Below are 115,343 nucleotides of genomic sequence, written 5' to 3'. Positions count from 1 at the left end.
CTAAACTAGGAGCTTTTAGGGCAAAATATGGGCTTGTTTCAAGCTTTTGGCTTGCCATTAAAATACATTCGCAATCCATTTGCTTAGCTATTTCAAGCGCATTTATTACATTTTTACTAGTCCCACTTGTGCTTATTCCAAACACCACATCGCCTTGCTTTGCAATAGCTTCAACTTGTCTTGAAAAAACATATTCATAGCCATAATCATTTCCTATTGCAGTAAGCGCTGAAGTATCTGTGCTAAGTGCAATCGCGCTAAGCCCCATTCTCTCGGTTTTATATCTTCCACTTAGCTCAGCTGCGAAGTGTTGAGCATCTGCTGCACTTCCACCGTTGCCAAAAATTAATAATTTTTTACCATTTTCTAAAGCTGTTTTAATTATCTCATAAGCTTTTATGATATCGTTTAAATATTTTTCATCAACTTTATTAAAAGCATTTTTATGCTCGTTTAATTCATACATTAATTTATTAATCATTACTATTCCTTATTTTTTCTATTATATTTGTGCTTGAAAATCCTGTTTTAAATTCTAGCAATTTTACTTCTTTTGCAAACTCGCTACCCACTACAATCTTACCTTCATAATCAGCACCTTTTACTAAAACATCAGGTTTTAAAGCCTTAATTAGTTCAATCGGAGTATCATCGCCAAATTCGCACACAAAATCAACAAATTCTAAAGCATTAAGCATTGCTTTTCTTGTCTTTATGTCGTTTATTGGTCGCTCTTTGCCTTTTAGCCTTTTTACACTCTCATCACTATTTAGCCCAACTACTAGCAAATCTCCTAGCTCTTTTGCGCTTCTTAAATAGCTTAAATGTCCGTAATGCAAAATATCAAAGCAACCATTTGTAAATACTACTTTTTTTCCTTTGCTAAGCTCAATTATTTCTTCTATATTTTTGCATTTATGAAACTCATTGTTAAAATTAATTATTTCATTTAGCCCTACGCTAACAGCTCCGATTTTACCTACAACTATTGCTGCAGCTTTGTTTGCTAAATCAATGCTTTTGCTTATGTGAAAATCATTTGCTAAAAAAAATGATAAAGATGAAATCACACTATCACCTGCACCTGTAACATCAAAAACTTCTTTTGCAAGTGCAAAATGGCGATTTAATTTATCATTATAAATCGCTGCTATTCCATTGCAACCTAGAGTTACTAAAGGAATTTTAAGCTTTAATTCGCTTTGTAATTTTTCTAAAGCTTTTGTTAATTCTTCATCGCTTTTTTCATCAAATTTGCCTAAAAACTCACAAGCTTCTTTATGATTTGGCGTGATAATATCAACGCCACTAAACTTATAAAAATCATTCTTTGGATCTGCTAGAGTTAAGATATTTTTGCTTTTTGCATATTCAATTAGTTTTTGTGCTAGATATGGCGTAATAACTCCTTTTGCATAATCGCTAAAAACTATTACATCATAGTGCTTATTTAAAACTAAGTTTATTAATTTATTTGCTAAATCTTGACTGATTTCTTCTGTTGTTTCTACATCAATTCTTACGATTTGTTGATTTGAGCCAAAAATACGAGTTTTAGTAGTTGTTTTTCTGTTTGTATCTTCTAAGATTAGGCAAGTTATGCCTTTGTTATTTAGCTCATCTTTTATATATTTTGAGCTTTCATCATTACCTAAAACACTCAAAACACTAACACTAGCACCAAGTTTTGCTAAATTTGCAGCCACATTTGCCATTCCACCTAGCACCTTTTTTTCTTCCTTTGGAACGATGACAGGTACAGGAGCTTCTGGGCTAATTCTCGTGCAATTTGCAAAAATATAAATATCTTGTATCAAATCCCCTACAACAAGGGCTTTTATATTTTTCATAAAAAATCCTTTTTAATATCTAATAAATCGCTAATTTTTTTAGCGTTTTCGTAATTTTCATTATCGCTAAATAAATAGCGATTTTTAATATTTGCATTAAAAGCTGCTTGCATATCGCTTGGCTTATCTCCTATGAAAATAGAGTTTGCTAAATCTATATTAAACTCTTTGCAAGCTTTTATAATCATTCCTGCTTTTGGTTTTCTGCATTCGCAATTATCATCTGGTGTATGCAAACAAGCGTAAATTTTAGCAATATTAATTTGATGATTAGAAAATTCTTTAATTATTGCATTATTAAAAATATTCATTTGCTCTTCGCTAAAATATCCACGCCCTACTCCACTTTGATTTGTGATAATAAGTATTAAATATCCTTTATCATAAAAAAACTTAACAATTTCAAAAATATTTGGCATAAATTCTAATTTTTCTAGCTCATAAACATAAGAAAAATCACGATTAATCACGCCATCTCTATCTAAAAATAAAGCTTTCTTAGGATTTTTTAATTCTTTTTTGCGATTTTCTAAAATTATTGCATCTTGCAAAGCTTCTTCGCTGTCGTTTAATTCTAAAAAGCCTTTATTCTCGCTAAATTGCCTATTTTTAAATCCCCAAATAAAAGCAGCGATTACAATAAAAACTAAAAAAATTGAAACGCCTATCATTAACATTAAAATATTTTCCATTATTAATCCTTTAAAATCTTAGTTTAAAGGATAAAAATAAACAAAAGAATTTGAATTCGGAATTAGACCTTGCATTTATTTTTAAAAGCAAAATAAATAAGTATTAGTTGCAAAAATGCAAGGCTTAATATCACATATATTGAGTTTTTAAATCCTATTAAATAATTATCATTAAATACTTTTGAAATTACTAAAACTCCTAACACTCCAAAGCATTGTTGAAAAGTATTTATATAAGTATTTGCATTTGTTTTATCGCTACTTAAATTGATTGAATAGGCAATAATTACACTCATAGACATTCCTTGAGCGAAAGCATAAACTAAATACGATATTGAAAAATTTAATAAATTTTCTTCCAAATATAAAAATAAAATATTTGAAAAAATAATTAATATTATTCCAGCAAATGCAAGTTTAAAACTACCTATAACATTGCTAAAAAATCCACTAATAGGAGCTAATAAAGCAGCACTTATTGAGCCTAAAAACATAACTTTACTAGCATTAAAACTATCATATTCTAATACCGAAATCAAATAATTAGGAAGTATTAAAGAATAAGATAAAGCAAAAAACTGCATTAAAAATACCATTAAACTAGAACAAAAAAATCTATAATTAAAAGCAACTTTTAAAATATTACTCTTAAGCTTTATTAATAAATACAATAAAAGCAAAAATACTATAAAAAATCCGATATTATCAACGCTACAAACTAAACTTACAATTAATCCTAAAATCAAAAAATATTCTTTATAATCAAAACTAGCCTTGCTAGATAAATCATCAATATTAAAAATCCCTAAAATCAATGCAAACACTAAAAAAGGTATTAAGAATATGAAAATATCTCTAAATTCAAAATATTTCATAATAAACCCACCATAAATTGGTCCAAAACCAGGTGCAGTAGCTACTAAAAATACACAAAATCCTATTAAAAATCCAAAATACTTTTTACTAGCCTTAATAATTACTATATTAAACATTAAAGGCAAGGCAATTCCTGCTGCAATTCCTTGTAAAAATCTAGCAAGAACTAAAATATAAAAATTATTAAAACTAGCACACACTAAAAGGCTTAATAAAAATAAAAAATTTGTAAATATAAATAATTTTTTCGTATTAAATCTTTGTAATAAAAATGAGCTTGTAGGCATAATTAAAGTAAGTGCTAATAAAAACATAGAAGTAAGTAGTGATGCTGTTTTTATATCAATTTCATAAGTTTTTGTTAAATATTCAAAAGTTACATTTAAAGAAGTTTCTATTAATACACTTAAAAACGAAATTAAGCCTAAAGAAATTAGGCTTAAGATTAATCTCTTACTCATCAAATTTTATAACATATCTAAATGAGCTAGAATTATTTAATAAATCATCATAAGCTTTATTAATATCTTCTGCACTTATGATTTTTACTTCAGGATAAATCTCGTGCTTTAGCGAAAACTCAAGCATTTCTTTAGTTTCTTTAATCCCGCCTATTAATGAGCCATAAATTTTCTTATGACTTACTCTAATTAAAGCATTTAGGCTAATTGATACTTTTTCATCAATCGGAGGCAAGCCTACAATTGCCATTTCTCCGCCGTATTTTAAAACTCTTGCGTATGCTAATACATCATATTTACTTGGAATTGTGCTAATTATTACATCAAATCTTTTATCAACATTATTAATATCATTATAATAATTACTTGCTCCAAGCTCTAATGCAATTTGTTTTTTAGTATCGTTTCTTGCGATTACGCTTACATTTGCACCCATTGCCTTAGCGTATTTAAATGCCATTACACCAAGCCCACCAAATCCTGCAATTGCTACATCCATGCCTTTGCTAACTTTTGAAAACTTAAGTGGAGAATAAGTAGTAATTCCTGCACAAAATAGCGGTGCGATTAGCTCAAGCGGTGCATTTTCTGGAATATTTATCGCAAAATCTTTATGAACCTTTATATAATTTGAATATCCACCTTTTGTGATTTCATTATCATTAAAATAATCAACACTATTATAAGTCCATACAGCGCCTTTTGAGCAAAACTGCTCGTTTGAATTAAGACAAGCTTCACATTCGCCACAAGAATTAATCAAGCAACCAATTCCAGCCTTATTTCCTATTTCAAATTCCTTAACATTTTTGCCAACTTGAACAACTTCTCCTACAATCTCATGACCTGGAACGATAGGATATTTTGTAACGCCCCATTCATTTCTTGCTGCGTGAATATCACTATGACAAATCCCACAATAAAGAGTTTTTAATAATATTTCATCATCTTTTAACGCAGCTCTTTTAAAAGTAATTGGCTTAAAATTAGCTGCTTCATCATAAGCAGCCCAGCCTTTTGTTAAAATCTCGCTCATAATTAATCCTTATTTACATTCTAAAGTAATTGTTGCTTTTAATCTTTCTAGCGTATCGTTTTCAACAGGAACACTATAAGCAATATCAGCATTCATTAATCTCTTAGGATATGCGTTAATATCATAAGTTATATTTGAGATTACACAAGTTTTCTTTGAAATATTTGAATAATGCTTTGCTAATTCATCAGCTTTTTTATATATTTCATCATGTAATTCATCTTGAATTTTATCTAAAGTATTATCACTTACTATTGATTTTATTGCAGGGATATTTAGTGCAATATAGTCATTATTAGCTAGAATTTCATTTATGTTTTTTAATAAATTTTGATAGTTACTAAGCTCATCTTTATTAAATCTACACTCAAAACCAGAATTAAATCTATATCCACTAGGCACACTCAAACCATCTTTATAAGCAATATTTTGCTCTAACATATAGCTACCGCCTACGCAAATATTACTATTTCTTACTAATTCTAAAACCTTATTAAATGTATTTGTAATACTTGCTTTTTCACTATCGCTTAAGTCTTCTTTAGTGCTTAAAAATTTACTAGCACTAAATCTAGGATATGATATGTATGAATCATAATTTGCTTTTTTTGATACTTCTATATTTCTTACAATTTGGCTTTTATCATTTGTAATAAGCAAATTATAAGCTTTAGAAATCATTAAACCTAAAATAAAAAACACTAATAAGCCAAAGCCTAAACCAAAACCTTTTAAAAAATTCTTCATTTTATCTCCTTAAAAAATAAACTCCATAAGCAAAAATTGCTCCAAATACTGCTCCAAAAATATGTGCTTGCCAAGCTACATTACTAAACATTAAAGCACTAATTAAGCTTGTAATTGCAATCGCTACAAAAAAGCCATTTTGTCTTAAAACAATTGCTGCATAGCCCATTAAAGCACTAATAGCTCCACTAGCACCTAATAAAACAAAATTATAATATCCCATATTTATCATTAAATAATAATACGCTAAAGATGAAAAAATAGCACCCAAAACATACACTAACACTAAATGAGTTTTATTGCAAAATCTAAGAAGATGAGATAACATAAAAAGCATAACCATATTCATAAAAATATGATTAAAATCGCTATGCAAAAATGAATAAGTAAAAAATGTATAAAAATCACTTCCATGATAAAGTGCAAAATTACTTACTAAAACACGCTTGCCGATTAAAAACCCTAAAAAATAAATAAAAATATTTAAAAAAATAATCGCATAGAAAATCATCTTAACCCTTTAATATCGTTAAAGTAATATAATAAATTATCATTTTATTAAAAAGGGTTAAAAATGCAAAAAAAAGTATATTTTTATGCAACCTGTCTAGCAAGTGCTGCTATGCAGAACACGATTTTAAACTCTATTAAGCTTTTAAGAAGTGCCGGAGTTGAAGTGATTTTTAAAAAAGATCAAACCTGTTGTGGGCAACCTAGTTATAACACAGGATATTTTAAAGATACTAAAAAAGTAGCTTTATATAATGCTGAATTATTTAATGAAGATTTACCTATCGTAATTCCTAGTGGAAGCTGTGGTGGTATGATGAGCCATGATTATGTTGAGCTTTTTAAAGATGATGCAAATTATGAAAAAATCAAAAAATTTAGTTCAAAAGTAATAGAGCTTAGTCAATATTTAGAGCAAATCGGATTTAAGATTGAAGATAAGGGCGAACCTATTAAGGTTACTTGGCATACAAACTGCCACGCTTTAAGAGTTCAAAAAAGCATTGATGCTAATAAAAATTTATTAAGAAGTCTTAAAAATGTTGAATTAGTAGAACTTAAATATGAAGAAGAATGCTGTGGTTTTGGTGGAACATTTAGCGTAAAAGAGCCTGAAATCTCAAACGCAATGGCTCAAGCAAAAGTAAATGATATTGTTGCAAGTGGAGCAAAAGTTATAATCTCTGCTGATGGAGGGTGTTTATTAAACATTCGTGGAACAATTGCAAAAATGGGTCTTGATATAAAAACTTATCATTTATATGACTTTTTAGCTGCTAGAATGCAAGGAGAAAAGATATGAAAAATCATAGCGAATTAATCAAAACTAAATTAGCTGATAAGCAAATGAGAGAAAACGTTAGCTCTGCAATGCACGCTTTACAAGATAGAAGAAAAGCTTTAATTAATGCAAAATTTCAAGATTGGCAAGGGCTAAGAACAAAGGCACAAAAAGCAAAAAATAATGCTTTATATACTTTAAAAGATAGAGTATTAGAATTTGAAAAAAACGCTACAAAAAATGGTATGAAAGTTCATTTTGCAAATACCAAAGAAGATGCTTGCGAGATAATTTATGAGCTAATGGTGGAAAAGAAAGTTAGCAAGGTATTAAAAGGCAAATCAATGGCAAGCGAAGAAATCGGCTTAAACCATTATTTAGAACATAAAGGCTTAAGTGCGATTGAAACTGACTTAGGAGAGCTAATTTTACAATTAGGCAATGAAACTCCTGTTCATATCGTTGTTCCTGCAATTCACAAAAACCGCTATGAAATCGGGGAATTATTTAGCGAAAAATTAGGCGTTGCAAAAGAAAGTGAGCCTGAGAAATTAAACGCAATTGCTAGAACTCATCTAAGAAATGAATTTGAAGGCTTAGAAATGGGTATTAGTGGGGTGAATTTTGCAATCTCTAGTGAAGGTGCTATTTGGCTGATTGAAAACGAAGGCAATGGTAGAATGTGCACTACAGCTCCAACTATTCATGTAGCAATTTGTGGAATTGAAAAAATCGTAGAAAGCTTTACTGACGCAGCTACAACCGATACATTATTAACCCCTTCAGCAACAGGACAATTCATACCTGCATATAATAATATAATCACAGGTCCTAGAAAAGCTGATGAGCTAGATGGTCCTAAAGAAGTGCATGTGATATTGTTTAATAACCATAGAACAAATATTTTAAGCAACGAAGATTATTATGAAGCGTTACGCTGTATTAGATGTGGTGCTTGTATGAACTTTTGTCCTGTGTATGATAAAATCGGCGGTCATAGCTATGATGCTGTTTATCCTGGACCAATCGGAGAAGTTATATCGCCACAATTATTCGGAATGAATGAGCATGGGGATATTTTAAGTTTATGTTCTTTATGTGGTCGTTGCTCTGAAGTTTGCCCTGTAAAAATCCCACTTGATAGCATGATTAGAAAACTGCGCCGTGATAAGATAGGTGAAGCTGGAGATAATGCTCCACTAGGTGCAAATGAATTAGAGCATAGCGCAATGGAAAGCTATGGATTTGCTAAGTTTGCTGATATTGCTACAAGTCCAAAAATGTGGAGAGTTGCTATTGGTAATGCAAGTAAGTTTAACTGGCTATTACAAAGCGTAGGAACAAGTCTGCCTGTGCTTAAAAATTGGGCAACATATAAAGACTTACCTGAACTTAAAGGAAATATATATAAAGAATTAGAAAACTTAGAAGGAGTTTCTTATGAATAAAAGAATTGAAGAAATCAGCAATCGCTCAAGAAATCAAATATTAAACGCAATTGAATGTGGAATAAAACACGAATTAAACGAAAAAAGTGTAGATCCAAGCGTTCATATAAAACAAAGCGATAATCCTTTAGAAGAAACAAAAACTAAAATGAGCGAAAATAAATTTGAAGTTCATGAAGTTGATGGCTTAGACAATGTTTATGATGAAATAAACAAAATCACAAGCTCTTATGGATATACATCATTAATTTATCCAAAAAGCTTAAGTGCTAATGTAGAAAAAATCAATGCAAGCAAAAAAGTTTGTTTTGATAAAAGTGTTGAAGAATTAAGAAGTGAAGTTTTTCATAGCGATTTTTCAGTAATTGATGTAGAGTTTGCTATTAGCTCACATGGGGTTGCTTGTGTAAAATCAAGTGCTAGCCAACCTAGAATGTTAAGCCTTGCACCAATGCTTTGTATTATGCTACTTGATAAAACAAAAATTGAGCCTTCACTTGCAAGTGGTCTTGCTAGAATAAAGGCTGAAAATGATGTATTACCTACTAATATTTTATATATAGCAGGTCCTAGTAGAACATCTGATATTGAGCTTGTAACCGTATTTGGCGTTCATGGTAGCCAAAAAGTTCATATAATCTTTTATTAAAACTTTAATCCCTAAAATATTTAGGGATTAAATATTTTAAATCAAATTCCTATTTCAAATTCTTTGATAATTTAAATAAAAACTATTGATAATCATTATAAGCTCGGAATAAAAACCACAAAAACCACAAAAACCACAAAAACCACAAAAACCACAAAAACCACAAAAACCACAAAAACCACAAAAACCACAAAAACCACAAAAACCACAAAAACCACAAAAACCACAAAAACCACAAAAACCACAAAAACCATACAAGAGTTAGAAGAAAGATAGAAGTATTTTAAGCTTATGTTTAAGTATTTAAAAATAAAGGAATTTGAAATAGGAATTTGTTTTAATATTGATTTTTAACACTTATAAGATTATTCTTAAGAAGTTTAAAAGTTAGCTTTTTTAATTTGAATTTGTATAAAACAGATTAATTCTTTTTCTTCTATGAAATCTAAATATTACTTTTTAAATTCCTATTTCAAATTCTTTTCAATTTTATAAATATTTTTAAAAAACTTAAATGAATTTTCTTAGTAAAATTAAATCAAATAACTGATTTTAAAAACAAAGATTACTAAACAATAAAGCATTTTAAAAAGCAAATTCCTAATTTAAATTCTTAGTAATTTTAAAAGAATTTGAATTAGGAATTAAAGATTAATTCCTAACTTTTAAAGCATCACTTTGCTTGTTTAAATCTCTTATAAAATCGCTTATTTTTACATCTTTTCCTAAAATCTTAAGATAGATATAATAATTTGCTAAAACCTTTTTACCATACAACCTACTCTCTAAATAAGGCACTAATTCCATTGATAAAAATGGCTCATATTTTTTATATTTAGAATCATTACTAAACATATATTCTTTTTTTAGCATTCTTTGAGTAAAGCCTAAACCACCATTATAAGCATAAGCTATAAAAACTGGGTGATTTACTCCCTTTTTTAAAGTGTTTAAATGTGCGTTTGCAAACTTATATGCAATTTCTGGCTTAAACATATTTGTAACATCAAAATTATTATCATTAAAATCAACCTTAGCCGTATGAGTTGCTACAAAAGGCATAAATTGCATCATACCTAAAGCATAAGAAGTGCTAACAGAAGCTGGTAAAAATCTACTCTCTTGCTTAGCAATTGCTAGTATTAAAGCCTTTTGCTCTATACTATAATTACTTAACTCTTCAGGGAATGGAATAGGATAAATGTTATCTTTAAAATTACTTAACTTATCGCTAATTGCTAAATACTGACCTTGAGTATTTTTAGCATCAAATTGCTCTTTCATTTGCTCTAATTTTTCTTTATTTGCATTTTTTAACTCAATCATAAATCTTGCTTGAACTAAAGCATCATCTATTGGATAATCAATAGTTTTTGTTGGATTTGGAGTTATGATTTTAGGAAGTGGTGTGTTTGTAAGCTCTTTTGCTAAAATGCTATAAATGTTTAAATCTTCACTATTTGCTAAAGTATCTAAATGTCTTGTTTTATTACTTGCTAAATATGCAAAAAATAAGGCATTATCTCTTGGTCTTTTGTATTTATAAGTCTTACTTGCTCTTAAAAAATATTTCTCTGCTAAAGCGTTTTTATTAAACATTAAAGCATTTAAACCTAAGGCAAATGCTAAATCTTCTTTAGCGTCTTCTTTATCTAATAAGCTTAATCTTTCTCTTATTTTTGGAAATTTATCATCTACTAAAGCTGAGTTTAAAAACTTATAAGCATTAGGATGCTCCATCATACTAGCTCTTGTCTTTGGACCTGGAGAAAAATCATCTAATTTATACCCATCATAATAAAGCTTCATCAAGGTCTTGCCATCACCTGTTTTAATGCTTTGTGCTATTGGATTTTTATTTGCTAGAATGCTTAATTGTGAGCTTAGTTCTTTATTGCTATCTTTAAAAGTATTTGCTAATTTTTTTAGATTTTCAACACTTAATTTTTTAGCAAAATTCACTTCTTTTAGTCTAAAAACCTGACATTTTTCGCTTGCGTTCATAATAGAATTAATAGAATAATTATAACAAGAATCAGGGCTTAAAGGCTTTGGAGCTTCTTTGATAGCTACTTTGTCATATTCTTTTTTAATAACGCCTAAAAAACGAAATATATGGCTTTTAAATTCCTTTAAATCTTCTTTTTTGATTTCTTTATCTTTTAATAAATTATATAAAAAGAAGTCTTTAGCAAGAGAATTTGGCTCTTGTTTTAATTCTTCATAAGTGTATGAAAACAATGCTTGAGTGATTATTAAAATACTAAGTAGTTTTTTCATTAATATCCTTTAAAATATGCTTAAAATAAACTTTAATAACTGAATAAGTCCAAGTTGTAATAAATGAATACCTACAAAAATCACAATAGGAGTAAGACTAATCATTCCTATTGTTAAAAATCTAGCAGGTATTATCATATAAACTAAATCAAATGCAGGTTTGGCTAATTTATAAACTATCATATATATTTTATATCCGATAGGATGGCTAAATGCTTGTGGAATAAAAGAAAACAAACAATATGCCACAATTACATAAAAATATAAATCAAGCCCTTTAATTAAAACACCAAAAAATATAACGATTAATTCAGCTAAGCTCATTTTTAACCTTTAAAAACTCACTCATACAAGGTGCAATTATTTCATAAATAGCAGCTAATTCAGGTCCATGATTTGCTCCGCTTAATAATAATCTTAAGCTCATGAAAAGTTGTTTGCCTTTTAGATTGCAAGAATGATTTTGCTTAAACTCATCATATTTAAGTGCTAAATTAGGATTTTTTAATTCATTTTCTAATAATTTCGCACTTTCAATAAATTCTTCATTATTTGCAAAAACTACGCTAAAAGGTAAGAAAAACCCGCTAAGTTTTGCTCTAATCTCATTAAGCGTACTAGCTTCTTCTAAATAAAGCTTAGCTAATTTTGCAAGAGCTTTAGGGTTGTTAAACTTAGCTAAAAACTCATCTTTAAATAAAAGCCTTACTAATATTTCATCATCAAGTAATTTTATATGCTCACGATTTATAAATCTTAGTTTTGCCATGCTAAATCTAGCAGGAGATTTAGAAATATTGCTTATTTCAAACCAAGAAATAGCTTCTTGCATAGTAAAGATTTCATTAGGAGTTTTATTTCCTAAAGATAAAAGATAATTAGCAATAGCATCAGGCAAAAACCCTTGCTCAAGCAGCCAAGCTACACTTGAATGATCTTGTCTTTTGCTCATTTTTTGCCCTGTTTCTTCATCTAAGATTATAGGCAAATGTGCATATTGCATACTTTCATTAAAGCCAAGAGAGGCTTTAATATGCTCTTGTTTTGGAGTATTGCTTACATGATCTTCTCCACGGATAATAAAACTAACACCTTCGCACATATCATCCATTGAACATGCAAAATTATATGTAGGTGTCCCATCAGCTCTTAAAATTACAAAGCTATCAACATCGTTTGGCTCAAACGATAATTCGCCTTTAATTTCGTCTTTAAATGTGATTGTAGCTTTTGGCTTTTTAAGTCTTATTACGAAAGGTTTTTCTAATTCCTGTTTCAAATTCTCGCAAGTTCCATCATATCTATAAGCTCTTTTTTCATTCTTAGCTAATTCTTTTTTAGCTTCAAGCTCAGCTTCAGTGCAATAGCATTTAAATGCCGAGCCATTTTCAAGTAATTTAGCAGCTAATTTTTGATGAGTTGCAAGGTGAGTGCTTTGCACATAATATTCATCCCAATTAATTCCAAAAAGAGTTAAAATCTCTTTAATATTTTCTTCTAAGCCTTTGATATTTCTTGCTGTATCAGTATCTTCTATTCTTAAAATAAACTTTTTATTATATTTTTTAGCGCATACATAATTAATAATTGCAGTTCTAAGATTTCCAATATGCATATTGCCAGTAGGCGATGGAGCAAATCTAAACATTTGTAATTCCTTGATATGATTTTTCATAATTCTATTTTAAGAAAGTAAAAAGAGTGCCAATGAAAGCAGTATTAAAGCAAATTTCTTTTTTTAAAAATTTTAGTGAAAATGAGCTTGATGAGTTAGCAAAAATTTGCATTCATAAAAGCTATGAAAAAGGTGAAATGTTATTTTTTGAAGGAGAAAGTAGTAAGTATTTACATCTATTAATTAAAGGAAATATTAAGGTTTATAAAACCAACCAAAAAGGAGCTGAAATTTTTATGCATAAATTAACTCCTATTTCTTTTGTTGCTGAGCTTGCAAACTTTGAAAATATTCCTTTTCCTGCTAGTGCATGTTTTTTAAATAGTGGAGAAATTATTAAAATAGATTTTGATGAATTAAAGAATAAATTTTTAACTAAAAGTGATTTCGTATTAGCGCTTTTGAGTGGTTTATCAAAAAAGCTAATATATCTATCAGAATTCGTTCATAACGAAATGATTTTGAGTGCTGAGGCAAAACTAGCTAAATTAATTTGCGAACAAAATGAATTGTTTAAGACAATAAAACACATTCAATTAGCTTCTTTTATAAATCTTGCGCCTGAAACTTTTTCAAGACTTTTAGCTAAATTTAAAAATGATGGAATTATTAGCTTTAATGATGATAAAAGCTTAGTAATTCATGATGAAAAATATTTAAAATCACTTTACGAGATTTAAGATGAGTTTAAGCCATTTATTATTTGCCATAGCATTTTGCGTTGCTGTATTTATTGCTAATGCCTATATTTATAGACGTTTATTTTCCTTGATTTTTCCTAAATATAAAAGATTTTTTTTAGGTCTTTGTGTAGTTTTATTTATTAGTAATGTTGTGTTTTTGTTCTCTATGAGAGCGAACTTTTTACCTGATATTCTTTATATGGTTTTATCGGCACTTTTAGGTTTTTCGTTCTTCTTCTTTTTGATAGCAATTTTTTATGATATTTTAAAGTTAATTAGCGCAAAGACTATTAAAGGTAATTTTAATGAGCAAAGAAGAAAAACTCTAAAACTAATTTGCGATATAGGTATTTTATTTATAGCTTTTGGCTGTTTTTTACAAGGAATTTATAAAGCTATTAGAATTCCGCCCATTAAATATGTAGATATTAATGCTGGACTTGGAGTAAAAATCGCAATGATAAGTGATGTGCATTTAGGCAAAAATCTTCATGAAGACTTTTTAAGAGAACTTATCGCAAAAATTAATGCTCAAGATGTAGATTTTATAGTAATTGTGGGAGATTTGATTGATACCGATATTAATGAAATTACTTATCTTGATTTATTAAATACTTTTAATAAGCCTTGTTATTATGTAACAGGCAATCACGAATACTATCATGACGCAACTAAAATACTAGAAAAATTAAGACAAACAAATATAAAAGTCTTAGAAAATGAAAGCATTGATTTAGGCAAAATCGTGTTAAGTGGTGTAAATGACTTAAGGGGAGCAAAATACGGAATGCCTATGAATTTAGCTCCTATTTTTAAAAGTTATAAGGAAAAAAAATATAATATTTTATTAGCTCATCAGCCTGTTGTAGCTAAGAAATTTGATTTAAGCAAATTTGATTTAGTTTTAAGTGGTCATACTCATGCAGGACAGATTTTTCCATTTAGTATTTTAGTATTAATGCAGCAAGGATTTTTACATGGGCTTTATGAAATAGGCAAAAAGACAAAACTATATGTTAGTAGTGGTGCTGGATTTTGGGGTCCATCTATACGATTTTTAGCACCTAGTGAAATCGCTATTATTAAACTTTAAGGAATGTTATGAGAAAAATAATTTCAAGAATTTTTGGCAAAATTGTAAGCATTAAATATCCAAAATTTATGCAAAATTACATAAACAAAACCTACATAAATCATTTTAATATACCTATGGATGAGTTTAAGGATTATAAAGAATACGATAGCTTAATAGCTTTATTTACAAGAAGATTAGAAAAAGCTAGAAAGCTTGAAGATGGCTTTATAAGTCCTTGCGATGGAACTATTTTAAGTTTTGCAAAAAGCTCAAATCTAAAGGCATTTAGCATAAAAGGAAAAGAGTATGATATAGCTGAATTATTAGGATTTACTCCTAAAAATGAGCTTGATTTTTTAAATATATACCTTAGTCCAAGAGATTATCATAATTATCATAGCCCTTGCGATATGCAGGTTTTAAATCTTAAATATTTTTGTGCTGAGCTTTTTAGCGTAAATTTAAAAGCACTTGCAAAACATGATAATTTATACTCAAGAAATGAGCGTATGGTTTTAACTTGTAAAAAGAATGATGGAAGTATTTTTTATATGGTTTTCGTTGGAGCTGTAAATGTTGGCAAAATGGAATTTGATTTTGATACAAGCGTGCAAACAAATATGAAAAATGCAATAGATTATGAAAAAAACTACGATAATGTAAGCTTGAAAAAAGGCGAAATGTTAGGAAGGTTCTTAATGGGTTCTACTATTTTGATTTTAGGAGAAGATTTAAAACTTACTTGCAATGAAGGTGCTATTAGGTTTGGAGAAAAAATTGCAAACGATTAAAAAAACTAATGCAGCAAGATTTTTAGATACATTAAAAATAGAATATGAATTATTAAGCTATGAAGTAACAGATGATTTATCAGCAATTTGCGTTGCTAATAAGACCGGTCAAGATATTAAATATATTTATAAAACCATAGTTTGTGAAGGTAAAAACTCTTTATATGTAGGCTGTATTCAAGGAGATTTAGAAATTGATTTAAAAGCCTTTGCAAAAGCAGTTAATGAAAAATCATTAAGCCTCTTAAAGCTTGATAAGCTAAAGAATAAAACAGGTTATATTAGAGGGGGTTGCTCTCCTTTTGGTATGAAAAAAGATTTTGTAAGATTTATTGATGAAAGAGCTTTAGAGCTTGATTATTTTGTAGTTAGTGCAGGACTTCGCGGGCTTCAGCTTAAAATAGATTCAAAATACATAAAAGATTTATTTCAAATAGCTAAAATCTCAAGCAATAACAAATAAGCCTAATTCCTATTTCAAATTCTTTAAGAATTTCAAATAGGAATTACAAAATTTATTCTATTACTAAATAATCAATTAATTTTTTATTTTCTTCTAAAAATTTTATAACTCCATAATCTTTTTCTTTGCAACTAGTTATAAAATCTTTATATATAGTTTTATTGTTTAATTTATTTTGATTATTTTTTATGTATATTTCACAATCTCCTATAAATTTTCTTAATAATTCTTGCTTTGGTGGATATTTATAACATTTACATTGTATCAAATGCACTTCATTATTTTTATAAGCTATTAAATCAATTCCTTTGTCTTTTTTACCTTTAATATATCCATTAGGATATACACTATATCCTAAGTTCTCAAAATAGCATTTTATTTTATACTCGTATTCTTGACCTTTTTTGATATTTTCTTCTTTATTTTTAAGGTAGTTTTTATAATTTTCTTTTTGTTGATTTAATTTTGCTTTTAGCTCTTTGTTTTCTTCTTCTAATTTTTGTAATTTTTGTTTATATAATGCTACTTCATAATTTGTATTGTAATATTCGCCTTTATTTATTAAATCAAATTTTATTTCTTCTTTTATGTTTTTGTATCTTTCTTTATATTCTTTTAATATTTCTTCTCTTAATCTCTTTTCTATTTTTATAGTTAATTCTTCTTCTACTTCTTTTTTTAGTCTTTCTCTAAAGCTCTTTTTTATTAATATTTGCCCCATTTTAGGTTTTAGTTTTAAAATACTATGTTCTTCTAATCCATATTTAGTCATAGCTATATAAAAACCAATAATTGATAATGTTAAAACAAATATCAACATAGCCAATACTCCTTAATTTTATCTATTAATCTCATTATAAAAATATAATAATAATATAATAATTTTATAATATTAATTTGATTTATATTATTAATGAAGTATTATTTTCTTATTTATACAAATTTGCGAGATTTTAAAAATTCGCTCCTTAAAAGCCTATCACATAGGCATTTAAGCCCTATTAAGTTTCACTTAAGAAAACCCCATTTTTTACCCATTTTTTAACTTAGTTTTGAAAAAAAATATTAAAATATAAAGTAAAATCCTAAAAACAAAAAAATCATAACATTAAGTTTATTTTAAGTATTAAAAAGATACTATTCGGAAATTTAACTCATAGAGAGCAAAAAATATTTAAGATACTATGAAAAAAATTGAAATTTGGTTGCGAAAGAGGGATTTGAACCCCCGTCCTTCGGGTTATGAGTTATCCATTCTTTTTTTATTCTAATGTGGTTAATGCTACCCAACCACAAATAATAGAAAAAAATAAGTTTTTAAGCTCTCATTAAGTAGCATTAACTTATAATAAGTTTAAGTTTAATTATGAAAAATCTATCTAGTATAATTTACTAGATAGTATTATTAAAATTAATATGATTAATAATATTCTATCCATAAAATTCCTTACACTTCTATTATTAGTGGCAAGAAACTTAAAAACATTTTATTATATATTTAATAAGCTTAATTTTTATTTATTTAATTATTAAATAATCAATTATATTTTTATTTTCTTCTAAAAATTTTATAACTCCATAATCTTTTTCTTTACAACTCGTTATAAAATTTTTATATATAGTTTTGTTATTTAATTTATTTTTGTTGTTTTTAATGTATATTTCACAATCTCCTACAAATTTTCTTATTAATTCTTGCTTTGGTGGATATTTATAACATTTACATTGTATTAAATGCACTTCATTATTTTTATAAGCTATTAAATCAACCCCTTTATCTTTTTTACCTTTAATATATCCATTAGGATATACACTATATCCTAAGTTCTCAAAATAGCATTTTATTTTATACTCGTATTCTTGACCTTTTTTGATATTTTCTTCTTTATTTTTAAGGTAGTTTTTATAATTTTCTTTTTGTTGATTTAATTTTGCTTTTAGCTCTTTGTTTTCTTCTTCTAATTTTTGTAATTTTTGTTTATATAATGCTACTTCATAATTTGTATTGTAATATTCGCCTTTATTTATTAAATCAAATTTTATTTCTTCTTTTATGTTTTTGTATCTTTCTTTATATTCTTTTAATATTTCTTCTCTTAATCTCTTTTCTATTTTTATAGTTAATTCTTCTTCTACTTCTTTTTTTAGTCTTTCTCTAAAACTCTTTTTTATTAATATTTGCCCCATTTTTGGTTTTAGCTTTAAAATACTATGTTCTTCTAATCCATATTTAGTCATAGCTATGTAAAAAATACCAATAGTCAATATTATTATAAAAGTTGTCATTCTCCAAGCTCTTTGTTTATGATTTTTAGTTTTATTTCAAGTAGTATTTTTTCTTGTTCTTTTTCACTTAATTTTTTTAGATTGTCTATTATTTCATTTATTAGATTGCTTTCCGCATTTGTTTTATTGTCTTTATAAGCCATCAGAATTTCATAAAGCAATGGTTTTGATGTTTTCCAATTACACAATGTTTGATGAGTTATATTTAATCTTTTACTTAGTTCTCCATTAGTCATTTTAAATCTTTTAAAAAATAGTTTCAAATAATTTTAAATTATTCTATATTTAAAAAATATTATTTTGTAAATACATTAATTAAAGTATTTTTTCAAATATTTTTAAAATAGTATTGACTTTTTAAAAATATTTTAATATTATATATTCAAATAGTTTGAAATAATTTTTTAAATTACTTTAAATCTATTTTAGTGCAAGTTTAAAATCCTTTCTTTGCTTGCACTTTAAAAAAAAAACAAAAAGAAAGGTAATAAAAAAAAGAAAGGATAAAAAAATGGAAGTTTGTAACTTTAATTTTTTAAAGAGTTTAGAATTTTATTTAAAGCTTGATAAATTCTGTGAATTTAATTCTCTTTATTATTGTATTTTTAATAATTTTTATTTTAGTTGCGAAACTAAAACAGAATATTTTAGAATTTTTTATGAAGATGAAGAGTATATTACTCATTATGATTTTAGTTTATATTCTAAGCATTCTTATACTAAAAAATCAGAAGAATGTAGTCTCAAACATTTTTTAAAAATTGTTATTTTAAGAAAAGACTATGATGAAAATTTATTTAAAAAAGTTTCTAATTCTAATTTTGTAGATAGCTTTGTGCTTGAAACAAAAGGAAACACTTATTGTCTTACATTAGAGCTTAATGTATTTTTAAAATATGAAAATCTTATTGAATTGTTTAATGATTATTTTATTCTTATTAATAAAGAAAAATTTTTGAAATTTGAAAATTAAAAAAAAAAGGAGATTATTATGGAAATTATAAAAGAAGAATTTAAGGTAAATTATGAAGTTTTTAACTCTTGTTTAGTTCGCTCAAGTGGTAGTGGTGTAATTCAGCAAACCGGCTTAAAGTATAACGCAAGTGTGCGTTTATCTTGTAGAAATGTTTATGAAGTTTTTAATGAAAAAACTAATTTTACTGATACTAAAGAAACTAGTCTTACATTTAAAATCCCTTGCTTATCTGATAGCGATGCGGGAATGTTAGCAATGTCTTTTAAGAATTATTTTAAAACAAATAAATCTTTAGTTTTAAATGGTTCTTTGCCTACATATCAAAACAACGAATACTCTGTAAATATAGATATGTCTTATGATGAATTAATGAAGATTTTAAATTCTAAAAAATAAAAGCTGTGTAGTCTTGATTGACTACACAAACTAACTTAAGCACTCTTTTTACGAGTGTTTAATTTAGTTTGCAAGCTAAAAAAAAAGATTTAATTTTATTTAATTTATGGAGTTTATTATGAAAAAAGTTAAGAATTTTTTAAGTAAAAACAAGATTTTAGGTGTTATAGGTTTAACAAGTTTATTTGCTAGTTCAGCTCAAGCTGCTGTAACTTTTAATGAAACTAGTGGCTTTGGTGGCTCAGTTGAAATGTTATTCTTTTATTCTGCTGTTGGTGTAGTTGTTGGTGCTGTTACGGTTGTTTGGGCTATTAAAAAAGCTATTGCAATGTTTAGATAATACTTTTTGTATTTTCTGAAACACTGAACGCCCCGTTTTTTCGTGTCTTTTTTTTATCCATAAAAAAAAAGCACGAAAAAACAATTAATAGGGCGTTCAGTCGCCCGTGTGGGTGGCAACCCACCCTATTTTTTTAATTAATAGCTATTACTTAAATCTTAAAGCTAAATAAGTCTAAAAAATATTTAAAAGCTTTAAGTAATAGTTATTTCAAATAACTTTAAGAACCAAAAACAAGAAAGGATAAAAATTAGAATGATTTATAATTTTGATTTAAGCTTTTTAATAGTTTGTTTTAATTCAATCCTTGCAATTTGCATAATTGCTAAATTTTCTATTTTTATTTTTTCATATATAAAAGGATTATTCAAATGATAGAAATAGATATACAAGCTCTTAACTTATCATTAGAACAATTTAATTTCTTGATGTCGCTTACTGCTGTTCTTTTAGGCTTTTGTCTATTTCAAATAATTATATTTTTATTTACAAGGGGCTAATATGAGTATTTATAATATTACTAATATTGCAAGCTTTGATTTATTCTTCAGTATTTTTATAAATGTGATTATCTATGCTCTACCCTTATTAATTTGCTTACCACTTTTTAATTCTAAAGGTTGAAATTATGAAAGCTAAAATTATATTTGCATTTGTAGTTTTCTTTAATTTATCTTTATATGCAAAAAATACAGAAATACGCAAATGTAATGATTATAATGTAACTACTTCATTAACTGAAGATGATAATTATACTTGCAGTATAAATAATGGTAGTGTTACTGCTTGTTATCATAAAACAAAAAATATTACTTATGAATTTTACAATCAAGTAAAAACAAGCTCTTACAATGAAGCTTCAGAATGCTTACAAAATCCTAGCCTTTGGGATTATTGTTCTTATGTTGATTATAACTTGTTGAATGTATCTAATATTATTAATCACGAAAACTTAAAAGATGTAGTTCGCTATTATTCAAATACAGAAGATTTATGTAATGTATATTATAAAGATTTTAAAATATTTGAGTGCGATAATTATTATAGGGGCGGTTATGCTTGTTTTTCAAGTTCTCGTTATTGCAATAAAACTGCTCGTATTGTTTATACTAAAGTGACTGACTGCTATACTCCTAATTACTCTTTAAACTTAGATAAATCAAATGAAGAATTAGACATTATAAGTAATGATTTAGACCTTTTGAGCGAAATGGATTTTGATAGTCGTATGGATATGGTCTGCAAGAAAAACAATAAAGGTAGCTTTCTTGGTGGCTCTTCAAATGTTAAAAATTACAATGCTTTAAAAACTATAAAAAATCAAAACAAATTTTCAAAAAAAGGATTTTTTGATTTACTTGCGTATGGCTCTAGTTCTATATTAAGTATTTTTAAACCATCTAATTTAGGAAATGCAATTAATGTTGCTTGTGAAATAGGTTGTTCTCGTGGTAATGTTAAGCTTTATGATAATAAGCTAGGCGTTAGTTCTTTTTGTTCTATTAAAGACTTAAAAAGTGTTAATCAAAAATTAGTTAATTCAAATTCTATAAAAAGAGCTAGTGATTTAACAAGTAAAGATTTTTTAGAACTTGAAAGAAATATTAAAGACTTAGAAAGATTAAGCAAAGAAGAAGTTCAAAGTTATGAAAAATTAGAAAGAGCTGCATATTATGAAAGCAAAGAAGAACAAATCAATGAATTATTTAATCTATCTAAATATGATAAAGATTATAAAGAATTAAAAACAAGGCTTCAAGATGAAATAAATTATAATCCTATAGAGAACTTATTCAGAAACAAAGATGAAAACGCACTCATTCAAGTTCCTAAAAAAAATGATAATCCTAATTTTAATAGCGAGTATTCAAAATTCTTAGAAGATAATAAATTAATGGATACTAATTTAGAATACGACATTATAAGTGCTTTAAATAATGCTAGAAGTAAAGAAGACTTTTACGAAAATCTAAATCTAGTATTTAACGCTGAAAGAAGATACACAACACCAAAAGAACTACCTATTAATAAAGTTCATTATGGCTCTTATAATTCTACTAACACAAGCACTTCAAATAGCACAGAAACAAGCACAAATACAAGCACTTCAACAAATACTAATACAGATGTTAAAAATGATACAAATACAAGCACTTCAACAAATACTAATACAGATGTTAAAAATGATACAAATACAAGCACTTCAACAAATACTAATACAGATGTTAAAAATGATACAAATACAAGCACTTCAAATAGCACAGAAACAAGCACAAATACTAGCGTAAGTAATAAAGATGAAACAACTACTACTATTACAACTACTCCTAATACTTCAACGGAGATTAAAAACAATAATGGCTCTTTAGATGTAAATGTAAAAGTTAAAGTTGATGATATAAATATTAAGTTAGATGATACTATTAAATTTAGTGATGATTTAAAAGAGATAAAATTAGATAAATACGAAGAGCAAATTAAAAAAGCAGATAATATTTTAAGTAACATTCCATTAAATGAATATGTAGATTTATTTGAAAAATCTTTTAAAAACATTAAAGAAATTGTTGATTTTACTAATAATTTAGAACTTAAAGAAATTAATAAATATAATTTTGTCAATTCTTGTCCCGAAAAATATTCTTTAAATATTACTGATAGTTATAGTGTTAATGGAACTTATGATATATGTAAAGAGCTTGAGCCTACATATCCTATTTTACACAATATTTTCAAACTTATTTTTTTACTTCTTGCTTTGAAATCAATATATAAATTAAGTATTAAATTTTTTAAATAAATAAAAGGAGTTTAAATGGGTGGTATATCTAATTTTTTTAATTTTATAAAAAGAGCTTATGATAATCATTCAGCTACTTTGGAAGTTTTTGTTGGTAATACTGGTTTAGGTATATTAAATAAAGCGGGTTCTTTTTTTCTTAAATTTATTTTTGTTGCTTTTTTTCTTTATATTGTTATTTCTTATATAAATTTGGCTTTTACTCTTTTAAAAACATTGATTAATTTTTATCATTTAGTTATTGATTACTTAAATAATGATTTAAATAACCCTAATAATTTACATTACAATCCTTTTTTAATTGCTTTTAAAAATGTTGTTTTACCACCTTTAATTTTTGTTGTTGAGATTGTTTTTCCTATTTATCTTTTTATTTTTAAAGGTTCAGTTATCCGTGGTTGCTTATTTGTTTATTATCTTATTAATCAGACTTATATGAAAGCTATTGAACACGTTAATATTTCTAGTTTTGGTGGTTTTTTAGAGCGTAAAATTAATAATTCTAATAAGTTTTTTCCACATTTAAAAGATAAGGATTTATAATGTCTATTTCTTTTGTTACGGGTATTCCTGGTTCAGGCAAAACATACTACTCAGTTTATGGTCTATATAAATCTTTCATTGAGCCTATTAAAAACGAAAGCAAAAAAGAAGATAAAAAAGGCTTATTTTCTTTTTTATTTGGAGCTAAAGAAGAAGTTAGAACTTATGATTATTGCTATACAAATATAAATGAGTTTAATTTCTCAATATGCGATAAAATAAAATTATACGAACACGATATAATCTATGAAAAATTAAAAATCTTATATTCTCTTCATTTAAATAATGCAGATGATAAAACTTTAATTGAAAAAGCAAAAGAATTTAAAATATTTAATTCTTTATTTATCATAGATGAATGCCACAATTTTTACGATAAAGAAGATGAAGTTTTAATTTGGTTTTTTACTTATCATAGACATTTGTTTATTGATATTTATATGATTACTCAAGATTTGGCATTAGTTGAAACTAAATTCAAAACAATAGCTGAATTCTTTTTCCAAGCCTTACCAAATGCCAAAAAAATCAATACAAAAGTATTTAAATATAGACAATATCTATCTTATAGAATGTATCAAAAAGACATTGTTGGTAATTTCTCACTTCCTGCAAAAAATGAAGTTTTTGCATTATATACAAGTGGAGCGAAAAATAACTCAAAAAGTATTGTTAATAGGTTCATAAAATTTTCAATTTTTCTTTTTATAGTTACATTTTTTCTTTTTAAGGGCTTTATGTTTTTATTAAATAATAATGATAAAGCAAATGAAACTACTAAAAATATAAATTCTCAAAAAAGCACTAATATTCAAAACAATAAAAATGAATTTCAAAACGATTTTAATATTAATGAAAACATACAAATTAATAAAACTAATTATTCTAATTTATATTTTTATGAAGTTATATGCTTATATGAAAAAACTTGCATTATAAACGATGAATATTATATCCCTTATCTTACTTTTAAATATATTACAGAAAGTTCTCAATATCTTTATTTTAATATTGAAAACTCTAATCAAAACACACTCAAATTCAATTTAATTTACGATTACGAAATTTTTAAAAACTTAAAAAAGAAAGGAAATACTAATGAAAAAAATAACTCTAGTTTTAACTTTATTAATTAGCTTAAATGCTGAGAATATTAGGCTTAGTTTAGTTGATTTTATAGACCTATTCAAAGTAAAATCTAACACTACATTTATTTTAAATGATAAATTAAAAGATGAAAACATTTACATAATTTATCAAAAAAAGCTAGATGATTTAAATATAAATGATTTTGAAAAAATCTTAAAATCTAAATCATTAAAACTTTTAAAATTCAAGAATTATTATTATATTGATTATATAAATGAAAAATACGATAATTTCGTAAAATTACGCTCAATCAAGCTTAAAAACAATTCTTATAAGTATGTTAAAAAAATAATAGATTTATATAATTCTAATCAGCCAAGCGCAAATAAAGATAATATAAAAAATGAAGTAAAAATCGTTGATTATATAGAAACTACAAACACTATTATATTTTTATGCAAAGATGAAGATTACTTTTTTCTAAAAAATGAGATTTCAAAAAATGATGAAGTCTTAAAAACTGCTACATTAAAAATCACTATTAGCGAAACAAATTATTCTGATTTGATTTCAAAAGGCATAAAATATAAATCTTTAACTAAAATAATTGATAGCGTAAATCTAAAAGCTTACTTGAACTTATTTAGTGCTAGTAATGAAAGCTCACTTATAAATTCAAATAAAAGCTTTTATTCTTTTATTGATTTTCTTAGCGAAAAGAACATAACAAAAATTAAAGCAAGTCCATTTTTAACCATTAAAAATAATGTAAATACTACTTTTTCAATCGTTGAAAACATACCCTACTTAACTAAATCCGAAACGATAGAAAGTTCAAATAAAACCGAAAGCAATACTTTCACTTATAAGGACGTCGGCTTAAAAATAGATATAAAGCCACTAATTTTAAATAATAAAATAGATTTTGATTTAAATATAAGTATAGAGGACATTATAGACAACAATAGCCTAACACCAAAAACGACTAAAAAAACTCTCAATGGCTCTTATACTTTATATAAAAATCAAATTCTTGTTTTGAGCGGTATTAATAAAAATACCGAGTATGATACAAGAGTGGGTATTCCTTTATTAAAAGATATTCCGGTTCTAAAATACTTATTCTCAGCAAAAACTAAAAACAATTTAAAAACTACGCTTTTAATAACTATTGAGTATTTAAACGATGAAGAAAATGCCGAAAAATTAGAATAAAAGACAGAAGAGAGTGGGCGTGGCGTGAGCCACGCACACGCTCTTCCTTGTCTAATTAATAAATAATTTCATCATTAAGCTTTGTTTAAGCTTAAAGCATAAAAAAGAAAGGATAAAAAATGATTTTAATTAGAAATGAATTTGATTTTTTGAATGAATATGGCATAAGCTCTAATGATTTGTATAAATGTCAGCAAAGTTTTGAAAAAACTTTAAATTACTTAAAATTTCACAAAGTAAGAAACGGCTTAAATAAATCTAAATCTTTACTTGAAATTACATTCTCAAGTAATTTTTGCCAAAATTATCATAATGAATTATTAAACAGAATTGAAGTTTTAAACGCTTTTAATATTGAAAAACACTATACCTCTATTTTTATTACAGCCACGCTTGATAGTCAATACAGAGATTTTTTATTTGCTGATTATTCAAATCTTAAAGCTAGTGATCTAGTTAGCATTCCAAAACATATTAAAGAGAAAATAAATCAAAAATTAGCTTTGACAATTGTTGATTTAAAAGATATTTTAAATCAAAAGCTTAAGATATTTAATAATTTTTATAATCGCAAATATAAAGCATATAAAATCAAATATTGTAAAGTTTTTGAACCGCACAAGAAATTAGGAGTTCCGCATTTACATATGATTCTTTTTATACCAAATAACGCTGAAATCATAGAAGATTTTAAAAATGCTTATATGAGATTATTTCCCGCTCCACAGAATTTAAGAACAGATAAATTAACTCTAAAGCAAAAGCAGAATGGCGAGTTAAATGGCTTTCAAACTAGCATAAATAACTCAATAGCTTACATAATGAAATATTTGCAAAAAACTTTTTTAAATCTAAAGCATAATGATATAAATAATATAAAAATTGATAAGCTTACTGCTTGGTATATTAAGCATAAAATAAGAAGATTTACAATGAGCCGTTTTTTAGTTCCTTTATGGCTTTACAGAAAACTCAATTTCATACCTAGTTTAAGAGATTATTTTCATTTAAATAATGAATTAGAAAAGCATAATAATATACTTGAGAAAGATTATAAGAACAATAAATTCTTTATACATATTGAAACAACAAACCAAACAATCATTTATGAGAATAAACACTTAATTTATGAAAGCAATAACAGAATAATCAATGAATATAAATCAAATTTTGAATTTTTTAAGGTTGCATAAATGAAGTTAAATGATTTATTTTTATTATATTTTAATACTTATAAAAACACATTAAGCGAAAGCACTTATAAAAAAGACTTGAGCCTATATAATAAGCACATAAAAAGTAGTTTTTTAGGTGAAATCAATGTAAAAGATTTAACTTTTCTTGATTTACAAAATTATATTAATTCTTTACTTGATAACGATTATAAAGTAAAGACTTGTAAAAATGTTATTTTAAAAATAAAGCGTGTTTTAGATTTTGCTTTAGATTTAGAAATAATAAATAAAAATGTAGCAATAAAGGTAAAATTGCCTAAGTTTGATAATAAAATTATTTTTAATAAAGATTATGAAACTATGATAAAAATTATTAATGCTTTTATGAACTCTAATAATACTCATTCTTTGTTTTTCTTTTTTTTATTGCACGGCAGAAGATATAGCGAAGTAATAAAAATCAAATGGCGTGATATAGATTTTAATAATAAAACATATATTATAAGAGCTTGTAATAATAAGATTAAAAAGAATATGAGCTATTATTTAAGTAATGATTTATATTTAAGATTAAAAGAACACTTGCTAAAAACTGATTTTTATAGATTAGATGATTATGTTTTCACAAATCCACACACAAAAACTCATTATAAAGATTTAAGAAAAGCATTTTTAAAAATCTTAAAAAATAATAATTTAGAACACATTAGAATTCACGATTTAAGACATTTAATTGCAAGTTTTTCAATAAATTATTTAAACGCAGATATAAACCTAGTTTCAAATATGTTAGGTCATACAAACATTAATATGACTACAAGATATATAACAATAAACCAAAAACTTACTAAAAATATTTTAGAAAATATTTTTAAAAGGGCTAAAAATGAAGAACAGAATTAAGCTAATTTTTGAAAACAATACTTATTATTTTGATAATTATAAAAGCATATTAAAAACATTATTAAAATTAGAATATACTTTTAAAACATATTTGGAAGATAATAGATTTTATTTAGATGTTTATAAAAATGATAATTTAATTTATTCTACTTCTATCAAATCACTAGGATATTATAATGAATATGATTATTTAATAAGTTCTTTTTTATCTTATAACTGCAATAATATTTTTATATTGAATGATTTTTATTTATTTGACAACTATACTGGCGAAATCATAGAAAACAAGGAAAATGAAAAAGAATATAATATTGAAGTAAAAATATTAAAAAATAACTATTTTTTCATATTTAAAGACCAAATTATTTTCTTAAGAATTAATGATAAATTTAATTTTTTGACTAAAAAAGGCAATTTTTTTAAGGCTGAATTTTTTCGTTATTTAGAACATAATAATGAAAAATTTTTCTTTTTTCGTTATAGTGGTATAAGAAATAAAACTCGTATTCTTAAACTTAGTGAATATGAGCTTAATAGTCTTTATCATTCAATATATAATTTAGATAATGATTTTATTGTTGATTATTCTGTTTATTTGATATATAAATTTAATTTAAGCTATAATTTAATGAAAAATCCTAAAAGAATTCTATCATTAAACGATATTAAAGCACTTGGTTGCGAAAGAGGGATTTGAACCCCCGTCCTTCGGGTTATGAGCCCGACGAGCTAACCACTGCTCTATTTCGCGATAAGTAAAAGTGGATGGGGTAAAGGGATTCGAACCCCTGAATGACAGGACCAAAACCTGTTGCCTTACCGCTTGGCGATACCCCAACAAATTAAAAGCGAGATTATATATAAAAAAAAATATTTTGTCAAGAGAATTTTTTAAAAAAAATTATTTTTTACTTTTTTATGCTTTTCTAAACATCTATATATAATTTTTACATAAACTAAATAAAAATAATTATTAAAAGGAAAAATATGTCTTTTGTAAGTATAAAAGAAGGAATAGAAGAATTAAAAAAAGGTAATATGTTAATAATGCTAGATGCCGAAGATAGAGAAAACGAAGGAGATATAATATTTCCTGCAGAGTTTAGCACGCCTGATAAGGTTAATTTTACTTTAACTCATGCAAGGGGTGTTGTGTGTGTTGCACTTGATAGAAAAATTGCTGAGCATTTTGAACTACCACTAATGGTTCCGAAAAACACTTCAAATCATGAAACAGCATTTACTATAACGGTAGATATTAAAACAGCAAGCACAGGCGTTAGTTCTACTGAAAGAGATGCAACAATAAAGCTATTTGCTGATAAAAATGCAAAAGCTAGTGATTTTGTAAGACCTGGTCATATAAACCCACTAATAGCAAAAGATGGCGGAGTTTTAGTAAGAACGGGTCATACAGAAGGAACGGTTGATATGTGCAAATTAGCTGGACTTACTCCTGCTTGTGTGATTTGCGAGATTATGAATCCAGATGGCACAATGGCAAGGCGTGATGATTTAGTAGAATTTGGAAAAAAACATAATATTAAATTAGTTACAATTGAAGATTTAATAAAATATAGACTTCAAAATGAGAGCCTAATAACAAAAATTAGCGAAGAAAATACAAAACTATTAGATAAAGATGTAAAAAAGATTACATACAAAGACTTTTTAGGTGATATTCATACGATTTTTTCTTTTGCAGGTAAAAATGAAAAAAGCTTAATTAAATTCTATAAAAGCTCAAATGATGTAAATATCCTAAACTCAACAAAATTAGAAGAAACTTTAAAATCAATTGATGAACTAAGCAAAAATGGCGGAATGCTAGTATTTATGGAAGGCACTAAGAGTGATGAGAAAAATTACGGAATAGGAGCACAAATTCTAAAAGATTTAGGAGTTGATAATTTTGAATTATTAGGTAATTCAAGTCAATTTGCAGCTTTAAGTGGATTTGGTCTAAATATAAAAAATATATAAAAATCTAAATTCCTATTTCAAATTCTAAGAATTTGAAATAGGAAAAACAAAATTATTTATTTAATCCTAAAACCTTGCAATATTCACAATAAACACAACTTACAGAACGCTTTGCACATACTAAAGGTATGTTTCTTTTCTTAGCTTGGCTTTTGATTTTCTTCATTGTATTATGGTTTAAAAAACTAGTAAGCATTACAACACAGCCAGTATCTTGCGGAATGCTTTGACGATTGACTCTATTTTCATTTCTAGCATCCCAATGCGTAATGCTCTTTGCTCCTAAATCATGTAAAACTGCCTTAATAGGTGTAATCTCATCAGCACCAATGACCAAAACTGACATAAACTCTCCTTAAATTAATTTTGAGTATTATACTCAAAATAACCTTTAAAGAAACTGATAATTATTATAAAATTATTTAATACAAATAATCGTATATTTATTTTAATTTTCGTATATAATATAAGTATAAATGTAATAATATAATTTAATTAGTATTAAAAATACAAAAATAAGATATTTTTATACTATAAATTTTATATTTTATATATAAAATATATAAAACATAATTTATATAGTATATTTAACTTGCATTTTTGTATAAAGGCTTTAAACTCTCGTATGCAATATTTATTTCTTCAAATTTTTCCTTTAATACTTTTTTTACTTCATCACTTTTTTCTGCATGAAAATCTGGATGATATGCTTTACTAAGTTTTAAATATTTACTTCTTACTTCGGTAAAACTAGCTCCTACTTCAACCCCTAAAGTCTTGAAATGTTCTTCAAGTAACATACATATATTTAAAAATCTATTATCTTTTTTAAGCTCATTTTTGATTTCTTTTTTAAATTGCAAATACGCAAGCTCGCTTAAAGAAAAGCTTATGCAGTAATTTAAATGCTCACAACAAGCACATAATTTATCTAATAAACTTAATGTATTTTCGTCTTTGTATGTGATGATAAATTTGTTTTTAATAATATTTATTTCATGCTCTTTAAAATAATTGCTAAGGTATAAAATCAAGTTTTTTTCAAGATTTGAAAAGTTTAAAATAATGTCTTTTTTCATGAAGTCTAATTTACAATTTAGCACTATTTTTAAAGTATTTACACTCACTAAATTAAGCTTAAATTTCTTATAATATGCTGTGTTTATGTTTTGTAAATTTTCATTATTATATTTTCTATTTAATATAGATAATAATTTTAAAAAATATCTTCTTTGCGGTATCTCACTCTCTACATAAAAAGAAATTAATTTGCTTTTCTTACCTATGTTTTGTGAAAAATTTTTATTTATTATTTCTTTCATTTCTTTAAAAAAAGAAAAATCTTGAGTATTAATACTAATTGATTCTAGATTTTGTATAACTTGCATTTATCACCTTTTCTTAAAGTTTTTTGATAATAAGCAATTTTTATTCCAAAATCTAAATTCCTAATTCAAATTCTTAAGTGTTATGAATTAAAAAAATGTATGATTTTATAAAAATCAAGAATGATTTATTCTTGATTTTCAAAGTTTTCTAAAGCTTTTTCGCTTAATAATTTTTTATTTTTTATCCCTAAGCTTCTTAGATTTTCTAAACGATTTGCCACACTACCCTTGCCGTATAAGTGTGTATCAATTTTTGCAAAGCTTGATTCTGATTGTTTTTTAAGCTTTTCATAATCTTCATAAAATGAAGCGAACTTATCATAAAATTTGCCAAATTCTGTGAAAATATTTAAAGCATTTTGATTCATTTCATAATTCTTCCAACCAAAATAAATCATCTTAAGCCCCATAAATAAAGTGGTAGGACTTACTATAAAAATCTTTTTAGTCTCTGCCTTTTTAAAAATCTCACTATCACATTCAAGCGCTAAATCCAAAATATTTTGGTATGGCACAAACAATAATACATATTCGTTCGCATATTCAACCACATTTTCATATTCTTTTTTAGCTAGTTCATTTATTCTTGCGTTTAAATTATTTGCGATTTCATTTTTATAAATATTTGCATCATCACTGCTTGGTAAAGAGAACTTAGAATCAATTATCACACATTTTTTTGGCTCAAAATATACAATAGCATCAGGTCTTTTAAACCTATTGTTCTCATCTTTAAAGCTTTCTTGCATATAAAAATGCTCATTTTCTATAAGCCCACTAGCAAGTAAGCATTGCTTAAGCATAATTTCTCCAAAATCCCCGCGAGCTTTTTTATCTCCCTTTAAAAGATTTGCAAACTCATCAGCCTTTTTACCTAAATTTTGGCTAGTTTCAAACATGGTTTTAATGTTGTTTTCTATGCTAGTGTTTTGCTTTAATAAAGTTTTTTCGTATTCGCTTATTTGCTCTTTTAATGGGCTAAAAATCTTAGTTAAAAGCTCATTTGAATTAGTAAGCAATAATTTAGTGTTTTCTTCATAAATTAATTTTGAGCTTTTTTCATTTTGCTCTTTTAGATTTTCTTCTAAGGTTTTTAGCATATTTTCGTATTTAATTTCTAAGCTTTTTAAGCTATTTTCATATAGTTTTACCTTCTCGCTTAAAGCTTCATTTTTAGAAAATTCAGTGTGAAATTTATTAGTAATTTCATCTAATTTTACTTTTAACCCATCTTTAATTTCACACTCATTTTCTAATTTTTCTTTAGTATTTTTAAGCTCTTCATTTAGCCTTGAAAGTTCTAAATTTTGGCTTTCGTTTTGATTTGTTTTCGTATTTAATTCATTCTTATAAAGCCTTAATTCCTGATTCAAATTCTCGTTTGAAATAGCTAAAAATTCCTTATCTTTTGCAAGAACTAAAAGCTCATTTTTAAACACATTAATCTTATTTGTATAATGAAAAATAATAAAGACTAAAATAAGCAAAAATACTAATAAAATAGCCGCTAAAATAAGCTCATCACTAAGCATTTAAAACGCCTAATAATCTTTCATAATCAGCCTTTGTATCAATACCAAAAGACTTTGTATTAATCTCGCACATTTTAATAATCTTACCATTTTCAATAGCTCTTAATTGCTCTAGTTTTTCAATATGCTCTAGGCTTGATTTAAGGCTTATAAATTCTTTTAATGATTTTGCTGTATATGCATAAATGCCTAAATGATGATTATAACTCACGCCTTTAAAATCTCTATCAAAAGGAATTGCTGCTCTTGAAAAATATATAGCATTTTGCTTAGTATCAAGCACTACTTTTACGGTGTTTTCATCGCTAGGATTATCTTTAATAGTATAACAACTTGCCATAAAAAACTCATCTTTAAATCTAAGGCAAAATTCTTTAAATTTAATCAAGTTCTCTTCTTCAAAAAGTGGCTCATCTGCTTGAAGATTTATAATAATCTCATCATCGTTAAGCTTTAAAATATCCACGCACTCAGCAAGCCTTTCTGTTCCACTTTCGTGATTTTGGCTAGTTAAAACTGCTTTTATATTATATTCTTTTGCAAGCTCACAAACTTGCTCGCTATCCGTTGCAACCACAACTTCATCAACTTTACTTGCATTAAGTGCTGTATAAATACACATAGGAATGCCATTAATTGGCACTAAGATTTTCTCGCTAAAACGAGATGATTTAAGTCTTGCAGGAATTATTATCATAGTTTTATCCATTCTATTATTGTATTTTTGATTTCATCAACTTTTATATCTTTTGCATAATAAGTATTAGAATTAAGTGCATTTAATAGGTTTTCATTTAGCTTGTAATTATACTTTTTAGCATAGTCTTTTATGCTTGTTAGCTCATCTTTAAAAATCCCTAAAGCCTTGTTAATACTAGGAGTAAATTTGCTCCATTCAGCAGTTGAACATATAACATTAAAACTATCATCAAGAGCATTAATAGCCGTTGCTGTATGTGGGTCTAATAAATAATCTTTATAAGCTTTAATATTTTCTAAAGTCTCTTTATCGCTACATTTATAAGCTATAAAATGCTCTTTTAATTTTGCTAATTCATCATTTGTAATTTTAAAGAATTTATTTTTTTCTAAACTCTCATAAAGTTCTTTTGTCCTACTAGCACCAAAGAAATAATACATTAAGCGTTCAAGATTTGATGATTTTAGAATATCCATAGCAGGAGAATGAGTGCATTTAAACGCCCTATTTCTTAAATCATATTCGCCAGTAGTAAAAAAGTCATAAAGAATAGTGTTTTCATTATTTACGATTTTTATTTTATCAATGTTTGCACCCATTTGTTTAGCGTAAAAACAAGCAAGAGCATTACCAAAATTTCCACTTGGAATTATAACATTAATAGCCTCATCGTATTGAAGACTTAAATAATAATGATATAGTAATTGATACATTATTCTTCCAAAATTAAGCGAATTTGCAGCACTTAGGTTATAGCCACTTTTTGAAATTACTTCTTTAAAATCTTTATCATTTAATAGTTCTTTTAATTTACTTTGCGCATCATCAAAATTACCATCAATTGCTAAAACTAAAGAATTGCCATAATCAACATTAGCCATTTGCTTTTCTTGAACTTTACTGGTTTTTCCTTTTGGGAAGATACAAACTACTTTTGAGTTTTTGTTTTTAGAAAAAGCGCTAAGAGTTGCAGGGCCTGTATCACCACTTGTAGCACATATAATTAATTGCTTTTTATCATCCATAAGCCTTGCAAGTGGAGCTAAAGCAAGGTCTTTAAATGCTCTTGTTTTGCCATGAAATAATTCGCATATATGAGTTTTACTATCAAGTTTTTTAATTACAAAAGGCTCTTTTGTATCAAATTCTAAATACTCATCTAAACTCTTTAAAAACTCATCTAAATTATCGCTAAAATTAACAAAAACTTTCTTTGCAAAATCTTTATAAGATAATTTTTTTAATTCATTAATATCAAGTTTTTTAAGCTCACTAGGACAAAATAAACCGCCATCGCTTGATAGTGGAGAATTAAGCGCATTTTTAAAATCACTCTTAATATCTTCGTTTCTACTTGAATAAAATATCATCATTACTCCTTTAAAAATTTTAAATATTCTTTACTTGTTTTAAATTTATAATACACAAACTCAAAACATTCGTAATTATGGTGTTTTTTGATTACTTTATAAACTTTTTTAACATTATTTGACTTAATTTCTAAGCAATATTCATCATCATTTTGTATTTTGCCTTGCCATTTATAAATACTTTCAAGTTTTATTATATGAACACACTTGCTTAAATCTTTTTTCACTAATTTTTGTGCTATTTTTTTAAGTATTGCTTCATCATTACTAGTTGTCTTTATTAGATACATCAAACTCCTTTAAATAATCATTTATAGCATTTTTTAACTCATCATAAATTATTAATTCTTCATCAATTATTACAAGGCTTAAGCCAAAATCTTTCATTTTTACATAGTCTTTTTTACTAAGCAAAATATGTTTTGCATTGTGCTTTTTTAAAAGATTTATGATTTCATCTTTATTAAATTCAGCATGGTCATTATAAAAATAATGAGCTTTTACAAGGTCTTTATAAACTAATAATCTAAAAGGCTTAGCAATTGCAGAAATTAAAATCATATCTTCTTTTATTTCTTTTATATAAGATTTTCTTACAAAATGAATATCTTCATAAGCATTAAAATTTGCTAATTTTTCATAAGATTTAGGAAGCCTATAAGCACCACTTGGCAAGCAAAAATTATATTTATATTTGATTTTAGAATTGAGCAAAATATCAAATTTATTTATATTTTGCTTACTAAAAGCATCATCTAAAATAATACATTTTGCACCTAACTCTAGTGCTTTTTGAATGCCTTTTACTCTATCTTCGCTAACAATAACATTTGCTTTAGTAAATATCGCATGTTCCATTGCTTCATCACCAGAACTTGCTAAATCACATAGAATTTGATTTCGGAATTTCACTAAAATTACGCCTTTACTTTTACGCTTATATCCACGAAGAATAATAAAAATATTATCTTGATATTTTGAGTATAAAATATCGCTTAAAGCCTTACAAAAAGGAGTTTTTCCATTGCCACCTACGCTAATATTTCCTATACTAATTATAGGAATATTAAAATTATATTTTTTTTGTTTTTTAAAAGAAATTATTGAAATTAAAGCATAAAGCAAAGAAAATGGCAAAAGTAAAAAAATAATCAACTTTTGCCATATTGAAGGTTTAAAAAAATACCTATCTAAAAAACTCATTAAATCCAGCTTGAATCAAGAGTTTTTATAGCATCACAAACTCTTTTTACATCTTCATCGCTAAGATTTATATGAATAGGAATTGATAAAATTTGAGCATAATTTGCTAAAGCATTTGGAAAATCATTGATTTTTAAATTATACTTTTGCTTATAATATGTTAGAAAATTAAGTGGAATAAAGTGAATTCCTGTGTTAATTCCCATTTCTTTTAATTTTCTTGCGAAATTATCTCTATTTTTATCAACTTTTATAATATATCTTAAGAATGTATGCTCTTTATCAATTGCAGGTAATTTAATATGTTTTAAATTTTTTAATTCTTCATCGTAAATTTTAGCAATCTCTCTTCTTCTTTTTAAATAATATTTATAATTTTTTACTTTTGATAAAGCTAAAGATGCACAAACTTTTGTTATCTCGTATTCATGGCCTATATCAGTTACATCGTAAAAATAACCTAAGTTTCCATCATTTCCCCAAGCATTAGATGAAATTCCGTTTGAGTTTAGCAATTTAGCTCTTTCATAAACTTTATCATCATTAATTACTAAAAATCCACCTGCAAAAACAGGGTCTTTTCTCATAGCATTAAAACCAAAAGATGAGATTAAATCCTTACCTCCAACTAATTCGCCTTTATATTCCATACCTAATGCAAATCCGCAATCATTAATAACTGCTACATTAAATTTATTACAAAGCTCTCTTATTTCATCAAGTTTTGCAGCAAGTCCAGCAGTATGATTTACGAAAACTGCTCTTAATTTTTTATGATTATGTTTTATTAAAGCTTGTTCTAAACTTGCAATATCAATATTAAAACTATCAAGCTCAACATCAACAAATATAGGCTCAGCATCAAAATATCTAATGCTTTGAGCTATTGTTGGGAATGAATTTACAGAGCAAATCACTTTATCTCCACGCTTTAAATCAATTGCACTTAAAGCTAAATGATGTGCTGCTGTGTGATTATTCGTTAATACAATATGAGAGCCTTTATAAATCTCTTTTAAATTATCTTCTAGCATCTGAATAGTATTTATATCATCATCAAGTGACTTAATTAAAAACTCTTTATCATCTTCTGTTATAACATTCAAAAAACAAGAAATTTCTTTCATATCTATGACCTTCTAAATATTTTTATATTTTCTCTTTTAAACTTATTTTTATTTATTCTATCTAATAGTTTTATATAATTATTATCAATTATATTATTTTCATAATTTTTTAAAAACTCATCTATTTCAGCGTAAGTATAACCTATATCGCTTTCATCATCTTGACCTTCAAAAAGATCAGCACTTGGTTTTTTGCTAATTATATTATTAGGAATATTTAAAAACCTTGCAAACTCAAACAATTCACTTTTATAAAAATCTCCTAAAATATTAAAAGCACAGGCTAAATCACCCCAAATAGTGCCATATCCTAGCATTAATTCACTTTTATTACTAGTGCCTGCAACTAATAAATTATGTTTAGCTGAATAATCATACAATAAACTCATTCTAATTCTAGCTGCAAAATTACCTATTAAAACCTTATCTTTAGAATTACTAGCCTTAATAAACTCATCTAAAATGCCTTGAATATTTATAATTTCATATCTTAAAGCATAAGTTTTAGCTAAATTAATAGCATCTTCAAGATTGTTTTTATTTGAAATATTTGTTGGCATTATAAGACAATGCGGTTTTTTATCACATTCACTTAAAATTCTTAACACAATAGCACTATCAAGGCCACCGCTAAGACCTAAAACCGCTCCATTAAAATTAGCCGTTACTTCATTAGCAAAAGCTATCATTTTATTTTTAATATCTTGCATTATATATCCGTTTTTAAAGAGATTTTATATAAGAAGTATTAATCAATTCTATTATAACTAGGCTTTAAGAAGCCATCTTCAATTAATTGCGATATTGCAAGTGCAGCAACAGGCAAAGCAGTTTGAGCAGCATAATAACCTTCTTTATCTTTATCAGGACTCATAACCAAAACGCCTATTGTATATCTATTATTCTCATCATTTGCAAATCCAAAGAAGTTTGCGTTATATTCTCTTTCGTATTTTCCACTTGAGCTAATTCTTGCTGTTCCTGTTTTGCCACCTACACTAATTCCTAAAGGCCAGTATTTTGCTAATGATTTTTGATTTGCAGTTTTAATTAAAATCCTATTCATTTGTTTAGCAATTTCTAATGGTAAAACTTCTCTTTCTTCTTTTTTATAAAGTTCTTTTAATTCTTCATCTTCTTTATAATACTTCGCAATCTTAGGGCTAATCCAAATTCCACGATTATTAAATACATTATAAGCTGCTAAAAGTTGTATAAAAGTAGTTCTAAAACCATATCCATAAGCCATAGTATTTTTTTCTACTTCATAAGTTTTTTTTGCATCTTTGATAAAACCTGCTTTTTCATAAGGCAAATCAATTCCTGTTAAACTTCCTAAATTAAATTCCAAATAACCATTAATTAATTCTTTTACACTTTCTTTATTAGATATTTGAACCATTCCGATATTTGATGAATGCACGATAATATCTTCAGCAATCATACTATCCATAGGATGAGTGTCAGTGATATAGTATTTATCAAGTTTCATTCTTCCACCATAAGTTTTTACCCACTCAAATGGCGTTAAACGATTTAGTTTTAATAAATTTGCAAAAGCAATAGGTTTAATAACCGAGCCAGGCTCGTATTCAAATTCCACAGCATCAGTATTTAAAAAAGATAAATCACTTTTTCTATTATATGGATCATATCTTTTACTGGTTGCAAGTGCTATTACACTAGCATCTTTACTATCTAAAATACCTATAATTACTTGCTTTGCTCCGAAATTTTTTCTAGCAACACTTGCTATATTTTCTATACCCTTTTGAAGTTTTAAATTAATATTAAGATGAATATTGCTACCACTTACTTTTTCACTTATAAAGCTTTCAGAATTTATTATGATATTTCCACCTATATCTTTATTTCCTATAATTTTATAATCACTCTTTGGACTTAAATATTGTTCATAATATTTTTCTAAGCCTTTTTTTGGAATATTTGCATAAATTCCATCTTCTAAACTTAATTGCGAATATCCCAAAACAGGAGTTAAAATATCGCCTTTTGAAAATACTCTTTCTTCTTTGTGTTCAATAATCTCAAGCCTTCTTGTGCTTACTTTGCCATTTGCATTTTTAAATGATTTAAAAAATCCTGATACATATAATTTTTTAGATAATTCTTGAAGGTAACTTGCAGCTTTTGAATCTATATCTTTTGATAAAACGAAATTATATACCTTTTTTTGCTTTAAGGCTTTAAGTAATCTTGCTTTTATATCTTTAATCTCTTTATCATCAATAAAAGCATATATTTGAAACAATTTTAAAAAATAATCTAATTTATCTAAATTTATACTTCTTATATCTATTTCAGCTCTATAAATACGCCTACTTGTAACTAAAGTATATCCGTCAGCACTTACTATATCTCCGTTTAAAGCACCAACTCTTTCACCGCGTTCAATATTTCCGACATTTCTTTCATCGGTTTTTGTCCTAGTAAAAGTAAAAATAACAAGTAACGCAACCAATAATAATAAAATTAAAATTACAAATGTTCTTTTACTAGGCTCATAACTTGTTTGCATTATTTATATTTGAGTTCTACTTATCTCTTTATATGCGTTTATTGCTTTGTTTCTTACTTCTAACATAAATTTCATACTTGTTTCTGCTTTATTAATAGCAATTGCTGCTTGGTGTAAATCTTTTACATTGCCAGTAGCAACATCTGCCATAGCTTTATCTGCTACGATTTGTTCTTGATTTAATTCTTCTAGTTCTTGTTTTAAAACATCTTCAAATGAAAAACCATTATTTTTAATAGAATTTGATTTAGGATTTTCAAAACCTTGAACTAAGCCTTGATTGATTTTAATATTATTCATATTTCATTCCTATCTTAATAAATCAATAGCGCTTTGAGCTATTGTTTTTGCACTTGTAAATGCTGCTACGTTTGCTTGATAAGCTCTTGTTGCTTCTATTAAATTACTCATCTCAACCACTGGATTTATATTTGGATATGCTACATAACCTTTAGCATTTGCATCTGGATGATTTGGCTCGTATTTTAAAATAAAATCTTTATCATCTCTTACTACTTTATCTACAACTACACCCATTACTGCAGGTTTTGCTTCAGGAAAATTAACAGGGTCATTTAAAGGATTTTCATATTCAAAAAAACTATTTTTAGAATTTATCTCATCATTTAAAACATCATCAAAATTGATTGCTTTAAATACTACATCTTGCCTTCTGTAAGGACCACCTTCATTAGTTCTTGTAGTATTTGCATTAGCTATATTTGAGCTAATTAAGTTCATTCTAAACCTTTGAGCGCTTAATCCATAACCACTAATATCAAAATCACTTAAAAATGCCATAACCTATCCTTAACTTAATTTAGAACTACTTTCTATTATAGTTCTTACAACTTCGCTTTGTTTTTTTAGAACCGAATCAAGTGCGCTAATCATAATAGCGTTTTTGCTTAACTCACTTGTTTCAACATCTAAATCAACCGAGTTTGCATCATTTCTTTGCAAATGACCATCTCTAGCAAAAATAGTTCCACTTTTATCATTTGAAAATTCTAAAGGCTGCAAATGTCTTTCATTTGTAATTGCTAATTTATTACTCATACCTATTCCAAAATGCATAGGATTTGTTGCTGCTGTTGCAGGTGCTTGTGTAGTTTTGTAAAGCGTATTTGCATTTTCATTTAAAATTGTTTCAAAATCTACATCTCTTGCTTTATAAAAAGGAGTATCAATATTTGCTATATTTGAACTAATTAATTTATTTCTTAAATCCCTACCAGCTAATGCACTCACAATTAATGGTTTAGATTTATAAAATTCCATTTTAACTCCTTAGTTAAGTATTATTCAAGCACTAGAGCAAATAATATTCCAAAAGTATTAATAATCATATACTTGTAATATTTACCTAATTTTCACTAAACTAAACGTTTATTTTCAAACTTTATGAAAGGATAATTATGGCTAGTAGAAGAAGCTTTATGGGCTTTACCCTAGGCGCTGCTGCGGCTGTTGGTGGTGTTTTTACACTAGTGGGTATGAAAAAAACTTGGGATCCACTTCCTAGTGTAAAAGCAGCAGGTTTTACGACCGTTGATTTATCGCCTTTAGCTGACGGAGAATTAAGAACAGTTGAATGGAGAAAAAAACCAATTTTCATTCTAAAAAAATCAAAAGATATGGAAGAAAGCAATACTGATGTGGTTGCAGGAGATTCTAGATATACCGTTGTTATAGGACTTTGCACTCACCTTGGCTGTATTCCCGCTTACCATGAAAAAGATAAAAACTTTGTTTGTGCTTGTCATGGTGGCGTATTTGATATAAATGGTAAAAATATGGCTGGACCACCTCCAACTCCACTTGAAATTCCACCTTTTGCAATAGATGGAACAAAATTAGTTTTAGGTGAAATCGGTAAAGAGTATGAAGAAATTATGAAAAATGCAGGAAAGGCTTAATCATGGCACATTTTGAAAAATCAAATGGAATTGTTGATTGGCTAGATCAAAGACTTGCAATCAAAAAATTTATGCAAGTTATGATGACACAATACTGGATTCCAAAAAAAATTAATTTTCTTTGGGCAATGGGAGTAATCTTACTTACTATGTTTGCCATTTTATTCGTAACAGGTTTATTGCTTGTAATGTATTATAAGCCTGATGTTGCACTAGCTTTTGATAGTGTTAATAAAACAATTATGCAAGAAGTTGAATACGGCTGGCTTTGGCGCCATATGCACGGGGTTGCTGCTTCTGTTGTATTTTTAATCATGTATATTCACTTATTTACAGGAATTTATTATGGCTCTTATAAAAAAGGTCGTGAGATAATTTGGATAAGTGGTATGGTATTATTCGTATTATTTTCTGCTGAAGCGTTTAGTGGTTATATGTTACCTTGGGGACAAATGAGCTACTGGGCAGCAATGGTTATTACTAATCTTTTCGGTGGTATTCCATTTATTGGTGCTGAATTAGTTGAATGGATTAGAGGAGATTATGCAGTAGGAGATGCTACATTAAATAGATTTTTCATGTTACATGTTTGCTTACTTCCTATCGTTGTAATTGCTTTCATTGCAATTCACTTCTATGCTTTAAGATTTCCACATGTAAATAATGAAATTGCAGAAGAAATTGATTTTGATTTAGAAGCTGAAAAATATTTAGCAGGTAAGAAAAAAGAAGCAAAAGTTATATCATTTTGGCCTGACTTTTTATGCAAAGATATTTTCTATGTTTGCTTATTTATGATTTTTTATTTTTACTTAGTTTGCTATCACTATGATTTTGCTATGGATCCAATTAACTTTGAACCAGCAAACGCATTAAAAACTCCTCCACATATTTATCCTGAGTGGTATTTCTTATGGAGCTATGAGATTTTAAGAGGATTTTCTTATGAAATAGGACTTGCTTGCTTTGGTATTGCACAAGTTATTTTCTTTGTATTACCATTCCTAGACCGCTCAAATGTAGTTGCACCTGCACATAAGCGTGGAGCATTCTTTGTATGGTTTTGGTTATTAGTAATTGATATGATAGTTCTTACAATTTATGGTAAATTACCTCCTGTTGGAATTAACAATACAATAGCAACTGTTGCTTCTGTTACATTCTTAGCACTATTAATAGTGGTTTTACCGGTAATTACTCTTATGGAAAGAAAGGCTAAGTAATGAAAGAGTTAAAAATATTTGCAATATTAGTTATTTTTACAGGTATTGTTTATTGGGGTGTTGAGCCTTATGCACATTCACAAATGCACGAGCATACTAGCAATGTAAATTTTGACCTAAAAGCAGGAGATATTGCTCAAGCTCAAGTAGAACTTGAAAAAGCAAATGCAAGTGGCAAAAAAGAAGATATAGAATCAGCTACTAAACAATTAGAAGATACAAAAAAACTTTGGGCTAATGTAGACAAAATCGCAAGCTTAAAAGGTGATGTAGAAACTGGTAAAGCTGATTTTGAAGCAAATTGTGCAAGCTGTCATAGAGCAAGTTTTGCAGGATTTAATGATGCAGATGATGGTATCGGAGCTCAAGGAATAATCATTCCTGATTTAAGCACAGCAGGTGCTATTTATGATAATAAGTTCTTAATGGCTATTTCAATTAACCCTGCATTAGCAATGAAAAACCATAAAAAATACAATGAAGAAAATCCACATCCTATGATGACTGCATTCTTAGAAGATGATGGAAGTATCAATGATGAAAACGCACAAGCAGTAGCAAATCTAGTAGCTTATTTAAACAGCATAGGAAAAGCTGCTTTAGATGATAAAAAAGCAAGAATTGCAAGTGAAATTAATGCAAGCAAATTAAGCGATAGTGAAAAAGCTGCTAAAATTGAATTTGAAAATAGAAAAATCGTATTTGATGATGCTTGTGGAAGATGCCATGATGTAAAATATGATGGCTTTATTGCTAAAGTAAATGGTGGAGATTTAAAAGATTATATGGGTTCAACTCCTCCTGATTTATCAATAATTATTCGTGCAAAAGGTGAAGATTACTTACATAAGTTCATAAACGATACACAAAAACAACTTCCAGGAACTGCAATGCCTAGAGTTGGTGTAAATGAACAAGCTCAAAATGATATAGTAACTTACCTTACAAATGTAGGCGATAGCAAAAAAGCTGAAAGAGAAGATTTAGGCTTAAAAATAATGGCTTATTTTGCACTATTAGCTGTTTTAGCATATGCTTGGAAAAACGCTATCTGGAAAGAACTACACTAAAAATTAAGCTAGGATAAAACCTAGCTTAATCTTATAAATACTAAAAGTAATTAATTTCATTACTTATAATTCCTATTTCAAATTCTTTAATTTTAAAATGCAAAAAATACTAAGAATTTAAAATAGGAATTTGACACTTAATTTTACATTTATTAGCTTATTTAACTCCTTAAGTTTTATTGATAATTTACTTCACTGATTATAAAAAATCCTAAGAATTTAAAATAGGAATTTAAATACACAAAAGTCTAATTTCCTTAGTTTAAAATAAAAACTTATTCATTATTGATAAAAAGCTTGATTAAAACTTTTTTGTATATTTTAAGTAATGATGAGCTTTTACTATTTAGAAAATAAATCGGCGTTATTATTTTATCACCTTTATAGATAAATCTTTTCATTTAATGGTTTTTTGAAGATCTTTTAATCTACTTCTAAATATAATCAATCCTTGTTTGTTTTACTTTATTAAACAAGCTTAATTATTAATTAAAACTACTGATTATAAAAAATCCTAAGAATTTGAAACAGGAATTTAAATCTACAAAAGTCTAATTCTTAATTCAAATTCCTTTCAATTTTCAATATAAATTAATTTTGATTATTTATTAGATATTTATACACTACATCTTGTCTTTTTGAGATTTGATTTATAAAATATCTAATCCTTTCATCATTACTTAAAATCTTGTCTTCTACTTCATCGTAAAAATAATATGGCAAATCATTACTAATATTATCCATCATCTTAAATCTAGTGATTAATATCATGATATCTGATTGCTCTTTTAACTGCACTTTATTATGCTTTGAGTATATATAATCATTAAGCGATATGCACAAATTATTCATTTCTAAAACTGATTCAAGCAATCTAATATGCTCTACTTTATTATGTTTTGTTCTGCTTTCATACAATATATTTTTCAAACTTTTAATGTTTAATAAAATTTGATTTTCGCAAGTTAAATAATCTTCTTTTTTGATAATTGAAGTTAAGAAATTCATTAGATTTAATATCGCAATTTTTAAAGTTGGCTTAATATCATCTTCACTTTTACTAGGCCAAAGTAAAGAGAAAAAATACACAATAACAAAAGCTATTAAAAAATCAAGTAATCTATAAGCAAGCAATCTTTCATAATCTAATCCCAAACTAGCAAACAAAATAGCAAGATTTAGCATTATAAAAATAGTTGCTATAAAATAAGGAAAATGCTTAAAATAAATACAAGCAAAATAAGATAAAAATAAAATTAAAAAAAGCAATTTTGAATGTATAAAAAATATTATCAATAATCCTAAAGCAAAGCCTATTAAGGCTGCATATATTGTTTCTTTATTATTTATCGTGGTTGAATTGATTGTTTCTTTAAATAGAGTAAAAACTCCCATCGCAATCCAAATCCCATGATCAATTTTAAAAAATATTGCCAAAAATAAAGAAAAAGAAGTAGCTAAAGCAACTTTTATTGAAAATTTAAAGTATTTATTATCTAAATTAAATTTTTCTTTTATTGTATCAAAGGTGATTTTTTTATCTTTTGGCTTTAATACTAATTGCTTTGCACCACCTTGTTTAAATAACTCTAATTTATAGTACAAAACTTCAACCAAAGTGCATAATATAGGCAAGGTGTTTAATTGCTTTAATCTATCTAAATAAAAAGATTTAAGATTTACCTTTTCATCTTTAAAAATCTTTTTTAATTCTTCTAAATTATAAATTATTTCATTTTGAATATTTTTTATATGTGTATTTGTAGAATTTTGTTTAAAAAATGTTCTAAGAGAAACTAATGCAAGCCCTATTTCTTCACATTTTAACAAATAAAACATAGCCATTTCTTGATGTCTTATAAGGCTTGAGTCTTTAATATTTACTGATTTACTCTCAAATAATCTTTTAAACTCATTAATCCTAGTTACAAATAAATTTTGCCAAACTTCATATTTATCGTTAGTGATATTTTCGCTTATATAAATCAAATCATTTAATAACATTATAAAGCTTCTTCTAGTAAATCCACCATAAGTATAAAATGCAAAAGTTCTAAAAATAGTAGCCACACAAGAGCCAACCAAAGTAGCATAAAAGACTTCTTTGCTATCAAAATTATTTAAACTCGCAGTAATTAGCATAGCCATTAATAATAAGGTTACATAAATACCTATTTTTAAGGCATCTTGCGATATTGCTCCAGAAAAAATAACTAAAAATATCCATATAAATGCAGGAATTGCTATAAAAAATCCAAGCTTTATTAAAAACGGCACTATTAAAGCAAATAAACAACCAAAAAAAGTAAAGGCAGCTAAATATAAAATTTTTTTAATTCCAACTGAATTAAAATTATTCATATAAAATATAAAAACGCAAGATAAAACGCTAAAAATAATATAACGAGTATCTATAATAAAATGACTTAGTAAAAGACAAATTCCTAAGCCAACACAAGCCTTTAGAGCATAAAGTAATGAAAAATTACTAGGATCATACTTATGAAAATACGCTTTTAATTTTAAAAATTGTTGATTTAAATAATACCTACTTAGTTCCATGTTGCACTTCAAAATAATTAGTGATTTTATTTTTAAATTGTAATGCTTCTATTTTTCTTTTTAATTCTTTGTTTTCTTCGCTTAAAACTTCTCTTTTATCTTTTAATTGAGCATAGATCTTGCTTGATTCATATAATTGTAATCTAACCCAAACTAAGCTAAGAGAAATTATCATAGCTATAAAAAACACTAAAACTATTCTTTTATTAAAACCCAAAATTGAATAATCTTGATGTTTATTTAATAATAATTCTTCTTTTTCTTCGGTGCTTGTTCTAATATTTTTCATTTTGATAAATAAAACGCTCTTAATTTAGCACAACTTGATCTAGAATTTAATTTAATTTCTTCTTTGCTAGGTTCTATTGGCTTTTTTGTAATTATTTTACCTAAAGAATGATTATTACCACATTCACACCTTATTGCAAACTCATCGCATATGCAATTACTAGCCCACTTTTTAAAAGTATCTTTTACAATTTTATCTTCTAATGAATGAAAAGTTATAATACAAACCAAACAATCTTTAAGATTTTTAACCTGCTCTAAAAAATTTTTAAGAACCCCAAGCTCATTATTTACTTCAATCCTTATTGCTTGAAATACTAAGGTTTTTAAACTTACATTTCTATTGTTTAATTTAGCATTTCCTATGATTTGACTTAGATTTTTACATGAGTTTATAGGTCTATTTTTGATTATATTTAAAGCTATATCGTTTGAAAGTTTTTCTGGTAATTCTGCATACTCTTGAAAAATCTTGCTTAATTTATCTTTAGAATAAGTATTAAGCACTTCTTTAGCATCTAAAGAATTGTCCTTATTCATTCTCATATCTAACTCGCTAGATTCAAAAGAAAATCCCCTATCATCTTTATCAAGCTGCAAACTAGAAACTCCAATATCAGCTAAAACCCCTCTAATATTGCTAGTATCTTGAATAAAATTAAAAACATTCTCATAATTAGTTTTAAAAATCTGAATATCTTTATTAAATTTTTTAAGTTTTTCTTTAGAATAATTTATAGCTTCATCATCTTGATCGCAAGCAAAAAGATTTAATTTATTATTATTTTCAAGAATAGCACTAGCATGACCAGCATATCCTAAAGTAGCATCAAGATAATAACCATTATCTAAATCTTTAAATAATTTAATTACTTCTTCTTTTAAAACAGGAATATGAATTTGCAAATGATAACCTTAAAATTTATTATTACATATATAATAAATAAAAGTTTTTAACAAGGAATAATAATGTTTATTGAAATTACAAAATATGCAAAAATTATGTATGAAAAAGATTTTTTATATGGACTAAATGGCTCAATTTCTACAAGATTTGAAGATAATAGTTTTATAATAAATAAAAATTTAATATATTCTGAAGAAAATAATTTTTTTACCAAACTTTTATTAAACGAAAATTATAAATATAAAGACGCTTGTAAAATGGCTAAATTGCATTCGCTAATTTATAATAATTTCGCTCAAGCTAAAGTTATTGCCATTGTATGCTCTAAAGAAATATTAAGCATTTGCAAACGATCAAAATTAACTTATAAAAATAAAGATTTCTTCGTTGAAAGTAACGATATCTTAAACAATAATAAAGCCTTACTTGAAAAACTAAATAAAAATAATTTAAATTTTTTATTAATTCGTAATTTAGGTTTAATCATTTTTGAAAGAGATTTTAATACCTTATTTGCAAGAATTTTTGACATTGATTTAGAAGCTAAAATTTCTTGTATAAATTAAACTTTTGTTAATGCTTATAAGATAGGATTTTTCATTTAAAACACTTGAAAATAGGATAAATAATGATTACTTGGATGCAGCGTCATAAAAAATATTTAGTTGTAACAATTTGGATTAGCGTTATCGCTTTCGTAGGTGCGGGAACTGTTGGTTGGGGTAGTGTTGATTTAAATAGTTCAAGAAATAAATATGTAGCAGTAGTAGGTAATTTAGGTATAACACATAAAGAATTTAACGATAAATATAATGAGCTTTATATCATTCAAAGTCAGCTATCAAACGAAGAATTAACAAACGAACAAGCTTTAGCTTTAGGACTTGACAAACAAGCTTTAATTGATTTAATGAGAGAAAAGTTATTATTAAATTATGCTCAAGACTTAGGGTTTTATGCTAGTGATGATGAAGTTTTAAAAACAATTGCAAGCGATAAAATGTTTCAAAAAAGTGAAACAGACACAAGCTTTGATAAAGAAAAATATCTTTCATATTTAAAAGCTTTAAGATTAAGTGAAAGTGAATTTGCAAAACAAATAAAAGAAAAATTAGAAATTTCTAAAATGTTAAAATTACTTAATATACCAGCAAATCAAAAAGAGATTGAAATACTAAACTCAAGTATAAATATGGAAGATGAAATTAATTTAAAGATTATTGATTTGTCTGCAAAAGCTAATAAAATAGAAATTAATCTTGATGAGTTAAAAAAATACTGGGAAGAACATAAAAGCGATTATAAAAGCGAATTAAATTATGAATACTCAATTTATTCAATAGAGCCAAAACTTGACAATATACAAGAAGATGAATTAAAAGCATATTGGGAAAATAATAAATTTAATTACAAAGATGAAGATAATAAGATTAAAGAATTTAAAGATGCTTTAGAAAATGTAAAAATTGATTTTGCTTTAAGCTTATTAGAAAAAGATGCAAAATTAGACTATGTAAAGCTTAAAAAAGGTGAAATTAACTTCCAAAAAACAAGCGTTGAAAGTCCATATTCACAAATAGCTTTACTAAACAAAGAATTAAAAGAAAATGAACTTAGCAAGCCATTTATTATGGATAAAAAATACTATATCGTGAAATTAAACAAAATAAATGAACCAAAAGAGCTAGATTTTGAAGCAGCAAAAACCATGGCTGAAGAAGATTATAAAGACTATAAATTTAAAGAAATGTTAGAAAAAGTAGCACAAGAAGAAATTAAAAAAGATAAAATTAATGGTAAAAATATAGGCTTTATCTCTAAAGTTTCTAAAAATAATACCGATTTAACAGATATAGAATTTTTTACATTTGTTAGTGAGTTATTCTTAAAAGAAGATAAGAAATCTTATGTGATATTAAGCGATAAAGTAGTTGTATATGAGATTTTATCTCAAAAGCTTACAAATAATGTAGATAAAAAAGAAGAAGTTGCGTTTGCTAGTGAATTAAAAAATATTAATTTTAACTTAATGTTTGATGATTTATTAAAAGAACTACAAAAGCGTTATCAAATTAAAAATTATTATAAAGGTAGTGAATTTTGAATATTTTAGCCATTGATTTAGGTTCTAGCTTAATAAAAGTTGCTATTGTTAGTTTTGATGGAGAAGGTATTAAGGTAGTAAGTGTTGCAAACACTCAAACCTATGGAATAAAATCAGGTAAAATTACTAGCATAAATGATGCTAGTAATGCCATTAAAAAAGCTGTAAGTAAAGTAAAAGAAAATTTAAGCATTAATATTGATAAAATAGCTGTATCAGTAAGTGGTGCTTATACAAATTCAGTTACAGGATATGCAGATATTAGACTTGATGCAAATGGTTCTGCTATTACTCTAAAAGATATTGAAAAAGCAATTAATGCAGCAAAAACATCAGCTGATATAAATATAGACCAAACTCCAATTCACATATTACCTTATAGATTTAGAGCAAATAATACTGATAATATTGAAGATCCACTAGGTATGATGGCATCTAGTTTTAGACTAGAAGCAAATATAATTACAATCAACAAAAATGATTACGAAAATATAAAACAAATTTTATCAAATGCTGATATTAAAAATTATGTTTTAGTATCTTCAATATACGCAAATGCAATTTACTGCCTAAATAATGATGAAAAAGAAAATGGTGTTGCAATAATTGATTGTGGTTCGCAAGTATGTGATATAGCGATTTATGCTTACAACTCAATTATATGGATGTATTATTTTCCGTTTGGTTCTTGGCATATTACAAGCGATATAGCTAAATACTTAACTGCTAGCAATGAAGTAGCGGATAAAATTAAACTACAATTTTCATTATTTAAAGATGAAGAAAATACAACTCATGTAGAATATTACAAAACTGGCTCTCAAGCACTTGATAGAGTTTCTGTTGAATCTATTTCAAAATGTGTAAATATGAGATTAACTGAAATGCTTGAATGTATTTATGCAAGTATTGATGATAGTCCTTATGAGAAGTTTTTCTCAAGAGTAGTTTTAACAGGTGGTTGCTTTAAAATTGACAATATGTCAGAAAGAGCAAGTCCTAAATTTAATAACAAAGCAGTTAGAACATTAATAGAAAAAAATAAAGTATTTTATGGAGATAATGAAATTTTCACTATGCCTGAATACACTTGTCTTCTTGGTTTATGTATGTATGCAAGTGGATTTCATACCAAATATGAGCTTAACTCGGCTGGTGTTTTACTAACAAGACAAAAAAATAATAATTTTGAAAAAGTAATGGATTTTTCAACAAAAATTGACATAGAAACAAAAAATGAAGAAGTTTATTACAACAATATAGACACAAAGGAACAAAAATTGCTTGAACCTGAAACAAGTGAAAAAGATGAAGTTTTAGAATCACTAAAAATTGTTCCTAGTGATGAAAAAACAGAAGGATTTTTTGCTAGAATTTGGAAGAAAGTTTGTATTTTTATAGAAAGGATATTTTAAAAATGGATTTTGATTTTTCAAGCGATAATATAGATTTTAAGGTTATGGAGAACGAAATGGATTGTGGTGTAAAGATAAAGGTTATAGGAGTTGGTGGAGCTGGTGGCAATATGATTAATCATATTGTAGAAACTTGTGCTAGTTCGTTAAAAGTTGATATTTCTAATGTAGATATTATGATTGCAAACACTGATATCCAAGATATAAATAGATCAAAAGCTAGTATAAAAATACAACTAGGGCCTAAGAAAACAAATGGTCGTGGAGCAGGTGCAAATCCTGAAATCGGAAGAATTTCAGCTGAAGAAGTAGAAGATGAAATAAGAAGACAATTAGAAGGAACTGAATTATTATTTATAGCTGAAGGTTTAGGTGGTGGAACAGGAACAGGTGCTGGTCCAGTAATTGCTAAAATCGCTAAATCTTTAGGTATATTAGTAGTTTCTGTTGCAACATTTCCATTTAGTTATGAAAAAGCTAGAATTAAAGCAGCTGAAAAAGGTTTAGAAGAATTAAAGAAAGAAAGCGATTGTGTTATTTTAATACAAAATGATAAGCTTAAATTAGTAGTTCCTAAAAATTTAAATACAAGAGAAGCAAACAAATATGCTAATGATGTTTTAGTAAATGCTGTAACAGGTATTATCAAAATGTTATTAGTAGAAGGTGATACAAATATAGACTTTGCTGACGTAACTTCAGTAATGAGCCATAGAGGAACTGCTCTAATGGGTATGGGTAGAGCTGAAGGCGAAAACTCAATAAGAGAAGCTTATGAAAATGCTATTAATTCACCATTATTAGACAATTATATTGCAGATTTAAAAGATGCAAAAGCTATGATTGTATTCTTTAGCTATGGCGAAAATGTTCCATTCTTCCAATTAGTTGAAACTATGGAAGATATATCTAATTCAAGCAGTGAAGATGTGAATGTATTCTGCGGGCATGTATTAGATGAGGATTTACCTGCTGATGCAGTAGAAGTTACTATCATTGCAACAGGTTTTGATGAATCAAGAGCACAAAAAGCTCAAATAGAATTAGAAAACAAAAAACGCGAAGAAGAAATAACTTATAAATTAGCTCAACCAGAATTACAAAAAGTAAGTGGTGGAACTATAAAAGTTGATTATAAAACAAGAGATTTTAATGAACCTGCATTCGTTAGAAACGGACAAGATTAATTTTACAAGCCTTTTTGGCTTGTAAATATCAATATTTCATAAACATAAAGCTTCAATATTTACTATTAAAACAAAATATATTAATCAAATTCCTATTTCAAATTCTTTTCATTTTTACATATATTTAGCTTAATTTGTTTTAGGTGTTTAAAATAAAAATTAGATTTTAATTTCATTAAAGATGTTTAAATTCCTATTTCAAATTCTTTAGAATTTAAAAAGAATTTGAAATAGGAATTAGACTTTTTATTTTGCTATAACTTTTAAGTTCCTATTTTAATTTCTTCTTATTTTTAATAATAAATTAGTTTTACATATCATAAACCTTTAAAATAGAAATTAAAAAATATCCTAAAAAATTAATTATTTTTTCAATTAAGTATAAAGTTAAACGAGATTTTTACGATATGGAATATATTTTGCTAAAGATTATAAAAATATTTTAAAGGTTATTTTATGAGTATATTTTCAACATTAAACACCGGTGTAAGTGGTTTAGGTGCTGCACAGGTTCAAATATCTACAACAGGACACAATATTACAAATGCAAATAATCCATACTACACAAGACAAAGAGTAGTTCAATCAGCTGCTGATGCTCTGCATGTTAGAGCAGGAGATATTGGTCTTGGTACAAAAGTAGATAAGATAGTAAGAATTCATGATGAGTATGTTTTCACAAAACTAAGAGATAACACAAATAATGTAGAAAATACAAAATATTTTAAAACCAAACTTGAAGAAGTAGCACAAAGATTTCCTGACTTAAAAGATGTTGGTATATTAAATGACTTGCAACAATACCAAAAAGCTTGGAATGATTATGCAAGCCATCCAGCAGATAGTGCAATGAAAATTAACTTAATTCAAGTTTCAAAAACCTTAGCTAAAGATATAAGCGCAACTAGAAATGACCTTTTTAAAATGCAAAATTCTGTTAATGATGATATTGTTTTAACCATTGAAGAAATAAATAGAATAGGAAAAGATATAGCAACAATCAATGGCCAAATAGCAGCAAGTGAGTCAGCAGGTGATTCTATGGCTAATGATTTAAGAGATAAAAGAGATGAATTAGAATTAAGACTTTCAAAACTTGTTAAATCTCAAGTTTTTAAAGATAATTTAGAGCAAAACTCATCATTTGATACAAATATTAAAGATGGTAGCATAGATTATCATTTAAATATTGAAGGTTTTTCAATAGTTGATGGCACTACATTTCATCCATTAAAGATTGATAGCGTTGCAGCAGGAAGTCCATTTCAAAGAATATATTATGAACTTCAAGATGGAACTACTGCTGATTTAACAACCAAATTAAGCGGTGGTCAATTAGGCGCTCAACTTGACTTAAGAGGTCGTGAGTTTAATACTCAAACAAATAGATTTGATGATGGAATTTTGCAAGATTATATAAACAATATGGATTCATTTGCAAAAACTCTAATAACAGAAACAAATAATATCTATTCAAGAGCAGCACAAAAACAAATAATTTCAAATGAAGTTTCACACCTAAAGGGTGATGATGTTATTATGAATGCTGATAATAGATTAAAAACAGGAACTTTTGATTTAATAGTATATGATGATAACGGAAAAGAAGTAGCTAGAAAAACAATCACACTTGATACAAGCACTTCAATGACAGGCGGAGCTAGAAGCTCAAGTTTGCTTGAAAAAATTAATTCAAACACAGATGATAATAACGATAATAACACTTTAAACGATTTTGATGATTATTTTACAGCTGATTATTCTTATGATGAGACTAAAGATAGTGGAATTTTTAGTCTTATTCCTAAGCTTGATGGCTATAAGGTAGGAGTTGAAGATCATGGGACAAATTTTCCTGGTATTTTTGGCTTAGGTAAGTTTTTTGAAGGAACTGATGCTAGTAATATTGATGTAGATACTAGCTTAAGACATGATCCGACACTACTTAGAGCAAGTAGCTCTGGAGCTGATGGAAACAACGACGTAGCTAATGCAATCACTCAATTACAATATGATAAAATTAAATTTTATGATACAAAAGGAGAAAGCACGGAAGCAACTTTTGAAGGTTTTTATAGATATATAACAACAGATATTGCATCAAGAGCACAAAATAACAATACATTGCATAAAACAAATGAAGCAATTTTAAGCAATGTTACGGCTGAATTTCAATCAGTAAGCGGCGTTGATATGAACGAGGAATTAAGTAACCTTATGAAATATCAAGCAAGCTTTGGTGCTAGTGCTAAGATTATTACAACGGTTGATAAAATGCTTGATACTTTGCTAGGACTTAAACAATAAAAGCTACAATGAGTAGTTTTTAAAATAAAGGATATAAATGCAAAAAATTATGTTAATCGGTAAGCCAAATGTTGGCAAAAGTTCACTTTTTAATCGCTTAGCAAAAGAACGCCTAGCAATCACTTCAGATGTAAGTGGCACGACAAGAGATACAAATAGAAAAATAATAGATATAAATGGCAAAAAGGCGATTTTGGTTGATAGTGGTGGGCTTGATGATAAAGATGAATTATTTCAAAATGTAAAGAAAAACACCTTAAAAGAAGCAAAAGACGCTGATATAATTGTTTATATGGTAGATTGTAAATTAGGTGCTAATGATGATGATAGGGCTTATTTTTATGATTTATTAAAGTTAAAAAAACCAACAGCTTTAGTTATAAACAAAGTTGATAGCAAGCGTGATGAAGAAAGAAGTCATGAATTTACTCGCTTCGGTTTTAAAGATGTATTTAATATAAGCGTATCACATGCAACAGGTATTGAAGAATTAAGCGAATTTTTAAGCTCACATTTGCGTGAAAGTATAGTAGAAGATACTAGCGAACTTAGTTTAGAAGATTTCTTAGATGAAAACATAGCAGGCGAGTATGATGAAGAAGGCATTAATGAAGTAAGCGAAATTGATGAAAATCATATAAAAATCTCTATTTTAGGGCGTGTAAATGTAGGTAAAAGCTCGCTTTTAAATGCGCTTGTAAATGATGAAAGATGTGTTGTAAGTAGCATTGCAGGAACTACGATTGATCCTGTAAATGAAAGCATAGAATATAATGGCAAAACGCTAGAATTCATTGATACTGCAGGAATTAGAAGAAGAAGTAAGATTTTAGGAATAGAAAAATACGCTCTAAATCGCACTGAAAAAATGCTTGAAAACTCACATATAGCACTGCTTGTACTTGACGCTGCTGAAGGCTTTAACGAGCTTGATGAAAGAATTGCAGGACTTTTAGGTAAAAACTATTTAGGCGTAATAATAGTGCTAAATAAATGGGATTTATGCGGTAAAAGCGATAAAGAATTTGATGAAGTTTGTAAGCATTTAAGACTTGATAGGTTTAAATTCTTAGCTTATGCTCCGATTATTAGCGTTTCTGCACTTAGTAAAAAACGCATTAAAAATCTTTTAGATTTAATATTAAAAGTGCATTCAAACTATATTCAAAAAATCCAAACTTCTAAGCTAAATCAAATCATAGAAGAAGCTTGCTTGGCTCATCCGTTACCACACGATAAGGGTAAGCTTGTTAAGATTTATTATGCTACACAATATAGCGTTGCACCGCCAAAAATCGCACTTGTAATGAATAGACCAAAGGCGCTTCACTTTTCTTATAAACGCTATTTACAAAATATATTAAGAAAGCATTATGATTTAAGCGGAGTTCCACTAATCTTAGCAGCTCGTAAAAAAGGCGAGAAAGAAATTATAGAAGATTAAAAGAATTTGAATTCGGATTTTGATTTTTAATAATCAAAATCCAAACCCTTACAAGCAAAAATTAAAAGTCTAATTCCTATTTCAAATTCTTGTTTAATTTCTTAATATTTTCAATCTTTAAATAAATCAAGTATAAAATTATCGAGCTTTAGCTGATTAGAAAAATAAAAATATTTTGCTAAAACTAAAATACCGATAAGTTCTTCGGTTTTGAAATCTAAAAATTGTTTAATATACTCATTTTGATTTCTGATTATATTTTTTACCAAATCATTATTACTTAAAGCATTATCCATAACATCAAATATATCACTAAAATCATCTTTAATTAATAAAAAATGCTCGTTTGGAATTAATCTTCCTTCCATAAACCAAGTTTCATATTTTAATCTTGGAGTAATTGCAATTGAATTTGAACTCATAATCCATTTTAAATTTGTAGCTACATCCCAACCTTCAAGAGAAATAATAAATTTATATTTAAGCTGCTCTTCTTTGCTTAAATACCCCCCCCTATTAGATTTAATTACATTTCCTAAATTTAATCTATTACTATCTTTAAATTTATTCATAAAATCTATTCTATTTTTCTGAAGACAAGCACCTCTAAATACGGCTAAATCTAATTTATTTTTAAAATCTATATTATCTTTTAAAAAGCAAAAATGTCTTCTACCATCAAGTTTTAAAATAACATTAGAACTATTTATTGGTCTTGATTTTGTAATTGTTGTTTTGAATTCAGTCCCACAATCATAAAAAAATTTATTTACTTTAAAATCTTTTGAAAAATATTTGCTAACTTTATAAAAATCAAAAGAATAAGATGTGTTTTTAAGCAAGTTATCTTTTAAACTTGCATGTTCGATATCCTTTATTGGTAAAACTTCAAAAAAATCATTTATATTATTATAATAATTAAACCTGTGTTTAATCTTTTCTAATTCTACTGGCTTTAAGTTTTGAACTAAACTTAACTTATTTTTTAACTTATTTGTAAAAAACACTCTTGGTATCATCAAAGAAGACAAACCTTTAATATTCATTATCATTCTACTCATTTTATAATTCCTATTTCAAATTCTTGTTTAATTTCTCAATACTTTTGCAAAGTGCATTTATTAAATAATCAATATCATTAAAATCATGCGTATAATGAAGGCTAATTCTTAAAAATCCAGGTTTTGCATTAAAGTTTTGATTATCAACTAGATTCATCAAATCATGCGCATAAGGACCAGCACACGCACACCCTGCCCTAGTCTCAATCCCAAAATCATCGCTTAAAACCTTAGCTAAATCATAAGGACTTATTCCTAAAGAATTAAGAGAAAAAATCGGAAGCCTATCTTTTACATTCATAGCATAAATAGTGATTTTATATTTAAATTGAACTTTTTTAATAGCATTTAAAAAATATTCTTTTAATTCATTTTCTTTTTCTTTAATCGTTTTTATGCCTATATTATCACGAATTCTAAAAGCTAATTCACTTTTAATCACTTGTAAAATAGCAGGAGTTCCACCCTCTTCAAGGCTTTCAAAATCACTTAAAAACTCATAATTACTTCTACTAACATAGCCAACCGTTCCACCTGCTGCAAAAGTTGGAATGCTTCCTATATAATCATTTTTAATAGCTAAAAATCCACTTGTTCCTACTCCACCAAGCATTTTATGACCTGAAAAAAATAAAGCATCATAAGGTATTTCAATATTTTCATAAGGAATTGCAGCACTTGCATCAATTGCTAAAATAGCTTTATATTTTTTTGCAATTTCGCTAATTTTATTAAGATTTGCTCTAATGCCTGTTATGTTACTTACTGCATTAAAGCTAAAGATTAATTTTCTATGAGAGTTTTTTTTACAAATTCGCTCTAATTCGTATAAATCACTATTAAAATCCCTTGAATTAAGCCTAATACACTCACACAAACCCTCTTTAAAACTAAGTTCATTTGAATGATGCTCCATTGCACTTACTATCACTAATGGTAAAGTACTTTTATCTATATTTTTAAAATATTTTTCTTTAACTAAAGGCGGCACATAAATACCAAGTAATTCTTGAAATTTTTTAATAGCAGCACTAGAGCCACTCCCACAAGCAATCAAGCTATAATCCTTGCTAAGCCCTAAACTTTGTTTTATATAGTTTTTTGCGTCTTTATAATATTTGCTTGTAAGCTTAGAATTCTTAGCGCTATCTGAGTGAGTGTTTGCGTAAGTTTTTAAAATATTTTGCATTTTAAGTTCAATTGATTTTAAAGCTAAAGCACTTGCAGTATAATCAAAATATTTGGTATTTTCATCTAAAATTATGTCGCTTTTTAGCTCTTCTATTTGCATTTTTGCCCTTTGTAAAAATTAATAAAGTAAAATTAGCACAAAAAAATTAAGGGGTAGTTATAGAATTTTTAGACTTTTGCAAAAGGTATCCACATTTATATCCTAATGAAGCTTTAGAGTTTTATGCTGTTTTTGATGATAAGGAATTTAAACCTAGCTTAAATGATATTAATTACTATATAAAAGAGCTAATTAATTCATACGACCCTAATGAATTTAGCGTAAATGATAGCGAATGCAAAGCCTTAATCCACTATGCAAAAAATTCTCGCCTTGAGTTTTCTATAAACAAATACCAAAGTAGATTTAAAGCTAGAAAAAGCTTTCATTCTCTTATAAATCGTGGATTTTTAACAATAGAACTTAATAATAATTTATTATTTTTTAAAAGCTATTACGCACAAAATAAAGTAATATTTAATTCAAACTATGCAAGATTTTATTTTTATTTTTTAAAATCACTTGAAAAAATTATCCTAAAAGATAAAGACTTAGCATTTTCTATAATTTCAAATAATTTTAATAATTACTTATCATATATTTACGAGCAAATCGCTAAACAATGGTGCGAAAAAAACTTTAATATAAAAGGCATTAAAAGCATTTGGGGTAAAGACTATGAGTGTGATATTTTTTATAATAATTATGAATTAAGCTTATTAGGAGAAGTTAAATTTAAAGGCAAAAAAATGTGCCTTAGCTCATATTCAAGATTATTGCAAAAAGCAAAATATTTAGGATTTGAGCCTGATTATTTCGTGCTTTTTTCTCAAAGTGGCTTTAGCAATAAACTTCTTAGCCTAAATGATAAGAGATTAATATTAGCAAATCACGAAAGCTTTTTTAAATCTTGAGCTAGCTTTAAGCATTCATCAAGAGTTGGATAAGCTGGAATAATTGAATTTATTTTTAAATCACTTAAAGCTTTTTGAGTGCTTTTACCAATTGCTATTATATTTTTTGGAAAAAAATCATAAAAATAAGCAAAATCTCTAACCCCAGAAGGTGCTAAAAAAATCAAAATATCATCTTCTTTAATCTCTTCATTAAAAGGCATAAAATCATTGCCTAAAGGCGCTTTTAATCTATGGTTAGAATATGATACAACGCATCTTAAATCAATGTTGTTTTTATATAAAAACTCATCTAAATCGCTAATAATTTGCAAAGCCTTAAAATAAACACATTTTTCACTTTTAAGCAAAGGTAAAATCTCGTATTTAAACTCACTTGCGTGCGCAGTGCTGCCTGTATAAAATACATTTAAACCAATTTCATTTAAATAATTTGTAGTTGCACTACCTATGCTAAAAATCTTTTTATTTTTTAAATTAATATTATTAATTTCACAAGCTTTTACAGCATTTTTGCTTGTAAATATAGCTACACTAAAATCATCATTTATGCTAAATTCATTAAAAATAATTTCATTTACAAAAATACTTTTAATATTACTTTCATTTTTTAAGCCAACTACATAAATCATTCAAAGAATAAATCCTTTTCTAATTTACATAATAATAAAGCACAAGCATAAGAGCATTGCTCTTGCATATAAATTCTATCACCTTTTAGCTCTAATCTTTCATGTAAAATTAATCCTGTATCACTAACAGCGCTTATATAAACAACACCGCTTTTAGTTCCTAAATCATCATTTGCACCTAATACTCCAGTGCAAGATATAGTGTAATTTGCCTTTGTAAGTTTTAAAACCCCATTAGCCATTGCTAAAGAACAATTTTGAGAATATACAGCACCATTTTCTAAATAAAAATCATCTACATTAAGCCAAGCTTTTTTGCTCTTATTTGAATAAGTTACCACACTTCCTTCATAAACTTCACTAGCACCATCAATCTTAGTAAAATTGCTTGCTATCATTCCACCGGTGCAGCTTTCTGCAAGGCTAAATTTTTTATTATTTTCTTTTAACTTTGTGATTATATGTTTATAAATATTGTTTGTAAAAAGTATTTTTTTAGGAAATAATGATTTGATTGAGTTTAAAAACCCTACTTCATCAGAATATTCATTAGTAGTAACTTTTACATACAATAAATTATCCAAAATTGAAAATATATTAAGATTTACCCCATAAGGTTTAACGCTAGTATTTAATAAAATTTCAGCACTTTCTAAGTCCAAATCACTTATTAAAAAATCATAATTTGCTTTTGCTGTATGTAAAATCTCAGGCAAATAAAAAGCACTAGCCTTTAAAACATTAATTGAAATACCATTTAAATCAATTAAAACTGAGTTTTTTTGATAAACTTTAGTATCAGCTACAATGAATTCATCATCAACTAAAAATAATTCGCATTCTTTTAAGGTTGCAAGTATTTTATTAATCATTGAAAAAGAATGCTCATCTGCAATTATTGTGATTAATTCATATTTTTTTGCATCAATTTCTAAAAGCGTGTTTAATTTAGAATCATCATCATTTAATTTTATTATTGAATTAGTTATTAAATTCTTTTCTTGTAGTTTTCTATCCACAAAATTGCAAAATGAATTATTAAAACTCAAATCTTTTGTAAAATATATTAATAAATGTTTCATTTCTTATCCTTTTATTTAAAAAAGTATAGCAAAATAAGTGCATTTTAACAATCAAAAATTATTACAAGGGCACATTATGGATTATAAAGATACATTATTATTACCTAATACCACTTTTGAGATGAGAGCAAATCTTTATGAAAATGAAAAAAAGAGTTTTGAAAAATTTTCATCATTTGCATATCAGCAATTAAGAGATAAAAAAGCTCCGAAGTTTGTTTTACACGACGGACCTCCTTATGCTAACGGACATTTACATATAGGTCATGCTTTAAATAAAATCTTAAAAGATACTATCAATAAAACTAGATATTTTTTAGCAAATAATTCTATTAGCTATACTCCAGGTTGGGATTGCCATGGTTTGCCTATTGAACAACAAGTTGAAATTAAATTAAAGGATAAAAATCCAACTATAAAAGAAATTCACGACGCATGCACCGATCATGCTAATGAATTCATAGCTATTCAAAAGAAAGAATTTCAAGATTTAGGAATTATAGGAGATTTTGAAAAGCCTTATCTTACAATGGATTTTAAGTTTGAAGCAAATATTTATAAAACACTTTTAGAAGTAGCAAAAAACGGACTTTTAATTCAAAGAAGTAAGCCAGTTTATTGGAGTTGGGCTGCTAAGAGTGCTTTAGCTGAAGCTGAAGTTGAATATGAAGATAAAGAAGATTATTCAATTTTCGTAGCATTTGCACTAAATGATGATGCTAAAGAAAAATTAAAATCGCTTGGAGCAAGTGAAAGCGTTTTAAATAATGCAAGAGCTGTTATTTGGACTACTACTCCTTGGACGCTACCAGCAAATAAAGCAATAGCTTTAAATAAAGATGAGCTTTATGTATTAGGCGAAAATGGTCTTATCGTAGCTAAGAAAAGATTAGATGATTTAGCTGATTTTGAAATCAAACCTGTATTGGAATTTAAAGGAGATTTCTTAGAAAATACTTTCGCATTAAATCCACTAAATAATAATAAATCACAATTCATCACAGGCGATCATGTTTTAATGGATGGTGGTAGTGGTCTTGTTCATACTGCACCAGGACACGGAGAAGATGACTATTATGCTTGTCTTAGATATGGAATAGAAGTTGAAATGCCTGTTGGTGATAATGGTTGTTATGATGAAAATATTAAAAGATTAGTTCCAAATAAACCTGAATTACTTGGAATGCATGTATTTAAAGCAAATGAAGTAATACTTGAATTATTAGGCGAAAACCTAATAAAAAGCTCAAAATTCATTCACTCATATCCATTTTGTTGGAGAACCCACAAGCCTATAATTTATAGAGCTACAAAGCAATTTTTCATAGCTATGGATAAAGAATTTTACAATGGTATGACTTTAAGAGAATTAGCTTTAAAATCTTTAGACGATGTTAATTTTTATCCAAAAGCAGGAAAAAATAGAATCGGAACAATGGTTGCAAATCGCCCTGATTGGTGTATTTCAAGACAACGTTCTTGGGGTGTGCCTTTGGCTTTCTTTAATGATAAGTCAGGGAATTTGATTATGGATTTTGAACTTTACGAACATCTTGCAAGTATATTTGAAAAAGAAGGTGTAAGAGTTTGGTGGCAAAAAGAAATAAAAGACTTATTACCTGCTAATTCAAAATATAAAGCAGATGAATTAGAAAAAGTTACCGATATTTTAGACGTTTGGTTTGATAGTGGTTCTACATTTAATGCTGTTTTAGCTAGTGGAAATTACGATATTAAAACAACTCAAGCTGATATGTATTTAGAAGGAAGCGACCAGCATCGTGGATGGTTTCAAAGTTCATTATTACTAAGTGTAATTTTAAACAAACAAGCACCTTATAAAGCAGTTTTAACTCACGGATTTACCGTAGATGAAAAAGGTAGAAAAATGAGTAAGAGTTTAGGCAACGTAATAGCACCTGAACAAATTGCGAAAAATTACGGCTTAGAAATCTTTAGACTTTACATTACATTATGTGATTATTCAACTGATGTTAAATTAGGAGAAAGCATACTAAAACAAACTAGCGAGCAGTATAGAAAAATAAGAAATACAATAAGATTTTTATTAGCAAATACAAGCGAATTAAAAGCTTATAATTATGATTTTAGCGAACTTGATAAGATGATTTTAAATAAAGCTTATAATGTATTTGAACTTTATAAAAAATCTTTCTTAGAATATGATTTTGCTAAAGGAATGAATGCACTTTGCACTTTCTTAAGTGCTGATTTAAGTGGCGTTTATCTTGATGTTTGCAAAGATAGCTTATATTGCGATGCAAAAGATGATAGTAAAAGAACTGCATCAATTACAGCAATGGCTTTAATACTTAAAAAATTATTAGTTTTATTAGCACCTGTTTTAACTCATACTACAAACGAAGCTTGCGAACACGCAAATAAATTCATAGTAGGAGATATTAGAAGTATTTTTGATTTAGAAGACTTTGATTTAAAGGCTTTTATCAAAGAAAGTAAATATGATTATGAATACTTATTAAAAACTCGTGTTAAGTTTTATGAACAAATTGATGTTCTTAAAAAAGAAAAAGTTATAAAAAGCACATTAGAACTTAACTTATCAACCGATGATGAAACTATTTTAGGCTTTAAAGATGCAGCTGATTTTTATTCTTTAAGCAAAATAGAAAGCTTAAATGATAATGAAGCATTGGCAAGTTTTGAGCTAGATGGCAAAAAATACAAAATCACAAAATCAAGTATGCATAAATGCCCTAGATGTTGGAAATATTTAAGCGCTAGTGATGATAGCTTATGTCCTAGATGTGAAAAGGTTTTAAAATGAGCGAACCTGTTAGCTTTGAGCTAATAGCTAGCACAATTATAGTTCTTGCTATAATTTGTGCTATTGGAGTAATTTTAGTAAATAAAGGAAAGAAATGATAACTTTAGAACAAGCTTTAAAATTAAGCGATAATGAATTAATAGAATTAAAAAAAGAATTAAATAAATTAGCTTTAGAAAATAAGCATTTAGGAGCTTATGTAGAGCAATTAATAAACACTCCTTTAGATGATGTTGATTATTTAGGCGTGCCTGTTGCTATTAAAGACAATATTCAAGTAAAGGGCTGGAGTGTTACAAATGGCTCAAAAATTATGCAAGGATATGTAGCACCTTATGATGCTAGTGTAATTACTAATATGAAAAATAAAGGCTTTGCACCATTTGGAAGATGTAATATGGATGAATTTGCTATGGGAAATACTACTAAAAGTAGTTATTATGGCAAGACTTTAAACCCACTTAATAATTCTTTAGTTCCTGGTGGAAGTAGTGGTGGTAGCGCTGCAGTTGTTGGGGCTAAAATCGCTCTAGCAGCACTTGGAAGCGATACAGGCGGAAGCGTTCGCCAACCTGCTGCTTTTTGTGGTTGTGTTGGATTTAAACCTAGTTATGGAAGAGTTAGTAGATACGGACTTGCTAGTTATTCAAGTAGCTTAGATCAAGTTGGAGTGCTAACTCAAAATGTAAAAGATGCTAGTATTTTATACGATGCAATCGCAGGCTATTGCAAATACGATAGCACAAGTGCTAATGTAGATTTTGTTTCTACATTTGATAAATTAGACGCTAATAAAAAATATAAAATCGCAATTATTAAAAATTATATTGATTCATGCTCAGAAGATATCAAAGCAAAAACCTATGAAGCGATAGAAAAACTAAAAGCTCACGGACATAGCATAAGTGAAGTTAATTTAGCTGATAGTAAATACGATGTAGCAGCTTATTATATAATAGCTTGTGCAGAAGCTAGTGCAAACCTAAGTCGTTATGATGGTATAAGATATGGAAAAAGAGCTGATGATTTTAAAGACTTAAACGAACTTTATGTAAATACTAGAAGCGAAGGCTTTGGCTTTGAAGTTCGCAAAAGAATACTTCTTGGAACTTTCGTTTTATCAAGTGGCTACATAGATGCTTACTATAAAAAAGCTCAATTAGTAAGAGAAGTAATTACAAGAAAATATAACGAAATTTTAAGTGATAATGATTTAATCTTAATGCCAGTTAGTCCAACATTACCAAAAACTTTTGATGCGAAAAGTACTTCAGTTGAAAGCTATTTAGAAGATATTTTCACAATTTCAGTAAATCTTGCAAAACTAGCAGGAATTAGCGTTCCGGTAGCAAAAACTGATGATAATTTAAATGTAAGCGTGCAATTAGTAGCAAAAAGATTTGATGAATTAAATCTATTAAATGCTGCATTAAGCCTTGAAAACGCTGTTAAATAATTAATCTTATTTCCTAATTCAAATTCCTTAAAAATTATTAGAATTTGAATTAGGAATTTGCTTAGTAAATTAAATAAAATAACATTACTTTTAATTAATAATTTTTCTTAAGTTTTATGAAATAAACACCCGTTATATTAACTATTCATTAATCTTAATATATGGTTTTTTCAATATAATTCACTTATTTTTTCATTTAATTTTAGGGGATAAAAATGAATAAAACCATAAGGCTATCATTAATTGCTTTTATGCTTTTAAGTGCTAATATAATTAATGCTGAAACTAATTTAAATAATAATATAGTTACATTAGCAGATACTATAATAAATGTAAATAGTGGAACCCATAATGCAGCAGCTACTGATGGAAACGTAAAAACTATAATAAACCACACAGGTGGAACACTTAATTTAAATCAAAATTATTCAAACATGCAAATAACTTCAACTAAAGACACTACTAATATTATAGGTACTACCATTAATAATAGTGTTTTAGATTTTAATAATAAAGTAATTTTTGATAAGATTAATATATTTGATAATGTAAGTTTGCAAGGCAATAGGAATAATTCTGGATTTAATTATTTGCTAAAAGACACTTCGACAACAACATTTGATAATTCAAGCATTAGTGATATAAAAATTGAGCCTTGGAGTGAAGCAAACGAAAAAGGAACTTTGATTATCAAAAATTCTACAATCCACGATAGTCAACTTGGCTTATCTAAAATAAATCCTAGTAATAATACAATACAAAAAGCATATATCCCAAATCTTACTTTAAATGGGGTGATTTTAGATAAAACTAGTGATAATAAAAATTCTAGTATATTTTCAAGAAATTTAAATATTGCTAATTCATCTATTTTAGATACTGATATAACAATAAGAACTTCAGCGAATATTGATAGTAGCTATATAGAAGGTGAAAAAATAACACTTGAAAATAATGCTAGTATTTCTATTACAAACAATTCAATTGTAAATTCTGAAATAGTATTTGGAGCTAATAATAGTCTTACGATTAATAATTCAAGCTATGAAATTAAGCAAGATTTAAATTTAGCAAATCTAACTTTGATTAATCATACAATAAATGGTTCAGCTGATAAAAAGATTAATATTAGTTCAAATAGTTCTGATATGCAATTAAACAATGTAACTTTTAATGATATTAATTTATCATCAGGAACTTATAGGATTGATTTGAATGGAGAAAATACATTTAATAGACTTTTAGTGCAAAATACAAATGTTAAAGGCAGTGGTCATCATATAACTTTAGGAGATAAAGCGCAAGCAACTTTTAATGATAGCGAATTTATAAATACCGCAATTAACAATTACTCTTTCAAATTTAACAACACAACAATATTTAATAATTCAAAATTTACAAACACCTCAATAGGTTCAGCAAGTGCAGCGTCAGCTGCTAAGGTTTATATAAACAATAGCGTAATTAACAACACTGATGCTAAAGCTACTTTAGGTGGTGGTAATATACATATTACAAATTCTACAATTAATAGCGATATTACAGGTGGAAATATATTCTTTGATAATCTAAGCACAATACAAGGAACGCTTAGGGGTGGAACTATACATGTAAATAATCATAATTTTAACAAAACACAAAAATTAGTTATTAAATCTGGTGGTATTTACTCAAGTGGAATCTTAGATTTAGATGGTATTAAAAATTTTGAAGATAGTGAAACAAACTTAGAATTTGGTGTTGATAATAATTCTACTTTAAATTTAACAAATATGAAGATAGCAAATACTGGTATGCATTCTGCTAATGTAAATGAAGAAGAATTAGTAAATAATAGTATCAATATAAGCGATTCAAATTTAATAGAAGTTGGTATTGGAAATAGAAATAATGGTGGTTTATCTTTTGTTGTTGATAACTTAAGTCTAAGTAATACAGATATAAAAAATACAAACAAAGCAATAAAAGCTAAAAATATAAAGATAACAGGTGGTAATATAACTGCAACAGAACTAAGAACAATAAATCAAATTTTAATATCACCATTATATTGGCACGTAAATAAAATAGATACAAATATTATTATTGATAATGCTACAATAAATGCGAATGTAGAAACAGGGACTTTAACACTTAAAAATAATTCTATTTTAAATGGAGATATTCAAGGAACAAATAAAGTTATCATTGATAATGCTACATTAAATGGAAATATTACTAGAAATGATAGGGGGTATTGCCTTATAGAAGAAGGTTGTACCGGAGAGATTGAAGATGTTAGCATAACTAATTCTACAATTAAAGGTAATGTTAATGAAGTAGGAAATATCACTTTAAATAATAGTAGTTTAGAATCTACTAGTGTAATCGTTAAAAACGATGTTAAAATAGATAATTCAGCTAATATTCAAGGTAGCTTTAAAGTAGGAAACAATTTAACACTTACTAATTCAGCCATTACAGGTGATATTGAAGAAGTAAAAAATTTAAATCTAAATGATTCAAGCATAACTACTAATAAAGTAGTATCAGCAAGCAATGATATAACTATCACAAACACCACCAAACAAACTAGCTCAGCTAATTTTAGTGCAGGTAATAATTTTACTTCTACTAATACAGAATTTAGTGGAAACATAACTACAAACAATCTTTTAAGCGATAATAATAGTACCTTTAAAGGAGAAGTTGTAGCTGATAGTATTAATGCAGTTGGTTCAACCTTTGATAATACTCTAACCATCACAGGAAATAGTAAAAACAATATCTTAGATAATGCTAAATTAAATCACGGAATTAATGTAAATAACAAAGATGCAAGTTTAAGCATAGTAAATAATTCAACCATATTAGGAAGTATTGTTAATAATGGAATTATTAATGTAGAAGAAGGTAGTGAAGTATCTAAAGAAGTTACAGGAACAGGCGTTTTAAATACTAATTCAGCCTTTTATGAAGATAAAGTAGAAATAGGAACTATCGTAGGCTCAAACAATACTTTTAAAGGCGATGTTACCATCACTAATGATGAAGCTAATTTTAGTGTAGATACAAACCACTTCCATGGAGATATTATTGTAAGTAATGGGACTTTAAACGCAAGCACAAACAATGATTTAAACAATATCATCTCAAATAATATCAATTTTAAAAACGAAGATGTTAATACTAAAGATGAAATAAATGCTAAAGTTGTTGAAGTAAAAGATACTCTTCTTATTGAAAACATAGATGTAAATACAAGCCAAATTAGTGCAAAACAAGCTCAAATAACTAATTCAAATGTAACATCAAAAATCTTTTTAAAAGGTAATGATGATAAGGCAACTAGCGTTTATGATAAGGCAGAAATCACAAGTGGAAACTACACTATAAACAATTCAGCTATTAAAGGTGGAATTAGAGTAGATAGTCTAAGCGTAAATAACTCAAACATAGTAGGACAATTAGCAGTAAATAAACTTAATGCTATAAATTCAACTTTTTATATCACTGGGGGGGGGTATAATACTTCTTTATACGAGCATTTTAGTGGAGCTATCATAGCAAAAGAAGGTGCAAGTGGTGGAAATAATACAATCAATATTTCAAACACAAATATAGGCAAACTAATAAATGGCTATGTTCCAGTAGCAATAATAAATAACAAAGCACCTAATGCTATTAGAGCTGACATGCTTGCAGCAAGTCCTAAAATAGTAAAACAAGAATTTTTTAAAGTAACTTACACGACCCCTATTTCAACAATCTTTTTATCACCTAGCGTAGTTCATTATAATAAAATTGATGATGGAACAAGTATTAAAGAGATTTGGAGCGTTGGGCTTGCGGGCAAAGAACTTAGCGAAAGCGAAGTAATAGATATTATCAATGGCAAAGGAAACGCAAATTATTCTACTACTCAAGCAGTAGATAAAAATTATAAAGATTATATTATGAGCGAAGTATTTGATAATGCAACAAAAAAAGAACTAAATAGCATTATTTATAATCCTTATTTCATAGCAAAGAACAATTTAGATATTTTAAATGATAGATATACTTATCTAAGAACTGATAATAAAAATCATGGTTTTTGGCTAGATAATAATTATTCATATAATTTTTATAATGACATTAAGCTAAAAAATAAAGGCATAAGTGTAGGAGTTGATAATTTTATTGACTTAGATAAATTAAGCGTAAGTTATGGAGCATTTACTAACGCTTCAAGACTTAGTTTAGATAATGCTAAAATAGATACTAAACTAATCGGAGCTTATGCTAGCACTAATTTTTATAATGGAGTATTTATTGATTATTCTTTAGCTTATGCAAGTCTTAAACATAAATTTGATGCTAAAAAACTTGAGTTTAATAACACTTACTACACTAATTTATGGCAAGCAAGCATAAAAGCAGGACATAGATTAGGAACTACAAGCTATATAGAGCCAAGTTTAGAAATAAATGCTACTAGATTTCAAAAACATAATGTAAAAACAAAAAATGTGCAAATCACAGCAAATCAAGGAACATTAGTAAGCTTAAAAACAGGCGTAAAAGCAGGAGTTGATTTGAACAAAAACTTTAGCTTGAAAACTGAATTAGCTTATTATAATGATTTAAATAAATCTCCTAAAGCTAATGTTGTTTCTATGCTTGAGAGTGATTTTAGTGGAATTAGAGATTATGGTTTAAATGCTAAATTAGGCTTATTAGTAAAACCTAGCAATAAGCTTGATATTAATGCTGATATTGCCAAAAAGATTTCGCTTACAAACGAATCAAACTATAAAGTAAATTTAGGCTTTAATTATAAATTTTAGTAATTACTCTTTTTAGAGTAATTACTCTTAAAGTTTTTACTTATTAACTTCAAATATACATTAAATTAAGTTTTTTAATCTTATTAAAGCTGTTTAAATTCCTATTTCAAATTCCTTAAAATTTCAAGCAAAAAATCAAAGAATTTGAAATAAGAATTTCAGCGTAATTTTGCAGAGCAAAATTACAATAAAGATGTGGAAAATTGCAGTTAAAAAATCCATCGAGGTGCGAAGCGATAGAGTAGCAGGTTATGGATTTTAGGCAATTTTTCTCTGCAGTGGCGTTGTCAGGATGGGGGAAGGGGTTTTAGGGGAGGGGTAAGGAACGACTTCGCAATTTAAGTCCTTACCCCTTCCCCTAAGAAAAGAATTATAAAAACTACAAAAAATCTTTTTTAACAAACGAAATTCCAAATTCAAATTCCTTTTGAATTTACTTAGAAATTACATTGAAAATTAAAGAAAAATGAAATTCCTATTTCAAATTCTTAAAACTCTAACCACTTTTAAGACTATTCCTAATTCTTAAAGTAAAGCCAAAGAGTTAGGGATAATGTGAGTGAATTTGTCTATTGTAAATCTTTTAGACTTACAAAGATGGATATTTATTCTTAAGATTAAAGGAATATAAAATAAGATTTTGGATTTTTAAAACTTAATTTCCGAATTCAAATTCCTTTTAAATTCGCTTAGAAATTACATTAAATTTTAAAGAATTTGAAATAGGAATTATAAAAGTTATTTCCTATTTCAAAAATTATGAAATAGGAAAATAAAATTACTTGATTTCTACGCTTTCTATAATATCGCCTTGGCGGATACTATCTAGCACTTTTAAACTATCATCATCATTAATTTGACCAAAAATAGTATGAACTCCATCTAAATGTGGTTGAGCTGAATGACAAATGAAAAATTGAGAACCACCAGTATTAGGACCAGCGTGAGCCATTGATAAAGTTCCTCTTAAATGTTTATGCTCTTGATTTTTGCATTCACATTTGATATTCCAGCCTGGACCTCCAGTGCCTGTTCCATTTGGGCAACCACCTTGAATTACAAAATTAGGAATTACTCTATGAAACTTAAGTCCATTATAAAAACCACTTTTTACTAAATGAGTAAAGTTTAGTGTCGCTTGTGGGCTATCTTTAAATAATGTAAGCTTCATTTCGCCTTTATTTGTCTTAATTATAGTTTCATTAATATTTTCTAAATCTGCTAAATTTTCATATACTTTTAACATATTAATCCTTATTCTATATTTGTATAAACAGCTTGAACATCATCATCATCTTCAAGCTTATCAAGTAATTTTTCAAGCTCAGTAATTTGCTCTTCACTAAGGCTAATCGGATTATTTGGAATATACTCAAGCTTACCACTAACAAGCTCTAATTTTAGCTCATCTATGCCTGTGCTAAGCTCTTTAAAGCTATCATAAGCTCCGATAATTCTTATATTTTCGCCTTCATCTTCTAATTCTTCTAAACCAAAATCAATAAGACTTAATTCTAATTCTTCTAAATCAAGTTCAGGTTTTTTGCATATAAAAACACTCTTTCTTGAAAATAAAAACTCCAAGCTTCCATTTACAAGTGGAGTTGCTCCGTTTTTATTAAAAATCGCTTTAATATTTGCAGCAGTTCTATTTGTATTATCAGTAGCAACCTCAACTATTATTTGAACTCCATAATTTGCTTTTGCTTCATAATGAAGACTTTTAATATCATTGCCATCTTTTCCCGCTGCTCTTTTTATTGCCGCATCGATATTGTCTTTTGGCATATTTTGAGCTTTTGCAGTTGCAATTGCTGTGCGAAGTTTTGCATTCATTTCAGGGTCAATTCCGCCCTCTTTAGCAGCTACTTCAATAGCTTTAGCAAGTTTTGGAAATATCTTACTCATCTTATCCCAGCGAGCTTCTTTTGACGCTCGTCTGTATTCAAACGCTCTTCCCATTCTTTACCTCTTAATATTAAAATAAAGCCTTGATTTTACAAAAACAAGGATAACTAATGATTAGACCTGCTAGAATGTGTGATTATAAAGCTTGTGAGATTTTAGACCTTGCTATGTCCGAATTTAGCGAAAACTTTTTTAATGAGCGAAACTATCATAAAAAAATTGAAAAATTTTATGAATTCTTTGGCAAAGAAAACACTAGATTTTGCTTAGAAAATCTATTTGTCTATGAAAAAGATAATAAAATAATAGCAATTTGCTGTGCTTATGGCGATAGCGAATACAATGATGATGCTTTAAAAGAGTTTTTAAAACAAAATAATTCAAATTATGAAATTATTAAAGAATGTGATACAAATGAATTTTATCTTGATAGCATTGCAGTTTTGCCTGAATATAGGGGTCGTGGAATACTTAAAGAATTTATAAATTACTTAGAAATTATTGCTAAAAACAAAAACTATAAAGTGATTTCTTTAATTACTAAAACGCCTAAAGTCTATGAAAAATATGGCTTTTTTATAATTAAAGAATGCGAAGATTTTAAAACTTATTTTAAAATGTTAAAAGAAATTTGAATAAATAAGCTTACAAATCGTACAAAAAACAATGAATATAAATGCCTTTCTAACCAAATTAACATTAATTTTTAAAAGGCATTTACCACCTAAATAAGCTCCTATTATTCCACCTATTCCCATGATAAGCCCTAGTTTAATCAAGATTTCATAAAAACACAAAAAGAAAAGTAAAGAACAAACATTGCTAGTAGTATTTAATACTTTTGTATTAATTGAAGCTTGTTTTAAATTAAATCCAAGTAAGGTTGTAAATGCAAGTATCCAAAACGAACCCGTTCCAGGACCTATAAAACCATCATAAAATCCTAAAACTATCCCAAAAATAATTAAAAAGCTTGTAGTAGTTAAAACAGCCTTTTTATTAATTGCACCTAAATTTGGCTTAAAAATAGTGTATAAAAAAACCAAAATAAGTATAGCTAGAATTAAAGGCATTATTTTTTCATTTGAAATTAAAAGTAAAGTATAGCTACCTATGATAGAAAAAATTGCCGTTATTAAAATTCCAAGCTTTAATTCTTTGAACTTTATTTCTTTTCTTAGGCTAAAAACAGCCGAAAGTGCTGCCATACTAGCTTGAAGTTTGCTAGTTGCTATTGCTAAACTAGGCGGAACTCCTAAACCCAAAATAACAGGCAAAGTAACAAGCCCACCACCGCCTACAATAGCATCAATAAAACCACCAACAAACGAAGCTAAAAAGCCTATAAAATATTCTAAAACACTAAATTCCAAGTTCAAATTCCTAATTCAAATTCCATTAATCTTCTTTGGCTTTTAGACGTTTTTTTACTGATTTTACTTTATATTTTAAATTATCGTTTCTGCTTTTATGAATATCAAACTTTGCTACTAAATAAACTCTATTTTTATCAATTAATTTATTTGCTTTATTTAGTATTTTTAAAGCACTTTTTAAATCATCAGTCTCAACGCTAGTTCCCATAGCACCTAATTTGTGCTTTATGTTTTTCTTGCGTAAATACTCAATTATAGGTGCAATTTCTTCGCTTTTACTATCATTGCTCATTGAAAAAATACAAAAATCCATTGTTACGCTCATTTTATCTCCTTTATAAATTTAATTATTTCTTCATTTTTTGCTCTTGTGGTTCTAAAATTATTTACCACATCATCGCTTTTTTTACCTATTGCAATAGCGCAAATTATAAGCCCATCTACTCCATTTGCTCTAATAGCATCGCAATACTCTGTAACACTACCTAAAACGCAAGTATCATAGCCTAAAGAAGTCGCCGCATTTAAAAAATTAGCCAAAAATATCCCAGCATCAAGCAAAGAACCTTCACTTAAACCTTTATCAATATGCAAAATTGCAAGATTTTTTGCATTAAAAAATTTATAATTTTTATGCCATTGCTCCAAGCGTTTTTGTTTATCATCACGCTTAATACCAAGTGCTTCATAAAGCCTAAGTCCAGTTTCAAATCTTCTGCTTTTATAAGGCTCAAACCAAGTATTAGGATATAATTTCACATCTTGACTTTTTAAACCATTATTAAGCGCAAAAAACAAATCATCACTAAGTTTTATAAGTGCATTGCCACTAAAAAAGCTTAATTTTGCAGGCTGCATATTCGTTGCACTTGGGCTTAATTTTGCTAATTCAACTATTTTTATAAGCTCATCTTCGCTTAATTCATAATCAATAAAATCTCTACAAGAAAATCTTTTTTCTAAACACTCTTTAAAAATCATAAGAACCTCCCTAAAACAAGCGTAACTGCAAAATATACTAAAATTAAAGCCGATAATATATTTATAATTCTTAATACCTTAACGCTAAAAAAGTCAGTATATTTATAAACAAAAAACGAAAGAGAAAAAATCCAAATAAATATGCTAAAACTAAGTCCTATAAATAAATAAAAAGGATTTTGTTTAGTGCTTAACATAGTTGCTACGCTTAGCCAAAATGTTATTACATAAGGATTTGCAAGGTTTATAAAAAATCCTTTAATAAAATTAAGAAAAACATTAGTTTTTTCTAAATTGTTTTTTATATCTATATTTTTTACAGGTTTTAGCATTAAATAAGCTAGATAAATTAAAAATAAGCTTCCAAATACACTTAAAATATCTAAAAATAAATCGTTTTTAATAAATTCTAAAACACCAAAACTAAGAACAAAAAGATAAAGCAAATCAGCTACAAATGCACCTAAGCCTAAAGAAAATGCGTTTTTAAAAGTTTTTAAAGCATAACTTAAAATGAGAATATTAACAGGGCCAAAAGGAACGCAAACCCCAAGCCCTAATAATATCCCATCAAATAATTCATTCATCGCTAGCTAAACTAAGTCCTACTTTGCCGTCTTTAATTTCGCTTACGATTACTTCTAATGTATCGCCTTCATTAAAGCTCTTGCCTTTGATTTTGTTAGAATGTAAAAGTCCATCAACACCATCTTGTAATGTTACAAATACACCAAAATTAGCTATTTTTTTAACAATTCCATTAAGCTTAGTTCCTATTTCAAATTCTATTTTAGCAGCTTGCTTTTTGCCCTTTGATTTAGGCTTTAAAACTTCGTTTAATATATATTCTTTAGCAGCTTTTACTTCTTGACCACTGATTTTTACTTCGTTTTTATCTCTATCTAAATCTATGCTAACGCCGTATTTTTCAATGATTTCTTTTATAGTTTTTCCACCTTGACCGATGATTTCTGGAATATCGTTTGCACTTACACTAAAAATCTCAAGTTTTGGCAATACATCTTCATTAATTACAATATTTTTATTAGCTTCCTCCATTAGATTTAGGATATGTAATCTTCCTTTTCTAGCAGCTTCAAGTGCTTCGGTTAAAATCTTTGTACTTACTCCACCAAGCTTAATATCCATTTGCATTGCTGTAATTCCATCAGCACTTCCAGCTACTTTAAAATCCATATCCCCATCATGATCTTCAAGTCCCATAATATCGGTTAATACTGCATATTCATCACCTTCAATAATAAGACCCATTGCAACTCCAGCTACAAGTTTTTTACTAGGAACTGCTGCAGCTCTTAGTGCAAGTGAGCCACCGCAAACACTTGCCATTGAGCTACTTCCGTTACTTTCTAAGATTTCTGAAACTAATCTAATTGTATGAGCGTAATCTTTGCTAACTGATGAGCTTAAGGCTCTCTTTGCTAAGTTACCATGACCTAATTCTCTTCTTGAAGGTGCTTTTAAAGCACTTGCTTCGCCTACGCAAAATCCTGGGAAATTGTAATTAAACATAAACTTATCATAAGTAGTGCTTTTGTTAGTTAGCATTTCAATTGCTTGTGCGTCGTTATCACTACCTAAAGTACAAACCACTAAAGCTTGAGTTTGACCTCTTGTAAATAGACAAGAACCATGAGCATTTGGTAATATATTTGTTAAAATACTAATAGGACGAACCTCATCTAAAGCTCTTCCGTCAGCTCTTCTTTTCTCAGTTAAAATCTGCTTTCTTACTATGTGTTTTTTAAGGCGATTTAATTCATAATCAAGCTCAGCTTCGCTCCACTCATTATTAATAAATGCTTCATCTTGAGCAACTTTTAAAGCTATTGCTTTAAGCTCGCTTGCACGCTCACTCTTTGCCATTTTATTAATAGCATTTTTAACTTCATCTAAGTAATTTTGCTCTAAATATTCATATACAGCTAAATTTTCACTATCTGCTTTATAGTTAAATATAAAAGTTTTTTTATACTCTTTAAATGTATTATAAAAATCATTGCTAATGCTTAAAATATTGCTTTTTGCAAATTCAAGCGCTTCTAATAACTCAGCTTCGCTCATCTCATTCATTGAATTATTAGTTTCGTTTGCTTTCATCTCTATCATTAATAATTCATCTTTAAGCCCACTTACAAATAAATCAAGGCTTGAAAGCTCTAAAGAATTTGAATCAGGATTTAGAACAAAGCCATTTTCATCTTTTGCAACCCTTACACCAACTGCAGGATAAGAAATCTCAATATCGCTTAAAAATAAAGCCGCACTAGCTGCATAAAGTGCAAGTGGTTGAATATCTACATTTGCTTCAGCTGAAAGCAGCATTACTACAATATGAGTTGGGTGTAAATAACCTTTTGGAAAAAGTGGTCTTAGGGTTCTATCAATTATTCTTGAAGTTAGGGTTTCATAATCGCTTGGTTTTGTTTCTCTTTTTACAAAACCACCTGGGATTTTGCCTGCTGCATAAGTTTTTTCAACATAGCTAACTGTTAAAGGTAAAAAATCTTCGCTAACAACTTCATCTTCTCTAGCAACGCTAGCAAGCATAACAGTTTTTCCACAGGTCATTAATACACTTGCGTTTGCTTGTTTTGCAACTAAATCTAAATCAAATACTAATTCTTTATCATTTATTTTAATTATTTTTTTCATTAATCTCCTTTTGATACGGCAAATAATAATTGCTCATCTCTAAAATTTCACACGCATATTCACTTGAAATATCAAGCGATTGCTTATAGTAATAATCCTTATCTATAAAATGCTCAATTTTTTCCAAATAATATACTTTATCAAATAAATCCACATAATATTCATAAGAACTAGACGCTATTAAAGCGCTTGCGTATTTTATACTTCTTACCCCAAGACCTAATAAGCTTTTATGACAAACATTAATAGTAAGTCCGCTGTTTGAGCCTTGATCTAGTAATAAAATATCCTTTCCTGCAAGATTGCTAAGCGGTAAGGATTTTCTAAATTTCGCAATTTTTGCCATAATCGCTTCATCATAAAGCAGAGTGCTCATTGATAAAATATAATCTTGACTTATTGAAAATGCTTCAATTAATTCTTGAATATAAACTATATCTCTTGTTTCGCTAATTTTTGCTATTTGACATTCATTATTTGGAGCATATATGCCTTTGTTAAAAAGCATATCATAATATAAATTAAGTTCATTTGCAATAGTTTCTATAAAAGGAATATTCTTAATGCTATTACCTATAATTATATGGCCTTCTAATTCCTTGTGCTTTAATAATTTTTCACTAAATTTATTAGCTGCTTGCAAAGGATTATCAAAAATCATAACTTTCATCTCCTTTTAAAGAAAAATTATATTTAACCCCGCCGATAGGATAAAGATTAAATTTCAAATACACTCCCCTATCTCTTACTGACTTTACTCCGTTTTGGGTTAATTTTGCACTTGTGCTTTCTTTAAATTCTAAAGAGTAATTAATACAGCGTTTTTTATGAGTAAAACCTATGCTGTAATTTTCAAATTTTTTATTATTTAAATTAAACCAAGCTTGAGAATAAATGGTATTGTTTGTTATAAATTCATATTGAAATTTACTTGTTAAAAATCTATCATAAGGCCTATTATTAACTAAAATTTCATTAATTTTATTGTAATAAAAACCAGAGCTTATCTTAAATGGATTGCTTACAAAAACACCTTCTAAGAAAAATCTATCAAAACTAGAATTTTTGAATGAATATTCTGTAGTATTATTTAAATAAAAATTATTATTAAAATAATACTTGATTTGATTATTTAGTATATTAAACTTAGCATCTTCTGTTCTTAAGCTTAAGCTATGTTTTAGTTTTTTGTTTTCATTTTCAAAAAGTATTTGAGATAATTCAATATTAAAAGTTAAATCATCGTAAGTATTAGGGATAAAAAACTCATTTTCTATTTCTTTAGAACCAGTTCTAAGACTAGCACCAAAACCAAAATTTATATTATGCAAATAATTATCATATTTTTTAAATAAATTTGTATAAATTGATGCTGTATGAGTTGAATTAAAATTATAATCGTTGTTTTTTTCGTAATTTTTATAAAGGTTAATTCCTAATTCAAATTCTTCACTCAAAACTAAGTTTATATAATCATCAAATAAGCCCTTATTAAACTCAATAGGAACATAAAAATGAAATCTATCTAATGTGCTTCCTTTTCTTCTATAAAAATTACTATAAGTAAAATCAGCCTTGTAATTAATATAATTATTAAAAAGCGAATCATAAAATCTATGATAATGAAGATTTGGTATTTCTTGTAAAGTATAGTCTTGATTAATACTTGAAGTATCTTGATAATACTTAATATAAGCTCCATAATAATCTTTATTATTTGTATAAAAATAATTTAATTTTGAAGTAATAATCGCATCATCGTGATTATCTTGAAAGCTTGATAAATTAAGGTAATCAATATCGCTTAATCTTAAAAAATCTAAATATAATCCTTCTTGATTATTTTCGTTTTCGTTAAAAATCTTATCTCTTTCATAATGAACATTAAAGCCAAAATGTTCGTTAAATTTCAAATCTTCTTTTTGTGCATAGGTGCTAAATTCTTTAAAATAACCAGCTCCAAAATTACCTTTTGAAAAAGGGCTATCTACAAAGCGAAAATTTGAATATATTCCATAACCCCTATTTGTTCTAATTTGTGGTCTAAGCTCTAAATCCATTCTATGATTTATAGCCCAAAAAAACGGCTGTTCGTAATTGATTGATTCTTTACTTCTAATAGAAAACTTTGGAACTAAAAAGCCAGTTTTTCTACTATCATCAGTATTTATTGCAAAATAAGGCATATAAAAAATAGGAACATTTTTAAATCTTAAAATCATTCCTTTTAAAACTAAATCTTTAGTTTTTACATCGTATCTGCCTTCTTTAAAATCTATACTCCATTCTGGATTTTCTACATTACAAGAACTAATTCTTGCATTTTTTACAATGAATTGATTGTCTAAATATTCACTATTTTTACTCTTCATCCATACTTCTATAAAAGAATTGCTTATAAAAAAATCATCAAAATTAGCACAAGAATTGCTTAAATTTATCTTAGCATAGCTTGATAGTGAAGTTTGGTTATTGTTTATTAAAAAAACATCTCCAAATAATTCTAATTCTTTAGTATCAGGATTATAAACACCACTATTTGCTCTAGCAAAATAGTTCTTTTTAAACATTATTAAATCATCATCTGAAAAGATGAAATTATTTTTTTTAATTAATTCATTTGATTGGATTTCAACCAACTCAGCGTTTAAGACAAACGAAGTAAATATCAAAAAAGATATTTTTTTAATCAACTTTTATTACCACCGATTTACTTGCTAAATCTGCTAAATGTCTTCTAGTTTTATTAGTAAATACTAATAAAAACAATACTCCATTAAGAAAAATTTCGCAAATCATAAAAACTAAAGCCCTATTTAAAGATTCAAACAAATTAGGAGAATCTAAATGCTCATAATTTACAATTTTTGTTTTTGTAATAAGATTTCCTAAAGTCGCACCATACATATAAAAAAACAATGAAAGATAAAAAAACTTAATCACAATATACATCTTCATAATCTTTAATAAGAAAATATTAATTTGTTCTATATCTTGATTTTGCATAGCGAGTCTAATTTTTTCAATATCATTATCATTAAAAAAGAATACTATTAAAAAATATATAAGAAGACTACAAATAATAGTATCAATAAAATGTGCTAAAACTCTTGAATTTAAACTAGCTAATTTTTTATCTTCTTTTTCAAGCTTTTCTAAAATTTCTATATCCATTTAAAAACCCTAAGAAATATCCCCAAACAAGCGTTAAATTTCAAGGTCTTATGAACCTAAAAAATAGTGGAAGAAAAGCATTAAAGGCTGCAATTCACAATTTCTTGCATCACAGACACGGTTGCTTAAACTTAATCACATAAAAAAATCTGTTAGACCGAATATATTAAACCCGCGTTGTCTAGGGTGCTGTAATTTTACACAAAAATCTTAATAAACTTTTACTTTCCTAAGCAAAACTCTGAAAACATAGCATCAAACAATTCATCACTGCCAGTTTTCTTTCCAAAGATTGCTAATTGATTTAAACTTTCATTTAAATAATAAGCACAAATCTCAAGCTCGCTAAAATTATCAATAGCAAAATAAATATTCTCACTTGCCTTATAAAAAGCACTAATTAAGTCAGTATTTGTTAAGACTAATTCATTATCTAATTGAGAATTTAAATAATTTTTTAGATTAATTTCTAACTCTTCAATATCATTATTTAAAGCTGAGATTTTAATAGCGTTTAATGAATTTTTTTGTTCTAAATCGCTTTTATTTTGAACTATAAAATATTTTTTATCACTATTTTTAATATATTCTAATAAAGCTAGTTCATCATCATCACATTCTTTTGAGCCATCAACTAAAAATAAAACAATATCAGCCTTATTTATAGCTTCATAACTTCTTTTAATACCAAGCTCTTCAATAAAATCATCACTTTTTCTAATACCTGCAGTATCAACAAGCTTAATAAAGTGTCCGTGATAATTTAAATATTCTTCAATGCTATCTCTAGTAGTTCCAGCAATATCACTTACAATTGCTCTATTAAATGATAGTAATGCATTTAATAATGAGCTTTTACCTACATTTGGCTTACCTATTATTGCTAAATTAAAGCCTTCTATTAAACCACGCTTTTTTTCACTTCTTGTAGCGATATTTTCTAATTCTTTAGCATTTTTTAATAACTTAGCCTTAGCATTGTCTAAAATATCTAATGGCAAATCATCATCAGCATAATCAATAGCAGTTTCAAGATAAGCTAATGTTTTTATAAGCTCATCTTGAGTATTCATAATAAGCTCTTTAAATGCTCCATCAATGTTTTTTGAAATAATTTTTCTAGCGTTTTCACTTTTTGCTGCTATTAATTCATTTATTAAAAGAGCTTTTTCTAAACTCATTTTATTATTCATACAAGCTCTTTTACTAAACTCACCTGCTCTTGCAAACCTTGCACCTAATTTATTTAAAATCATCAATATATTTTGTGCATTTGTAAAACCGCCATGTATTTGAAACTCAACACAATCTTCTCCAGTAAAAGAAAAAGGAGCTTTAAAATATATAACAATCCCTTCATCTACAAATTCATTTTCGTAAAATAATTTAAAAAAATATGCGTAACGAGGATTGTTTTTTAGTTTATCACTATTTTTATTGCTTAATAAACCTGAAGCTATTTGTAATGCTTGTTCTCCACTAAGCCTAATAATACTAATAGCACCATTTCCACTAGCACTAGCAAGTGCAACGATAGTGCTATTCATTGTTTTTTAAATTCTCCATAAATTGCTATATATCTTCCTTGCGAGCTATCTTTTATCACTATATTTTTATGAGAAAATTCTTTTAATAGTTCTTCATAAACAAGATTTAATAAGCTAGTCTCAAGTGGTCTTGTTTGTGCTTTTCCGATTTCATTTATTTTAGTTTTTACTTCAATTAAATGTTTTTCTAAATTCTCTCTTAATTTTGCTAAAACTCCACAAATCTCAACTCTTGCATGAAGTGTGTATTTAATGCTAATTAAATGATTGATTATTATATCTAATGCTTTATATTTATGAGCATCTTTTCCTATTATGCTTTCATAAGAATTAGTGATAAATTCAACATTTACGCTATTTTCATTAGCTGGAGTTACTTTGATTTCTTTTATATCAAAATAATCATTGCAAAACATACTTTCTAAATCATTTTTGATATTTTCTAAAACACTTGCTTCTATTTTTTTCTTTACTTTTACTTCAATAATCGCATCTTTTTTAAAAAATCCTAAAAAACCAGCCTTTGGCAACTGAATGATTTCATATTCTAATTCTCTAATAGAGCAATTAGTTTCTTTAATTGCTCTATCTATTGCACCTTCTAAAGTTTTATCAATTATTTGCATTCTTTCCTTCTTTTTGTGAAAAAATTCTATTTACAAACCATTGTTGAACTAACGAGAATGTATTATTTACGCACCAATATAATGTAAGTCCTGCAGGAAAATTAATAAAGAATATTACAAATATTAATGGTAAAAATTTCATAATCTTAGCTTGTGTTGGATCTTGTATAGTCATAGGAGTTATAACTTGTTGTAAGAACATAGTTGCACCCATATAAATAGGCAAGATATAGTATGGATCATGAATAGCTAAGTCATTAATCCATAAAGCCCAAGGAGCAGCCTTTAGCTCAATAGCATTTAATAATACTCTATATATTGCAAAAAATATAGGAATTTGAATTAGGATAGGCAAACATCCTCCTAAAGGATTTGCTTTATGCTTTTTATAAAGCTCCATCATATGCATTTGCATTTTTTGTGGATTGCCTTTGTATTTTTCTTGAATTTCTTTAATTTTTGGCGCTAGAACTTTTAATTTTTGCATTGAAACCATGCTTTTATAAGTTGGATATGTAAGACAAATTCTAACAACAATTGTAAGAATTACAATAGACCAGCCCCAGTTACCTACATGTGAATGTATAAAACTTAAAAAAGCAAACATAGGCTTAGCAATAAATGTAAACCATCCATATTCAACTACATTTGTAAGTTTTTCATTTACTGATTCAAGTATTTTATGCTCTTTTGGCCCTATATAAGCATTAAAAGTTTCGTTACCACTAGCTACAATATAACCTACTGATAAATCTTTGTGATTTTTTAACACAACTTTAAAAGGCTTTTCAAAATTATAAAATGTACTTGTGTAATATCTATCTGAAAAAGCTGCTATAACAGCATCATTTTCTGTTCTTTCATCATTTACTTTTATATCGCCGTCTTCATAGTCTGTTTTTGTATCATCATTTTTATAAATCATAGCCCCATGAACTGTCAAAGTATCTGCTAAAACATTTGGACGCTCACCTGGAGTTATTACATAATCTCTTAATTTATTATCACTAAAAGAAATATTTACTTGATAAAAACCATCTTCTTTAAATTTAATAGTTTTACTAACTACAACACCATTAACATCTTTAGTTAATACAAGCTCTTCTTCTTCGCTTAATTTGCTTTTATTTGCACTAAAAGGAATTTTGTTAAACTCTTTATTAAACTCACTATCATAAAACGCAATCGCTAAAGGATACAAACTAGCATTTTTATCAATCAAATCAATCGCTTCATTTTTATCGCTTAAAAATCTTTCATCTTTTAAGATAAAATTGCTAATTTCACCATTTTCATTGATTTTTGTATCAAAGTGCTTACCTATAATTTCAGCTATAATTTTCTCACTTTTTGCTACTTCCATACTTTGTAGTGGCTTAGCGTTAGATATAGGGTTAGCTACACTAATTTCTTCGCTTTGAACTGGTTTTTGTGTTTGGGTTGGTTTTGGGATTAAAAAATCATAACCTATGAAAAATAGCATAGATAACACTATCGCTATTATAAGCCTTTTTTGTTGTGTCATATTATCAAACATAATTGTCCTTTATTTGAATATTACTTTTACTATATAATAAAATTGTTTATCTTTTGGAACAAAAATAGTTTTAAGTTTTTGTATCTTATTTTGATTTGTAAAAATCATTATAGGTTTATTTTTAAGCTTTACAGTAGGATAATCAAACCCACCTATAAATAACTGATTACACCTTAATAATCTTAAAAATGTTAATAAAATAGCTTTAAAAAAATTATTATATTGAAGTTGAATAATTGCGTATTGAGAGCAAGTAGGATAATATCTACAAGATTTAGGCTTTAAAGGACTTAAAAAGTATCTATAAAATTCAACTAACTTAACAGCTAAATATCTATGCATTTCATTCCCTTAAGCACCCTAACCTTTTAAGACTCCACTTAATATTCTTTTCTAATTCAAAATAACTTAAATCACTAAAACCTTTTTTTGCTACAAATATGTAATAACCGCTGTTTAAATTAGGATAATGTTGTAAAAATAGAGCTCTTAATAATCTTTTAGTTCTATTTCTTACAACTGCACATCCTACTTTTTTACTTGCGATTACTGCAAGTTTTTTAACCTCACTAGGCTCATAATAAATCACGCAGTTTTTTGCAAACCACTTTGAGCCGTTTTTATAAAGTCTAGCAAAATCTTTAGAATCATTAATGCTAGAAAAGTCTTTTAGATTGCTAATCTTCTTCTACCTTTAGCGCGTCTTGCGTTGATTACTTTGCGACCATTTTTAGTCTTCATTCTTACACGAAATCCATGAGTTCTCTTACGAGGTGTATTGTGTGGTTGATAAGTTCTTTTTGGCATTTTTCTTCCTTAAATAAAAAAATTAAACGCATATTCTATCACAAATAACTTAATTAATTTTAAGTATTTTTATATAAAATTGATTTTATGGATAAAAAAACATATTTAAATTACTTAAAATTATTCGGATTTTCCTTTTATAACGATGATTTATATATTGATAAAAGTTTTAAGATAAATAATATTAATGATTGTAAATTATGTAATTTATATAAGTTAAAAGAAAATTTTTATAAAAACCAAACAAAAAAAGCAAAAATTTTTATCCTAAGTGATTACAACTTAAACGAAGATTTTGCAAAAGAACTTGATTTAATACTAAAATCAAATCTAAATTTAAATATAAAAAACATTTATTTTTCAAGTATTGTAAAATGCTCAAACAACTATAAAAAGGATAATTTAGCTAAATGCCATCAGTATTCACTAAACGAAATTATAGAAAGTGAAGCTAGTATTATAATTTTATTAGGAGAAAATTTAAAAAATATACTACAATTAGAAAATTTCAATATTGGAGATATTATTTTTTATACACTTAATGGTAAAAAAATAAAAATTTTGATAAATTACAGCTTTTATTTTATTAAAAAAAATCCAAGTTATGAAATAGATTTTATAAATAACTTAAAAAAATTAAAGGAAGAAGTATGAAAAAACTACTCACTGCTCTATTAATTTGTATGAACTTAATAGCTGCAAAACAAGAATTAGTAAAAATAGACCCAGCTAAAGTTTTTTACATTAATTTTGATAAAGAAAAATGCTCTGATGAATGCTTAAAAGACTTATTATATAAAGGTCTTTATATTAGTTATATTGCAAGATTTGATTCAAACGATGAAAAATTAAATAATATTTATGCAAAATTACTAAATGGGATTGAATATATTGATTTACCTAAAAGACATCAATTAAATATGATTAAAATCGCAATCATAATGCCTGAAAAAGTAGTGAAATCTTATTCAAGTAATATAATTTCGCCTGCTCTAGCATATTTAATCAAGCAAAACGATAATGTATATATGAAAGTTTATTTTACAGGCGATGAAAGTGAAGCTAATTTATTGCCTATCTTAAACGAATTAAAAGATTATTCATTAATTATCACAGGTTTTCAAAAAAACGGCATAAATACTTTAAGCAAAAACATAACAACTATCCCAGTATTTAACCCATTAGCAAAAAGCAGTGATTTTAATACGGTAGGCTCAAACTTTACTTTCGGAAGTATTGATTATAAAGAACAAGTTGCAAAATTAATCAATTTTTCAAATGGAAAAATAGCAGTATTTAAAGATGAAAGCCCACTTGCAAATAAAATAACTCAAGACATACAAGAGCAAAGCACTTTGGTTTCTCTTAAGACTTTAGAAAAGAAAAATCTTAATGTAAATTCGGTTTTAAACGAAGCTTGGAAACTAAATAATTCTAGTGTATTTTTTAACATTCCTTTGGTTAAAACTACTCTTTTAGCAACACAAATTAGAGCTTTAGGAGTTAGACCTAGTAAATACTTTAGCACACAAATTAACTATCATCCAATGTTTTTAAACCTTAGTCAAGAAAACGAAAAAGCAATGTTTTATTTCGCTAACTCAATCGGAGAAATTGATGAAGAAATAGAATATATAAACGACTTATTAGGACAAAAAATAGCATATAACTGGATAGCGTATTCAACTAGCGTTGGGCTTGATTATTATTACCACGAGCTTTATACAAACAATAAAGAAAGATTATTTAAAGATGATTTTGTAGGAAGTGATTTACACTTTAATGTAAGGATTATGAACGCAAAACAATCAAAATTCAGCGAACAAAAATAAAGCTAATTCCTATTTCAAATTCTAAAAATTACCAAAGGAATTTGAAATAGGATTTTAAAAATACCAAATCTCTTAATTTCAATCATTATTCAATTTACTAAGCAAAATTACTTAATTTAAAAAAGCTAATTCCTATTTCAAATTCTTATGGTTTTCAAAGGAATTTGAAATAGGATTTTAATCATCTGATAAAGCAACTGCAGGGATTAATTTACTAGCTTGCTTAGCAGGAAAATAGCCAAAAAATAAACCAACTAAAGTGCTACTTAAAAAGCCTAATAAAATAGCCTCACTATCGATTATCATCTTAATCGGTGCATCAAGCAAATTAATACCATAAACAAGCATTAAAGCAATCATCACACCAATACTAGCAGCCACACTACAAAGCACAACCGATTCAATTAAAAATCCCGTGCTAATATACGATGGACTTGCACCAATTGCTAGTTTTACGCCTATTTCTTTGGTTCTCTCTTTTACAACTACTAGCATTATATTCATAACACCAATTCCACCAACAATCATTGCAATAAATGCTATTCCAAATATCATAAGTCCTAAAGTATTTGTTGTGCTTTCAATGCTTTTTTTAATTGCATCTTGATTAAAGGTTAGGATTGAATTAGCACCTTTTTTAATCTCTAAAATCTGCTTTATACTACTATCTGCTAATTCGCTATTTACATCATCGTTTAATAACACCACTATTTGTCTTATATATTTTTTCCCATCAAATTTTGTGCTTATTGTATTGTTTGGCAAATATACTCTAACATCAAAGCCATCTCGCTCTTGCTTATCTTTTTTAAGCACTCCAATTACTCTTAAAGGCTGTCCTTTTAGATAAATTATCTTATCTAGTGGGCTTTCTAGTTTAAATAAAGTTTTTGCTAAATTCTCACTAATTACACATACATTTTTTGCATCTTTTTCTTCTTGCTCGGTAAAAAATCTACCTTCTTTCATATCTTTAGCACTAATTTGCAAGAAATTTGCAAAAACTCCAGTAGCTATAACATCAACTTCGGTTTTTTGATAAGTTACATAAGCACCACTTAAAGAGCTTTCAACCCCTACTTCTTTTACATAATCAAGTTTTTTAACAAGCTCTAAATCTTGATATGTTAAATCCTTTATCCTACCTGCGTTTCTATCGCCAAACCTTGAACCTTTATGAATAATAATAGTATTTGTTCCAAGTGATTTTATCTCTTCTAAAATATCAGCCTTTGCTCCATTTCCAAGCGATATTGTTGAAATTACTGAAGCGGTTGCAATGATTAGCCCTAGCATTGTTAGAAATGATCTTAATTTATTTGTGATAAGGTTGTTTAATGCAAGCTTTACATTTTGAGAAAAAAAGCTAAAACTAGCAATAATTTTATCCTTTAATTTAGCGTGATTTTCATTATTATCATTTAGCATAGCTTTATTAAAATCTTTGCATTTTTCATCACTTATAATCTCGCCGTCTTTCATCTTGATTATTCTGCTTGCGTATTTACATAAACTCTCATCATGAGTTACTAATATTATGCCAACTCCATTATCGTTTAATTCTTTTAGAATTTGCATAAGTTTTAATCCATTCGCACTATCAAGTGCTCCTGTTGGCTCATCGGCTAAAATAAAATTCGCATCATTTATTAAAGCTCTTGCAACACTTACACGCTGTTGCTGACCACCACTTAAATGAGCTGCTTTTTTGTGAATATGTTCGCTAAGTTCAAGCTTATCTAACAAAGCCTTAGCTTTATTAATTGCTACTGCTTTATTTTTCTTAGCATATAGCGCTCCCATTATTACATTTTCTAAGACACTTTGTAATGGCATAAGGTTATATCTTTGAAAAATAAAACCTAAATTATCTCTTCTAAAGGCTGATTTTTCTTCGCTATTTAATGAATATAAATCAGTATTATTAAACGAATATTCGCCACTATTTGGCTCATCAATTAAGCCTATCATATTAAGCAAGGTGCTTTTGCCTGAACCACTTTTGCCAAGTAATATTACAAATTCACCCTTTTGAATACTAATATTTATATCTTTTAAAACTTGCGTTTTACCATAAAATTTATTTAGATTTTTTATCTTTATCATTAGTAATCACCACTTCATCATCAGCACTTAAACCACTTGTGATTTCTATATTAAAATTATCACTCTTACCTAAGGTAATATAAGCTTGTTTATAGCCTATTTCGCTGTTATCTTTAATATTTACATAATAGCCTTTATTGTCTTTATTGATATAATTTATAGGCAAGGTTAAAGCATTTTTTACTACATCTATTTCTATATTATTTTGAACATCTATTCCGATTTTTAATTCAGGATTGTTATTTACAAAGTATCTTGCATAATAATAAACCGCCCCACTAGAACTTACATTATCAATTACACTCACATCAGCACTATCAATACTATTTATAATAGCTTCTTTGGTGCTTGAGCCTTCACTTAATGGGGTGTAAATTACTTTTTGCCCTACTTTTAATAGATTTAAGTCATTTTGAGATACTTGCATTCTTACTTCTATTTCATCAAGATTTGCAAGTTTTATTAATGTTGGAGAGCTTTGTCTTGAGTTAATAGTCTGTCCTAAACTTGCATATACGCTAATTACCGTCCCATCAATAGGAGCTTTTACTATTGTTTCATCAAGGCTTTCTTGCATTGTAGAAATATTTGCATTTGTTTGTGTTATTTGAGCTTTTATTGAGCTAAGTTTTGCTTTTGCGTTGTAATAGCTAGTCTTTGCACTTAGATAATTTTCCTTTGAGCTTGCACCTTTATTATATAAACTCTCTTGAGTTTTAAGCTTTATATAAAGCTCGTTTAAATAAACTTCAGCAGCTACTAATTCATCTTTTAGGCTAGTTAATTTGCTTTTTTCTATTGCTAAGTCGTTTTTAGCCTTTTCATCATCTAAAATAGCAATGATGTCGCCTTTTTTAAGCTTATCTCCTAGCTTTACACGAAAATCTTTAATTTCACCATTTGCAAGAGTTGCTACATTTACTAGCGATGGTGCATAAGCCTTACCCACTGCTTCAACCTTAATAGAAAGATCCATAATTTTAGGCTTTATAACTCTAAAATTTTGATTAGCACCACTATCTAAATCAATCACAAAACTAAGTATAACAATAATAATTATTACCAAAATTATAAGTATTTTCTTCATCTTATCCCTTGTTTAATCAATTTTTGCTAAAATCATTTTTTAAAATATTTATCAAAAAAGGTTAATAAATGGCAGAAAACGAAGAAGTAGCAGCACCAAAGTCAAAAGGTTCTAGCTTAGTATTAATTTTAGTAACTGTTTTATTATTAGTAGTACTAATTGTTGGTGGATTAGTAATATTTTTACTAATGGGAAGTGGCGATGAAGAAAAGGCTGAAGAAACAAAAACCGAACAAGTAGAGAAAAAACCTGCTAAGAAAAAGGGAGAAGTTACAGCTGATGTAGGAGTTATTTATCCACTTGATGTTTTTACGGTTAATTTAGTAAGCGATAGTGGGACTAAATATTTAAAGTGTAAAATTGAACTAGAGCAAAATATAGAAACTCTAACGCCTGAACTTGATAAAAAAATTCCTATTATTAAAGATAAAATAATTGAAACTTTAAGTTCAAAAAGTGTAGAAGAAATAAGCACAGGCAAAGGCAAAGAAAGATTAAAAGAAGAAATAATCAATAAAATCAATGAATTTTTAAATGATGGCTTTATTAAAAACATTTATTTTACTGATTTTGTGATTACTTGATGATTGGCTGTGATGTAGTAAATATTGCTAGGGTTGAAAAAATCCTAGCAAAATCTAACGAAAGATTTTTAAAAAAAATCCTTACCGAAAACGAAATAAAAACCCTAAATCATAATCCAAATTCCATAGCAGGATATTATGCAGCAAAAGAAGCAGCAAGCAAAGCTTTAGGCTGTGGAATTAGCGAAGACTGCACTTTTCATGATATAGAAATATTAAAAAATAAAGAAAATAGACCTAGTATTGTATTTAGTGAAAAAATTTTTAATAAATTTGGAGTAAAATCAGCTCATCTTAGTATAAGCCATGATGCAGGAATTGCAATGGCTGTTGTTATGCTGGAGAAATAGCTTGAAAAATTATATTGAATTATTAAAATATTCTAAGACATTTAAAATTCTTATTTTGGTGCAATTTATCACTTATTTTGGTGCGTGGTTTTCACAAATTGGTGTTTATACTATGTTAATTGAGTTTGATTTTTCTAAGTTTGATTGGCATATTTTTGGTTATGAGATAAATCACGAAAGTATGAAAAAATGGGCTATATCGTTTTCTGCTGTATTTGCGTTCTTGCCTACTATTTTAATGGCACCTATTAGTGGAATAATAATTGATGCTTTTAAATCAAAAAAACTCTTATTGCTTTCAATTATCATTGAATTATTTTCTGTATTTTTCTTAATTTTCATTAAAGATGCTAGTTATATATTTATATTATTTTTACTAATTTTTATAAGACTTGCTGTTGCTAGTCTTTATTTTCAAACCGAAATGAGCTTATTGCCACATATTTTTGATAAAGATAGATTAAAACTAGCAAATGAATTATTTTCAGTAGTTTGGGCTATATCTTATACTACTGGAATGGCAGTAGCTGGTGTGTTTATTCACTATTTTGGCGTTTATAATGCCTTTTTGCTTGATTGTTTTTTATTTTTAATAGGAATAAGCTTATTAAGCTTTATAAAAATTGAAGTAAAAAATGAAAAGTTTTATTTCAAAAACATAACAAAAATGGCTAAAGAAGGGCTTTTTTATATTTTAAATAACAAAAAAATAATGCACTTAATCTTATTACATGCTTTTATAGGATTTACTGCTTATGATGCGCTTATTAATTTTTTAGCTGGATATGATTATTTAAATAAAGTTTATTTTTTTAAAGAGATTTTGAGTGCTGGACTAATTATTGGTCTTAGTAATGCGATTAGAGCTTTATCACTTGTAATAGGACCTTTGGTCTTAAGTAAGATTGTAAATAATAAAAGATTGTTTTATTTTTTCATTTTACAAGGCTTAGGAATTATTACTTGGGCTTTGCTTCAATTTAACTTCTGGGTATCTTTTATAGGTTTAATTTTTGCAGGATTTTTCACTAGCACGATTTGGTCATTTACATATACAGCTATTCAAAATAACTGCGATAAAGAATATTATGGTAGAGTAATTGCATATGTTGATATGATTTATATGAGTTTTTCATTATTTATAACATTATTAACAGGTTGGCTATTTGATAACAAAATAAGCACATTTTATATTACGATATTAATTGGTTCTTGTTTTATAATAGGTGCTATTTATTGGCAATATTTTATAAGGAAGTTTAAATGCGAAAACTAATTTTAATAGGAGCTAGCACAGGCGGTCCTAGCCAAATAAAATACTTAATACAAGACTTAGAATTAGAAAACACAACAATAGTAATAGCTCAGCATATGCAAGCAAATTTTTTGCCTAGTTATGCAAATCAGCTAAATAAAGAATGTGTATCAGAAGTAGCTCTTTTAGAACAAACTTGTTTTTTAGATGATAAAAAAATATATGTATGTCAGTATAACACTGAATTATTTTTTAATCTACGAGTAGGATTTAATGATGGTGTTTTTCCGTTTTGTCCTAATGTAGATTTATTATTTAATAGTGCTGTAAAACTTACTAAAGATTATGAAATATTAGCAATCTTACTTACAGGTATTGGAGATGATGGTGCTAAAGGGCTTTATGAACTATACAAAAAAGGCGCTAAATGTATAGGAGAAAGCGAGAAATCTTGTATAGTTTATGGTATGCCAAAAAGAGCTTATGAGCTTAATAATAGCCTTAAGCAACTAGACATAGAAGACATAAAAAAAGAAATAGTAACATTCATTAAAGGTAGGTAATCATGTTTAGTTTTTTATCAAATAAAAAAGAAATTGAAAATAACCAGCAAAAGGCAATTGATTTTAAAGATGATAATTATGATTTTGATATGCTTTTATTAAAGATTAGGCAAGTTTGTGGAATAGATTTAGAAGTTAAAAAAACAACAATAAGACCGAAATTAATAAAATTTTGTATAAACAATGGCTTAGATAATTTTAAAGACCTAACTAACAAAATGGATTTAAATCTACCTATTAGACAAGAATTATTTGATTTAATCACCGTATGCGAAACTTATTTTTATAGAGAATTAAAACAACTTAATGAATTAATCTATATTCTAAGAGCAGAACCTAGCAAAAGAAGGATTTTGTGTGCTCCAAGCTCAAGTGGAGAAGAAGTATATTCAATACTAATGCTAGCAAATGAAGCGGGAATTAATAATATTTCAATATTAGGAATAGATATTAACGCAGAAATTATTCAAAAAGCAAGAGCAAGAACTTATTCAAAACGCTCTTTATATAATCTAAATGATAATTTGATTAAAAAATACTTCACACAAGAAGGCGAAGAATATGTATTAAAAGGTCAATATTTTACCAATGCTAAATTTGAAGTTGTGAATGTATTTGATAAGAAATTTTTAGAATTAGGTAAATTTGATGTGATACTTTCAAGAAATATGATGATTTATTTTAATGAAGAATATAAATATCGTTTAGTTGATAATTTTGTTAAAAATCTAAATGAAGGCGGAATGTTCTTTGCAGGACATGCTGATTTGGTTCCAAATCATCACGAACTTAAAAAAATCTATGCAAATACCTGCACTTATTATGTAAAAAATTAGGATTAAATTCCTAATTCAAATTCTTTAAAAATTATTAAAATATTTAATGCTTTTAATACGCAAAATTATAAGGAGTAAAGATGAAAAAATTAAGTCCGAATTTGTTTGTAACGAGTGTAAATAAGTCAATTTTATTTTATGAAAAGCTTGGATTTTGTGTAGAGCAAAAGATAGGAGATGAAAACAGCTTAGTATGGGCTTCTATGAAAAGCTGTGATGCTGAAATAATGCTACAAGATATAAATAGTACTAAAGAAGAGTTTGCGTTCCTTGCTAATGGCGAATTAAAGGCAACTTTGACCCTTTTTATGCAAACTGATGATTTGGAAAAAGACTATAAAGCTATGAAAGAAATAAACGCAAAAATCATAAAAGATATTTATGAGACATTTTACGGCACGAAAGAATTTGTGGTGCAAGATTTTGATGGTTATGTATGTGTAATCGCCGAGAAGCTTTAAGGAGATTTTATGGCAAGTAGTAAAGAGTATTTGGAATATGTTTTAGAGCTTTTTAATGAGCCAAGCATAAGTTATAAATATATGTTTGGAGAATATGCTTTGTATTTTAAAGATAAAATCATAGGTGGGATTTTTGATAATCAACTACTTTTAAAACCAACAAAATCAGTGCTAAATTATATAAAAGAGTCAACGCTAGTTTTACCCTACGACGGGGCAAAAACTAAAATGGTTTTGTTTGATAAAGAAGATAGCGAGCTTTTAAACACAATAGTTTTAGCAATGTATAAAGAACTTCCAAATCCTAAGAAAAAGCCTAAAAAAGCTTAAATACGAAAATAAATTCCACACTCCAAACAAACGAAATTTTATGGAATTGATTTCGTGTATTTTCAAAGAATTTGAAATAGGAATTTTGTTTGTTTTAGCCAAACTACAAATAAACGAAATATATTTTTAAATTTTAAAATCTACAAATAAAATTTTAATGTTATAGGGGATTTTAAGCTTGATAAGTTACATAAAAATTATATTCTAATTTTTACTTAAAAATAAGTTATGGTTAGTTAAGTAAAATACAAATAATATTTAAAAATAAATATCATTTAAGGAGATAGAATGAATCAAGAATTATATAAAAATATATTAGAAGAACTTCAAAAAACCACACTATTATTAGATGAATTTGGTTTAGATTACGGTGATGAAATATTAGAAGAATTAAAATATTTTAAGAGCATTATAAATTTAGCTATTTCTTGTTTTAAGGTAGTTGATTTAAATGCAAATAGAAAAAATTCTTTTGAAGACATACAAAAATTATTGAAAAAGTTAAATTATGAAATAAGCGAGTGCAAAGATTTAGAAGAAAATAATATATTGTTTAATTACGCAAAAAGATACGAAGAGATTTTATCTAAAATTAAAGGATTAAACTCATTAGGGCACAATATAGAAACAATTAAAGAAGTGTTAAATGCTTTAAATAAAAATAATTCAAATGAAGCTATACAAAATCTTAATAATAATTCTGAAATATATAAAACAAAAATAGAAGAGTTAGAGGATTTAATAAACAATAATAAAGAAAAATCTAACAATATACTAGAAATTGCGAAAAAATTAGTAAAACAAATAGAAATTATAAAAAATGAAAATAGAAACATTGATAAATATATTGAAGATTTTAGCAAAACTAACGAAACAATCAATAAACAAAAAATACAAATAAATGAGATACAAAAACAACACGAAAATAATTTAAACGATTTTAATCAAAAACTACAAGAGCTTAAAGACTTTTATATTGAAGTGTATGGAGACGAAGAGAATGATGGGTTAAAGAAAGAGTTTGAAGAAACCAAACAAGATTTGGATAATTATAATGAGCAACAAAAGAAGGAGATAGACAATCTTTTGCATGGTGCAACGACATATACTATGTCAAAATCTTTCATTGAAGCCAAAGAAAGTGTGACAAAAAGTATCAAAAATTGGCATATTATTACTGTTGTTATTTTGGTTGCTTGGGCTATTTTAGCCTTTGCAAGAAATGCTTTTGTTGATAGCTTTAAAGATGGTAATTTATTGGCTTTTATAAGTATAAATTTAACATATACGATACCTTGTTTGTTGTTGGCGATTTATGCTAGTAAAAAAGCTAGTGAAAATAGGCGTTTAGGGCAAGAATATTTACATAAAGAAACCTTAGCAACGGCATATGATAGTTATAAAAAACAAATTGAAAATTTAGTAGATAATGAAGAAAATAAGGAGAAATTATTGGAAGGCTTATTGGAGTTATCGTTAAGAGCTCTTGAATTTAATCCGGCTACAACTTTGGATAATAAAAATAAACATAATCATATAAACAATCCTTTTATGAGCGTTTTTGATAAAGTATTTAAGAAAGTAGAAAAGAAAATTGAGGATATAAACCCAACTAACGAGCAATAGTATTTATAAAAATATAATTGTGTTTATTGCTAAAAACCAAATTTCGTTTGTTTGCTTAAACTTGCCAAACAAACGAAATTTAAAGATATTAGCTTAAAAATACACGAAATAAATTCCATGCTAAACAAGTGACATTTAAGACAAAACCGCTATTTGCTAAGCTTTAGTGATTTTTTGAGTTCGTTTAAAAAAATTGTTGCGGGTTTTGATAATTTATCGTTTTTATAAATTAGCTTTAGATTTGAGCTAACCTTTGGTTTTAGCGGTATAAAACACATTTGCTCATCACTTATTAGATTATTTATACACAAAGCATAGCCTAAGCCCTGCTTTACAAACATAGCAGCATTAAAAAGCAAATCATAAGTGGCTACCACATTTAGCCTATCTTTATTTTGTCTTAGAATGTCTGGTAATTCTTGCGTAAAACCTTGCCTTGAGATGATTAGCGGTATGTTAAATAAATCCCAAGCCTCTATAAAATCACGCTTTGAAAGCTTTGAGCTCTTTTTTGCCAAAATCCCCCAATCATCGCTATGTTTTAAATCTACAAAACTAAAATCATCTACATTAAAATCTTGAATTATCACAGCAAAATCAATCAAAGAATTGTTTAATTTTTCTAAAACGCTTTCATAATTTCCACTAAAAAGATGAAATTTTATATTGTGTTTTTGTAGTTTTTTGGCTACTTTTGCTATCTTGCTAATGCCTATTGTTTCAGCACATCCTATATAAACATCGCCACCATTAAAGGCTTTTAGGCTCTCAAACTCTTTTTTGGTCTTATCAAATAAATCCAAAATATCACAAGCTCTTTTGTATAAAATCTCGCCTTCTTTTGTAAGCACGATATTATAATTTGTCCTTACAAAAAGCTTATATCCTAATTCAAATTCCAAATCCTTTAGCTGTCTTGAAAGCGTTGGTTGGGTTAGGTTTAGCTCGTTTGCAGCTTTGCTAATGCTGTTTTTTCTAGCAGATTCAACGAAATATTTAAGCACTTTAATATCCATAAAAAATCCTTAGATATAAATTATTTTTATAACTAATTATACTTTATAAGTATTTGCTATTTCTAAAAATTAAAAGTAAAATCATAAAAGCATTTTAAAGGAGAAAAAATGATAGATAATTTTATATTTTTTTTAATTTTATTAACTTATCATTAACCCCCCCCCATACTAAACTACTATTTCAATTTATTTTTTTAAGGAGATATTATGAAAAAAGTATTTTTTCTAACAGTTTTCAGTTTTAGTGTTTTTGCAAGCAGTGATGCAATGATGAGTGGTTCGCAACCTATGATGTCAAATGAAAACATAGGCAGCACAATGGGTAAGAAATCTCAAATGATGAGTAATTCAAAACCTATGATGGACAAACCAATGATGTCAAATAAAACTAACACAATGAATGACAAAACTATGGAATCAAAACCAATGATGCAAGAAAATATGGATAATCAATCTATGTAACCAAGCTAATGCAAATAAATTCTTATGAGTTTATTTGCATAACTTATTAGTAGTATTCAAATCACAATAATATTTAATTTATTGTCAGAATAAGAATTAAGAGTATATTAATAATACAAAAAAGCTTATATCCTAATTCAAATTCCAAATCCTTTAGCTGTCTTGAAAGCGTTGGCTGGGTTAGGTTTAGCTCATTTGCAGCTTTGCTAATGCTGTTTTTTCTAGCAGATTCAACGAAATATTTAAGCACTTTAATATCCATAAAAAAACCCTTAGATATAAATTATTTTTATAACTAATTATACTTTATAAGTATTTGCTATTTCTAAAAATTAAAAGTAAAATCATAAAAGTATTTTAAAGGAGAAAAAATGATAAACAATTTTATATTTCATAACCCTACCAAAATATATTTTGGCGATGAAGTAAAGGCAAATTTATCTTTAGAGCTTGCAAACTATGGTAAAAATGTGGTTTTAGTCTATGGCTGTGGCTCGGTAGTTAAAAACGGCATTTTTGATGAAGTAAATGAAGTTTTAAAAAAGTTAGGTAAAAACATAGCTTATATTGATAATGTTATGCCAAATCCAACTTTAAAAAAGCTTGAAGATGGAGTAAAGATAGCAAGAACTCATAAGGCTGATTTTATACTTGCTTTAGGTGGTGGCTCGGTGTGTGATTATTCTAAGGCTTTGGCTGCTAGTATAAATTATGATGGGGATTTTTGGCAAGAGTATTTTATAAATCAATCTGAGCCAAAATGCGATGTAGTGCCGCTTGGCTGTGTGCTTACTATGTGTGGGACTGGCTCTGAGATGAATAGTGGAAGCGTTATTACAAACGAGCAAACTCATCAAAAAATAGGCAAAGTTTTTCAAGATAGAAGAGTTTTTCCAAAGTTTTCAATCATCAATCCAAAATATACGCTAACTCTTAGCAAATACCAAATGGTAAATGGAATTTATGATGCGTTTAATCATATTTGTGAGCAGTATTTTTCTGATGATTTTGATAATGTGAGTGACTATGTGGCTGAAGGGCTTATGCGTTCAATCATCGTTGCTAGTAAAAAAGCTATCAAAAATCCAAATGATTATGAAGCAAGAAGCAACATAGCATGGGCTAGCACTTTAGCACTAAATACGCTAATTCATTGTGCTAAAAGCGGGGATTGGATGGTGCATATGATAGGTCAAGCAATAGGCGGCGTAACAAATGCAACGCACGGAGAAAGTCTAAGTGCCATAAGCCTTGCTTATTATGAATATATATTGCCTTATAATGTTTTAAAGTTTAAAAGATTTGCCGTAAATGTCTGGGGTGTAAGCGATGATGAAGATGATTTAAAGGTCGCTTTAAATGGGCTAAAAGCTATGCGTGAGTGGATGTGTGAGCTAGGACTTAGTATAAACTTAAAGGGTATTTTAGATGAGAGTTTGATAGATGAAGTGGTGAAAAATACCTTTATTTTAAATGGTGGATATAAGGAATTAGATGCAAATGAGATTGCTTTGGTGCTTAAAAACAGCTTGTAAAAGTGTGGTTTTGATAGGAATTTGGTTTATGTTTAGTGGTTTTGTTTATGTAAAGATAAATGATGTGGAGCTAAAAATCAAGCTTGAGCAAAACTCATCTGCAAGGGCTTTTTATGACTTAGTAAAAAGTGGCGATGAAAAAATAATCATGAGTGATTATGGTGGGTTTGAAAAGGTGGGAAAGCTTAGTCAGAAACTTCCCACAAATGATAAGTTTTTTAAAGCTAAAGCACTTGATGTGATTTTATATAATGCTAATTATTTGGTGATTTATTATGATGATAATTCATGGAGCTTTACTAAGCTTGGCAAGATTATAAATATAAGCGAAGATGAGCTTAAAAAGCTTTTAGGAAAAGGTGAAATAAACGCAAGGTTTTATGTAAAGGAAGATAAATGAAATACATTCAAGCAAACTCAAACGAGCATAAGCTAATGCACAAACAAGCACAAACCGCACTAAAAATCACAGCTAAAATCAACTCAAAATATCACGAACCAAAGGAGCTAAACAAACTTTTTTCTAAGCTTATTTGCAAGAATGTAGATGAAAGCTTTGTGTTGTTTCCACCTTTTTACACAGATTGTGGCAAAAATATCACAATAGGCAAAAATGTTTTCATAAATAGCGGGTGTAAATTTCAAGACCAAGGCGGGATATTTATAGGAAACAATGTCTTAATAGGTCATAATGTTGTGATTGCTACCATAAATCACGAGCAAGAGCCTACAAATCGTGCAAATATGATACTAAAAAGCGTAGTGATAGAAGATGAAGTGTGGAAATGCAACCATACTTCAAGGCGTAAAAGTAGGCAAAGGCTCTATAATAGCTGCTGGTTCGGTTGTAACAAAAGATGTATAAGAGTTTAGCGTAGTAGCAGGAGTACCTGCAAAATGTATCAAAAAGATAAAAGAATTTGAATTCGGAAATTGATTTTAATAATTTTAAGTTTAGGGTCTATTGCTAGACCCTAAGTTAATTAAGAGTGATGATTAATTTTGTTAAATTCATCAATTTGTGTAAGCTCTTTAGAAGCTACATCGTATGCGCTTAGGCTAATATTAATATAACCTTCTTGCACTTTACCAGCTTGGCTGATTGTTTCATTAAAGATATCTTTTTGTGTATCTAGGATATCATCAACTTTAACTTCATTTTCTGCATTTTTATTAGCTTCATTTTTAATCTCAGGAATATTAAGACCTTCATCGGCACTTAAAATACCCTTATCAAATTCTATAAAGCTATTTTGTTTTACTACATTAAATGAGTGGCTTACAGCTGGCTCTCCTACTGGTTTGCATTCAACACTTTCATAAATTTCATAGTGATATGAATTACCAGCTTCCCCACCAAGTGATATATCAAACTCACCACTTTGTGGAACTTTAAATTGAGTATAAACTTTTTCTCCTGTGGTGTCGTTAATTAGATAAACTAAAACATCCATTCCAGGAGTTGCACTTCCTTTTATAGCTGGAGCATGCTCTGTATCATAGCCATTTATTTTTTCTAATGGACTTAGATTATTGAATTGATAGTATATATTCTCATCAATTGTTATACTATGAGCTTGTCCATCATTGTGCACATCATTATATGAAGGTATTTCAATATTAATAATACCACCATTACTGCTTCCTTGGTTGTTTCCACTATCTACAATTACATCATCATTTGTAGTGTTATCTTGTGTATTGTCATTTCCTAGATTTGGCATAATTGTAAATGTTTGATCATACATAGAACCTGTTTTATCACTTATTACAGTAATTTTATAAGTTCCGCTTTCCCAAGCACTACCTTCTAATACATTAGTAAGATTAATTGTATAACCAAAGTCTCCTTTTTCATTAGCAAATGTTGGATAGATTTGTTTCCAACCTGCTGTTCCTATTGGTCCTTCTAGTTTTTCTAAAACAATTAAAATTTGATCATATGCTGCACCGCTATTACCCATAATTGTTGGAGTTGTATCATAAGTGCTTGCACCATTATTTAATTCTTTTAAGTTATTAAAATATCCTGTCTCATCACCTTCATAAACTTTTACATTTAGTTTATTTTCAACACTTGGAACTTCTGGTTTTTCAATATTAATAATACCACCATTGCTACTTCCTTGGCTATTGTCACCATTATTAGCATTATTGTTATCATTGCTTACTTGATTATCAACATAACCAAATACTACTTCACCTTTAATGCTTGTGCCTGATACTATAAAGCTATAAGTATAATCACCAAATTTATTGCACTCTAAATCAGCTGTGAATATAAACTTACCATTCATTGCAAATACTTCTCTTGTAGCTACTAATTCTCCACTTGCATCAGCAATTGCAACTAATACTGATTGTAAGCCTTTACCATCAAATTCTCCAACAAATGTAGGAGTTCTATCTGTTTCACTTTCTCCACTTTGTCTTGGAGTTTGGTCTGCTAAAGCACCTTCTTCGTTACCTGTGTAGATTGTTACTTTCATACCGTTGCTTGAAGTGTTTGGAGTCTCAACAATACCAGCTACTAGTTCTGAGCTTGATTTATTTCCTACTTTATCCACTGCTTCAATTGTGATTTTGTCTTTATTAGCAACATTATCAAGACTTAAATTAAATTCTCCATTTGCATCTGAAGTTGTTTCTTTGCCATTAATAATAACAGTTGTATTTGGCTCTGTTTTACCACTTACAACATAGCTTCCATCTTCTTGTGGTGTTCCTGTAATTTCTTCTAAAACAGGTGCTTTTGTATCAATATTAAATTCTATAGTTGTGCTACTGCCATAATCTTTGTTAAATGCAGAAATAACAAATTTACCCTCAATACCTTGCTCAGGTGTGAAAGGTAATTCAAACCTACCATTAACTACTTCTACAGTTCCTATACCTGCACCATCATAAGGACTATCGCTTATTGAAATAATAAGTTGTGTTCCATCTGGAATACCACTTACTTCACCCTTAACTATGATAGTATCTTTAATAGTATCATTTGCATTTACTAAACTACCATCTTTATAAGTAAGTTCTACATTTATCTCAGCTGGCTCTTCTGGTTTAGTTGCAACACTTTCAACTCTTACTGTATCAGTTTTGCCATCAAACTCAACTCTAATAGCACCTTGATCGTTTGTAGTTACATTTGTATCTAATGTAAATGTGAAGTTTCCATTCTCATCAACTTCAGCTATAACTTTAGTGCTATTTGAATCACTTCCTATGATATTGCTTGTAATATTAAACTCATAATCACCTGCTTTACCTGTAAAGTTTTCAAGCTTACCATTAATTACTAATTTATCGCTATCAACTTTAGCTAAATCATCGCTTACAGTTTCATCTCCGTTGATTTCTGTAATAATTAGATTGTCAAATGTAGGATTTACTGGCTCTTCTGGAGTTTCTGTATTTGGAATAGATGCTACTACATCTACACTATTGCTTACATTACCTGCTTCATCTTTTGCAACTAAGTCAAACTTATCGCCATCTTTTACGTTATCAAGTTCGAATTTGAAATCACCATTAGCATCAGCTTTAACTTCTTCTTTACTTCCATCAGGTTTAGTAATTGTTACTACTGCATCTGGTTCTGTATTTCCTTCTATTACAAATTTACCATCTTCAGTTGGAGTTGCAGTTACACCACTAATTACAGGTGCTTCTGTATCAGCTGGAGTTTCTGGTTTAGTTTCTGTTGCTGAGTATTCTATTCTAACAACATCGTGATTGCCATTAAATTCAACCGCAATTAAGCCTTGTAAATTTTTTGTAACATTTGTGTCTAATGTAAATGTGAAATTTCCATTCTCATCAACTTGAGCTATAACTTTTGTTAAGAAATTATCAGTATTGATAATATTACTATTAATATCAAACTCGTATTCACCTGCTTTACCTGTGAAGTTTTCAAGCTTACCATTAATTACTAATTTATCGCTATCAACTTTAGCTAAGTCATCGCTTACAGTTTCATCTCCATTTACTTCTGTAATTACTAATTTATCAAATAATGGAGTTTCTGGTTTTTCTTCTGGTTTAGTTTCAGTCGCAACACTTTCAACTCTTACTGTATCAGTTTTGCCATCAAACTCAACTCTAATAGCACCTTGATCGTTTGTAGTTACATTTGTATCTAATGTAAATGTGAAGTTTCCATTCTCATCAACTTTAGCTATAACTTTAGTGCTATTTGAATCACTTCCTATGATATTGCTTGTAATATTAAACTCATAATCACCTGCTTTACCTGTAAAGTTTTCAAGCTTACCATTAATTACTAATTTATCGCTATCAACTTTAGCTAAATCATCGCTTACAGTTTCATCTCCGTTGATTTCTGTAATGATTAGATTGTCAAATAATGGAGCTTCTGGTTTAACTTCAGGTTGAATTACATCTATTGTAGTTGTATTTTCATTAGTATTACCAACTTTATCAGTTACACTAATTTCTACTTTATTATCGCCGTTATTTGGAATAGTAATTTCAAAATTACCATCTTTATCCGCTACTACTTTATCTCCATTTGGAGCAGTAATTGTTGCTTCAGGCTCTGTTTTACCTGATATTACTATGTTATCATCTACAACTTCTGCTTTAGAATCTGTAATCTCAGGAGCGATATTATCTACCATAAATGAGCTATTAACGCTATTTTCTCCATTTTCTACTTGGTATTGATATAATAAATCACTATTTGATAAATCAAAACTGCAACTAAAATTACCATTTTCATCTGCTATAACTTTTACAGGGAAGAAAATTTGACCTGGATTACCATCTGGTTTAATACCTGCTAAATTAATTATAACTTCAGAATTAGGTGTTGCACCGCTACCTTTAATAATGAATTCTGTTCCATTTGTTAATTTATTATCTACTATATTTGAATTGCTATCATATACATTAGCAGTTAGATTGTTTGGTTTTTCTTCCGGAGTGTTATTTCCATTACCTTCTTCAGGATTATTATTGCCATTGTCAGGGTTTGTTATATCTTCGCCATTGCCTTCTTCTGGTTTTTCTTCAGGTTTAGTTTCTGGTTGATTATTATCACCATTACCTTCTTCAGGTTGATTGTTTCCGTTTCCTTCTTCTGGCTTTTCTTCAGGTTTTTCTTCTGGAGTGTTATTTCCATTACCTTCTTCAGGATTATTATTGCCATTGTCAGGATTTGTTATATCTTCACCATTGCCTTCTTCTGGTTTTTCTTCAGGTTTAGTTTCTGGTATAACAACGTTAGCTACTTCTTCAGCAACCTGCTCTAAATTTACACCATTTATTGTATTGTTTGTAGTAATAATTGCTCCATCAACTTCTCTTGATAAAACATCTGCATAAACTTCACTCTCGCTACCTGATTGTGCAAATACTACATCATTTAAAGTTCCTGTTGCAGTAGTCGCACCTGCATCACCTGCAGCAGTTGCATCAAGCTCAATTTCGCCATTATTATTTACTATATTATTTATTAAGCTATTAATTTTATCATCAATTGCAGCTTCATTTTCAAAGCTATCATTTGATAAAATACTCTTATCTAATTTAGCAACATTATCGCCTGCTATGTGTAAAACTCTGCCACTGCTAAGTTCTATATCAACACTAGCATTTTCTCCGATTGTTTTAATAGTATCGTTTAATAATACTATATCTCCTAAATTTAGTGACTTTTCACTAAGTTCATTAACAGCTTTAACATCGCCTGTTAATTTAATAATTTTTCCAGCTTCTGCCATATTTTCTCCTTGTTAATTGTAAAACGAAGAAAATTTAACGAAGTTGTATTAATTTTATTGTTTCCCTAAGGTGCAATTTTGAATAAATTTTTTAAAAAAGGGCTTATTTGCCCTTTTTTATTCACAAACTCTAGTATTTCCTAACTCACAAGCTTGTTTAAAATATTTTTTAGATTTTGAAGCATTTTCTTTTATATATGTTTTATCATTATCTTTTAAGCCTTCTTTATACATAAATCCAAGTCTAGCGCATGAATAAGAATCTTTTAAATCACAAGCTTTTTTATAATTCTTAATTCCTAATTCAAATTCTTTGCTCTGTTCTTGAATAACTGCTAAGCTAGAGCAAGAATTGCTATCATCTAATTTACAAGCTAAATCATAATATTCTTTAGCTTTTTCTATATTGTTTAAATTTCTATAAACATTAGCAATTGAATTGCAAGCTTTGTAGTTATTATTTCTGCATTCTTTATCGCTTAAATCCGAAAAATTAGCTATTTTATTATTTACTGCTTGAGAAGTAATATACCAATTAGCAGCCATTTGACAAGCTAAATCATCTCCTAAACCACAAGCTCTTAAATATAAATCTATTCCTTGAATAGGACTTATTTTATCAGCAATCTCAACACAAGAACTTGCTATTCCACCATTACAAGCTTTTAATAACTCGTCTTGTTTAAATACTTTATATTCTGTTTTTTGCAAATAAGCATAAGAATCACAAGCACTATAAACATCATTTTTACAAGCATTTTCTAATAATTCATTTGCTTTTTTGATATTTTTTTCAACCCCTAAGCCTAAATAATACATTTTTCCAAGCTCTCCACAAGCTTCTTTATTATTTAAATCGCAAGATTTTTTATAATATTTATAAGCATAAGAATAAGAAATCCCAGTTCCTAAGCCAAACTCATTCATTTTTCCTAATTTGTAGCAAGAATTAGCGTTGTCTTTATTGCATTCTTTTTTTAATATAGGATAAGCTTTTGCATAATCTTTTGTATCATACAAATCAGCATAAGCTAAAACACATAAAAATAACAATAATTTCTTCATAAATCTCCTTTAAAAAGTTAATATTTGGAAATAATAAGAAAAAATCGTAAATGTTAAAAAGAATAAAAAAGGGCTGCATTTAGGAGTATAGTTGAAAAATGATTAACGATTATTTTAGCAACCCTTTTTAAAAACAAGGAATGCATAATTATATACAACAAATTATTAAAATAATATTAAAGTAAATAAAAATTTTATAAAATTTTATAATTTTTATATTTTCTATAAATTATTTTCTAAATTATCATTAAATAAATCATAATTATTTTTATAATCTTTTGTAGAAATATTAAAAAATCCTAACAAAGTGCTAAATAAATTATCTTGAGATAAATCAAAAACTAACTTATTTTTATTTACATATTCATAATTCATCCACAAAATTGCTGGAATTTGAATTTGCTCTTTCGGTGCTAAATAATACGGTATTCCGTGTAAATAAAACCCATTTTCGCCTAAACTCTCTCCATGATCACTTAAATAAAATAAAGCTTTTTTATCTGCATTATCTTTTTCTAAAAGCTTAATTAATTTAGAAATTAAATAATCAGTATAAAGCAAGGTATTATCATAAGTATTATATAAAGCCTCTTCGCTACATTCTTGAAGTTTATTTGTATTACAAATCGGCTTAAATTTTTCAAATTCTTTTGGATATCTTAAATAATAGCTTGGCCCATGAGAACCTTGTAAATGCACTATTATTAAAGTATTTTTATCTTTTTTATTTGCTAATAATTCACTAGCACTATCAACTAACCAACCATCATAATCCTTTGCTTTTATAATTGATTTTATTCCGCTGCAAACGCCTTTACACCCGCCTGTATTATTATCAAGCCAATGAACATCTATGAAGCGATTTAAAACACTTAAAACATTTTCATAATTTTCAGTTTTAGAAAAATCTACTCTATTATGAATTGAAAACATACAAGGCAAAGACTGAGCCGTAGCAGTCCCGCAAGATGAAAAATTAGAAAAATAATGAACTCCTAAATCCTTAGTATAAAAATTAGTATCATTTTTAGTATATCCGCCTAAAGAATAATTCTTAGCCCTTGCAGTCTCACCAACTACTAAAATAAAAGTTTTACTCATATTATCATCATTCATTTTCGCATCAAGGCTTATTTTTTGTAACTCTTTTTTAGGAGTAAAATACATTTTTGCTAATTTATAGCTTGAATAAAATTGATAAAAAGGAACATTGTAATACCTAATAATATCATTTGCTCTTAAAAAAGGTATAAGGGTTTTTGAACTAGCAAATAATATTCCCACTAAAGCAATGATATTTATTAAAATCATGAGCAATTGAGATTTTTTACAATTTGCTTTAATTCTTAAAAACTTTAATAATATTAATGGTAAAACTACGCTTAAAAATATAAATACAAAAAAATGCCAAGATAAAAAATCATTGGCTTCTTTAATATCAGTAGCAAATAAGCTATGAATCATAATAGTATCAATTACTACACCATAAGTGCTTACAAAATACATAGCAAATCCCGTGCTAATTACCAATAAAACATAAAAGAAATATGCAAAAAATCTAAAAAAACATAAAATATTAATAGCTAAAAATATAAGCAAAAAGAAAATTGCATAAGAAATTAACAAAAATACATAATCATTTATCTTGCTTGATAAAAAATTAAGCATAGAAAAATAATTCATAAAAAATATATATAAACTTAAAATAAAATTAAATAATATGGGATTTAGCCTTAGCATTTACTACCTTTTTGTATAGTTTTTAGCATTATAAATAAGTAAATTTAAGGAATAGTTTTGAGATTAATTTCGTGGAATGTTAATGGTTTAAGAGCAATTTATGATAAAGATGGTTTTTCGTTTTTAGAAAAATACCCAACGGATTTTTTAGGTATTCAAGAAATAAAAGCAAGTCCTGATAAATTTCCAAAAGATTTAGATAAATTAGGTTTTAAAGATATTAAATCAAACTCAGCTAAAAGAGCTGGATATTCTGGTGTTATGAGTTTTTTAAACTTTGATTGTGAAACTAATCTAGCTCAGTTTTTCCCTGATGATGAAGGAAGAGTTTTAGAGCATAGGTTTAAAGATATTGTATTATTTAATATCTATTTTCCTAACGGACAAAGCGGTGATGAAAGACTTGAATATAAGATGAAATTTTATGATGATTTTTTAGAATATTTAAAAAAATTATTATTAGATGGCAAAAAAATCATAATCTGTGGAGATGTAAATACAGCACATCGCCCAATAGATTTAACTCATCCAAAAGCAAATGAAAAAACAAGTGGATTTTTACCAATTGAGCGTGAGTGGATTGATAGATTGCTTGATGCTGGATTTGTTGATACTTTTAGACATATAAATGGAGATATTCCTGAAAAGTATTCGTGGTGGAGCTATCGCGCGGCTGCTAGAAGTAGGAATGTTGGTTGGAGAATTGATTATTTTTTCATATCAAATAATTTAGTTCCTTATTTAAAAGATGCCTTTATTTTAAGCGATGTGATGGGATCTGATCATTGCCCTGTTGGAATTGATATTGAAATATAAAATTAATGAATTTTTAAAGAGCAATAATGTTTGCATAATATCAACAAATGAGCCTTATAGTGCTAGTGTTTTTTATGTTTATGATGAAAGCAACGAAGCCTTGCTTTTCATCTCATCGCCTAAATCAAGGCATATTAAATTAAACGAGATTAGCTCGGCTGCAATTTATACAACTAATCCTATAAAAGGTGTTTCTATTCAAGGAGTTTTGTTAAAAGCAAGTGAAACTCAAAAATCACTTTATCTAAGCGTATATAAGCAAGCAAGATTTGCTATAAAACATGAAATCTATGCTTTAAAATTAAAATATCTAAAATATACCGATAATACACTTATGCTACCTAAGAAAACGGAGCTTTATTATGAATGAGTTTTTGCTAGATATTGCTGCTACATTGTTTTTTAGCTTTTTGCTTATATTTTTTATTTTAAAAAGGATTAAAAAATGAATGCTTTAATAATCTGCGATAGTTTTAAAGGCTCTCTTAGTTCAAACGAAGCTAACAAAGCCATAAGCAATGCTTGTAAAAAACTAAACATTGCTTATAAATCTTATGCTATTTCTGATGGTGGAGAAGGCTTTTTAGAAAGCATTAATTCTAATTTAAATGCTAATAAAATTTATTTAAAGCTAAAAAATGCCTATGGCAAAAGAGATTATAATGGTTATTATCTTTTAAAGGATAAAAGAGCATTTTTTGAAATGGCTGAGTTTGCAGGGCTTGCACAACTTAGCGAAAATGAGAAAAATCCTTGCAAAACTAGCACGAAATCACTCGGACTTGCTATTAAAGATGCTATTAAAAAAGGTGCAAAAGAATTTGTAATAGGAATTGGCGGCTCAGCAACTACTGATGCTGGAATAGGAATGCTAAGTGCTTTAGGATATAAGTTTTTAGATGAGTTTAATAATGAGCTTTTACCTATCGGAGAAAATCTAATAAAAATAAAAAGCATAAATGATGAAAATGTCTTAAAAGAATTAAAAAATTGTAGCTTTAAAATAGCTTGTGATGTGGTAAATCCGCTTTATGGAAGCAATGGTGCAGCATTTGTCTATGCAAGACAAAAAGGCGCAAATGATGAAGAGATAAAATTACTAGATTTAGGCTTAAGAAATTTTGCCCTTATTTGTGAAAAATATTTCAAAAATGATTTTGCTTTTTTAGAAGGAATGGGTGCTGCTGGAGGGCTTGGCTTTGGCTTTAAAGCCTTTTTGAATGCGGAATTTGAAAGCGGATTTTCGTATATTAAAAATCTTTTAAATTTAGAAGAAAATATCAAAAACTCAAGCCTTGTAATAACAGGCGAAGGAGCATTTGATGAGCAAAGCATTATGGGAAAGGTAATCGGCTCTATAAATAATTTATGCGAAATTTATAAAAAAGATTTAATAATTTTTTGTGGAATTAACAAAAGCGATTTTAAAAATTGTTTTTCCTTAACAAATGAATATCCAAATAAAACAAAAAATGAATTAATGGACAATAATACAGCATATAAATGCTTAAATGAGCTTTCGTTAAGAGTTTTGCAAACTTTTCTTGATAAAAAATAATTTTATCAAGAAAAAGGAGATTATATGTTGAAAAAAATTGTAACTCATGAGCTTTTTGCTCCTATGCTCTTAATTTTCATGACAATACTTGCACTAATTCTTAAAAACTCTAGCTTGAATGGATTTTACGAGCTTATAACAAATTATAAAGCTGGGGTAATTTTTGGTGATTTAAATCTCATAAAACCACTTACTTTATGGGTAAATGATGGACTTATGGCTATATTTTTCTTCTGGGTAGGACTTGAGGTTAAAAAAGAGATTTTAATAGGTGAATTAAGCAATTTTAAAGCAGCAAGCTTACCTTTAATAGCAGCTTTAGGCGGAGTAATTGTGCCTGCTTTAATTTATAGCTTTTTAAATATCAATGATAGCTTTGCACTGCAAGGATTTGCAATACCAACTGCAACGGATATTGCCTTTGCTTTAGGAGTGTTACTGCTCTTAGGAAATCGCATTCCAAAATCTTTAACTATATTTTTATTAAGCCTTGCGATATTTGATGATGTTGCAGCAATTATCATAATTGCATTATTTTATACGAATGATTTAAGCGTTTTAAGCCTTAGCTTAGCAACTTGTGGTTTAGCAGTTTTATTAGTGCTAAATTACTTACATATTTGCATAAAAAGTCTTTATGTAATTGTTGGTATTTTTATTTGGGTTTGTGTTCTAAAAAGCGGCGTTCATGCAACACTAGCTGGAATGGCATGTGCATTTTTTATCCCACTAAAAACTAAAGATAATAAAGAATTTTTAGAGCATATTATGCATGATTTAACCCCTTATGTAAATTATCTTATCTTACCATTATTTGCATTATTTAATGCAGGAGTTTTAGTAAGTGAATTGAGCTTAAATGATTTTAATGCTGTATTTTTTGGAGTATTTTTAGGACTTTTTATAGGTAAGCAATTAGGAGTTTTTAGCTTTGTATTAATTGCTTCTAAATTTGGCTTTAAATTACCATCAAATAAATTGCAATTATATGGCGTTTGCATACTTACAGGCATTGGCTTTACTATGAGCTTTTTTATAAATACACTTGTATTTGAAAACACACCTGAATTATTTAATAGTGCAAAACTAGCCATATTAAGTGCTTCTTTTATCTCAGCCGTGCTTGGCTATATTTGGCTAAGATTTATTAGCAAATAAACCTAATTCCTAATTCAAATTCTTGAATTAGGAACTTAATTTTATATTACTTATAATTTATTTTAATCATTGCTAAAGCAAATTCCTATTTCAAATTCCACGTTTTTTTAAAGAATTTGAAATAGGAATTTGAAGTTTTATTTATCTTGTAATTTATGAATATATTCTTTTGCTTTTTGTAAAATTATATTATCGCTTGTTTCATCAAAGTATTTAAAGCTAGCTCCGTGCTGATAATCACCATCAATCAAATCACCACTTTTACGATTTGCCAAATCAATTTCAGCTATTTTAAATCCATCAAGAGTTTTGCTAAATTCTATTAGCCTATCACTAAAATCATTCTTGCTAAGCAAATAACAATAACTCTTAACCCCATTTCTTCCAACCCTTCCACGAAGCTGATGAAGAGTTGATAAACCATATCGCTCAGGTGCAACAATTACGATAATACTAAGGCGAGGCAAAGAAATTCCAACTTCAATAATCGTAGTACTTAGCAATACATCGCCCTTTAAAGCAAATTCGCTTAATACATTATCCTTTTCTTTATCCTTGCCATGTGTATAATAAACATTTTTAAAATGCTTTTCATAATAAGGTATAACGCTTTCAAGTGGCTTATAAGTGTTGGTTTTACCCTCTTCTATTAAAGGATATACGATTATTGCTTGATGGTTTTTTTCGTTTTCAATTCTTATATGATTAAATAATTCCTTGCTTTGCTCTATCGTAATTAGCTTTGTTTCAATTTCTTTTTTAAAAGGTAGCTCTTTTATAAATGAATAGCTATAAATATCACTATTAATTAACGCCGTAGTTCGTGGAATCGGCGTAGCACTAAACTCTATATAATGTGGATTTACATCATTTGTAGTTGCAAGTTCTTTTAATCTCATTCTTTGTTTTGCACCAAATCTTTGTTGCTCATCAATCATAACCAAACTTGCATCGCCAATATCAGCCCAAAGTAAAGCATGAGTTCCTATTACAAAATTTGCATCTTGTAATTCATCTTGCATAAATTTTGTTTTAGTCCCACTAAAGTGCAAGATTTTTACAAATCCTGGCATAAGTCTTTTGGCTTCTTCGTAAAGTTGTTGGGCTAAAACACTCGTTGGAGCCATTAAAATAGCTTTATTTGGATAAGTCATTAAAGCCGCTGCAAAAATCACTAAGCTTTTTCCACAGCCAACGTCTCCCATTATAATTCTAATTTTGTGCTTTGCGTTTTCTAAATCACTTTTAATATCTAATATAGCTTTTAATTGATCGTTTGTAGGGCTAAATGGCAAGCTTTTTAGCCATTTATTTATATCATGAGTTTTAAGCTTTTTATATAAAGTATCATTTTTATAAGTTTCATTTAGTCTTCTAATATGATGAAAAATCTCAACGAATTTTAAGCATTCATTTAATTCATCACTATTTAGCAAAAGCATTGCATCTACTGAGTTTTCGCTCATTGTTAAAAGCAATTTTATATGCTCATCTAATAAATCATAAGCTTTTAAGCTCTCGTAATTTAAATATTTCTTTTTAATTTCGCTAATACTCTTATCGCTTACGCCTTTTATCATATAATTTGCAGTGATTTCTCCGCTATTTTTGATTATTTTTGGATTAACAAATTGCAAAAGCCCCGCAAAATCATTTAATTTTCCATAAATAAGTAGCTCTTTATTAATAGCAAATAAGGCATTATGAAAAGGTCTTGCATTAAATATGGTAATAGTGCATTCGCATTCCCAATTATATGAATACGCAATACATGTAAGCCTTTTGCCGGCTAATTGTTTTTTAGATTTTATAACTACTTTTGTGCAGTTTAGTTCATTTAAAATGGGTGCATCATTTAGCCTTAAATCATCAAATTTTTTAGGCATTAAAAGCGCTAAATCTATTAAATCCTTACAAGCTAATTTCTCTAAATCTTTATTCATTGCCACTAATTACATAAAAACTTAAATTATTTATTAAAGTTTGTGATTTTAATAATTCATTACATTCACATAATTTTAAATCTTTTATAATTTGAGTAATTTGTTTTAACTCGCCTTGCGCTAAATCATTAAAACACTCACTACAAGCTATTAAATGTCTATTTTGAGTGGTTGCGTATTTTAAAATCTCACTACCTACTAAAAATTCTTTAGCCTTTTTAAACTCATCTTCACTAATTCCATCACTAATTAATCTAGCAAACTCAGCTTTTACTATCTTAATCGCTTCATCTTTGCTTTTATTTTTAGTTTGTAAATAGCCTTGAATTAAAAAGTTTTTCTTAAATGCAGTAAAAAACGCAAAAGCTGAATACGCTAAGCCCCTTTTAACCCTTATTTCTTCGGTAATTCTTGAGCCAAAGCCTCCACCTAAAACATAGCTAGCAAGCCCTATAATAGCTCTTTGCTTAAGCGAATTAATCTCAACGCTTGAGATAAATCTAACAAATGCTTGAGAAATGTTTTTGCTCTCTTCTTTATAAAAACTCTCATTTGTTTTTAAACTTTCATAAGTTGAGCTACCTACATTTAAAAGCTCTTTAATTTCTTTTAATTCTGCTTCATCTAAATTTGCACTTATTACGATTTTATTAGTTTGATTTTGAAAATTTTTTATATATTCTTTAAAATCCTTTTCATTTAGATTTTCATAATCTCCAAATTTATCATTTTTAAAATCTGCTTGAAAATAATTTTCGTATAATCTCATCTTTGCTAGATTATCGTATTCTTGAAGATGAATTAAAAAATAATTTTTTATCTTATCTTTAATCAAATCATAATTTTTAAAATCATCATAATTTAACATAGTTTTAAAAGCTTTTAAGCAAGTTTTTAGCTCTTTTTTAAGGCATACTAAATCAAATGTAAAATCAAAAAAACTAGCACTAGCAGTAATTTCTATGGCTCTTTGCTCAAGTTTTATATAAAACTCATCATCTAAACTCTCGTTATAAAAAAACTCAGCAGCCATTGCATTTGCATTGTTTTTAATTCTTCCGTAATTTGGATAGTTTATGCTTAAATAAACTAAATCATCATTAGTTTTTAAATGTATAAAATTATTCATTGTAATATTCCAAAATATTATATGCTGTATCTCTTTTCGCTGGAATTTCATCTATATCACGGATTAATTCTATCATTTGCTCTTCATTCATTCTATATTTTGCACCTGCAGCTGCAACAACATTTTCTTCCATCATAGTTGAACCTAAATCATTTGCTCCAAATTTTAATGCAAGTTGCCCTATCATTGAGCCTTGAGTAACCCAAGAGCTTTGAATGTTTGCAAAATTATCAAGATAAATTCTTGATATTGCTAATAATCTTAAATAGCGATTTGAACTTGCGTGCATTAGGTTTGGATTTTCTGCCTTTAATCTTGTATTTTTTCCTTGAAAGCTCCATAAAATAAAGGCTCTAAAACCACCGGTAATATCTTGAAGATTTCTTAAATAATCTAAATGTTCAATTATTTCTTCATCACTTTCAATATGCCCAAACATCATCGTAGCACTACTAAGCAAGCCTAATTCATGAGCTTCTTTGTGAATTCTAAGCCAAGTAGCAGTATCGCACTTACTAGGTGCTACAATATCTCTTACTCTATCGCTTAAAATCTCAGCTCCTGCTCCAGGAATTGAAAATAACCCCGCATCGCTCATTCTAGCTAAAACTTCTTTTGTGCTAATTTTGCTAATTTTTGCAATATATTCAATCTCAACTGCACTAAAACCATGAATTGTAATGCTAGGATAATTTGTGCTTATATATTTTAACAATTCTTCATACCAAGTAATATCAAGCTTTGGATGAACTCCACCTTGAAATAATATCTGAGTGCCACCGATTGCAAGTAATTCTTCAATTTTTTTACCGATTTCTTCATAACTTAAAATATAACTATCACTATCCTTTGCATGACGATAAAAAGCACAAAATTTACAATCAACCAAGCAAATATTTGTGTAATTAATGTTCCTATCAACTACAAAGGTTGTAAGTTTATTTGGATGAAGTTTTCTTTTTACACCAAAAGCAATTTGCCCTAAAGTAGCTAAATCACAATTTTGTAATAAATTAAGCGCTTCGGCTTTGCTAATTCTAGGCACTACGCCCTTTGGAGCATAAGGATTTTCCCAATCCTTATGTATTTCAAAAGCTGTTGTTTTATAGTTTGTATTTATTTTTTTACTTAGTAATGCTGCGTTCATATTATCCTTACTTTATATAATTTATTAATGAGCCAAGACGCTCAATTTTACATTCAATTTTATCCCCACTCTTTAAAAACTTAGGAGGATTAAAGCCCATTCCTACTCCACTAGGCGTTCCTGTGCTAATAATACTTCCTGCTTTTAGCTTTGTATAATTTGATAATTCTTTTAAAATATAAGGAATATCAAAAATTAAAAGATTTGTATTAGAACTTTGTCTTAATTCATCATTTACAAAGCATTCTATTTTTAAATTACTAGCTTCTTTTATACTTAAATCGGTATTTATAAAGCTACCAAATGGACAAGAATTAGCTAAACTTTTTCCCATATACCATTGCTTGTGTTTGTTTTGAATTGC

The 115,343-nt window shown here is 27.5% G+C and carries 112 protein-coding genes, 2 tRNA genes and 1 pseudogene (2 of these 115 running past the window's edge); 52 read left to right on the top strand and 63 right to left on the bottom strand.

The window, feature by feature from the left end; all coding sequences use genetic code 11:
- The 7 genes from AVANS_RS03435 to AVANS_RS03405 all read right to left on the bottom strand — a co-directional run.
- Positions 1 to 481 carry the 5' portion of an SIS domain-containing protein gene (locus AVANS_RS03435; protein WP_239818263.1) on the bottom strand. Its footprint begins 77 nt before the window's first position, so the window shows 481 of its 558 coding nt (coding positions 1-481); it begins with the start codon at positions 479 to 481; its stop codon lies beyond the left edge, outside the window.
- On the bottom strand, positions 474 to 1,850 hold the full coding sequence (rfaE2, locus tag AVANS_RS03430; protein WP_239818262.1) for a D-glycero-beta-D-manno-heptose 1-phosphate adenylyltransferase: 1,377 nt from the start codon (positions 1,848 to 1,850) through the stop codon (positions 474 to 476). Before rfaE2 ends, AVANS_RS03435 begins: the two co-directional genes overlap by 8 nt.
- Positions 1,847 to 2,542, bottom strand: coding sequence for a cbb3-type cytochrome oxidase assembly protein CcoS (gene ccoS, locus AVANS_RS03425; RefSeq protein WP_239818261.1), 696 nt, complete (start codon positions 2,540 to 2,542; stop codon positions 1,847 to 1,849). Before ccoS ends, rfaE2 begins: the two co-directional genes overlap by 4 nt.
- Positions 2,543 to 2,604: 62 nt before the next feature.
- Positions 2,605 to 3,879, bottom strand: coding sequence for an MFS transporter (locus AVANS_RS03420; protein ID WP_239818260.1), 1,275 nt, complete (start codon positions 3,877 to 3,879; stop codon positions 2,605 to 2,607).
- Positions 3,872 to 4,915 carry an NAD(P)-dependent alcohol dehydrogenase gene (locus tag AVANS_RS03415; protein ID WP_239818259.1) on the bottom strand — a complete coding sequence of 348 codons (1,044 nt, stop codon included), beginning with the start codon at positions 4,913 to 4,915 and terminating at the stop codon, positions 3,872 to 3,874. Before AVANS_RS03415 ends, AVANS_RS03420 begins: the two co-directional genes overlap by 8 nt.
- A gap of 9 nt (positions 4,916 to 4,924) precedes the next feature.
- Positions 4,925 to 5,662, bottom strand: a complete 738-nt coding sequence (locus AVANS_RS03410) for a hypothetical protein (protein WP_239818258.1) — start codon at positions 5,660 to 5,662, stop codon at positions 4,925 to 4,927.
- Between the two features lies 1 nt (position 5,663).
- A complete protein-coding gene (locus AVANS_RS03405; protein ID WP_239818257.1) occupies positions 5,664 to 6,173 on the bottom strand; it encodes a rhomboid family intramembrane serine protease in 510 nt (169 codons plus the stop codon).
- Positions 6,174 to 6,236: 63 nt separating this feature from the next.
- On the opposite strand from AVANS_RS03405, the gene AVANS_RS03400 reads away from it, so the two are divergent.
- Genes AVANS_RS03400 through AVANS_RS03390 form a run of 3 tightly spaced genes read left to right on the top strand, consistent with a single transcriptional unit; the run spans position 6,237 to position 9,050 of the window.
- Positions 6,237 to 6,974 (top strand): (Fe-S)-binding protein, encoded by a 738-nt coding sequence (locus AVANS_RS03400; protein ID WP_239818256.1) that lies wholly within the window; start codon positions 6,237 to 6,239, stop codon positions 6,972 to 6,974.
- The gene (locus tag AVANS_RS03395; RefSeq protein WP_239818255.1) at positions 6,971 to 8,401 is read left to right on the top strand and encodes a LutB/LldF family L-lactate oxidation iron-sulfur protein; all 1,431 of its coding nucleotides are present in this window, start codon (positions 6,971 to 6,973) and stop codon (positions 8,399 to 8,401) included. The genes AVANS_RS03400 and AVANS_RS03395 overlap by 4 nt, the downstream gene beginning before the upstream one ends.
- Positions 8,394 to 9,050, top strand: coding sequence for a lactate utilization protein C (locus AVANS_RS03390; protein ID WP_239818254.1), 657 nt, complete (start codon positions 8,394 to 8,396; stop codon positions 9,048 to 9,050). The genes AVANS_RS03395 and AVANS_RS03390 overlap by 8 nt, the downstream gene beginning before the upstream one ends.
- 95 nt (positions 9,051 to 9,145) lie before the next feature.
- Here the strand turns inward: AVANS_RS03390 and AVANS_RS03385 are convergent, their stop codons facing one another.
- The 4 genes from AVANS_RS03385 to gltX form a co-directional block, all read right to left on the bottom strand.
- Positions 9,146 to 9,295, bottom strand: a complete 150-nt coding sequence (locus tag AVANS_RS03385; protein ID WP_239818253.1) for a hypothetical protein — start codon at positions 9,293 to 9,295, stop codon at positions 9,146 to 9,148.
- Positions 9,296 to 9,701: 406 nt separating this feature from the next.
- A complete protein-coding gene (locus AVANS_RS03380; RefSeq protein ID WP_239818252.1) occupies positions 9,702 to 11,330 on the bottom strand; it encodes a lytic transglycosylase domain-containing protein in 1,629 nt (542 codons plus the stop codon).
- 9 nt (positions 11,331 to 11,339) lie between these two features.
- On the bottom strand, positions 11,340 to 11,654 hold the full coding sequence (locus AVANS_RS03375; RefSeq protein WP_239818251.1) for a YggT family protein: 315 nt from the start codon (positions 11,652 to 11,654) through the stop codon (positions 11,340 to 11,342).
- Positions 11,641 to 12,978, bottom strand: coding sequence for a glutamate--tRNA ligase (gene gltX / locus AVANS_RS03370; RefSeq protein ID WP_239818250.1), 1,338 nt, complete (start codon positions 12,976 to 12,978; stop codon positions 11,641 to 11,643). The genes AVANS_RS03375 and gltX overlap by 14 nt, the downstream gene beginning before the upstream one ends.
- A gap of 59 nt (positions 12,979 to 13,037) precedes the next feature.
- On the opposite strand from gltX, the gene AVANS_RS03365 reads away from it, so the two are divergent.
- Genes AVANS_RS03365 through AVANS_RS03350 form a run of 4 tightly spaced genes read left to right on the top strand, consistent with a single transcriptional unit; the run spans position 13,038 to position 16,017 of the window.
- Positions 13,038 to 13,685: a Crp/Fnr family transcriptional regulator gene (locus AVANS_RS03365; protein ID WP_239818249.1), complete on the top strand. Its 648-nt coding sequence runs from the start codon at positions 13,038 to 13,040 to the stop codon at positions 13,683 to 13,685.
- A 1-nt stretch (position 13,686) separates the two neighbouring features.
- A complete protein-coding gene (locus AVANS_RS03360; protein WP_239818248.1) occupies positions 13,687 to 14,781 on the top strand; it encodes a metallophosphoesterase in 1,095 nt (364 codons plus the stop codon).
- Between the two features lie 8 nt (positions 14,782 to 14,789).
- Complete coding sequence (locus tag AVANS_RS03355; protein WP_239818247.1) at positions 14,790 to 15,554, top strand: phosphatidylserine decarboxylase; 765 nt, start codon at positions 14,790 to 14,792, stop codon at positions 15,552 to 15,554.
- Positions 15,529 to 16,017 carry a YbaK/EbsC family protein gene (locus AVANS_RS03350; protein ID WP_239818246.1) on the top strand — a complete coding sequence of 163 codons (489 nt, stop codon included), beginning with the start codon at positions 15,529 to 15,531 and terminating at the stop codon, positions 16,015 to 16,017. The genes AVANS_RS03355 and AVANS_RS03350 overlap by 26 nt, the downstream gene beginning before the upstream one ends.
- Positions 16,018 to 16,069: 52 nt before the next feature.
- Here AVANS_RS03350 and AVANS_RS03345 read toward each other — a convergent pair whose 3' ends face one another.
- The 3 genes from AVANS_RS03345 to AVANS_RS03335 all read right to left on the bottom strand — a co-directional run bounded on the left by AVANS_RS03345 (position 16,070) and on the right by AVANS_RS03335 (position 18,539).
- On the bottom strand, positions 16,070 to 16,837 hold the full coding sequence (locus AVANS_RS03345; RefSeq protein ID WP_239818245.1) for a restriction endonuclease: 768 nt from the start codon (positions 16,835 to 16,837) through the stop codon (positions 16,070 to 16,072).
- Between the two features lie 698 nt (positions 16,838 to 17,535).
- Positions 17,536 to 18,303: a restriction endonuclease gene (locus tag AVANS_RS03340; RefSeq protein WP_239818244.1), complete on the bottom strand. Its 768-nt coding sequence runs from the start codon at positions 18,301 to 18,303 to the stop codon at positions 17,536 to 17,538.
- Complete coding sequence (locus AVANS_RS03335) at positions 18,300 to 18,539, bottom strand: hypothetical protein (protein ID WP_239818243.1); 240 nt, start codon at positions 18,537 to 18,539, stop codon at positions 18,300 to 18,302. Before AVANS_RS03335 ends, AVANS_RS03340 begins: the two co-directional genes overlap by 4 nt.
- Positions 18,540 to 18,814: 275 nt before the next feature.
- Between AVANS_RS03335 and AVANS_RS03330 the strand changes: the two genes are divergently transcribed.
- From AVANS_RS03330 to AVANS_RS03285, 12 genes are all read left to right on the top strand, one after another.
- Positions 18,815 to 19,276: a hypothetical protein gene (locus tag AVANS_RS03330; protein WP_239818242.1), complete on the top strand. Its 462-nt coding sequence runs from the start codon at positions 18,815 to 18,817 to the stop codon at positions 19,274 to 19,276.
- Between the two features lie 18 nt (positions 19,277 to 19,294).
- Positions 19,295 to 19,675 carry a hypothetical protein gene (locus AVANS_RS03325; RefSeq protein WP_239818241.1) on the top strand — a complete coding sequence of 127 codons (381 nt, stop codon included), beginning with the start codon at positions 19,295 to 19,297 and terminating at the stop codon, positions 19,673 to 19,675.
- Positions 19,676 to 19,793: 118 nt separating this feature from the next.
- On the top strand, positions 19,794 to 20,015 hold the full coding sequence (locus AVANS_RS03320) for a hypothetical protein (RefSeq protein WP_239818240.1): 222 nt from the start codon (positions 19,794 to 19,796) through the stop codon (positions 20,013 to 20,015).
- A gap of 371 nt (positions 20,016 to 20,386) precedes the next feature.
- The gene (locus tag AVANS_RS09565) at positions 20,387 to 20,515 is read left to right on the top strand and encodes a hypothetical protein (protein ID WP_275583455.1); all 129 of its coding nucleotides are present in this window, start codon (positions 20,387 to 20,389) and stop codon (positions 20,513 to 20,515) included.
- A 1-nt stretch (position 20,516) separates the two neighbouring features.
- Complete coding sequence (locus AVANS_RS09560) at positions 20,517 to 20,639, top strand: hypothetical protein (RefSeq protein ID WP_275583454.1); 123 nt, start codon at positions 20,517 to 20,519, stop codon at positions 20,637 to 20,639.
- A gap of 4 nt (positions 20,640 to 20,643) precedes the next feature.
- Positions 20,644 to 22,815, top strand: a complete 2,172-nt coding sequence (locus tag AVANS_RS03315) for a hypothetical protein (protein ID WP_239818239.1) — start codon at positions 20,644 to 20,646, stop codon at positions 22,813 to 22,815.
- 15 nt (positions 22,816 to 22,830) lie between these two features.
- A complete protein-coding gene (locus AVANS_RS03310) occupies positions 22,831 to 23,358 on the top strand; it encodes a hypothetical protein (RefSeq protein ID WP_239818238.1) in 528 nt (175 codons plus the stop codon).
- Entirely contained in the window at positions 23,358 to 24,494 is a 1,137-nt protein-coding gene (locus AVANS_RS03305) for a zonular occludens toxin domain-containing protein (RefSeq protein WP_239818237.1), read from the top strand. The genes AVANS_RS03310 and AVANS_RS03305 overlap by 1 nt, the downstream gene beginning before the upstream one ends.
- Positions 24,457 to 25,662: a type II and III secretion system protein gene (locus AVANS_RS03300; RefSeq protein WP_239818236.1), complete on the top strand. Its 1,206-nt coding sequence runs from the start codon at positions 24,457 to 24,459 to the stop codon at positions 25,660 to 25,662. Before AVANS_RS03305 ends, AVANS_RS03300 begins: the two co-directional genes overlap by 38 nt.
- A gap of 119 nt (positions 25,663 to 25,781) precedes the next feature.
- The gene (locus AVANS_RS03295) at positions 25,782 to 26,855 is read left to right on the top strand and encodes a replication endonuclease (RefSeq protein WP_239818235.1); all 1,074 of its coding nucleotides are present in this window, start codon (positions 25,782 to 25,784) and stop codon (positions 26,853 to 26,855) included.
- A complete protein-coding gene (locus tag AVANS_RS03290; protein WP_239818234.1) occupies positions 26,856 to 27,740 on the top strand; it encodes a site-specific integrase in 885 nt (294 codons plus the stop codon).
- A complete protein-coding gene (locus AVANS_RS03285; RefSeq protein ID WP_239818233.1) occupies positions 27,724 to 28,437 on the top strand; it encodes a hypothetical protein in 714 nt (237 codons plus the stop codon). The genes AVANS_RS03290 and AVANS_RS03285 overlap by 17 nt, the downstream gene beginning before the upstream one ends.
- On the opposite strand, the gene AVANS_RS03280 is transcribed toward AVANS_RS03285, so the two are convergent.
- Together AVANS_RS03280 and AVANS_RS03275 are read right to left on the bottom strand one after the other, a co-directional pair.
- Positions 28,416 to 28,491 (bottom strand) — tRNA-Met (locus AVANS_RS03280). The two genes, AVANS_RS03285 and AVANS_RS03280, sit on opposite strands and share 22 nt — an antisense overlap.
- A gap of 11 nt (positions 28,492 to 28,502) precedes the next feature.
- Positions 28,503 to 28,577 (bottom strand) — tRNA-Gln (locus AVANS_RS03275).
- 150 nt (positions 28,578 to 28,727) lie between these two features.
- Here AVANS_RS03275 and AVANS_RS03270 point away from each other — a divergent pair.
- The gene (locus tag AVANS_RS03270; protein ID WP_239818232.1) at positions 28,728 to 29,723 is read left to right on the top strand and encodes a bifunctional 3,4-dihydroxy-2-butanone 4-phosphate synthase/GTP cyclohydrolase II; all 996 of its coding nucleotides are present in this window, start codon (positions 28,728 to 28,730) and stop codon (positions 29,721 to 29,723) included.
- Positions 29,724 to 29,775: 52 nt separating this feature from the next.
- On the opposite strand, the gene AVANS_RS03265 is transcribed toward AVANS_RS03270, so the two are convergent.
- The 13 genes and pseudogenes from AVANS_RS03265 to flgB all read right to left on the bottom strand — a co-directional run bounded on the left by AVANS_RS03265 (position 29,776) and on the right by flgB (position 40,863).
- The gene (locus tag AVANS_RS03265; RefSeq protein WP_239818231.1) at positions 29,776 to 30,069 is read right to left on the bottom strand and encodes a DUF2325 domain-containing protein; all 294 of its coding nucleotides are present in this window, start codon (positions 30,067 to 30,069) and stop codon (positions 29,776 to 29,778) included.
- A 241-nt stretch (positions 30,070 to 30,310) separates the two neighbouring features.
- The gene (locus AVANS_RS03260) at positions 30,311 to 31,111 is read right to left on the bottom strand and encodes a J domain-containing protein (protein WP_239818230.1); all 801 of its coding nucleotides are present in this window, start codon (positions 31,109 to 31,111) and stop codon (positions 30,311 to 30,313) included.
- A gap of 125 nt (positions 31,112 to 31,236) precedes the next feature.
- Positions 31,237 to 32,643, bottom strand: a complete 1,407-nt coding sequence (rmuC, locus tag AVANS_RS03255) for a DNA recombination protein RmuC (protein ID WP_239818229.1) — start codon at positions 32,641 to 32,643, stop codon at positions 31,237 to 31,239.
- Complete coding sequence (kdsB, locus tag AVANS_RS03250) at positions 32,636 to 33,340, bottom strand: 3-deoxy-manno-octulosonate cytidylyltransferase (RefSeq protein WP_239818228.1); 705 nt, start codon at positions 33,338 to 33,340, stop codon at positions 32,636 to 32,638. The genes rmuC and kdsB overlap by 8 nt, the downstream gene beginning before the upstream one ends.
- On the bottom strand, positions 33,337 to 34,713 hold the full coding sequence (gene thrC / locus AVANS_RS03245) for a threonine synthase (RefSeq protein WP_239818227.1): 1,377 nt from the start codon (positions 34,711 to 34,713) through the stop codon (positions 33,337 to 33,339). Before thrC ends, kdsB begins: the two co-directional genes overlap by 4 nt.
- A 2-nt stretch (positions 34,714 to 34,715) precedes the next feature.
- Positions 34,716 to 35,003, bottom strand: a complete 288-nt coding sequence (gene cutA, locus AVANS_RS03240; RefSeq protein WP_239818226.1) for a divalent cation tolerance protein CutA — start codon at positions 35,001 to 35,003, stop codon at positions 34,716 to 34,718.
- Positions 34,981 to 35,916: a tetraacyldisaccharide 4'-kinase gene (locus AVANS_RS03235; protein ID WP_239818225.1), complete on the bottom strand. Its 936-nt coding sequence runs from the start codon at positions 35,914 to 35,916 to the stop codon at positions 34,981 to 34,983. The genes cutA and AVANS_RS03235 overlap by 23 nt, the downstream gene beginning before the upstream one ends.
- Positions 35,916 to 37,043, bottom strand: a complete 1,128-nt coding sequence (locus tag AVANS_RS03230) for a DegT/DnrJ/EryC1/StrS aminotransferase family protein (RefSeq protein ID WP_239818224.1) — start codon at positions 37,041 to 37,043, stop codon at positions 35,916 to 35,918. Before AVANS_RS03230 ends, AVANS_RS03235 begins: the two co-directional genes overlap by 1 nt.
- Positions 37,044 to 37,045: 2 nt before the next feature.
- Positions 37,046 to 37,753, bottom strand: coding sequence for an NAD(+) synthase (gene nadE, locus AVANS_RS03225; protein ID WP_239818223.1), 708 nt, complete (start codon positions 37,751 to 37,753; stop codon positions 37,046 to 37,048).
- 38 nt (positions 37,754 to 37,791) lie between these two features.
- The gene (locus tag AVANS_RS03220; protein ID WP_239818222.1) at positions 37,792 to 39,582 is read right to left on the bottom strand and encodes a penicillin-binding protein 2; all 1,791 of its coding nucleotides are present in this window, start codon (positions 39,580 to 39,582) and stop codon (positions 37,792 to 37,794) included.
- 18 nt (positions 39,583 to 39,600) lie between these two features.
- Positions 39,601 to 39,882 (bottom strand): annotated as a pseudogene (fliE, locus tag AVANS_RS03215) (flagellar hook-basal body complex protein FliE); the annotation flags it as partial.
- A gap of 9 nt (positions 39,883 to 39,891) precedes the next feature.
- Complete coding sequence (gene flgC, locus AVANS_RS03210; RefSeq protein WP_239818220.1) at positions 39,892 to 40,383, bottom strand: flagellar basal body rod protein FlgC; 492 nt, start codon at positions 40,381 to 40,383, stop codon at positions 39,892 to 39,894.
- Between the two features lie 9 nt (positions 40,384 to 40,392).
- On the bottom strand, positions 40,393 to 40,863 hold the full coding sequence (gene flgB, locus AVANS_RS03205) for a flagellar basal body rod protein FlgB (protein ID WP_239818219.1): 471 nt from the start codon (positions 40,861 to 40,863) through the stop codon (positions 40,393 to 40,395).
- 137 nt (positions 40,864 to 41,000) lie between these two features.
- On the opposite strand from flgB, the gene AVANS_RS03200 reads away from it, so the two are divergent.
- The 3 genes from AVANS_RS03200 to AVANS_RS03190 are packed head-to-tail and all read left to right on the top strand — an operon-like array spanning position 41,001 to position 43,794.
- Positions 41,001 to 41,501, top strand: a complete 501-nt coding sequence (locus AVANS_RS03200) for a Rieske 2Fe-2S domain-containing protein (protein WP_239818218.1) — start codon at positions 41,001 to 41,003, stop codon at positions 41,499 to 41,501.
- 2 nt (positions 41,502 to 41,503) lie between these two features.
- Positions 41,504 to 42,724, top strand: a complete 1,221-nt coding sequence (locus AVANS_RS03195) for a cytochrome bc complex cytochrome b subunit (protein WP_239818217.1) — start codon at positions 41,504 to 41,506, stop codon at positions 42,722 to 42,724.
- Positions 42,724 to 43,794, top strand: coding sequence for a c-type cytochrome (locus AVANS_RS03190; protein ID WP_239818216.1), 1,071 nt, complete (start codon positions 42,724 to 42,726; stop codon positions 43,792 to 43,794). Before AVANS_RS03195 ends, AVANS_RS03190 begins: the two co-directional genes overlap by 1 nt.
- 591 nt (positions 43,795 to 44,385) lie before the next feature.
- Here the strand turns inward: AVANS_RS03190 and AVANS_RS03185 are convergent.
- From AVANS_RS03185 to rsmH, 3 genes are read right to left on the bottom strand one after another with little or no spacing between them, the layout of a single operon-like run.
- Positions 44,386 to 46,356 carry an FUSC family protein gene (locus AVANS_RS03185; RefSeq protein ID WP_239818215.1) on the bottom strand — a complete coding sequence of 657 codons (1,971 nt, stop codon included), beginning with the start codon at positions 46,354 to 46,356 and terminating at the stop codon, positions 44,386 to 44,388.
- Positions 46,343 to 46,645, bottom strand: coding sequence for a hypothetical protein (locus tag AVANS_RS03180; protein WP_239818214.1), 303 nt, complete (start codon positions 46,643 to 46,645; stop codon positions 46,343 to 46,345). The genes AVANS_RS03185 and AVANS_RS03180 overlap by 14 nt, the downstream gene beginning before the upstream one ends.
- Entirely contained in the window at positions 46,642 to 47,550 is a 909-nt protein-coding gene (gene rsmH / locus AVANS_RS03175) for a 16S rRNA (cytosine(1402)-N(4))-methyltransferase RsmH (protein WP_239818213.1), read from the bottom strand. Before rsmH ends, AVANS_RS03180 begins: the two co-directional genes overlap by 4 nt.
- 63 nt (positions 47,551 to 47,613) lie before the next feature.
- On the opposite strand from rsmH, the gene AVANS_RS03170 reads away from it, so the two are divergent.
- The 6 genes from AVANS_RS03170 (at position 47,614) to der (ending at position 56,008) form a co-directional block, all read left to right on the top strand.
- On the top strand, positions 47,614 to 48,117 hold the full coding sequence (locus tag AVANS_RS03170; protein WP_239818212.1) for a class II aldolase/adducin family protein: 504 nt from the start codon (positions 47,614 to 47,616) through the stop codon (positions 48,115 to 48,117).
- A 62-nt stretch (positions 48,118 to 48,179) separates the two neighbouring features.
- Positions 48,180 to 49,655, top strand: coding sequence for a peptidylprolyl isomerase (locus tag AVANS_RS03165; RefSeq protein ID WP_239818211.1), 1,476 nt, complete (start codon positions 48,180 to 48,182; stop codon positions 49,653 to 49,655).
- The gene (gene ftsA / locus AVANS_RS03160) at positions 49,652 to 51,070 is read left to right on the top strand and encodes a cell division protein FtsA (RefSeq protein ID WP_239818210.1); all 1,419 of its coding nucleotides are present in this window, start codon (positions 49,652 to 49,654) and stop codon (positions 51,068 to 51,070) included. The genes AVANS_RS03165 and ftsA overlap by 4 nt, the downstream gene beginning before the upstream one ends.
- A 2-nt stretch (positions 51,071 to 51,072) precedes the next feature.
- Complete coding sequence (gene ftsZ / locus AVANS_RS03155) at positions 51,073 to 52,257, top strand: cell division protein FtsZ (protein WP_239818209.1); 1,185 nt, start codon at positions 51,073 to 51,075, stop codon at positions 52,255 to 52,257.
- A gap of 456 nt (positions 52,258 to 52,713) precedes the next feature.
- Positions 52,714 to 54,564 (top strand): flagellar hook-associated protein FlgK, encoded by a 1,851-nt coding sequence (flgK, locus tag AVANS_RS03150; protein ID WP_239818208.1) that lies wholly within the window; start codon positions 52,714 to 52,716, stop codon positions 54,562 to 54,564.
- 37 nt (positions 54,565 to 54,601) lie between these two features.
- The gene (der, locus tag AVANS_RS03145) at positions 54,602 to 56,008 is read left to right on the top strand and encodes a ribosome biogenesis GTPase Der (protein WP_239818207.1); all 1,407 of its coding nucleotides are present in this window, start codon (positions 54,602 to 54,604) and stop codon (positions 56,006 to 56,008) included.
- 110 nt (positions 56,009 to 56,118) lie between these two features.
- Here der and AVANS_RS03140 read toward each other — a convergent pair whose 3' ends face one another.
- Together AVANS_RS03140 and AVANS_RS03135 are read right to left on the bottom strand one after the other, a co-directional pair.
- A complete protein-coding gene (locus AVANS_RS03140) occupies positions 56,119 to 57,069 on the bottom strand; it encodes a glycosyl transferase family 90 (RefSeq protein WP_239818206.1) in 951 nt (316 codons plus the stop codon).
- Positions 57,070 to 57,079: 10 nt separating this feature from the next.
- A complete protein-coding gene (locus AVANS_RS03135; protein ID WP_239818205.1) occupies positions 57,080 to 58,360 on the bottom strand; it encodes an aminotransferase class V-fold PLP-dependent enzyme in 1,281 nt (426 codons plus the stop codon).
- Between the two features lie 689 nt (positions 58,361 to 59,049).
- Here AVANS_RS03135 and AVANS_RS03130 point away from each other — a divergent pair.
- The gene (locus AVANS_RS03130) at positions 59,050 to 59,214 is read left to right on the top strand and encodes a hypothetical protein (RefSeq protein WP_239818204.1); all 165 of its coding nucleotides are present in this window, start codon (positions 59,050 to 59,052) and stop codon (positions 59,212 to 59,214) included.
- On the opposite strand, the gene AVANS_RS03125 is transcribed toward AVANS_RS03130, so the two are convergent.
- Positions 59,190 to 59,846 (bottom strand): uroporphyrinogen-III synthase, encoded by a 657-nt coding sequence (locus AVANS_RS03125; protein ID WP_239818203.1) that lies wholly within the window; start codon positions 59,844 to 59,846, stop codon positions 59,190 to 59,192. The two genes, AVANS_RS03130 and AVANS_RS03125, sit on opposite strands and share 25 nt — an antisense overlap.
- Positions 59,843 to 60,928, bottom strand: coding sequence for a CinA family protein (locus tag AVANS_RS03120; RefSeq protein WP_239818202.1), 1,086 nt, complete (start codon positions 60,926 to 60,928; stop codon positions 59,843 to 59,845). The genes AVANS_RS03125 and AVANS_RS03120 overlap by 4 nt, the downstream gene beginning before the upstream one ends.
- 76 nt (positions 60,929 to 61,004) lie before the next feature.
- On the opposite strand from AVANS_RS03120, the gene ileS reads away from it, so the two are divergent.
- The 3 genes from ileS (at position 61,005) to AVANS_RS03105 (ending at position 70,001) form a co-directional block, all read left to right on the top strand.
- Positions 61,005 to 63,737: an isoleucine--tRNA ligase gene (gene ileS, locus AVANS_RS03115; protein WP_239818201.1), complete on the top strand. Its 2,733-nt coding sequence runs from the start codon at positions 61,005 to 61,007 to the stop codon at positions 63,735 to 63,737.
- Positions 63,738 to 63,831: 94 nt separating this feature from the next.
- Positions 63,832 to 65,193 (top strand): Asp-tRNA(Asn)/Glu-tRNA(Gln) amidotransferase subunit GatA, encoded by a 1,362-nt coding sequence (gene gatA / locus AVANS_RS03110; protein ID WP_239818200.1) that lies wholly within the window; start codon positions 63,832 to 63,834, stop codon positions 65,191 to 65,193.
- Between the two features lie 215 nt (positions 65,194 to 65,408).
- A complete protein-coding gene (locus AVANS_RS03105) occupies positions 65,409 to 70,001 on the top strand; it encodes an autotransporter outer membrane beta-barrel domain-containing protein (protein ID WP_239818199.1) in 4,593 nt (1,530 codons plus the stop codon).
- Positions 70,002 to 70,779: 778 nt separating this feature from the next.
- Here the strand turns inward: AVANS_RS03105 and AVANS_RS03100 are convergent.
- On the bottom strand, positions 70,780 to 71,247 hold the full coding sequence (locus tag AVANS_RS03100; protein ID WP_239818198.1) for a peptidylprolyl isomerase: 468 nt from the start codon (positions 71,245 to 71,247) through the stop codon (positions 70,780 to 70,782).
- Positions 71,248 to 71,255: 8 nt separating this feature from the next.
- Positions 71,256 to 71,963 carry a YebC/PmpR family DNA-binding transcriptional regulator gene (locus AVANS_RS03095; RefSeq protein WP_239818197.1) on the bottom strand — a complete coding sequence of 236 codons (708 nt, stop codon included), beginning with the start codon at positions 71,961 to 71,963 and terminating at the stop codon, positions 71,256 to 71,258.
- Positions 71,964 to 72,019: 56 nt separating this feature from the next.
- Between AVANS_RS03095 and AVANS_RS03090 the strand changes: the two genes are divergently transcribed.
- The gene (locus AVANS_RS03090; RefSeq protein ID WP_239818196.1) at positions 72,020 to 72,544 is read left to right on the top strand and encodes a GNAT family N-acetyltransferase; all 525 of its coding nucleotides are present in this window, start codon (positions 72,020 to 72,022) and stop codon (positions 72,542 to 72,544) included.
- Here AVANS_RS03090 and AVANS_RS03085 read toward each other — a convergent pair.
- The 14 genes from AVANS_RS03085 to rpmH all read right to left on the bottom strand — a co-directional run bounded on the left by AVANS_RS03085 (position 72,530) and on the right by rpmH (position 84,633).
- Positions 72,530 to 73,282, bottom strand: a complete 753-nt coding sequence (locus tag AVANS_RS03085) for a TSUP family transporter (RefSeq protein ID WP_239818195.1) — start codon at positions 73,280 to 73,282, stop codon at positions 72,530 to 72,532. The two genes, AVANS_RS03090 and AVANS_RS03085, sit on opposite strands and share 15 nt — an antisense overlap.
- A gap of 25 nt (positions 73,283 to 73,307) precedes the next feature.
- A complete protein-coding gene (locus AVANS_RS03080; RefSeq protein WP_239818194.1) occupies positions 73,308 to 73,610 on the bottom strand; it encodes a thiamine-binding protein in 303 nt (100 codons plus the stop codon).
- Positions 73,607 to 74,266 (bottom strand): nitroreductase family protein, encoded by a 660-nt coding sequence (locus AVANS_RS03075; RefSeq protein ID WP_239818193.1) that lies wholly within the window; start codon positions 74,264 to 74,266, stop codon positions 73,607 to 73,609. The genes AVANS_RS03080 and AVANS_RS03075 overlap by 4 nt, the downstream gene beginning before the upstream one ends.
- Positions 74,263 to 74,853: a LysE family transporter gene (locus tag AVANS_RS03070; protein ID WP_239818192.1), complete on the bottom strand. Its 591-nt coding sequence runs from the start codon at positions 74,851 to 74,853 to the stop codon at positions 74,263 to 74,265. The genes AVANS_RS03075 and AVANS_RS03070 overlap by 4 nt, the downstream gene beginning before the upstream one ends.
- Positions 74,846 to 76,942 (bottom strand): polyribonucleotide nucleotidyltransferase, encoded by a 2,097-nt coding sequence (locus tag AVANS_RS03065; RefSeq protein WP_239818191.1) that lies wholly within the window; start codon positions 76,940 to 76,942, stop codon positions 74,846 to 74,848. The genes AVANS_RS03070 and AVANS_RS03065 overlap by 8 nt, the downstream gene beginning before the upstream one ends.
- The gene (locus AVANS_RS03060; RefSeq protein ID WP_239818190.1) at positions 76,926 to 77,603 is read right to left on the bottom strand and encodes a sodium:proton antiporter; all 678 of its coding nucleotides are present in this window, start codon (positions 77,601 to 77,603) and stop codon (positions 76,926 to 76,928) included. The genes AVANS_RS03065 and AVANS_RS03060 overlap by 17 nt, the downstream gene beginning before the upstream one ends.
- Positions 77,593 to 79,635 carry a hypothetical protein gene (locus AVANS_RS03055; protein WP_239818189.1) on the bottom strand — a complete coding sequence of 681 codons (2,043 nt, stop codon included), beginning with the start codon at positions 79,633 to 79,635 and terminating at the stop codon, positions 77,593 to 77,595. Before AVANS_RS03055 ends, AVANS_RS03060 begins: the two co-directional genes overlap by 11 nt.
- Positions 79,628 to 80,116 (bottom strand): RDD family protein, encoded by a 489-nt coding sequence (locus tag AVANS_RS03050; protein WP_239818188.1) that lies wholly within the window; start codon positions 80,114 to 80,116, stop codon positions 79,628 to 79,630. Before AVANS_RS03050 ends, AVANS_RS03055 begins: the two co-directional genes overlap by 8 nt.
- Positions 80,117 to 80,337: 221 nt before the next feature.
- Positions 80,338 to 81,663, bottom strand: a complete 1,326-nt coding sequence (gene mnmE / locus AVANS_RS03045; protein ID WP_239818187.1) for a tRNA uridine-5-carboxymethylaminomethyl(34) synthesis GTPase MnmE — start codon at positions 81,661 to 81,663, stop codon at positions 80,338 to 80,340.
- Positions 81,660 to 82,289 carry a protein jag gene (locus AVANS_RS03040; protein ID WP_239818186.1) on the bottom strand — a complete coding sequence of 210 codons (630 nt, stop codon included), beginning with the start codon at positions 82,287 to 82,289 and terminating at the stop codon, positions 81,660 to 81,662. The genes mnmE and AVANS_RS03040 overlap by 4 nt, the downstream gene beginning before the upstream one ends.
- Entirely contained in the window at positions 82,276 to 83,826 is a 1,551-nt protein-coding gene (yidC, locus tag AVANS_RS03035; RefSeq protein WP_239818185.1) for a membrane protein insertase YidC, read from the bottom strand. The genes AVANS_RS03040 and yidC overlap by 14 nt, the downstream gene beginning before the upstream one ends.
- Before the next feature lie 9 nt (positions 83,827 to 83,835).
- Entirely contained in the window at positions 83,836 to 84,168 is a 333-nt protein-coding gene (yidD, locus tag AVANS_RS03030) for a membrane protein insertion efficiency factor YidD (RefSeq protein WP_239818184.1), read from the bottom strand.
- Between the two features lies 1 nt (position 84,169).
- Positions 84,170 to 84,481, bottom strand: a complete 312-nt coding sequence (rnpA, locus tag AVANS_RS03025; protein ID WP_239818528.1) for a ribonuclease P protein component — start codon at positions 84,479 to 84,481, stop codon at positions 84,170 to 84,172.
- A 14-nt stretch (positions 84,482 to 84,495) separates the two neighbouring features.
- Positions 84,496 to 84,633, bottom strand: coding sequence for a 50S ribosomal protein L34 (gene rpmH / locus AVANS_RS03020; protein WP_214116499.1), 138 nt, complete (start codon positions 84,631 to 84,633; stop codon positions 84,496 to 84,498).
- Between the two features lie 87 nt (positions 84,634 to 84,720).
- Here rpmH and AVANS_RS03015 point away from each other — a divergent pair, with 87 nt between their 5' ends.
- Positions 84,721 to 85,287 (top strand): hypothetical protein, encoded by a 567-nt coding sequence (locus AVANS_RS03015; protein ID WP_239818183.1) that lies wholly within the window; start codon positions 84,721 to 84,723, stop codon positions 85,285 to 85,287.
- Complete coding sequence (locus tag AVANS_RS03010) at positions 85,284 to 86,465, top strand: hypothetical protein (protein ID WP_239818182.1); 1,182 nt, start codon at positions 85,284 to 85,286, stop codon at positions 86,463 to 86,465. Before AVANS_RS03015 ends, AVANS_RS03010 begins: the two co-directional genes overlap by 4 nt.
- A 177-nt stretch (positions 86,466 to 86,642) precedes the next feature.
- Here the strand turns inward: AVANS_RS03010 and AVANS_RS03005 are convergent, their stop codons facing one another.
- Positions 86,643 to 88,571 carry an ABC transporter permease gene (locus AVANS_RS03005; protein ID WP_239818181.1) on the bottom strand — a complete coding sequence of 643 codons (1,929 nt, stop codon included), beginning with the start codon at positions 88,569 to 88,571 and terminating at the stop codon, positions 86,643 to 86,645.
- Positions 88,546 to 89,658, bottom strand: coding sequence for an efflux RND transporter periplasmic adaptor subunit (locus tag AVANS_RS03000; protein ID WP_239818180.1), 1,113 nt, complete (start codon positions 89,656 to 89,658; stop codon positions 88,546 to 88,548). Before AVANS_RS03000 ends, AVANS_RS03005 begins: the two co-directional genes overlap by 26 nt.
- 68 nt (positions 89,659 to 89,726) lie before the next feature.
- Here AVANS_RS03000 and fliL point away from each other — a divergent pair, with 68 nt between their 5' ends.
- The 8 genes from fliL to AVANS_RS02960 all read left to right on the top strand — a co-directional run bounded on the left by fliL (position 89,727) and on the right by AVANS_RS02960 (position 95,663).
- On the top strand, positions 89,727 to 90,242 hold the full coding sequence (gene fliL, locus AVANS_RS02995) for a flagellar basal body-associated protein FliL (protein ID WP_239818179.1): 516 nt from the start codon (positions 89,727 to 89,729) through the stop codon (positions 90,240 to 90,242).
- Positions 90,242 to 90,592, top strand: a complete 351-nt coding sequence (acpS, locus tag AVANS_RS02990; protein WP_239818178.1) for a holo-ACP synthase — start codon at positions 90,242 to 90,244, stop codon at positions 90,590 to 90,592. Before fliL ends, acpS begins: the two co-directional genes overlap by 1 nt.
- Before the next feature lies 1 nt (position 90,593).
- Positions 90,594 to 91,868 carry an MFS transporter gene (locus AVANS_RS02985; RefSeq protein WP_239818177.1) on the top strand — a complete coding sequence of 425 codons (1,275 nt, stop codon included), beginning with the start codon at positions 90,594 to 90,596 and terminating at the stop codon, positions 91,866 to 91,868.
- The gene (locus AVANS_RS02980; RefSeq protein ID WP_239818176.1) at positions 91,856 to 92,410 is read left to right on the top strand and encodes a CheB methylesterase domain-containing protein; all 555 of its coding nucleotides are present in this window, start codon (positions 91,856 to 91,858) and stop codon (positions 92,408 to 92,410) included. The genes AVANS_RS02985 and AVANS_RS02980 overlap by 13 nt, the downstream gene beginning before the upstream one ends.
- Positions 92,411 to 92,412: 2 nt before the next feature.
- Positions 92,413 to 93,246 carry a CheR family methyltransferase gene (locus AVANS_RS02975; protein WP_239818175.1) on the top strand — a complete coding sequence of 278 codons (834 nt, stop codon included), beginning with the start codon at positions 92,413 to 92,415 and terminating at the stop codon, positions 93,244 to 93,246.
- Between the two features lie 80 nt (positions 93,247 to 93,326).
- Entirely contained in the window at positions 93,327 to 93,707 is a 381-nt protein-coding gene (locus AVANS_RS02970; RefSeq protein ID WP_239818174.1) for a VOC family protein, read from the top strand.
- A 9-nt stretch (positions 93,708 to 93,716) separates the two neighbouring features.
- Positions 93,717 to 94,037: a TfoX/Sxy family protein gene (locus tag AVANS_RS02965; protein ID WP_239818173.1), complete on the top strand. Its 321-nt coding sequence runs from the start codon at positions 93,717 to 93,719 to the stop codon at positions 94,035 to 94,037.
- A 288-nt stretch (positions 94,038 to 94,325) separates the two neighbouring features.
- Positions 94,326 to 95,663: a hypothetical protein gene (locus AVANS_RS02960; protein WP_239818172.1), complete on the top strand. Its 1,338-nt coding sequence runs from the start codon at positions 94,326 to 94,328 to the stop codon at positions 95,661 to 95,663.
- A gap of 149 nt (positions 95,664 to 95,812) precedes the next feature.
- On the opposite strand, the gene AVANS_RS02955 is transcribed toward AVANS_RS02960, so the two are convergent.
- Entirely contained in the window at positions 95,813 to 96,679 is an 867-nt protein-coding gene (locus AVANS_RS02955) for a LysR family transcriptional regulator (protein ID WP_239818171.1), read from the bottom strand.
- 270 nt (positions 96,680 to 96,949) lie between these two features.
- On the opposite strand from AVANS_RS02955, the gene AVANS_RS02950 reads away from it, so the two are divergent.
- On the top strand, positions 96,950 to 97,141 hold the full coding sequence (locus AVANS_RS02950; RefSeq protein ID WP_239818170.1) for a hypothetical protein: 192 nt from the start codon (positions 96,950 to 96,952) through the stop codon (positions 97,139 to 97,141).
- Positions 97,142 to 97,214: 73 nt separating this feature from the next.
- Here the strand turns inward: AVANS_RS02950 and AVANS_RS02945 are convergent, their stop codons facing one another.
- A complete protein-coding gene (locus tag AVANS_RS02945) occupies positions 97,215 to 97,403 on the bottom strand; it encodes a LysR family transcriptional regulator (RefSeq protein WP_239818169.1) in 189 nt (62 codons plus the stop codon).
- Between the two features lie 109 nt (positions 97,404 to 97,512).
- On the opposite strand from AVANS_RS02945, the gene AVANS_RS02940 reads away from it, so the two are divergent.
- From AVANS_RS02940 to AVANS_RS09555, 3 genes are read left to right on the top strand one after another with little or no spacing between them, the layout of a single operon-like run.
- A complete protein-coding gene (locus AVANS_RS02940; RefSeq protein WP_239818168.1) occupies positions 97,513 to 98,676 on the top strand; it encodes an iron-containing alcohol dehydrogenase in 1,164 nt (387 codons plus the stop codon).
- Positions 98,642 to 99,076, top strand: coding sequence for a cyclophilin-like fold protein (locus AVANS_RS02935; protein WP_239818167.1), 435 nt, complete (start codon positions 98,642 to 98,644; stop codon positions 99,074 to 99,076). The genes AVANS_RS02940 and AVANS_RS02935 overlap by 35 nt, the downstream gene beginning before the upstream one ends.
- Complete coding sequence (locus AVANS_RS09555) at positions 99,073 to 99,549, top strand: hypothetical protein (RefSeq protein ID WP_275583453.1); 477 nt, start codon at positions 99,073 to 99,075, stop codon at positions 99,547 to 99,549. The genes AVANS_RS02935 and AVANS_RS09555 overlap by 4 nt, the downstream gene beginning before the upstream one ends.
- A gap of 110 nt (positions 99,550 to 99,659) precedes the next feature.
- On the opposite strand, the gene AVANS_RS02925 is transcribed toward AVANS_RS09555, so the two are convergent.
- The 3 genes from AVANS_RS02925 to AVANS_RS02915 all read right to left on the bottom strand — a co-directional run bounded on the left by AVANS_RS02925 (position 99,660) and on the right by AVANS_RS02915 (position 107,228).
- Positions 99,660 to 104,423: an Ig-like domain-containing protein gene (locus AVANS_RS02925; protein WP_239818165.1), complete on the bottom strand. Its 4,764-nt coding sequence runs from the start codon at positions 104,421 to 104,423 to the stop codon at positions 99,660 to 99,662.
- A gap of 117 nt (positions 104,424 to 104,540) precedes the next feature.
- A complete protein-coding gene (locus tag AVANS_RS02920; protein ID WP_239818164.1) occupies positions 104,541 to 105,488 on the bottom strand; it encodes a tetratricopeptide repeat protein in 948 nt (315 codons plus the stop codon).
- Positions 105,489 to 105,710: 222 nt separating this feature from the next.
- Positions 105,711 to 107,228, bottom strand: coding sequence for a sulfatase-like hydrolase/transferase (locus AVANS_RS02915; RefSeq protein WP_239818163.1), 1,518 nt, complete (start codon positions 107,226 to 107,228; stop codon positions 105,711 to 105,713).
- A 57-nt stretch (positions 107,229 to 107,285) separates the two neighbouring features.
- Between AVANS_RS02915 and AVANS_RS02910 the strand changes: the two genes are divergently transcribed.
- The 4 genes from AVANS_RS02910 (at position 107,286) to nhaA (ending at position 110,760) form a co-directional block, all read left to right on the top strand.
- On the top strand, positions 107,286 to 108,044 hold the full coding sequence (locus tag AVANS_RS02910; RefSeq protein ID WP_239818162.1) for an exodeoxyribonuclease III: 759 nt from the start codon (positions 107,286 to 107,288) through the stop codon (positions 108,042 to 108,044).
- A complete protein-coding gene (locus AVANS_RS02905) occupies positions 108,034 to 108,414 on the top strand; it encodes a hypothetical protein (protein ID WP_239818161.1) in 381 nt (126 codons plus the stop codon). The genes AVANS_RS02910 and AVANS_RS02905 overlap by 11 nt, the downstream gene beginning before the upstream one ends.
- Before the next feature lie 75 nt (positions 108,415 to 108,489).
- Positions 108,490 to 109,602, top strand: coding sequence for a glycerate kinase (locus AVANS_RS02900; protein WP_239818160.1), 1,113 nt, complete (start codon positions 108,490 to 108,492; stop codon positions 109,600 to 109,602).
- A gap of 24 nt (positions 109,603 to 109,626) precedes the next feature.
- Positions 109,627 to 110,760, top strand: a complete 1,134-nt coding sequence (nhaA, locus tag AVANS_RS02895; protein WP_239818159.1) for a Na+/H+ antiporter NhaA — start codon at positions 109,627 to 109,629, stop codon at positions 110,758 to 110,760.
- 137 nt (positions 110,761 to 110,897) lie between these two features.
- On the opposite strand, the gene recG is transcribed toward nhaA, so the two are convergent.
- The 4 genes from recG to AVANS_RS02875 form a co-directional block, all read right to left on the bottom strand.
- Positions 110,898 to 112,703, bottom strand: coding sequence for an ATP-dependent DNA helicase RecG (recG, locus tag AVANS_RS02890; RefSeq protein WP_239818158.1), 1,806 nt, complete (start codon positions 112,701 to 112,703; stop codon positions 110,898 to 110,900).
- Positions 112,696 to 113,832, bottom strand: coding sequence for an insulinase family protein (locus AVANS_RS02885; protein WP_239818157.1), 1,137 nt, complete (start codon positions 113,830 to 113,832; stop codon positions 112,696 to 112,698). The genes recG and AVANS_RS02885 overlap by 8 nt, the downstream gene beginning before the upstream one ends.
- The gene (locus AVANS_RS02880; RefSeq protein WP_239818527.1) at positions 113,825 to 114,877 is read right to left on the bottom strand and encodes a dehypoxanthine futalosine cyclase; all 1,053 of its coding nucleotides are present in this window, start codon (positions 114,875 to 114,877) and stop codon (positions 113,825 to 113,827) included. The genes AVANS_RS02885 and AVANS_RS02880 overlap by 8 nt, the downstream gene beginning before the upstream one ends.
- 109 nt (positions 114,878 to 114,986) lie before the next feature.
- On the bottom strand, positions 114,987 to 115,343 hold the final stretch of the coding sequence (locus AVANS_RS02875) for a fumarylacetoacetate hydrolase family protein (protein ID WP_239818156.1). Its footprint extends 459 nt past the window's final position; the window shows 357 of its 816 coding nt (coding positions 460-816); its start codon lies off the right edge, out of view; its stop codon occupies positions 114,987 to 114,989.

The organism is Campylobacter sp. RM5004, assembly GCF_022369455.1.
Lineage (GTDB): Bacteria > Campylobacterota > Campylobacteria > Campylobacterales > Campylobacteraceae > Campylobacter_E.
The sequence above is the reverse complement of the archived record's forward strand: the minus strand, read 5'-3'. Positions and strand labels throughout refer to the sequence as shown.

What these genes read in the sequence shown, in the direction of transcription:
- AVANS_RS02945 (WP_239818169.1), bottom strand. Translation starts at nt 97,403, where the DNA reads ATGGATATTAAAGTGCTTAAATATTTCGTTGAATCTGCTAGAAAAAAC.
- kdsB (WP_239818228.1), bottom strand. Translation starts at nt 33,340, where the DNA reads ATGATAATAATTCCTGCAAGACTTAAATCATCTCGTTTTAGCGAGAAA.
- AVANS_RS02915 (WP_239818163.1), bottom strand. Translation starts at nt 107,228, where the DNA reads ATGCTAAGGCTAAATCCCATATTATTTAATTTTATTTTAAGTTTATAT.
- acpS (WP_239818178.1), top strand. Translation starts at nt 90,242, where the DNA reads ATGATTGGCTGTGATGTAGTAAATATTGCTAGGGTTGAAAAAATCCTA.
- AVANS_RS03040 (WP_239818186.1), bottom strand. Translation starts at nt 82,289, where the DNA reads ATGCAAATAATTGATAAAACTTTAGAAGGTGCAATAGATAGAGCAATT.
- AVANS_RS03185 (WP_239818215.1), bottom strand. Translation starts at nt 46,356, where the DNA reads ATGGAACTAAGTAGGTATTATTTAAATCAACAATTTTTAAAATTAAAA.
- thrC (WP_239818227.1), bottom strand. Translation starts at nt 34,713, where the DNA reads ATGATATTTTATTCAAGTAGAAACGAAGATATTAAGAGTGATTTTAAA.
- AVANS_RS03130 (WP_239818204.1), top strand. Translation starts at nt 59,050, where the DNA reads ATGTGCCTTAGCTCATATTCAAGATTATTGCAAAAAGCAAAATATTTA.
- AVANS_RS03060 (WP_239818190.1), bottom strand. Translation starts at nt 77,603, where the DNA reads ATGATTTTTGATAATCCTTTGCAAGCAGCTAATAAATTTAGTGAAAAA.
- AVANS_RS03290 (WP_239818234.1), top strand. Translation starts at nt 26,856, where the DNA reads ATGAAGTTAAATGATTTATTTTTATTATATTTTAATACTTATAAAAAC.
- mnmE (WP_239818187.1), bottom strand. Translation starts at nt 81,663, where the DNA reads ATGAATAGCACTATCGTTGCACTTGCTAGTGCTAGTGGAAATGGTGCT.
- rmuC (WP_239818229.1), bottom strand. Translation starts at nt 32,643, where the DNA reads ATGCTTAGTGATGAGCTTATTTTAGCGGCTATTTTATTAGTATTTTTG.
- AVANS_RS03345 (WP_239818245.1), bottom strand. Translation starts at nt 16,837, where the DNA reads ATGTTGATATTTGTTTTAACATTATCAATTATTGGTTTTTATATAGCT.
- AVANS_RS03380 (WP_239818252.1), bottom strand. Translation starts at nt 11,330, where the DNA reads ATGAAAAAACTACTTAGTATTTTAATAATCACTCAAGCATTGTTTTCA.
- AVANS_RS02935 (WP_239818167.1), top strand. Translation starts at nt 98,642, where the DNA reads ATGAGATTGCTTTGGTGCTTAAAAACAGCTTGTAAAAGTGTGGTTTTG.
- AVANS_RS09565 (WP_275583455.1), top strand. Translation starts at nt 20,387, where the DNA reads ATGATAGAAATAGATATACAAGCTCTTAACTTATCATTAGAACAATTT.
- AVANS_RS02955 (WP_239818171.1), bottom strand. Translation starts at nt 96,679, where the DNA reads ATGGATATTAAAGTGCTTAAATATTTCGTTGAATCTGCTAGAAAAAAC.
- AVANS_RS03070 (WP_239818192.1), bottom strand. Translation starts at nt 74,853, where the DNA reads ATGAATGAATTATTTGATGGGATATTATTAGGGCTTGGGGTTTGCGTT.
- AVANS_RS03170 (WP_239818212.1), top strand. Translation starts at nt 47,614, where the DNA reads ATGTTTATTGAAATTACAAAATATGCAAAAATTATGTATGAAAAAGAT.
- AVANS_RS03400 (WP_239818256.1), top strand. Translation starts at nt 6,237, where the DNA reads ATGCAAAAAAAAGTATATTTTTATGCAACCTGTCTAGCAAGTGCTGCT.
- AVANS_RS02980 (WP_239818176.1), top strand. Translation starts at nt 91,856, where the DNA reads ATGCGAAAACTAATTTTAATAGGAGCTAGCACAGGCGGTCCTAGCCAA.
- AVANS_RS03230 (WP_239818224.1), bottom strand. Translation starts at nt 37,043, where the DNA reads ATGAAAGAAATTTCTTGTTTTTTGAATGTTATAACAGAAGATGATAAA.
- AVANS_RS03220 (WP_239818222.1), bottom strand. Translation starts at nt 39,582, where the DNA reads ATGCAAACAAGTTATGAGCCTAGTAAAAGAACATTTGTAATTTTAATT.
- AVANS_RS09555 (WP_275583453.1), top strand. Translation starts at nt 99,073, where the DNA reads ATGAAATACATTCAAGCAAACTCAAACGAGCATAAGCTAATGCACAAA.
- AVANS_RS03305 (WP_239818237.1), top strand. Translation starts at nt 23,358, where the DNA reads ATGTCTATTTCTTTTGTTACGGGTATTCCTGGTTCAGGCAAAACATAC.
- AVANS_RS03200 (WP_239818218.1), top strand. Translation starts at nt 41,001, where the DNA reads ATGGCTAGTAGAAGAAGCTTTATGGGCTTTACCCTAGGCGCTGCTGCG.
- gatA (WP_239818200.1), top strand. Translation starts at nt 63,832, where the DNA reads ATGATAACTTTAGAACAAGCTTTAAAATTAAGCGATAATGAATTAATA.
- AVANS_RS03360 (WP_239818248.1), top strand. Translation starts at nt 13,687, where the DNA reads ATGAGTTTAAGCCATTTATTATTTGCCATAGCATTTTGCGTTGCTGTA.
- AVANS_RS03195 (WP_239818217.1), top strand. Translation starts at nt 41,504, where the DNA reads ATGGCACATTTTGAAAAATCAAATGGAATTGTTGATTGGCTAGATCAA.
- der (WP_239818207.1), top strand. Translation starts at nt 54,602, where the DNA reads ATGCAAAAAATTATGTTAATCGGTAAGCCAAATGTTGGCAAAAGTTCA.
- AVANS_RS03260 (WP_239818230.1), bottom strand. Translation starts at nt 31,111, where the DNA reads ATGCAAGTTATACAAAATCTAGAATCAATTAGTATTAATACTCAAGAT.
- flgB (WP_239818219.1), bottom strand. Translation starts at nt 40,863, where the DNA reads ATGGAATTTTATAAATCTAAACCATTAATTGTGAGTGCATTAGCTGGT.
- AVANS_RS03080 (WP_239818194.1), bottom strand. Translation starts at nt 73,610, where the DNA reads ATGAGCGTAACAATGGATTTTTGTATTTTTTCAATGAGCAATGATAGT.
- AVANS_RS03335 (WP_239818243.1), bottom strand. Translation starts at nt 18,539, where the DNA reads ATGACTAATGGAGAACTAAGTAAAAGATTAAATATAACTCATCAAACA.
- AVANS_RS03005 (WP_239818181.1), bottom strand. Translation starts at nt 88,571, where the DNA reads ATGATAAAGATAAAAAATCTAAATAAATTTTATGGTAAAACGCAAGTT.
- AVANS_RS03395 (WP_239818255.1), top strand. Translation starts at nt 6,971, where the DNA reads ATGAAAAATCATAGCGAATTAATCAAAACTAAATTAGCTGATAAGCAA.
- yidC (WP_239818185.1), bottom strand. Translation starts at nt 83,826, where the DNA reads ATGTTTGATAATATGACACAACAAAAAAGGCTTATAATAGCGATAGTG.
- AVANS_RS03285 (WP_239818233.1), top strand. Translation starts at nt 27,724, where the DNA reads ATGAAGAACAGAATTAAGCTAATTTTTGAAAACAATACTTATTATTTT.
- flgC (WP_239818220.1), bottom strand. Translation starts at nt 40,383, where the DNA reads ATGGCATTTTTAAGTGATTTTGATATTAGTGGTTATGGATTAAGCGCT.
- AVANS_RS03295 (WP_239818235.1), top strand. Translation starts at nt 25,782, where the DNA reads ATGATTTTAATTAGAAATGAATTTGATTTTTTGAATGAATATGGCATA.
- AVANS_RS03235 (WP_239818225.1), bottom strand. Translation starts at nt 35,916, where the DNA reads ATGAGTTTTTTAGATAGGTATTTTTTTAAACCTTCAATATGGCAAAAG.
- AVANS_RS03320 (WP_239818240.1), top strand. Translation starts at nt 19,794, where the DNA reads ATGAAAAAAGTTAAGAATTTTTTAAGTAAAAACAAGATTTTAGGTGTT.
- ileS (WP_239818201.1), top strand. Translation starts at nt 61,005, where the DNA reads ATGGATTATAAAGATACATTATTATTACCTAATACCACTTTTGAGATG.
- AVANS_RS03065 (WP_239818191.1), bottom strand. Translation starts at nt 76,942, where the DNA reads ATGAAAAAAATAATTAAAATAAATGATAAAGAATTAGTATTTGATTTA.
- AVANS_RS02885 (WP_239818157.1), bottom strand. Translation starts at nt 113,832, where the DNA reads ATGAATAATTTTATACATTTAAAAACTAATGATGATTTAGTTTATTTA.
- AVANS_RS03390 (WP_239818254.1), top strand. Translation starts at nt 8,394, where the DNA reads ATGAATAAAAGAATTGAAGAAATCAGCAATCGCTCAAGAAATCAAATA.
- cutA (WP_239818226.1), bottom strand. Translation starts at nt 35,003, where the DNA reads ATGTATCTAATAAAGACAACTAGTAATGATGAAGCAATACTTAAAAAA.
- AVANS_RS03415 (WP_239818259.1), bottom strand. Translation starts at nt 4,915, where the DNA reads ATGAGCGAGATTTTAACAAAAGGCTGGGCTGCTTATGATGAAGCAGCT.
- AVANS_RS03135 (WP_239818205.1), bottom strand. Translation starts at nt 58,360, where the DNA reads ATGCAAATAGAAGAGCTAAAAAGCGACATAATTTTAGATGAAAATACC.
- AVANS_RS03100 (WP_239818198.1), bottom strand. Translation starts at nt 71,247, where the DNA reads ATGTTAAAAGTATATGAAAATTTAGCAGATTTAGAAAATATTAATGAA.
- AVANS_RS03180 (WP_239818214.1), bottom strand. Translation starts at nt 46,645, where the DNA reads ATGAAAAATATTAGAACAAGCACCGAAGAAAAAGAAGAATTATTATTA.
- nhaA (WP_239818159.1), top strand. Translation starts at nt 109,627, where the DNA reads ATGTTGAAAAAAATTGTAACTCATGAGCTTTTTGCTCCTATGCTCTTA.
- AVANS_RS03405 (WP_239818257.1), bottom strand. Translation starts at nt 6,173, where the DNA reads ATGATTTTCTATGCGATTATTTTTTTAAATATTTTTATTTATTTTTTA.
- AVANS_RS02925 (WP_239818165.1), bottom strand. Translation starts at nt 104,423, where the DNA reads ATGGCAGAAGCTGGAAAAATTATTAAATTAACAGGCGATGTTAAAGCT.
- AVANS_RS03165 (WP_239818211.1), top strand. Translation starts at nt 48,180, where the DNA reads ATGATTACTTGGATGCAGCGTCATAAAAAATATTTAGTTGTAACAATT.
- AVANS_RS03015 (WP_239818183.1), top strand. Translation starts at nt 84,721, where the DNA reads ATGGATAAAAAAACATATTTAAATTACTTAAAATTATTCGGATTTTCC.
- AVANS_RS09560 (WP_275583454.1), top strand. Translation starts at nt 20,517, where the DNA reads ATGAGTATTTATAATATTACTAATATTGCAAGCTTTGATTTATTCTTC.
- AVANS_RS03090 (WP_239818196.1), top strand. Translation starts at nt 72,020, where the DNA reads ATGATTAGACCTGCTAGAATGTGTGATTATAAAGCTTGTGAGATTTTA.
- AVANS_RS03010 (WP_239818182.1), top strand. Translation starts at nt 85,284, where the DNA reads ATGAAAAAACTACTCACTGCTCTATTAATTTGTATGAACTTAATAGCT.
- AVANS_RS03190 (WP_239818216.1), top strand. Translation starts at nt 42,724, where the DNA reads ATGAAAGAGTTAAAAATATTTGCAATATTAGTTATTTTTACAGGTATT.
- AVANS_RS02975 (WP_239818175.1), top strand. Translation starts at nt 92,413, where the DNA reads ATGTTTAGTTTTTTATCAAATAAAAAAGAAATTGAAAATAACCAGCAA.
- AVANS_RS03105 (WP_239818199.1), top strand. Translation starts at nt 65,409, where the DNA reads ATGAATAAAACCATAAGGCTATCATTAATTGCTTTTATGCTTTTAAGT.
- AVANS_RS03340 (WP_239818244.1), bottom strand. Translation starts at nt 18,303, where the DNA reads ATGACAACTTTTATAATAATATTGACTATTGGTATTTTTTACATAGCT.
- AVANS_RS03355 (WP_239818247.1), top strand. Translation starts at nt 14,790, where the DNA reads ATGAGAAAAATAATTTCAAGAATTTTTGGCAAAATTGTAAGCATTAAA.
- AVANS_RS03365 (WP_239818249.1), top strand. Translation starts at nt 13,038, where the DNA reads ATGAAAGCAGTATTAAAGCAAATTTCTTTTTTTAAAAATTTTAGTGAA.
- flgK (WP_239818208.1), top strand. Translation starts at nt 52,714, where the DNA reads ATGAGTATATTTTCAACATTAAACACCGGTGTAAGTGGTTTAGGTGCT.
- rpmH (WP_214116499.1), bottom strand. Translation starts at nt 84,633, where the DNA reads ATGCCAAAAAGAACTTATCAACCACACAATACACCTCGTAAGAGAACT.
- AVANS_RS03270 (WP_239818232.1), top strand. Translation starts at nt 28,728, where the DNA reads ATGTCTTTTGTAAGTATAAAAGAAGGAATAGAAGAATTAAAAAAAGGT.
- AVANS_RS03140 (WP_239818206.1), bottom strand. Translation starts at nt 57,069, where the DNA reads ATGAGTAGAATGATAATGAATATTAAAGGTTTGTCTTCTTTGATGATA.
- AVANS_RS03330 (WP_239818242.1), top strand. Translation starts at nt 18,815, where the DNA reads ATGGAAGTTTGTAACTTTAATTTTTTAAAGAGTTTAGAATTTTATTTA.
- ccoS (WP_239818261.1), bottom strand. Translation starts at nt 2,542, where the DNA reads ATGGAAAATATTTTAATGTTAATGATAGGCGTTTCAATTTTTTTAGTT.
- rfaE2 (WP_239818262.1), bottom strand. Translation starts at nt 1,850, where the DNA reads ATGAAAAATATAAAAGCCCTTGTTGTAGGGGATTTGATACAAGATATT.
- AVANS_RS03325 (WP_239818241.1), top strand. Translation starts at nt 19,295, where the DNA reads ATGGAAATTATAAAAGAAGAATTTAAGGTAAATTATGAAGTTTTTAAC.
- ftsZ (WP_239818209.1), top strand. Translation starts at nt 51,073, where the DNA reads ATGGATTTTGATTTTTCAAGCGATAATATAGATTTTAAGGTTATGGAG.
- AVANS_RS03265 (WP_239818231.1), bottom strand. Translation starts at nt 30,069, where the DNA reads ATGTCAGTTTTGGTCATTGGTGCTGATGAGATTACACCTATTAAGGCA.
- AVANS_RS02920 (WP_239818164.1), bottom strand. Translation starts at nt 105,488, where the DNA reads ATGAAGAAATTATTGTTATTTTTATGTGTTTTAGCTTATGCTGATTTG.
- AVANS_RS02940 (WP_239818168.1), top strand. Translation starts at nt 97,513, where the DNA reads ATGATAAACAATTTTATATTTCATAACCCTACCAAAATATATTTTGGC.
- AVANS_RS03310 (WP_239818238.1), top strand. Translation starts at nt 22,831, where the DNA reads ATGGGTGGTATATCTAATTTTTTTAATTTTATAAAAAGAGCTTATGAT.
- AVANS_RS02950 (WP_239818170.1), top strand. Translation starts at nt 96,950, where the DNA reads ATGAGTGGTTCGCAACCTATGATGTCAAATGAAAACATAGGCAGCACA.
- AVANS_RS02970 (WP_239818174.1), top strand. Translation starts at nt 93,327, where the DNA reads ATGAAAAAATTAAGTCCGAATTTGTTTGTAACGAGTGTAAATAAGTCA.
- AVANS_RS03420 (WP_239818260.1), bottom strand. Translation starts at nt 3,879, where the DNA reads ATGAGTAAGAGATTAATCTTAAGCCTAATTTCTTTAGGCTTAATTTCG.
- recG (WP_239818158.1), bottom strand. Translation starts at nt 112,703, where the DNA reads ATGAATAAAGATTTAGAGAAATTAGCTTGTAAGGATTTAATAGATTTA.
- AVANS_RS03375 (WP_239818251.1), bottom strand. Translation starts at nt 11,654, where the DNA reads ATGAGCTTAGCTGAATTAATCGTTATATTTTTTGGTGTTTTAATTAAA.
- AVANS_RS03000 (WP_239818180.1), bottom strand. Translation starts at nt 89,658, where the DNA reads ATGAAGAAAATACTTATAATTTTGGTAATAATTATTATTGTTATACTT.
- AVANS_RS03095 (WP_239818197.1), bottom strand. Translation starts at nt 71,963, where the DNA reads ATGGGAAGAGCGTTTGAATACAGACGAGCGTCAAAAGAAGCTCGCTGG.
- AVANS_RS03125 (WP_239818203.1), bottom strand. Translation starts at nt 59,846, where the DNA reads ATGATTTATGTAGTTGGCTTAAAAAATGAAAGTAATATTAAAAGTATT.
- AVANS_RS02965 (WP_239818173.1), top strand. Translation starts at nt 93,717, where the DNA reads ATGGCAAGTAGTAAAGAGTATTTGGAATATGTTTTAGAGCTTTTTAAT.
- AVANS_RS03410 (WP_239818258.1), bottom strand. Translation starts at nt 5,662, where the DNA reads ATGAAGAATTTTTTAAAAGGTTTTGGTTTAGGCTTTGGCTTATTAGTG.
- AVANS_RS02960 (WP_239818172.1), top strand. Translation starts at nt 94,326, where the DNA reads ATGAATCAAGAATTATATAAAAATATATTAGAAGAACTTCAAAAAACC.
- AVANS_RS03050 (WP_239818188.1), bottom strand. Translation starts at nt 80,116, where the DNA reads ATGGATATAGAAATTTTAGAAAAGCTTGAAAAAGAAGATAAAAAATTA.
- AVANS_RS03315 (WP_239818239.1), top strand. Translation starts at nt 20,644, where the DNA reads ATGAAAGCTAAAATTATATTTGCATTTGTAGTTTTCTTTAATTTATCT.
- nadE (WP_239818223.1), bottom strand. Translation starts at nt 37,753, where the DNA reads ATGCAAGATATTAAAAATAAAATGATAGCTTTTGCTAATGAAGTAACG.
- fliL (WP_239818179.1), top strand. Translation starts at nt 89,727, where the DNA reads ATGGCAGAAAACGAAGAAGTAGCAGCACCAAAGTCAAAAGGTTCTAGC.
- AVANS_RS03120 (WP_239818202.1), bottom strand. Translation starts at nt 60,928, where the DNA reads ATGAAACATTTATTAATATATTTTACAAAAGATTTGAGTTTTAATAAT.
- AVANS_RS02900 (WP_239818160.1), top strand. Translation starts at nt 108,490, where the DNA reads ATGAATGCTTTAATAATCTGCGATAGTTTTAAAGGCTCTCTTAGTTCA.
- AVANS_RS03075 (WP_239818193.1), bottom strand. Translation starts at nt 74,266, where the DNA reads ATGATTTTTAAAGAGTGTTTAGAAAAAAGATTTTCTTGTAGAGATTTT.
- AVANS_RS03300 (WP_239818236.1), top strand. Translation starts at nt 24,457, where the DNA reads ATGAAAAAAATAACTCTAGTTTTAACTTTATTAATTAGCTTAAATGCT.
- yidD (WP_239818184.1), bottom strand. Translation starts at nt 84,168, where the DNA reads ATGCATAGATATTTAGCTGTTAAGTTAGTTGAATTTTATAGATACTTT.
- gltX (WP_239818250.1), bottom strand. Translation starts at nt 12,978, where the DNA reads ATGTTTAGATTTGCTCCATCGCCTACTGGCAATATGCATATTGGAAAT.